The organism is Dyadobacter ginsengisoli DSM 21015 (assembly GCF_059568735.1).
On the sequence record NZ_JCANTY010000002.1, the window covers coordinates 692,058 to 807,400 of the forward strand.

Consider the following 115,343-nt stretch of genomic DNA (forward strand, 5'->3'; position numbering starts at 1 on the left):
ACCCGACCCAGTTCCATCGGCGGTTCTGACGGTTACCGAAAAATCGACGGAGGTACTTTTGTTATAACCAAAAAGCCCTTTGCTGTTTCCCTGGGCGGAAAACCCGCTGTTATCCTCCATGTATCCGGCCGCGGTCAGATTCTTTTTAATGCAAGGGTCGATGCTACCGAATGCTGCCTGCGCCCGATAGTCGGGATTGATGGCTGCCGTGCTTTCAAAAAATCCTTTCGTTTCCAGGTATTGCTGCGGGCCGAGCATCGGCAAGTATTCCGGGTTGTCGGGAGCCAATCTGGCGATTTCCTCAGCCCTGCGGACCGTCTTTTCCAGCGACGCATCGTCAAATTCATTGATCGTTGCAGTACCCGATTTTTTACCGAAAACCGCTGTTACCGATAACGACAAGTCCGTGGTCTCGCCGCTCGTCGATACCGAATTACGGGCATAACGGATATTGCCTGTCCGGTTGCCGGACAGCCCGACGCTGGTCTCATTCGCCTTGGAAAAACCCAGCACTTTATCTATGATTTTCTTTGCTTCTTCTTTGGATAAAATAGCCATTTCGGTAATGCTTTTTATGATCGCTTTGATAAATGGAGGAACGAAGGAATGGGACAATGGAGAAAAAGGAGACGTATGTGCATTTTCCTCGATCCCTTTCTTCCTCTTCCTCCCTTTTGCCCATTCAATCCTCCCTTGCCTCTAAATCTTCCGTCCGGTATTAATCACGTTAACGCCGTTAAACCTTGTGGTCGCGCACCCGTGCGACACCGCGCTGATTTGTGCGGGCTGCCCCTTCCCGTCAAAGAACGAACCGAATGTGCGGTAATCGTCCTTGTCGCAAAGCTGGGAGCACGAGTTCCAGAACTCCTGGGTATTGGACTGGTAAGCCACGTCGTCCAGCATTCCGGCGATGGCGCCGTTCTTGATCTCATAAAAGACCTGTCCGCCAAACTGAAAGTTATAACGCTGCTGATCAATTGAATACGATCCTCTTCCCACGATATAGATTCCTTTTTCAACTCCTTTGATCATATCCAGCACGCTCCGTTTCTCTGTTCCGGGTTTCAGGCTGATGTTCGGCATACGCTGAAATTGCACCGAACTCCAGTTGTCGGCATAGCAGCATCCGTGCGATTCTTTCTCTCCCAGAATCTGCACCTGGTCCCGGGTGGCCTGATAATTGACCAGGATACCGTCTTTGATGATATCCCATTCCTTGCAAGGCACACCTTCATCGTCATAACCGACGGCACCCAATGTGTTGGGTTGCGTTTTATCGGCTACGATATTGACCAGTTTGCTTCCGTAAGCGAATTGCTTCGTCTTCCATTTGTCGAGTGTTGCGAAGCTGGTACCCGCATAGTTGGCCTCGTAGCCGAGCACCCGGTCAAGCTCCGTGGGGTGCCCTACCGATTCGTGGATGGTGAGCCCGAGGTGGTTGGGGTCCAACACCAGATCGTATTTACCCGGCAACACTGTTTTCGCTGTAATTTTCTCCTTAGCCTGCCTGGCAGCCATCGTGGCGTCTTCCACCATATCGTAGGAATTCCGGTAACCTATGAGGCCGTTCGGCCCGGCGATCTTTTCGCTGGCCAGGCCATCCAGATATTCATATCCCATTCCCATCGGCGAACTGATCGCATCCCGTGTTTTGAATTTGCCGGATGCTTTGTCGGTAACCGTGACAGTAAACGTCGGCCAGACACGATGAATATCCTGATCGATAAATGAGCCGTCGCTCGAAGCAAAATATTTCTGTTCGTTGACAAAGAAGAGGTTGGATGTCACGAAGCTCGCTCCATTATCCATGGCGGAGCCATTGACCTTCATCAGCAGATCGATCTTTTCCTGCACGGATATCTCAAACGCATTTTTCCGGAGAGGTGTTTTCCAGGTTTTGTCACCAACGCCCTTCTGAACCGCTAAAACCACCGGTTCCTTTTGAAATTTCGAATTGGCTTTCGCAATGGCGACCGCTGTGGCTGCGCATTTGGCAATACCTTCGGGCGTGACGTCACTGGTGGCGGAAAAACCCCAGGTCCCGTTGGCGATCACCCGTATGCCAATGCCGTAGGATTCTGCATTGACGATATTTTGCACCTGTTTTTCGCGGGTAAACAAGTATTGCTGAAGGTAACGCCCGATGCGCACGTCGGTGTAGGTCGCCCCTTTGTCGCGGGCAGCATTGAGCGCAGTTTCCGCCAGTTTTTTCTTGGTCGAAACGTCGAGCCAGGGATTGAGCAGCTGCGTTTCATGCACAGAGGATCCGATGACGGGTACCTGGGAAAGCATGACTGCTCCAAATCCGAGGCCCGACATCTGCATGAAGTCTCTTCTTTTCATGGGTTAAGGTTTAGCCTTTCGGCAGCAGATGAAGGAAATGGATCTTATTGAAACTCCAATGTAATCAATATTCCCAACAAATATTCGTGTGGCAATTTTTTTGTGACGGGACAAAAAAAAGCGTTGGGAACCCGGAAGGATTCCCAACGCTTTCCTGCTTTGCTGGCAGCCAGACCTACAATAGATGCGAAATCATCAATTTTCTGAGCTGTTGTTCATCCCAGGGTTTGTTGACGTAGCTATGAAAGTAACCTTTACCTGCCGCCCTCCGGAATTCATCTGTATAGGCGTTGCCGGTGAGCAGCACGCGGATGCTGGAAGGATACTGATCGGACGCAAGTTTGAGGAATTCGAGCCCCGTCATTTCCGGCATCTGATGGTCAGCAAAAATGACGTCGATTTTATTTTCGTCAAGGATCTTTAGTCCTTCTTCGGTTGATTTGGCCAGGTAAATCTTGGCATCCCTTCGGAACGTAGCGTTAAAGGAATTCAGATTATTGATTTCATGGTCAACATAAAGGATGCTCATAGTTATTAATTATCGATCGGGGTTACTTCAAAGCAAATTTATGAATTAACTCATTACCCAAAACAATATTAGGGAACGCCGAAACAAATAACGGGTCGTTAGAAATTCCCCAAGTTACCATAATTATTCCCCGGTATACCAAAACATATTCATTATCAGAATCTTAGATTCACTATTTTTATTTAACGGTTACGAAAACTGAATTTGACCATTACGCAAATAACTGCCGGTCTGGTACGATTGTCTACTATTCAGGCAGCTTGTCTACTTATTTTCGGAAATCGGCGGAAAAATCTTTGTTTTACTCCGAACCGATAATCCGCAAATCATGAGAAAACTACATCTTACGTCACTGATGATGCTTACCACCATCGTGTCGTTCAATTTCAGTTCGGAGAAAAGAGTGGGAGGTCCCTGTGAGGGTTGTGAGGCCATTTATGAAAGCCCAGTCCCGTTTGAAAAACTGCCGGTTTTTACCGAGCTGCCAGAGGTAACCTGGGATGGTAAAAAGCCATTGGGAATTCATGGTACGGTGTTCAAAACAGATGGAAAAACACCGGCCCCTAATGTGGTGCTATACTTATATCACACCAACGAAAAGGGTATTTATCCCCAAAAAGGAGATGAGAAAGGCTGGGCCAAACGGCATGGTTATATCCGTGGCTGGGTCAAAACAGATAACAAGGGCTTTTTCAAATTCGGTACGCTGCGACCGGGCTCCTACCCGGGCAGCGACGAGCCCGCACACATACACCTGATCGTGAAAGAACCCGGCCTGAATGAATACTATGTGGACGAGTTCCTTTTTTCGGATGACCCGTTACTGACACCTGAAAGAAAGAAAAAGCTGCAAAACCGCGGGGGAAGCGGCATTGTGAAGCTGGTGGATGTAGGCAATATGTTCAAAGGGGGACGAAATATCGTGCTCGGCCAGAATATCCCCGATTACCCTGTCGCTGCCAAACGCCCCTAAACGACGTTGTAACGCGCTTTCAGCAAATTCATCATATGCACATTTACATCCCATTGACTCACGAGCGGCATACGGGTGTAAGGCATCTCGGGCATATACGGCGCCGGGCCGAATTCGGTCGTGACGGTCAGCGTAGTTCCGTTTGCAGCGTGGATCCCCGCCACCTGATCCCACCACCCCAAATGGGCATTCAATACCTCTTCCCATTCGGGTGCGCGGGGGTCGTTTACCTGCGGGCCCTCGGGATGTCCCACCCGGCTATGGATATGAACAGTGCGTGAAATAGCCAATTCCACCTCTTCCGGCAGATCGGCCAGCAGGGACTCATGTACGCTGCACCAATGCGAGATATCCAGCGCAATGCGCAGCAACGGATCACTGAGGAGGTAACTCTTTGTGACATGTGCTGCAAAGAGGCTTTTACCGCGGTGCGTTTCATGAATAATAGGGATGCCGGATTCCCGCGAAAGGCCGGCAGCGATGCCGAACAAGCGTTTGTTCTGGTCGAAATGGAAATAATCCTTGCCGGTCTGACAATTGATCAGTACGGGCTGTGCGTCTATCAGGTTACGCAGGTATCTTTCGTAGCTGGCTGCATGCGCGTCGATATCTTTCTCAAACGACTGCCAATACTGACCGATGAGTTGCAGTTCATATTCCTTCAAGGCATCCAGAATTTGGTCTTTCTGCTCAGGTTCAAAAGGCAGCGACATTTCAACGCCATCATAACCCGCCTCTTTCACATTGCGGCAAAAGACTTCGAAAGGAAGCACATTCCCCCATTCAGGCGCATAAAACTTGATATTCATTCGATTGACGATCAGCTATTTTGTAATAATTTTTCAATTTCCTCAAGGGACTTGCCTTTCGTCTCAGGAACCTTTCTCCGGACAAAAACAAAATAGATGAAACAAATCCCTGCATGGATCAGAAAGGTAACAGGCATTCCAAAATACTGATTCATCACCGGGAACAGGGCCGTAGTGAAGAAGTTGGCGATCCAAAGCGCCAGCGTGGCAAAGGCCATTGCATTGCCGCGGATCCGGTTGGGAAATATCTCAGATAATGCGACCCACGTGACCGGTCCGAGTGTAGCGGAATAAATGGCGATGAATATCAATACAAAAATCAATACCCACACCCCGGGCCATTGCATGTAGAATGCCCCTGCGAGCGCCAGGGCATCGAAACCTAAAAGAAGCGCGCCGTACTGCAGCAATTTCTTACGGCCTGCCTTATCAATTGTACCGATGGCGATGAATGTAAATATGAAATTAATGACACCGATGATAATCGACTGCAAAAAAGCAGAATCCTGCGCCATACCTGCCTTTTTAAAGAGCTCGGGTGCATAGGAAAACAACGAGTTCTGTCCGACGGCCTGCGAGAACACGGCTATCATCATGCCTATGAAAACGATATGCCAGAGGTCCTTGCCAAACAAATCTGAAACCTTCACCGTGTTCTTGCGTGCAAAGCTTTTTGCGATCTGATCCTCCTCGGACAAGGCATAGTCGACCCCGCCTACCCGTTCGAGGACAATATGGGCCTCAAACTCCCGGCCATTCCGGATCAACCAACGGGGGCTTTCCGAAACCGCGAAAAGACCAAAATAAAAAAGCAATGCCGGGGCGGACTGCGAAGTGAACATCCATCGCCAGTTGTCCTCCACATTCAGCAGCAGATAATTGGACAGATAGGCCAGCAATATGCCTATCACTATCGAAAGCTGGTAAAATGAGACCGTTCGGCCGCGCATCGAGGCTGGCGAAATTTCGGCCAGGTACATGGGGCAAACCAACGCTGCCGCCCCTACGGCCACACCGCTCAGCATCCGAAAAAATATGAATGCCGGAAAGGTCTCCGCCCAGCCTGTCCCAGCACCCGTCACAGCAAAGAGGACTGCACAAACCATGAGCAATTTCTTGCGCCCGAGCAGCTCACAAAGCCAGCCGCCCAACACAGCCCCGATTGCAGCACCGAGGTTGATACAACCTACTGCCCAACCTGTTTCGAACTCGCTTAACCCGAAATGCGCCTGGAAGAACGACACCGTTCCGGAGATGATTACCAGGTCAAAGCCAAACAGCACACCACCCAGCGCCGCAATGGCGCTGATGGTGTACACGAAACGTTTATTGACCCGGATGGGATGCGGACCGATGCTCGCATCTGCTGCGACTGCTATTGCCATAAGTATGTGGGCGTTATTTTAATGACACATCGGCCTCTTTGCTCAAAAAGTCAGCATTTTCTTCCGCCAAACCGGCAGCGTCCCAGGTCAGCAAAGCATCATCAGGCACTATATCAATCGGTGTAATACTGGCCGAAGATGATGAAGATTCGTTATGGCCCCTGTTCGTGGAGCGATTGTAGCAGGATATCAGTGACCAGCGGGCCTTGTCCGACAAATTGGCCTCTGAGCGGTGCAGGATATTGCTATGAAAAAACAATGCGTCACCGGCGTTCAGCTCCACGTACACATGCTCCATTGTTTTCAATGCCAGGTCGACATAGCGCTGCGATGCACCTACCTGCTCCCCGGAAAAACCATGCTCAACCCGGCCCATTTTGTGAGAGCCTTTGATCACCTGAAGGCATCCGTTTCCCACATTGGCGTCGGTCACAGCGATCATCACGGACATCATCTGTTCAGGAAAGAGAAATTCGTTCTTGTACCAGTAGCCGTAATCCTGGTGCCATTCCCAGGCGCCACCCACACGCGGCTCTTTCTGCATCAGTTTGGAATGATAATGGCACACTGAATGTCCTTCATCGCCCGGCTGGCGTTCGAGCAGCTGATCTACCGCATTTACCAGGGTTTGCCCGCGCGTAAGCAACCCGTACACATCGTCTCCGGGCTTATACCAGAGGGACAGGCGACTGCGTTTACCCGTGCTATCGTTCACATCGATGGCATTTTTACTGATCGCGCTGTCGTCGATCGCTATTTTGTAAAGGCGTGAAACCTCCGCGACGTCGTAAAATCGCGGAATGATCAGGTAACCGTCCTGATGGTATTGCTGAATTTGTGCCTGGGTCAGAGATTTCTTTGTCATGGTTGTGTGAATAGAATGAAGCCCGATTCATGCGGGGGTTAACAATTGCACTTAAACATCACAAACTTCACCTATTTCAAGAAACAAACGAATGAAGGATTTTGTCTAAAACATGGATTATTTTACCTTTAACCGAAATAGCCTAGTTGGGCACATTCCTGTTATGCGAAAGAGCAGAGGCTTCGAAGGTGAATTGATCATTGAAATTCCAAAAGTCGCGATCGGCCATTGCGAGCAAATGCCGCTGATAAGCCCATTGTTCATTGCCAGGATGGGCTTTTATCCCAAAGCGTTGCATCATTACTACCAACGGCCAAACGGCATCTCACAGGTCATCCTGCTGTTTTGTACCGACGGCCAGGGTTGGGTGGAATCCCAGGGCGCCGTCACACAGGTGCATCCCGGCGAAGTCTTCCTGCTACCGTCTGAGATCCCACACGCCTATGGTGCTGATCAGCAACACCCTTGGAGCATTTACTGGCTGCATTTAGTCGGGTCGCTGGGTTCTGCCGTCGTAAATTCTGTCATGGAACGGCGCAGCGAGACCGGACGTGCCCCTCAGGTCGGCTTTTCCGACGAGCGCAATGCGCTTTTTGCACATATTGCTGCGACCTTCCTCAAGGGTTACAGCGCCACCAACCTGCTGCACGCCAATCTGGCCCTCCCCCATTACCTTTCGTCATTCATCGCACCAGAGCATTTTGCTACCCGAAACCAGGTCGCGCCCGCTGCAAGTGTCATGGATAAGGCTATCCGCTATATGCAGGAAAATCTCTCCCGTTCCCTCACACTGGACAATATTGCCCGGGAAGTACACCTATCCGTGTCTTTTTTTTCCAGGAAATTCAAAAAGGATACCGGGTATGCCCCCATTGAATATTTCAATTACCTGCGGGTTCAGAAGGCATGCCAGTTACTGCATTTCAGCACGCTGCGGATCAATGAGGTCGCTTCCGAGATCGGCATCGAAGATCCGTTCTATTTTTCGCGGCTCTTCAAGCAGCAAATGGGTGTTTCTCCCGCCTATTACAGAAAAAACAAGGGAATCGATCAGCAATAAAAGAATGAGGCTTTCCGGATCACCGCCAAACCCTGGCTCCCCCGATCTCTGCTAATTCTTGAAAATTCGCTGCGTAAATACTTTTTCCTTGTCTTTTTCAATCGTCAGCAGGTAAATCCCGCTGGCAAGCGATGGCAACTGCACCCGGGAATCTGCCCCGATCCGGCGGTTCAGCATCTCGATACCCGTCATATTGATCAGTTTCAGGTTGGCATGGCCGATATGCTCCGGCATTTTCAGGTGAATGTAATCGGAAAGCGGATTAGGCCCAACATGGAACCCGGCGTCTGCATTCCGGTAAAGCGCGATGATTTTGGAATATTCAAACTGGCCATCGAAATCGATTTGTTTCAAACGGTAGTAAGCGGTATTCCACGGCAATTCATGGTCGACAAAACTATAATGATGTGCCTGTGATGTAGTACTATTGCCTTTAACTTCCCCGATCATCCGGAAATCCAGCCCATCGGCCGACCGCTCCACTTCAAAACGCTCATTATCCACTTCGGAAACCGTTTTCCAGTAAAGCTGGGCTTTCCCGTCGTTCAGTTTCTTGAGGTAAAAATCGGCCAGCTCCACCGGCAGCGGATCTTCAATCGGGAGTGTATGATGTGCCAGCAAGCGAATGTAGGCGGCCTGATAGTATATAGCCGGCTCGGTAATCTCCCAGCTATTGGTCGGCCAGCCGGTGTTAAAATCGAGGTAACTCTTTTGCCGGGGCTGTCCGTAAGGCGGTGACTGACTATTGATGGAGTAATCAGCATTCGGCCCCCCGACCACGTAGCCTGGGGCCGGGCCGTTAGATGATGTCAGTGCATTGTCGTAGATCGTGCCGTCGTTGAACCAGGCGTGATACATCTCATTCACGCAGCGATCACCACCCACGGCATACATATTGGACAGGTAAACGAGCCCCTGCGGATTGACACCATGAAAATAATGGATTTGCTCAGCTGCCTTGCGCGTCAGGCTGGCCGCATTGCCGAGTCCTGCTTTCAGCATGCTCCGGTTGACATTCGCATAGTCCGCCTTAGGCATGTTGCTGCCCCAGTGATAAGACCAGTCGGGCATGAATGCGCGGTACAGATCGGCGGTAGTCCAGCCAAAGAAATCGTTCCAGTTGCCATCGACCGCCGTTCCCGCCGAATTCAGGATCGCGTTACGTACCGTGACATTGGCCCCCGGCAATTGCGCGTACCGGAGCAATGCGTCCTGAAGTTCGGTCGCGTCAACACCCCAGTACCCATTCGTCATCACGTCGGTAAGTGCATAATTGGTGATCACAAACTGATTATAAACGGCATTTCCGGTCCGCTCAAACAGGTAAATCGCAGCGATCACCAGCATATTCCGCTGTTGCACCACGCCTACGTCCGCATCCCCGGCAACAATACTCCCGTTGTCGCAGTCGGTTTGCAGGGTGGAGTTACTATGAAATGGCAATACATAATTGAAACAGCTGATTGCCTTGGCCTCCAACTGGCCCGCATAGGCAGCCAGCGAGGGAATACCGGCATAAACAATCGCCGCATGCGAAAATACAGAGGCGATTGTAGCCGAGGCCGAGGTGCAGGTCGGACCGTAATAGCGGCCGTCGGTATTGATGCTGGGAGGGGACGAAACATTCTCGTTGTAATTCCTGCTACCCATCTTATTGTGCGTACTGCCGTCAGCATTGGTCATCTTGAAAAGCCAGTCGAGCTCCCATTTGACCTCATCGAGCAGATCGGACACCCCGTTTTTGCTCTCGGGGATATTGAAATTGTCCGTAAAAACAGCCGGATTTTCTTCGTATGCGTACAGGAGGTCGTGTAGCGGACTATGCGTGAAAGAAACATACTTATTATAATCACCGGCGTCGAACCAGCCACCCGTAAGGTTCTTCTCGAGGGTAGCATTGCCCTGCTCGTTAATGTACCGGCAATTCGCGTCCTGCAATGGATTCATGAAGTTGTTGGCGTCAGTCCATTTGCTCTGTGCATACGGTAACGTCTTAGCCATATTGCAGCGGTTGTAATAAAACATCTTCATCGCCGCCAACATGACGTTGCCGTAGGGGTTCGGGGCAATCTCGAACACAGCGGATCGCTGATTACCAACCGGATCAAATACATAATAGCTTCCCGCCAAGACCAAGGCCGAGAAATCAAACCACCATCCCCTGTCTCCGGAGGTAGCTTCTGTGTTTCCATTATTCCAAACAGTGACAGGGCCTGAGAAAACGACTGCATGAGTCACACTGTTGCGTACCTGCATCGTCGCCGACGGACTGTAACTCAACCCGGCATTGTACCCCTGGATCGGGTCGCTAAGCACAGCTACCTTTTCCGCATTCGGTGCATAACCAAACTGATCGACATGGATAAACTGGCTCACCTGGGCGCAGGCCGGGTCGTAAACGGCAAGCAACAAACTGCATAAAAAGACGAGAACTCCCGTCCCCGACGGCAAAAGGTAATGTTTCTTCATGGCTGAATGTGTTGGATTGAAACTGTTTTGTTAAAAAATAACAACAGAGCGGCAGAAGGACCTTTTCAAACAGGATGGGATCGTCGCCATTCCACACGCGACTGTGCAGATGGAAGCGCAATCAAATTTATTCTAATTATTGAACAGAACAAATAACACATGTGGTTAGAATTTATTAACCGGTTCAAAACAGCGCTTCCCGGCAATGATCACATCGCCGGGAAGCTCCTTCACTGTCTTCAGACCTTTTACCAGGCCGTTTCCCCATAGTCACTAAAAAACTTGCCATTCGGCCCGTCACCATCAATAGTTGCGTAGCGGACGATTACCTCGGCCCCTTCACTGACACTCTTGTAGCCGCTATGGTGATTGAAGTCCGTAGCTGTGTAACCCGGATTGACACTATTTACCCGAAACCCTTCCGGCCCTAGTTCGTACGCAAGCATCACGGTAAAAGCATTCAGCGCCGTCTTAGAGGAAGCATAGGCCATTATCTTCACGTGGTAAAACTCATAGTCCGGGTTGGAATGATTTGCCAAAGAACCCAGATCGCTCGAAACATTGACTATACGCGGATTTGCCGACTTTCTGAGCAAGGGCAGAAAGGTTTGCGTCGTTTGGATCACACCAAAAAAATTGGTTTCAAACACTCTGCGGATATTGTCCGATCCTACCTCACTGGCATTCTGAGGAATAGCGCCCGGCACCCCTGCGTTGTTGATGAGCACCTCCAGCCGGCCCGTCTTAGCCGCTACTACTTCGAATGCCTGGCTGACAGAGTCAGGATCGGTGACATCAAGCTGCACCGTATCGACATCCTGATAACCGTCGGATTGCAATGCAGCAACCGCTGCCTGGCCCTTTTCGATATCGCGGCTGCCGATGTACACAAAATAACCTTGTTGCAGAAGCTGCCTCGCTGTTTCGAAGCCGATGCTTTTGTTGGCACCGGTAATCAATACCGTCCCTTTCATTTGTAAATCGCTGTTGATTGAAATGACAAAATTGGGACAGTGCGCCGGCGCTATTTTTGCCATTTGGCAAAAAGCAACATCACATGATATTTTTTCTGATCCGACTTAGCGAAGACTGGGTAATACCCAGGCAGGAAGCCAATGCCGAAAGCGGGATACGGTTTGCTACACCGGGGTTGTGCTCGATAAAATGCAGGTAACGGGTGGTAGCGTCCTGGATGAGCATGGTGCTGCTCGCCTGGACTTTCCCCATCAGCGCATGGGTGATGATCCTCGTGAAGATATCGCTCCATCCTGTGATAATACCCGAAAGTTCAGCGAACGAAGATTTACTGATCACAAGCAATGTACAGTCCGTGACGGCCTCCACATATTCGGCCGAGGGAATTTCATTGTGAAAACTGTTCAGGTCGACCGCAAAACGATTTTCCGATATGAAGTAGCGGGTGAATTCCTCTCCTTTGTTATTATAATGGCACACGCGTAAAATACCGTCGGTCAGAAATCCGATCTGTCGCGCGACTTTGCCGGCCTCCGAGAAGTACTCTCCTCTTTTCAACCTTATCTCCCTGACGTGCTCCCCGACAAGTGCGATCTGGCGGTCGTTCAGCTGCCCGAAACGCAATATGTAATTAATAAGCTCTTCCATCATACTAATGTACGACGACACAAACTGCGTTTTTTGCCATTTGACAAAAAGCAACTCCCTGCGCTGTAAAGCAGCAACGGTCGCCCCCCTTTCATTTTAAAATAATACAAAATTTTATTTGAAAAGTAATTTATTATCACTATAATTGCTTAAACAATTATTGGCTAACTTACTAATGTAAAGCAGATGCCGATCTATCAACAACTAGGAACCATCCCGCCGAAACGGCATACCCAATTTCGCAAAGCGAATGGCGGGCTTTATTACGAAGAGCTCTTTGGAACGATCGGTTTCGAGGGCATGTCTTCCCTCCTCTATCATACCTGGCGCCCCACCCAGGTGAAGTCGCTGGGCGAGCCTTACGACGTTTCGCCGCAAATTGCGGTCGCCAATAACATGATTACGCGGAAACTCATCGGTTTCAACGTTCCCCCGGCTGCAGATTATCTCCAAAGCAGGACGGCATTACTGGTCAACCGTGACGTCACGCTGGGACTTGCCGCGCCCCAGGGGGATGCAATGCACTACTTTTATAAAAATACCGATGCGGACGAGCTGCTATTCATTCACCGCGGATCTGGAAAGCTGCGATCGCCGTTCGGGCAGGTGCCTTTCACAGCCGGCGATTATTTACTGATCCCCCGCGGCACCATTTACCAGATCGAATTCGACGGACCGGATAACAGGCTGCTGTATCTGGAATCGCATTCACCGATCTACACTCCAAAACGGTACCGGAATCACTTCGGGCAGCTTACCGAGCATTCGCCGTATTGCGAACGGGACTACATTCTTCCCCGGAACCTGGAAACGCACGATGAACAAGGTGATTTCATGATCCTGATCAAAAAACAAGGCTACATGCACCCCGTTACCTATGCCGCCCATCCATTCGATGTAATAGGCTGGGACGGCTACAATTATCCCTGGGGCTTTTCGATCCACAATTTCGAACCTATTACCGGACGTATCCATCAGCCGCCGCCAGTACACCAGACCTTCCAGACGGATGCATTCGTAGTATGCTCGTTCTGCCCGAGAATGTACGATTACCATCCGCTGGCAATACCCGCTCCCTACAACCATAGCAACATCGATTCAGATGAGGTCCTCTATTACGTCGACGGCGATTTCATGAGCCGGAACGACATCGAGCAGGGGCATATCACCCTGCACCCGGGCGGTATTCCGCATGGCCCGCATCCGGGCGCATACGAGCGCAGTATCGGGAAAAAAGAGACGCAGGAACTCGCTGTGATGGTCGATACGTTCCGGCCGCTCATGCTGACGGAAGCAGCGATGGCGATCGACGACGGCCGGTACTTTTCGAGCTGGACAGAGGAGTAATTCTGAATGATCGAATGAGCGAATGGATCTATATGTCTTTAAAATTTAGTCATCATAGAATCTAATTCACTCATTCTCATTCCACAGTAGAATCACCAGTCCAAGTTCATACAGTCATTCAATCATTGAAAACCTCCAGGAAAATGCTTGTAAACGAAACGAATACCGAGGTTGATAAGCCGACGGACTTTCTGCCGATTAACGGAACGGACTACGTCGAGCTCTATGTCGGGAATGCACTGCAATCGGCGCATTATTTTCAGAATGCATTCGGCTTCCAGCCGTTTGCCATGGCCGGATTGGAAACCGGTTTGACGGATCGCGAATCCTATGTGGTGGTGCAGGGTAAAATCAGGTTGATATTTACTTCGCCGCTGCATGGCGGCACTGTTATCGGCTCCCATATCGACCGGCACGGGGATGGTGTGAAAGTCATTGCCCTGGATGTGGACGACGCTGCGGCAGCCTACCGTGAAACAGTCAGCAGGGGCGCTATTCCTTACCTGAGCCCTGTTACTGAACATGACCGGAACGGACGGGTGGTGCGTTCGGGCATTTGCACTTACGGCGATACCGTGCATGTATTTGTAGAGCGAAAAAACTACCACGGAACCTTTCTGCCGTCGTTCGTTGAATGGAATCCCGCACATACGCCGCCCGAGGCGGGCTTGCGCTACATCGACCACATGGTCGGGAATGTTGGCTGGAACGAAATGAACCGCTGGGTCAAATTCTACGAACATGTAATGGGGTTCAAAATGGTGGTTTCCTTCGACGACAAAGACATTTCGACCGAGTATTCGGCATTGATGAGCAAGGTAATGAGTAACGGCAACGGGCGAATCAAATTCCCGATCAACGAACCCGCAGAAGGAAAAAAGAAGTCACAGGTGGAAGAATACCTTGATTTTTACGGGGGACCCGGCGTGCAGCACATTGCTGTCGCAACAGATCACATCGTCGAAACGGTAAAGACGTTGCGTAACCGGGGCGTGGAGTTTCTTCAGGTCCCGAGTTCCTATTACGACGATTTAATAAGTCGTGTAGGGGCTATCGACGAGGACATTACCAGCCTGAGCGAGCTGGGCATCCTGGTCGATCGGGACGATGAGGGTTATCTGCTCCAAATTTTCACCAAACCGGTCATGCCCCGCCCTACGTTGTTTTTCGAGATCATCCAGCGTAAAGGCGCCAAATCATTCGGAAAAGGCAATTTCAAGGCATTGTTTGAAGCCATCGAACGCGAACAAATGCTTCGGGGCACATTATAAATCATATGCTGCACCATGAACCAGGCTTATGAACGATACAGCGAAGCTGACCACCGGATGTGGCAGCAGCTTTATGAACAACAAATGCAGGCCCTCCCCCGCATTGCCAGCCAGGCCTATCTCGAGGGAATTGAAAAGGTGGGATTCGTAGCCGGACATATCCCCGATTTCGAACATGAAACGAACCCGGCCCTGCGCGCTTTGACCGGCTGGGAAGTGTATGTGGTACCAGGGCTGATACCCCACAGGGAGTTTTACACGCATTTAAGCAACCGTCAATTCCCGGCGTCGAACTGGCTCCGTAAACCGGAACAGATCGATTACCTGGAAGAACCCGATATGTTTCATGATACATTTGGTCATGTCCCATTGCTCAGCAATCAGGCTTTCTGCGATTTCATGGCACATCTGAGCGAAGTCGCGCTGAAACATATTGATCAGGAAGAAATCCTCCAACGCATTTCCAGGCTTTACTGGTACACGGTGGAATTCGGACTGATCCGCGAGAAGGGAGCACTGAAAATCTACGGCGGAGGCATTATATCCTCTTCCGGCGAAAGCAGGTACTGCCTGCGGACCGATGTCCCGAAAATCGATTTCGACCTGGCCCGGGTACTTGAAACTCCTTATCACATTGACCGCTACCAGGATCATTATTTCGTAATCAACTCCTACGACCAGCTGTATGAATCCGTAACAGGCATAGAGCCTCTGCTGGAACCTTATCTCACCCAGCAGGCATAAAACTCCGAACCCATGGAACATTCGTGGCTCCCGGTCGCGCCCGGCTCCGATTTTTCGATTTACAACCTTCCCTTCGGCATATTCAGTGATGACCGGCCCCACCGTGCAGGCATCGCGATCGGAGAATGGGTCATCGACCTGACGGCCGCTTACGCGCTGAACCTTTTCCCGCATTATCCCGAAGCAGGCAGCGTATTCAGAAAACCGGTTCTCAACGACCTGATGGCACTGGGCCGTGACTTCTCGGTTTACGTGCGGAACACCATCCGGGAGGCCCTTTGCGACGATGTCTCGTTGGTACGCCAGCATGCAGAACATTTACTGATCCGCCAGAAGGACGTGCAGTTGCATATGCCGGTTCAGATCGGCAACTACACCGATTTTTATTCGAGTGAAGAACATGCGACTACGGTTGGTAAACTTTTCAGACCCGAGAATCCGCTTTTTCCAAACTGGAAACATATGCCTGTGGCCTATCATGGGCGTGCATCGTCCATTGTAGTTTCAGGAACCCCCATCCATCGTCCATGGGGGCAAATCGGCCGTGAAGGAGGAGATCCTCTTTTTTTACCAACAAAGGCACTCGACTACGAACTGGAACTCGCCTGGGTGATCGGCCGGGATTCGGCATGGGGCAATCCGGTGTCCGTTGAAGATGCCGAAGACTATATTTTTGGCGCACTGCTCCTGAACGACTGGTCAGCCCGGGACTTCCAGCGGTGGGAATATCAGCCACTCGGACCATTCACAAGCAAGAATTTCGCCTCGGGCATTTCCCCCTGGATCGTCACTTGGGAAGCATTACAGCCATTCAGAACCCCGGCGCCGGAGCAATTTCCCGGTCCGCTGTCTTATCTGTCGCAGGAATCCCGCAAAAACATCGATTTATCTCTGTCTGTGGGCATCCGCCCGCAGCATGGAGCAGAACATACCGTATGCCAGACCAACGCAAAACATCTCTACTGGACAGCATCCCAGCAAATCGCGCATCACACGATCACAGGATGTAACCTGCAAACCGGCGATCTGCTGGCAACCGGCACCATAAGCGGCACAGGCGCGGGCGAAAAAGGCTGCCTGCTGGAAGCTACTTCCGGCGGAAAACGGCCTGTTAAGCTCATGGGGGCCGCGGAACGGAAATTTTTAGAAGATAATGATGAGGTAATCATGCGCGGCTATGCTCAAAATGGAGATATTCACGTCGGCTTCGGGGAATTGCGGGGGAAAATCCTGCCGGCCCACCGCCTCTGAATTGCTTTACGAATGTCCGATTCATGAAAACAATCGATCCGGCCGACCTCGCTCCGCGGGCATTTTACAAATATATGACGTCGTCGGTTGCACCACGGCCCATTGCACTCGTGAGCAGTATTGATGCGTCGGGAAAGGTTAATCTGAGCCCATTCAGTTTTTTCAATTTCATGGGTATTGATCCGCCCATTCTGGTCTTTGCACCTAACAAGCGTGCCACCGACCAATCCAACAAACATACTGCGCTGAATGTTTATGAGGTGGCCGAAGTAACCGTCAATCTTGTCACGAGTGCCATGGTACACCAGATCTCGCTGGCCAGCGCTGAGTTTGCGAGAGGTGTTAATGAATTCGAAAAGTCAGGACTTACGCCGCTGCCTGCATGGAAAGTAACGCCGCCGCGCGTCGCCGAATCGCCCGCACAGTTTGAATGCCGGGTCATCGACATCCGTGAACACGGCTCGATGGTCCTCATCATTTGCGAAGTCCTGCTCGCCCATTTTTCCGACGATATCCTGGATGAAACCGGGCAGATCGACCAGCGCAAAACCGACTGGATCGCGCGCCTGGGCGGAGACTGGTATGCGACCGCGCGGGGTGAAGCGCTGTTTGAGGTGCCCCGCCCGCAGGTTGGCCTGGGCGTGGACGCTATGCCTGTACACATCCGGATCTCGCGGATCCTCACCGGCAATGACCTCGGCCAGCTCGGCAGCGTGAAAGAACTCCCTTCCGAAACGGAGATCGAACGGTTCGGACAATCAGAGGCAATGCTGAAAATAGGCGAAGAGGCACGGTATGGCTGCCAGTACCTGCCCGATCTGCTGCATCATCATGCCCACCTTCTGTTGAATCACGGCAATGTCCACGACGCCTGGCTCACCCTGCTTCAAATCCGATAGTCTTCCGATCCCGGCACAGAGATGTAGTCCGCCCCTCAATCAGGCAGTTTTTTATTTGTTTAAATAAATACCATTTGGTATATTTGTTACATGAACAGAGGAACATCGAAAGCGGAGCGTACCAAAAACTTCATTATTGAAAAAACAGCTGAGATTTTCAATAAGAAGGGCTATGCCGGGACTTCCATGTCGGATCTTACTGAGGCCACCGGTCTGACTAAAGGGAGCATTTATGGAAACTTCGAAAACAAGGAAGAGGTGGCGCTGGCAGCATTTGAGTATAACTATGCCCGGGTGTTCGATAAGGTAAAGGCCGAACTGGATAAGGCGGAGACGTTTTATGAAAAACTGATGGTGTACGGGCGCGTATACAAGGACATTATCGGCACCGTGGGAAACCGGGGGGGCTGCCCGATACTCAATACAGCCGTGGATGCCGACGACACGAATGTCCCCTTGCAACTGAGCGCCGCAAAAGCAGTTTTCAGCTGGAAGAAAAACCTGACAAAAATCATCGAAGGCGGCATTGCCGCGGGTGAGTTCAGGAAAGGATTGCCAGTAGAGGAATTGGCCGTCTCCATTATCGCATTGATCGAAGGAGGGGTAATGATCTCCAAAGTGACCAATGATAATTCCAACATGGACCACGTCCTGACCACTGTGGAGTTGCTCGTGAACCACATCAAGGCCTGATTGCGGCCTATTTTTTTAACCTATAAATACCGATTGGTATACAAAATCACCATATACCCATTTCTATAAATATACCAATCGGTATTTTAATATGAATAATTTCCAAAGACAAATATTGCTGGTCACTGCCATCTCCGCGGCGATTATGGAACTGATCGACACCTCGATCGTCAATGTGGCGCTGAACTACATGAGCGGCAACCTCGGCGCCACGCTCGAAGATGTTTCCTGGGTCGTTACGTCCTATGCCATCGCCAATGTGATCATTATCCCGATCAGCAGCTTCCTGGCCAATAATCTTGGCAGACGATCCTACTATATCGGGTCCATTCTTCTGTTTACGCTCTGTTCATTCCTCTGCGGCAATGCAACCAACATCTGGGAGCTGGTCTTTTTCCGTTTCCTGCAAGGGCTCGGCGGCGGGGCGCTGCTTTCCGTTTCGGCCATGATCGTCTATGAGCAATTCCCCAAAGAAAAACAGGCTACGGCCAGCGCATTATTTGGCATAGGCATTTTCATAGGGCCAACCATCGGCCCCACGCTTGGCGGCTTCATTACAGAAAACTATTCCTGGCCATGGATCTTCTACATCAACATTCCAATCGGCATTCTCGCTGCCGTCTCGTGCTATTTTCTCTTGAACGAATCGCCGCTGCGGGGCGAAAAACGACGCATCGACTGGATCGGGATCGCGTTACTGGTGGCGGGCATCGGCGCACTGCAGACTGTCCTGGAACGCGGACAAACGGAAGACTGGTTTGAAACCGGTCACATAGTCGCATTGACGGCCATCGCGGGGTTTTCGCTGGTCGGCTTTATACTTTGGGAGCTGCACACACCGGAACCTGTCGTCAACCTCAGAATCCTGCGGAATCCGGCCCTGAGTATTTCAACTACGCTCACATTCATCACCGGGATCGGCATGTTTACATCGATTTACCTCACGCCGGTGGTGGCGCAGCGCCTGCTCGGTTTTTCTCCGACGCAATCGGGATTACTGCTCCTTCCCGGCTCCATCGTCGCCATCTTCGCATTGATCGTTTCCGGAAAGCTGTTGCAGAAGGGCACATCGCCAGCGCTGATTGTGTTGCTGGGTTTCGCCTGTTTCATTTATTTCAATTGGTCGATGTTCCGCATCCACATGGACGTATCGGCCGATACCATTTCCACCAATTTGATTTTCAGGGCAATCGGCATGGCTTTACTAACTGTACCATTGTCTACGCTGGCCGTCTCTTCACTGAAACCGGCTGAAATGCCACAGGGCACGGCATTAAACAACATGATGCGGCAGTTGGGCGGCTCATTCGGTATCGCGATTATCAATACTTTCGTCGCACGGCGCCTTATTCTGCACCGTACCGACATCGTTTCCCACATTACATCCGACAACCCGGCTGCCGTGGCACGGCTCAACGGCTATTCCGCTGCATTCCAGCAAAAGGGCTTCCCCATGGCAGAATCGAGGGAAAAAGCCATTCAGTTGATGGAAAATGTAGTGAACAAGCAGTCCTATTTCATGAGCTTCCTGGACGGCTATTTCCTGATTGGTATGTTTTTCGTGATCGTGCTGCCATTGCTGGTGTTCGTAGCGCGGAGGGACCGTTCTAAACCCGTGGTGATACCCGCTTCGGACCACTAGTAGGGTTGCAGCGACTCCCGCGGCTCTTTGAAATACCTATTCTTATATTCCAGCGGCGAAAGACCTGTAACTTTACGAAATAACTCCCGAAATGCCTTGCTATCTGTATATCCTACGTCGAACATCACGTCCTGAATGGGCGTACGGGTAGTTTCCAGCGCCTTTTTGGCCGTTTCTACCCTCACCCGCTGCTGGTATTCGACAGGCGTATTGCCGGTAGCTTTGATGAAACGCCGGTCGAAGCTCCTCCGGTTGATTCCGAGAGTGGAGGCCAGCCCTTCCACTGAAAACCGGCCGGTCACGTTGCGCTCGATGTAATCCTGCGCTTGTAATACCATTTCGTCACTATGGTTTTTTTGTCCGGTAAAAATAATGAACCTGTTCTGGCTGTTCCTTTCAATATCGATCTGAAATACTTTGGAACAATAAATCGCCGTTTCGCGGTCGTAATACTTCTCGACGAGGTACAGCACCAGGTTGAGGAATGAAAAAGCACCGCCGTTGGTGTAAATACCCTGCTCATCGGTGATGATCTGGTCGGGCAACAGGCGCACATCGGGGAACCTCGCCCGGAACTGACTGGCTGCATTCCAATGCGTGGAGCAGCTTTTACCGTTCAGTAACCCGGTAGCGGCAAGCAGGAACGCCCCTGTGCATATGCTGGCAACTTCTGCGCCCCGACCGTACTGCTGCCCTATCCATTCGATTATTTCCCGGTTGTCTTCCAGTGGACGTACGATATCGTGCTGCAATGAAGGGATCACAATAAGATCTGTTTTTTCAATCTTCGGGATTGTTGTATGCGGATTTATGGCAAAAAGTCCTTCGTACAGCTCCAAATGTTCATGCATTCCCGCCAGCTCGATCCTGAAAACCGGTAATCTGCCTTGCGCTATCCGGTATTGGTTGGCCCTCGAAAAGATCTTCCAGGTACCCACGATGCTGCTGAGATTGCCCTGCGCCTCGGGAATGATGATGGTCAGGTGTTTCATGACAATGGTTTTTTGCAAAGATACCACGCCCATTTGTCCGGATCAACCCGCCATAATGCCCATTTACCACCCTATCGTTCCCGGAACCATGGCCGCTTTTATTCTTCCTCCTCCGCGTTTTTAAGTTTGGAAAGCAATGCATAAGCGCCATTCACCACGATCCGCGTACCCTTTCCAATCCCCACAGCGGACCGCACTTCTGTGAAACCGTTTTCCGATATTCCCCTGGCGATCTCGACCATTTCGAAACTGCGGGCGGAAGAATCCTGAGATACAAAAACGTAGGATTTGCCTTCGAAATCGAGGATCGCCTGGTCCGGCAATGCATTCACGGGAGTAGCGCCCGTTTCGATGATCGCTTTGACAAAGTTCTGTGGTAACAGGGCATGATCTTCATGCTCGAGGTGACAATGCACCCGCACCGTCCGATCGTCGTTGATTTTCTGATTGATCAGATACACTTTGGCCAGATCTTCCTTCCCCGGATTATTACTGACCGTAAAACGCACCAGCTGACCGAGTTTCACTTTGGGTATATCCTGCTCAAAAACAGACAATTCCACATGCAGGTGATCCGTGTCCACGATTTCAAACATCACATCGGTGGGGTTCACATATTTGCCCAGATTGACATTCACTGCCGTGACGGAGCCCGTGATCGGGGAGCGGATTTCCGCATGGTTGACGATCACGCCCTTATCCAGCTGAGTCAGGTCGATCCCCGCCGTGCGGATACGCTCCCGCAGGCCAGCCAACCGGGCAGTCAGCATTTTGAGCTCCGATGCAGACTGTTGTAAAGTCTTCTGCGCATTCACCTGCTCCTTGCTCAGCTCGCTTTGCCGCATGTATTCAGCCTGTGCATATTCGAGTTTGCTTTGTGTTTCCAAATATTCCTGTTGCATCGGAATGAAGTCAGGGTTTTCGATCACGGCAATGACCTGCCCCTTACGGACCTTCACCCCCTGAAGCAGGTCCGATTTTCTCAAAAAACCACCCAGCGGTGCCGAAATACTGACCAGGTTTTGTGGCGGGATATCGATCATGCCGTTGGCCGTGATCGTGCCGCTCAGGCTACGTGTTCCGATGCTTCCGAGCCGGATATCTTCTGTCTGGAACTGTGCCTCGGTAAGCTCAACGACATGACCGCTTTCCGTCCCGGCTGGCGCGTCTCCTTTTTCTCCTGTTTCTTCCTTTGGTGCGGAACAAGACAGCATCCCGGCTAATATGATGCAAACAAATGCTATATTTTTCATTGGTTGATTTTTCAGATTATTGCTCATTCAAAAGAAACTCGATCGCTATGACCGACTGGTTATACGTGTGCAGCAAATCCAGGTAAGTCATGCGGATGGTAAGCGCGCGGTTCTGTGCCTGCCCGTATTCCACATACCCGATTTCGCCGGCCTCGTAAGCCCTGGCAGCATTGGAACGGATCGCATCGGCGAGTACAAGCGTCTTCTCCTCATAAATACCCAGGTTCCGGCTGGCTGTTTCAAAATTCCTGCCTGCCTGCTGCCAGGCACTTCCGAGTTCAAGCCGGGCCGATTCAAGCTGACCCAGTGTGATCTCCTCGCTGATCCTTGCAGCACGAATCCTGGCTTTCGATGCTCCGGTAAAAATGGGCCATTGCACGCCGACCTGCACACCCTGAAAACGCTTTCCCGGGCCATAGTACACTTCGCTGCCGCCTGTATTCTGAAACCCGGTGAGCGACTGATTGAAGTATCCCGCATTGAAATCAGGCAGCAGGGCCGTCCGCTCCACGGCAGTTTGTTTCCGATTGACTACCAGCTGCTGATTCAAGTAACGTAGATAAGGATTCGAAGCCAGCAAAGCAGTATCCGCCCTGCCTGTGCCGATGGACTTTCTAATCAGGGTATCCGTTTCCGGCTCAACCAGCCCAGGGCTATTGGTTAATACCTGCAACTCGGTCTGGAGGTTCAGCAATTCGCTTTTGCCCTGTTCGATGCGCGCCTGCATTTCCCCCTGCTGGCTCTGGGCCGTAATGTGTTCGAGCGCATTGGCCTCCCCCGTTTTCAACCGAAGTGCCGCGGCCGCCACGAACCGGTCGATCCTGAGGCTTTCCTCCGCGAGCAATCGCTGCCGGTCTTTCTGGAACACCTGTTCTTCGTAGTTCAATCTGACCCGGCGGATCAATTCTGCCTTCGTGATTTCCGTGCCCGCCCGTGCGCTCTCGACCTGTTCCAGGTAGAGCGCCTTTCTTTTGGATGCCGCTTTCGGATTGGGCAGGTTTTGAGATATCAGAAAGTGATTATCAAACTTAACACTGTTGTACTGGCCACCCATCCAGCTCACGTCCGTTTTGGCAGCATCCACAGATGTCCTCACCAATGCCTGCTGGTAATCGATCCGGTGTGTGCCCGTCCGTATTTCAGGGTTTCTTTCTATGGCCGTGCGGATTGCCTGTTCCAGAGACATTTTATGGCTTTGATCCTGTGCATAGGTGGGCACGTTGGTCAGAAGCAGGGCACCCAGCACCGCAGCCACAGATTTCAGCCCTTTGCCAAACCGGCGTTCTATAATCCAGTATAGTACCGGGAGCACAAGGAGTGTCAGCAATGTAGCCGACACCAGGCCACCGATCACCACGGTCGCGAGCGGACGCTGGACTTCTGCGCCGGCGCTGGACGACAATGCCATCGGTAAAAAACCGAGCGACGCCACCAATGCGGTCATAAGCACGGGTCGCAGTCGCGTGTGCGTACCCTGCATGATTACTTTTCGCAGGTCGGTTTCGCCTCCTGCCCGGATCTGGTTGAACTCGGCGATCAATACGATCCCGTTCAGAACGGCAACCCCGAACAATGCAATAAAGCCGATCCCAGCCGAAATGCTGAACGGCATATCGCGCAGCCATAATGCAATGATTCCACCGATGGCTGATAATGGAATGGCGGTCAGGATAAGCATACTTTGCCGCAGGGAATGGAAGGTAAAATAGAGCAGTACAAATATGAGGAGCAATGCAATGGGTACTGCAATGCCCAATCTGGCGTTGGCTTCCTGTAAATTCTGGAACTGACCGCCGTACGTCGCATAGTAACCTGCCGGCAATTTGATTTTGGCATCTATTTTGGCCTGTATCTCCCACACGACACTTTCCACATCCCTGCCTCGCACGTTGAAAGCGACGGTGATCCGCCGCTTCGCATCCTCGCGCTGGATCTGGTTGGCGCCCGTTTTCATTTCCACAGTGGCTACCTGACCGAGCGGCACCTGCTGCCCGGCCGGATTGGTTACGAACAGATTACGGACATCATCGAGACCGAGACGGTCGGCATTGCGGAACCTGACGATAAGGTCGAACCGCTTTTCGCCTTCGTACACCAGCCCGGCGCTCGCCCCAGCGAATGCCGTGTTCAATGTCCGGTTGGCATCTTCGATCGAGATATTGAATTGAGACAGGCGGTCACGATCGAAATTGACGACGATCTGGGGCAGTCCGGTAACCGACTCGATATAAATATCCTCAGCACCATCCACAGTCCCTGCCAACTTACCCACCTTCGCTGCCTGCTGTGCCAGCACATCCAGGTCCTCTCCGAAGATCTTGATCGCGACATCCTGTTTCACACCGGTCATGAGCTCATTGAAACGCATTTGAATGGGTTGCTGAAAACCAAATGTGACGCCCGCTATCGATTCCGAAAGCAGTTCCTGCATTTTACCCGCCAGCTCTTCGCGCCCGGCAGCTTTCGTCCAGGATGAGCGGTCTTTCAGGATCACCATCATATCCCCCGCTTCCACCGGCATCGGATCCGTGGGAATTTCGGAGGCTCCTATTTTGCCTACCACTTCCACCACCTCGTCGGGAAAGTGTTTTTTCAATAGTCTCGCAGCCTTCTGAACCGCATCCACGGTTTCCGAAAGCGAACTGCCTGTTAACACCCGCACCTCTACTGCAAAATCACCTTCATCGAGCTGCGGGATAAATTCGCCTCCCATTCCTATAAACAACCAGAGGCTCAGGACAAATGCGCCAACGGAACCCGCAATGACCGGTAACCTGTATCGCAACGCCCAGGTAAGGACCGGCTCATACAACCGATGAAAAAAGGCGATAATGCGATCGGATACATTCGGACGGTACTCGTTCTTTTTACTCAGAAACAAAGCAGACATCATGGGGATGTAAGTTAAGGAAAGGATAAAAGCGCCCAGGATAGCAAAACTGACCGTTTGCGCCATAGGCCGGAACATTTTGCCTTCGATCCCCACCAATGCAAGAATCGGCAGGTAAACGATCAGGATGATCAGCTCCCCGAATGCAGCCGAATTCCGGATCTTCGTGGCTGACTCGTATACCTCGCGGTCCATATCGGCCTGTGTCAGGCGCCGCGCATAACGCTTGCCGACAATATGGTGCAAAGTAGCTTCGACGATGATCACAGCCCCGTCGACGATCAGCCCAAAATCAATCGCGCCCAGGCTCATGAGGTTACCCGAAACCCCGAAAAGGTTCATCATGCTCACCGCAAATAACATGGCCAGCGGAATGACCGACGCTACGATCAGCCCAGCCCGCATATTGCCCAGCAACAAGATCAGTACGAAAATGACGATAAGCGCTCCTTCGATCAGGTTTTTGGAAACGGTACCGATCGCGTTGTTCACCAGCTTGGTACGGTCCAGAAAGGGTTCAATCACGACCCCGTCGGGCAGGCTTTTACGGATCTGCTCAATGCGCTCTTTCACATTGCCGATAACCTGGGAAGAATTCGCGCCTTTCAGCATCAGCACCAGTCCGCCTACCACTTCCCCTTCATCGTTACGTGTCATGGCGCCGTACCGCACGGCACTGCCAAAACCCACCCGGGCAATGTCACTGATCCGGATGGGTAGGCCAGCTTCCGTTCTTTTAACCTGTATTTTGCCGATATCGTCCAGAGATCCTATCAGGCCTTCGCTTCGGATGAAATAGGCATGGGGCTTTTTATCGATGTAGGCCCCCCCGGTATTCTGATTGTTCCGTTCCAATGCTATAAAAACGTCGGCCATCGTAATCTGTGCGCTCCTCAGCTTAAACGGGTCGATCGCGATTTCGTACTGTTTGAGAAATCCCCCGAAACTACTGACATCAGCAACACCTTCCGTGCCCAGCAACTGGCGACGTACAATCCAGTCCTGGATGCTGCGCAGCTCCATGGGCGGATAGCGTGTTTCAAAACCCGGTTTGGTATGTAAAACATATTGATAAATTTCCCCAAGACCGGTAGTAACGGGAGCCAGTTCCGGCGCTCCTGCTCCGGGCGGAATCTGCTCTACCGCACTATGAAGGCGCTCCGACACCTGCTGACGTGCCCAATACACGTCGACATCGTCCTCAAAAACGATGGTAACTACCGACAACCCGAACCTCGATATAGAGCGAATCTCCTCGGTATGCGGAATGGTGGCCATGACGGTTTCGACCGGGAATGTGACGAGTCGCTCCACCTCCTGGGCAGCCAGTGACGGGCTGCTCGTGATGATCTGAACCTGGTTATTGGTGATGTCGGGCACGGCATCAATCGGCAGCCGGGTAAGCGAATAGGCACCCCAGATCGCCAATGCGAGCGTGAAGATTCCGATCACCAGTTTGTTGTGGATCGAAAAATGAATTATTCTGTCTAGCATTTCTGAATAAAAATGAATGGGTATATGACATCACACCGGGTGCAGCGATGCAGCCGGGTAACGTTTGTCCGATAAATGAGCGGATTATACCTTTATTTTAGGTGGTTGCCAGATACCGGCAGGATCGCCAGTGTATACGGGTCGCAGATAGGTGAAAGTGACCTGAGGTGGCAACTGGCCTATGCTGGTCTCAGGCAGAGCCGACACCGCCGAGGCAATGGTTACGCTGGCACAGCAGGCGCAGATACAGAAGGGTGAGCAGAGGTCGACAACCTCCTGATGATTGTCGTCTGCGGCGTGCAGGGATATCCGTTCGGGTGCGCGGTCCAGCGACAATGCAATGTCGTCCTGACATGGAATGCAGGAAAGCAAAACCACGTAAAGAGCCAGCAAGTAAGTGACCACGACCTTCATGTTTCAAAAGTAATGCAAATCGCAATGCAACAGGTAGGCAAAAAGAAATTGACGGTGACAGCCCCGCTTGTTACCGTTAATCAGCCATTAATGCCGATAGTAATTTAGTTACCAAAAATATAACATTGCCGGGATCACTACATATGCGGTTTTTTCTAAATTTGAGCAGCGTACAATTCTTCAATTAATCTTTCAAGCAAAAAACCAATTAATTCCTTTAACATGATGAAAGTAAAGTACTTGCTAACCATGATCCTCGCTGTCACCTTCTTCGCCGTAACAGCCCGGAGCCTCAAAACAGCCAACGACCTCGTAGGCACCTGGAAATACACTGTGTCCAATGTGCCGCCCGAGTATGAAACCGGCTTCATGACATTCGAACAAAAAGATGACAAAACTACCGGCTATCTCGGCCAGCAAGAGCGTATGGAAATGAAGGAGCTTGCCGTGGATCAGGGGAAAGTGACTTTCAAACTGGATTTCCAGGGCGGCTTGCTCACAGTAACGATGACCCAGGACGGCGACAAACTCAGTGGTACCATCGTATCCCAGGACGGCGAGTTTCCGATCACGGCTGTGAAAGAAGCCGCAAAAAATTGATTTAACAGAAGAGGGTATTCACAAACCGGCCGGGGTATTTATCCCGGCCGGTTTTGTTTATAGCGTCAAGGTTTCAGTCGTACATATTTTTCGATATTTATCCGGTCTACACCGGCAGCTTCTACCTTTTCCACGCCCCGCTGCACCAGCGTGTCGTCCTGAATGGATACCGTAAAATGAAACTCGTTTCCCTCCCACTCACGTGCACTGCAATATTCCAGCTTTTCAGTGTAAGCGCTGTCTTTCAGCGTGTAAGTACCTCCCCCGGCCGAAAACGACGCGGTGGTGTCCTTTCCTTTGTTCAGGTTGTGTTGCAAAAAGGCGAAGTGACTCGCATTGATCACTTTGATAAAAGACACCTTTTCTGTGTAGGATGTGAGGGTGGTGTCTCCCTTCTCGATCAATGTGCCACTGATCAACTTCCAGGTTCCTTCGAGCATACCAGGACTTGATTCCGATACTTTTTCCTGTGCAGTGGGTTGGCAGGCATTCAAAATAAGCGCGGTAAGAAGAAATACCGGCAAATGTGCTTTTGTCATAGTTGGTGTTATCAGGGTTTGGACTGTGGTATGCGTAGTGACTCAAATCGCTACTTTCGGCACAAAGTCCGTAAAAACCGGCTATTTTCATAACACCCTCACGAATTGATACCGCTCCATAGCAGGTACCGCCATTTACCTCCTCAAAACTAGGCAAGAGGCGGATACACGATTCCCGTGACTCCTTCGGCCAGCGACCAAAGTCTTTTGGCGACGATTTTATCCAACCCATGTGGTTCGACAGCCACCTTTCCTGGATAGCCTCTGTAACCACCTGGCTCATCCGGACTATAAAAATCGCCCCCCTTCACATCACCGGCCACAGCTGCGTACAATGAAGGCAATGCACCCTGCCACGGATCCATAAGCTCACCAATGCGGTTGACGGCCGCGTCATATTCGTCCTTGCGCATAAAGCGTGAAAGATCTGTCTTGTTTGCCCCCGGCTGCGCCGCAATGGAAACAGGCTGGTCCCCCGCGGCTCCAATGCGGCGCTGCAGCTCCACCGAAAACAGGATATTAGCCAGTTTACTCTGCGCATATTCGCGAAATGCTTCATAGGAATGCTCCGACCGGAGGTTATCGAAGTCGATTCGCCCATGCAGGTAGGCCATGCTGCTGACGGTAACCACGCGCGAACCAGGCGTCGCATTCAGCAGCGGGTACAAATGGCCCGTCAATGCGTAATGGCCCAGGAAATTCACTCCGAATTGCAGCTCAAACCCGTCGTCGGTCTGGGAGGCAGGCGGTGTCATCACACCCGCATTGTTAATCAGGATATCGAGCCGGTTGTGTTTCTGGATAAATTCATGCGCAAATTCACTGATCGCTTCGAGGCCAGCCAGGTTCAGCACTCCGATTTCGAGCGCTCCTTTGCCACCGAACGCCTGTAAACGACGCATCGCGTCGCGTGCATTAGCCTCAGTCCTGCATGCGAGTACTACATGTGCACCTGCTTCGTACAATGCACGTGCCGTTTCAAAGCCAATTCCGGTGTTTGCCCCGGTTACGATCACCGTCTTGCCGGTCTGATCGCCCATATTCTCTTTTGTCCACATCATTGAAAAGTTTTAATGGGACAAAATTCAGGAAATACGAATGGAGCAAGCTACTCAAACGAAGCCAAAAACTACAAAAATCAATCCAAGACCAGCTGTCTGAATTGCTTGGGTGTTACACCGGCCGCATTTTTGAAAAAACTCGAAAAATGATTAGGCTCTTCAAATCCCAGCCCCCAGGCAATTTCATTGACCGTCCAGCTGGTACTTTTCAAAAGGATTTTTGCCTCCCGGACAATGCGCTCGCTGATCAGTTGCGAGGTGGTTTGTCCTGTGGTTTCTTTTAAAGCCTTATTGAGGTGATTGACATGAATGTTCAACTGGTGCGCGAATGCCGATGGCGTATTGAACCGGATCACCTGATTGCTCAGCTCAATGGGAAATTGTCTTTCCAACAACTCGGCAAATAAGGCGGTGATTCGTTCTAACGCATTCGACCCTGCGTGCGGCTGGCGGGCAACGGGCGCCATTTTCTGTGCACTGTGCACCAGTTCCATCAGCATCGTCCGCAGAAAATCGTATTTATAGGTATAATTTCCTTCCAATTCTGATAACATTCTTACAAACAGCTCATCATAAAATCGCACACCATCCGGGTTCAGACTGATCACGGCCATATCTGCCGACTGAAACACCGGGTAATCCTTAACAGGGCTGAAGCGATTGAAAAATGCTTCCGTGAAAATGCATACGTATCCGGTTTGCTGCTCGTCGATCCGCTCCCAATGGTAAGGAATCATGGGATTGGTAAAAACCAGTGCCGAGTCCTTCACTTCGATACATTGGTCGGCGTAATGGATCTTGCTGTGCCCCTTCACGAGGCTGATCTTGAAAAAATTTCTGCGACTGTACGTCACAGGCCTGCATTTCGGAACAAGCAGCTCCTCTACCCTGAAGATATTGAAATGCCCGATCTCACTTTCCCCGGCCTCGGGCGAACGGTCTATATACTTGTAAAAAGATTTCAGTTCCAGGAAAGTGGCCATGTGGCAAAGATACAAAAATCAAATCATACGAAACGAAGCACCCGGCAACGTCCCGTATGATATTGTAGCCTCTCACTGATAGCCACGTGTAGCGGAGTATCCATTCGCCATTACATTCAGCGCGCGGGCCCGGTACACGTCGGGATCCGTCGGCGCGGTAGTTGCCAGGCCATCCACATACCGGTTGAACATACAGAATGCGGCAGCGATCAGTACCGTGTCATGGATGTCACGATCGTCGGCACCGTGCTTGCGAGCGCGGGCGATTTGTTCTTCTGTAACGAACTTTCCACCCCGCTGGACGCTCCCGGCGATGGATAACAGCGCCTTCATTTTATCGGACAGGTCGGTTTCGGCGTAGTTCGTCTTCACGCTTTTCACAAAGGACCAGTCTTCATCTTCCAGGTAAGCACTGGCAATCGCGCCATGAATGGTCTGGCAGAAGAAACAATCATTTTGTGACGACACATAGGTCGCGATGAGCTCTCGTTCGCCGCGGCTCAGTCCTTCGTCGGCCTGCATCAGCGCATTGGCCAGCAGGTTCATCGGCCCGGCAGTATGCGGACTAAACCGCATCGGCCCCAGTATCCCCGGGAAGCCTTCTTCGAATTGGATATGTGGCATTGTTAAATTTGAATGAATTTTGAACAAATGAAACGTCGACGAACGGAAATGGATTGAGGACTTATCCGTCGCCGATCCTATCACCGGCCAACTTCGTTCCCTCTACCCGTGCACGTATTTTTTCAAATGCAATCTCCCGGGCTGTTGAAACATCATCTGCAAAGGGGGAAAAGCCGCAATCGTCGGTGGAACCAAGCTGGTTGAGGGGGATGTATTCAGCTGCCTGTAACAGCAGGTCGCAAATTTCCGCGGGTGTCTCGATCTTCGGATTCAAAACGTCGGTCACCCCCAGAAACACCCTTTGCCCCGGCCGGATGTTCTCCCGGATTGATTCGAGTACCGATTGTTTGTCCTGCTCCCCGGCATATTCAAGGTAGAAATTACCGGCATTCAATTGAAAAAAGAGGGGTAACAGGTCTGAATAGGGCACATCAGCACTGTGGGTGGAGTCGTGGTCACCTCCGGGACAGGTATGGACGCCTATCCGGCTCCGTTCGTCATCGGTAAACCGACCGAGCACCTGGTTATTGAGGTCGATAAACTGTTTCAGCAACCCTTTGCCCGGATCGAGCTTCAGAGCCAGACGGGCTTCGGTAAAGTCGATCTGCACATTGTGAGCACGCTCGTTCAAACACCGGCGAATGTCGGCTTCCGCCTGGTCGAGCAGGTCCGCAACGAACTGAGCCTGCGAATAACCGTCGATGCCCGCCGCCGGATACAACAGGCTCATCGCCGACGCAGAAATCACCGCCTGTTTCACCGGCAATGCGGTATGTTTCCGTGCCTCCCGGAGATAATCCACGGCGAAATTGCGGTAACGGAACGGCCCCGAGAGCAACACGGGCAATTGCCGCGTATGTCCGTCTTCGAACGGGATTACTACACCTCCCGCACCCAGATTCAATGCACCGTGAATAGGGTAAGTTGCAAAGCTGGGTTTGCTTTGCTCGCCATCCGATATCACCGGTGAGCCCGTAGCTTCCAGGGAAAGGATGGTTTCCCGTGTAGCCTGTGTGAATAGTCTTTCAAGATCGCCGGACGAGATTTCGTCTTTGGTAAAAGCCTGCATGGCTTGTTGCAGGTAGGCAGGCCGCGGAATGCTTCCGATCGGCTCTGTGGGTATAGTTGTCATGTTTTTCAGGGATAAAATATTGTAAATGACCAGAAATTGAGCGCATAGGAAATGCTGCCTGAAAAATTCGTCAGGCAATCGCAGCACTTTTCAAAACGGATCCGGTCATTTCAGGTGGAGGTGTGGCGCGATTGTACATACCGGCCACTGGTACGCAGGCCATTTCTGCGAAGCGGACGCGCGCGCGCGCCAGTTCAATCCCCACTTCACGGCCTCCCGTGACGCAGTAAACAGGCAGATAGGTTTTCGCGAGATCATGCAGCATTTTAAGGATGCTTCCCAAAGGAGTGGGCGGTGCTTTCGCCTGATCCATTTCCTGCATTAACTCCGACAGTTCGGCAAACCGATGCCAGGCCGAAGGATTGACAAGCAAAGTATCATCCCGCTCCGGCGCCGGTTTAGAGCTCTGAAAAGCCTTCCCCAGACATAGCATAGCCACCGAAGAGCCCAATGAATGGGACAACAGTAACACGAGTAAGCCAAGACTGACGCAGGTCTTCATAAATACGGCAGAAGTTCCCTAAATCTACAAGAATACCACATAAATCCTTGTAGCAATTATTTATTTCATTTAAATAAATCCATAAAAAATACAGTTTCCGAAGACCCTGAGCGTATTCCACCTGTTACAACCACACAAAAACCCGCCCTGAATCATTTCAGAGCGGGTTTTGTTGATTGGATAAAGAAATTTAAAAAAAAATGCCACTTACGGAACGCTCACCCTATATACGCGTGCTCCCGGGCGCTGTTACGCTCGACATCATCCTTAAAAATACCCATTTCCCCGACGAACTGCTGGCTCCCGATGCGCCCATCCTATGCAGTGTTGAATGTAATGCCGGGATTGTGGTCCTGGTATTCCAATTCAAAAGCCCTGCCTACGATTTCAGTGAGCCAATGCTATCTGCGGAATTCCAAAACAGCGAACCGGGCTGGCTTCAACAGGAACGCATCAGGATAAGACTATTGCTAGCGAATAGCATAATTACGGATTGTATCACAGATACGCGAGTTTGTTTTACCCGAAAATGAAAGTGACAACATCAGAGACTCATTGACTTAATGACTCGCTGACTTCCTGATCTAATACCCCGGATTCTGCGGTGCCAGATTCGGATTCACCTGCAACTCCACGCGTGGCAGCGGCATCAGGTAATCGCGGGTGGCGTTGAAAGTTTCGTGTGGTTCCAGCGAGTTCGGTCCTTTGAATACCTTTTCTCCGAGGTTTCGGCGTTTGATGTCGTACCAGCGTTTGTATTCGAATGCCAGTTCGAGACGTCGTTCATCCATGATCAGGTCGATCATCGCTTCCTTAGAAAGTCCGGCCTTCACATTTTCAGGAAAAGTCGTTTGCTTACCTGCCCAATTTCTGGCTCTTGCCCGGATCTCATTGATATAATCCATCGCCTCTGCATTGGGACCGTTCACCTCCACCGATGCCTCGGCGGCGATCAACAGAACTTCCGCATAGCGCATGGCCGCATAATTGTGGTCGGAATAGCGGCCTTCGGAATTGGAGTTACCTGCAAATCGGGCATATTTCGCGATATGGGGGCGTTTTGTATTGGTGAATGCAGTGTAAGGAACCAATTTTCCGCCTACCAGCAATGAATCTTCAAAACTGACCTCTTTCCTATAGTCGCGGTTGTCCCAGGTACTGTACACTTTCAATGAAGGTACGATCACGCTCCATCCGCTGCGTGGTGCATCGCCTCCGCGGACGCCCGTCATAGGGGCCATGATGTCGTCATTGGCACCGCCCTCGCCGGATTTCTGGCCGAGAAAATCGATGTCGAAAATATGCTCCTTCATGTTCGGTGCCTGTGGTGCTTTGAAAAGCGTCTGAAAATCGGCCTCGAGTGCATATCCGAACTTGTCTTTGTTATCGATCACCCATTTTGCTTCGGCATATGCCTTCGGGTATTGCCCCATTGTAAGATAAACGGATGCGAGGTAGGCCGCGGCAGTCCCTTTTGTGGCCCGGCTCCGGACTTCCGAGGGTTGTTTGTCGGGTAGCCATTGCTTTGCAAATTCCAGGTCTGCGATGATACTGGCATACACAGTAGCAGCAGGCGTTTTGGAAATAGACTTCACCAGTTCGGGATTACTGATAAAATAGTCGATATACGGAATGTCCCCGAAAACCTGCACGAGGTGGAAGTAGGCAAACGCGCGGATGAAACGTGCCTCGGCAGTCAGCGGGTTTCCGGTAGCCTCGGGCAAATTCAAACTTTGTGTTCCAAAAATAGCCGCATTGGTAGAACTGATCACCTGGTACCACGTCGGCCAGAACTGGTTGACCATATTATTGTTGTCATCCATATTGAAATCGTTCACCTGCTGGCGCTCGGCAGGCGTACCGCGATCGCCAATATCCTCCATATCGCTCCGGAGCATCAGCGCCGATACAAACTGGCGACCGTAAAGGCGCTCGGTGGCAATCCAGCCATAAGCACCGAAAATTGCAGTTTCCACATCTTTGGAAGTCCGGAACAAGGCCTCCGGTGCTAGCAGCCCTACCGGCTTTTCATCCAGGTCCGCACAGCCCAGCAGCAGCGAGACGGCCGCTGTCATGCATATTGATCTATTGAATAAATGCTTCATTTTGATGTCCGTTTAGTGCTTTAAAAACCGAGGTTCAAACCGATGGTATAGGATTTGGCATTCGGATAGCTGCCGTAATCGAGACCCAGGTTACGGTTACTGTCGGTATTGCCATCCGATGAATAATTGACCTCGGGGTCATAACCTTTGTATTTGGTGAACGTCAGGATGTTCTGAGCGCTGGCGTAAATGCGCAGCTTACTGATCCTGAGTTTTTCAAGCACCGGTTTGGGGAAATTGTAACCTACGGCCAGGTTTTTCATCCGGATAAAGCTGCCGTCCTTCACAAAACGTGTAGACACCCGGCGGGTACGGCCCACTGCCGCTTTGGGCACGTCGGTGTTGGTATTCGCAGGCGTCCAGCGGTTGAGTGCTTCGGTGGTGGCATTGTTGATGGCCGAGAGCAGGTTCAGTTCCATGAGCGTATAGCTGAGCATGTCGTTGCCTTTCGAAGCCTGGAAGAAAACATTCAGGTCGAATCCCTTATAGCTGAAATCGTTGTTCATGCCCCAGGTATATTTCGGGTGCGGGTTACCGATAATGGTGCGGTCGTCACTGTTGAGCATCCCGTCGGGTTCGCCGGTCAATTGACCGTTCGAATCCTTTTTTCCGTTGATATCCCTGAATTTCTCCCCTCCCGCCACGACTTCGAAGCCGCCCCCGGGAACGAAACTGTCGCCTTCCTGATATACGCCGTCATAGATCCAGCCATAGAAACTCCCGACCGGGTAACCTTCGCGCAGGATCTGGGTTTGTCCCATGCCTACCATATGGCCCGGCGCCGAGCCGTACAGAATGTCGGTACCTGCTGGTAGTTTCAGGATTTTATTCCGGTTGAGTGAAAAGTTGATATCGGTGCTCCATTTGAACGCCCCGACCAGGTTGCGCGTGTTCAATGTAAATTCAATCCCTTTGTTTTCGACTTCCCCAATGTTCTGCAACTGGTTGGTATAACCCGAATACTGGGGTAGCTGGACACTGAACAGCAGGTCTTTCGTCACGCGGCGGTAGTAATCGGCCACCAGATTGATACGGTTATTGAATAAGCTCACATCCGCGCCGACGTCGAACTGGTGTGTCGTCTCCCAGGTCAGGTCGTCATTGGCAACCGTCGTCGGGCGGACCGCATTAACCGGGGTACCATTGATGATCGTATACACATTAGAGAAACGCGCCATGGTCTGGTAAGGCTCAATGGCCTGGTTACCCGTCAGGCCGTAACTAACCCGCCATTTCCATTGACTGATCGCCGAAATATGTTGCATGAACGGCTCGCTGGACATTTTCCAGGCGAAAGCACCCGACGGGAAAGTGGCCCATTTGTGGTTTTTACTAAAATTCGAAGAACCATCCTGCCGAATGTTGGCGGTAAAAAGGTATTTATCAGCCAATGAATAGGTCAAACGGGCATAGTACGACGCCAGCACCCATTCCGTCAGGCCCGAATTGGGGCTTTGCCAAACCGATGAGCCGCCCAGGTTCCAATAGGATACCGCATCGGTAATGAACGACTGCCCCGAACCGCCCCAGGTTTCGGCAGACGATTTCTGGTAGGAATATCCTGCCATGACCGACAGATCGTGTGCTGAACCAATCTTCTTATTGTAAGTCAAATAGTTTTCGTTCAGCAGCAGCGTGCTTTTCGAGCCATTCACCGCCGCCGCACCGCCCACGTTGCGACCATCGTTCAATGTGGTAGGCGTGAATGTCCCGGTACGGCCGCTGTTGGTGGTCGCCCCCAAAGTCACCCTGAATTTCAGGTCTTTCAGAATACTATATTCTGCATAAAGGTTGCCCTGGATGCGATCGGCCAGCGACTCGTTTTCCAGCTGCGTCGCGATGGCATACGGGTTATCGATCGGGTCGCTCAGGCGTGCTACGGTAAAGCGGCCGTTGGCATCGCGGATCGGCTGGTCCGGCTCGAATTTCAGCGCCGCCGACATGACGCCCGGTGTGAGGCCGCCCGAACCTTCCTGCGTACGCGACTGCTGGCGCGACACGCGCTGTGCGAACAGGTTCAGACCAAGTTTCAGCCTTTTGGCAGCCTGAATATCAATATTGCTTGTAATTGAATACCGCTTGTAACCCGAATTGAGTATAATCCCTTTCTGATCGTAATAGGCTCCCGACACATAGTATTTCACCGCTTCGCTGCCACCTGCTACCGATAACTGGTGGTTCTGGATGCCGCCGCGACGGAAAACTTCCTCCTGCCAGTCGGTATCCGCGCCTTGCGAAACGATATTGGGCCGTACTTCCTGCACGTAATCGAGAAACTGAGAGGCATTAAGCAAATCCAGGCGGTTGATTTCCTTCTGACTGGAAAATGAAGTATTGAAATCGATCCGGGGTTTACCGGACACCCCTTTCTTGGTCGTCACCATGATCACGCCATTAGCTCCTCTCGAACCGTAAATGGCGGTAGCCGACGCATCTTTCAGGATCTCAATGGATTCGATGTCCTCGGGCGGCGGAATAGTACCTCCTACAAAACCATCCACCACATAAATGGGGTCACTGCTGGCATTGATGGAAGTCCCTCCACGGATCCGCACTTTGAACGACGAGCCGGGTTCACCATTATTCGCCTGGATCTGAACGCCGGCAGCACGGCCCTGCAATGCCTGTACAGTCCCTAATGCCGGATAGGCTGTCAATTCCTGCGATTTGACGGACGCAACCGAGCCCGTCACATCGCTCTTTTTGACGGTACCATAACCCACCACCAGTACTTCTTCCAGCGACTTCTGGTCTGTTTTGAGGGTGATGTTGATCTCCGTCCGGCTACCCACCTGCACTTCCTGCGGCTCGTAACCTACAAAGCTGTAAATCAACACCGTATTGGCATTTTCAACCGCCAATGTATAACTCCCGTTCGCGTCCGTGGACGTGCCCGTTTGTGTACCCTTTACCAGGATGTTGACGCCTGGCAGAGGCTCCTTATTCTCCGCGTCGGTCACACGGCCTTTGATCGTGAGCTCATTGCTGGCCTGCAAACCACTCCGAACCGACGCCTCCGGTTCTCCGGAAGCAGGTTTGGGGACATCCGACGGACGGATCACGATGTTTTTGCCGGACACTTCATAGGTTAATCCCAGCGGTGCCAGAAAATCGTCCAGTACTTTGGACAGCTCCTGGTTGGCCTGCTGTATCGTTACTTTCCGCCCGGCCTGGATCATCTTAGAACTGAAAATAAACCGGACACCCGCCTGTTTTTCAATCTGGTGCAGGACTTTCTTTACTTCGAGGTCCTGCGCCTGCAGATTGATCCGCTTGTTGAGGAGCTCCTGCCCACGAACGTCCGCCGCGAGCGCATTCCCCACCAACCATACTGACATCACCATTTGCGCAACGCTGATTCGCATAAGAACTAACCATTTACGATGGAACTGTACCGGTATTTTCATAAATTTGAACGGTTTTGTTAATTGAAACTTGGCAAAATCTTCCTCCTCATCCCATTTGCGTGAGATGTCACGGTGTGCTAACCCCGGAGGATATTGAAGCCGGTCATGTTGACGCATGGGCCGGCTTTTTCTTTAATTACTACGGCAACCTTTTCCTTCGATCAGGATACGGCCATCGATAACTTTGTAGCTGGCACCAACGGCTTTGCAAATGAGGTCCAGCTTCTCGTAAAGCGACATTTCCATGAGCCTTGCGGTGATCGGGCAGTCGTCCATGATATTTTTGTCATAAATAATTTCAATTCCGTAGGCGACGTGGAGCGCGTCAAACACAGTCGAAACCGGTGCTTCATCGAATTCCAGCACATGTGAAGGCGTGTGGGCCACCACTTCGGGTTCGGGAACAATGCTTTTGGTGATCTTCACCGTCTTGCGTACAAAAACGATCTGCTGATTGGGTTCTATCACCACACCAGTGAGCTCGTGCGAGCTTTGCTTTTCAGACACATCGGGGTCTTCGCGGGAAAAAACAGCTACTTTACCGGTTTTGACGGCTACCGACACCTCCTGTTCATTGGCATAGGAACGCACGGTGAAACTCGTTCCCAATACTTTGGTAACCAGCTCATTGGCATATACAAAAAATGGTTTGGCAGGATCTTTCGCTATATCGAAAAAAGCTTTGCCCGAGAGAAAAACCTCCCGTTGTCCATTCCGGAAGTGGGTGGGATACCCCATTTTGCTACCCGGGTCCAGGGTAACTTTACTACCGTCTTCCAGGGCAACCAGCAAGGGCTTGCCGGTGGTGTTGATTGTTTCCTGCATTGGATCTCCCGCTGCGGCGATCAGTTGCTCATAGCTGACAACTTGCTTCCGGTTGTGCCGCCATACGCCCCATCCCAGCCCTGCGAGTAATATGGCCATTGCCGCGATTCGTAGCCAGCGGTTTGCATGCCACGACGATTCTGCAGTATATTCCCCAGAATGATGTCTGGCTTCCAATCGCTCTACAATCCGCTCCACCGCCTTTCTTTTTTCAGGCTGGGGCAAAGCGGCATTGGCCGGCCGGATCGACAGTACCATTTGTCGCGCCCGTTCGATCATTTCATGTTTGTCGGGATTGGCAGCCAGCCAGTTTTGCCAGGTCTCGTCGTCCTCACGCGTCGGGTTCAGGACCCAGTTACGGAACGACTTATCCCATAAAAACTCCCCCAGACTGAAATCGCGATACCGGTCCATGTTCAAAATTTTGCTTTTCAAACACCATTAGACCAGTAAGGGAACCGGATACTGTATTTTTCAGATTTTTTTTAAAATTTTTCAAACCGGGTATTTCAAACTTAAAACGGCGAGGCCAGAAACAGCGAAACAATGGCCTTCCAATGCGATTTGATAAACTTGAATGCCTCTTGCAGCAAATTGGAAACGGATTGAGGCTGAATATCCATCACCACCGCGATCTCCTCGCGTTCCATATCATTGTAAAAACGGAGAAAAACAGCCTCCTTTTGCCTCTTGGGGAGCTCGTTGAGCATTTCGGTCATCCGCGAGGCCAGTAGTCTATCGTTTTCGGATTCGATCAACTGGTATTCTGCGTTGAATTCCAGGTCGAAAACAATGTCGGATTCGTTGTAATAATCCATACAATCCATCCGCAAGCGCGAGGAAAGGCGATGCAGCCGGCGGCGTAATGAAGCGAGCAGGTAAGGCTTCGGCGGGATTTCGGTATTCAACGCATTTCGTTTTTCCCAAATCCCCAAAAAAACATCCTGAATGCAATCCTTGATCAGCTCACGGTCGCCGTTGAATTTAGTGCCGTAGTGAAAAAGCAGATCGTAGGTGCGGTTAATGAGCTGTTCATAAGCGGTGACATCCCCCGAGAGCATTTCCCGCCACAGCCTTTGCTCTTCCTCAAAATACAGGTCCGAACGCGTTAAAGCCTTCATGAAAAACGGATGAATTTTAGTCAGGTTTGAAATCCAAAAGCAGTCGCAACAGCTTTCTTACTACCATCCATCTTATTTAATCTTCAATTTGTCACACTTTACAAGCTACTGCCAGCGCACCGCAATAGCAATGGTAACAAAAAATTTATCGCTTTATGCGGGCTACCCTGGTCTTGCACCGTTAACCAATGGCTATATACGCAATTCGGGAACGATGGCATCCATTTACTGGTTAAGCCCGGTTTACTTTTTTACCCTCAATTGTTTAAGTGCACTTAGGTTAATGGTAATAATCGTGCCGTGCTTATGTCCCTCGGGCACCTTTATCTGGTCCGACACATTCCTAAATGTCCTGAAATCGCTGGTTTTGACCGCCCCGTAAGTCTTGTCCCGGTATTGGTCGAAGTAGATCAGCCAGTCGTCTCCGACCTTCGCTACCGTGGGACCTTCGGTGAGGAATCCCGTGAAGGGAGTGGAGACATTCTGATATGGCCCCAGCGCATCTTGCGCGAATGCGACTTTGATATTGCGCTGTGGACGGGTATTATCCTTTAAAATCAGCACATAGTCGTTTTGCTTCCTTTTCGCGATCACCGCGTCGATCACGCTGAATCCCGGGTCGAAGAACAACGCCGGCCTGGAAAACGTCCTGAAATCCTGGGTGGTGACATAGTACATCCGGTGATTATTGCGCTCATCTTCTTCGCCTTTCGGGAATTTAAATGGGATCGTCGATGCCCAGATAATCACAAAACGGTCTTTGTCCTCATCGTAATGCAGCTCAGGCGCCCATACATTCACCACTTCGGGCTCATGCTCCATTACAGGGATAAAGCGCTGCTCAGACCAATGCACCAGATCGCGCGAGCTGGCATACCCGAAACCCTTATCACCCTTCCAATTAGTGGTCCACACGAGGTGAAATGTACCATCTTTTCCTCTTGCAATGGAGGGATCCCGCATGAGCTTGCCGCCAACTTCGGGTTTGAGGTAACCGCCGCCCAGGTCGGTCCAGTGGTAGCCGTCGTTGCTGTATGCGAGATGCAGGCCATCGGTAGCCGGTTCGCGGAATGACGTAAACAGGTAAGCCTGCTTTTGGCAGGAAAGCAAGAGACAGGCCGCCAGTACAACCAACAGTCGGGCTCTAATCATTTTTGGAGTTGGATTTATCGATAATCACCGCAAGCAGGATCACCAGGCCTTTCACGACCTGCTGCCAGAATGGCGACACATTCAAAAGTACCAAACCATTATTCAGCACCCCGATGATGATCGCTCCCTGCACAGTCCCGAGAATGCTCCCACGCCCGCCCGAAAGCGACGTCCCACCGATCACGACGGCCGCGATCGAATCGAGTTCGTAACTGATACCTGCATTGGGTTGGGCCGAATCGAGGCGCGATGTGACCATGATCCCACCCACTGCCGCCAGCGCCCCGGCAATGGTATAGACGATTATTTTGACCTTATTGACGTCGATCCCCGACAATCGTGAGGCGCTTTCATTGCCTCCAATGGCGTAAATGTAGCGCCCGATCCGCGTCTTGTCCGTCAGGAAAACGGCCATTGCCACCACAATGATAGAAATCCATACCGGTACCGGGATCCCCAGCAGCCAGCCGGTTCCAATGTACAGGAACGTATCGCCCAACCCGCTGATCGGGAAACCGCCTGTCCAAAGCATCGTAAGGCCGCGGGCGACGGTCAGCATGGCGAGTGTGGCGACAAAAGGAGGGACTTTGAAGTGTGTAATGGCCCATCCATTGAATGCGCCCAGCATAGAGCCGGCCAGGATACCCGCCAGCATGGCGCCCAGCATGGTAAAACCGACGTAAAGATTTTCAGAAGGTATTTCAATGCCGTTTTTAAGTAATCCGGCTGTAATCGCTCCGCACAATGCCAGTACCGATCCTACGGAAAGATCAATGCCGGAGGTAAGGACGATCAGCGTCATACCGGTTGAAATACAGATATTGACGGAAATCTGCCGCATCACATTCCAGAGGTTGGAAACACTCAGAAACTTATCCGACAAAATACTCAACGCCAGACAAAGCAGAAAAAGGGCGATGAGTGACTGGAAGCGGGCAAGCGGTAAACCGCTGATCAACCTCGGCTGTCCGCTGTCGGCTGTCGGCTTTTTATTGGTGGCAGTTTGTTCGCTGCTGGTCATTTCATATATCTTTTGTGCCATAGGATGTCTCTCATTCACAAATTTCTATTCATATCAATCATCTGACGGCCGATTCCCGACAGCCGAAGTTTCACTTCCAATTGCTTTCTTCAAAATCCCGTCCTCCGTGGCTTCGCTCGCCAAAAATTCACCCGTCAGCCGGCCTTCGGCCATGACCAGGATTCGGTCGGAAATGGCCAGGATCTCCGGTAGTTCCGATGAAACCACCAGTATCCCCAATCCTTCATCGGCCAGGCGGATGATCAGTTTGTAGATCTCCGTTTTGGCATTGATGTCGATCCCCCGGGTAGGTTCGTCGAGCAGGAGCAGTTTCGGGCGTGTGGCGAGCCATTTGGCGAGCACAATCTTCTGCTGGTTGCCCCCGCTTAGGTTTTTCGCCTGCTGCTGTTTCGACGGGGTCTTGATCCGGAGCTCATTGATATAATGGTCGGCCAACGCGCGTTCCTTCGCATTGCTAATTGCCCCCAGCGCCTCCATCTCCCCAAGAGTCGTCAGGCTGATGTTTGTCTTTACATCCAGGCCGAGCACCAGTCCGTCCTTTTTCCGGTCCTCGGGCACGAGCGCGAGCCCGGCAGCGATCGCGCGCGAAGGCGAATCACAGCAAACCTGGTCTCCGTCCATCAGAACCTGCCCTTTGGTATGTGCCGGATGCATGCCGAAAATCGCTTCGAGCAACTCCGTCCGTCCGGCGCCCATTAATCCGAAAAGGCCGACGATTTCGCCCCTTCCAACACAGAAAGAAACATCGGTGAGCACATTACCCACCTTCATCGGATTTTTAAGGTTTAGTTTTTTCACTTCCAGCAGTGGCTCGCCAGTGCCACGGTCTGCCGCTTTCCGCATGATTTCGATCTTCCGCCCCACCATTTTGCTGATGAGTAAATCCTGCGTCATGCCTTCCATCCGCCCCGACCCGATGCTTTTGCCGTCGCGCAGCACCACATAATTATCGGCAATGCGGAACAGCTCGTCGAGCTTATGCGAGACATACACAATGGCTTTGTTTTGCGCTTTCAAACCAGCGATGATATCGAACAATACTTCCACCTCGCTGCCCGTGATGGCCGATGTAGGTTCATCCATGATGATCAGTTCGGCGTCGGTCAGCAATGCCTTTGCGATTTCGATGATCTGTTGCTGGCCTACTTTGAGCTTGAATACCGGAGAATCGGGATTCACCCTGAGTTTGAGCCGATCCAGTAATTCCTGGGTCCTTTTGCGCATCCGGCTCTTGTCCATCGTTCCGTACTGCGTCACGAGTTCGCGGCCAAGAAAGATATTTTCTGTGATGGTCAGATAAGGGATCAGGTTCAGTTCCTGGTGGATGATCGCGACACCTTGTTGTTGGGCATCCTTCGGCCCGGCAAACCTGACAGGCTCACCCTTGTAATGGATTTCGCCTTCAAAATCGGGATACACACCCGACAGGATTTTCATCAGGGTCGATTTCCCGGCACCATTCTCGCCGATCAGCGCCGTCACTTTTCCTGCCTCGATCGACAGTGAAACATCGTCTAATGCCAAGACGCCTGGAAACCGCTTGGTGATCTGCTTCACTTCCAACAAGGCATCCGCTGTTTCCGTCATGGCTTTTTGATTTGGAGACTCACAGGAATGAGTTCCGGTGACTGCGTTTTCAAATGTTCGCGGTTGAGCTCGATAGCCCCGCTGAATGCGACCCTGTCGCCTTTCTTTACTTCGGATTTGAACGAGGGCACGACCTTCTCGCGGATGATCTTGTTGATCTCGGCCGATACATTGTTGAAATCCATGGAGTTGGTGAACGCATTGATATCGATCGTGCCGGAAGCGTCACGCACGGCATTGCCAAAAATATATTCGGTTGCGATCCGCACTTCCGAACCTGCTCCGGAGCCCGTCCGGACAGTCACCTGGTTCTCATCCAAGCCGGTGACCATCCCTGTTCCTTTAATCATAAAATACCGGACATTGCCGATGCCGAGCGCATGCGAATAGTCGTCGAATGCCTTGTCCTTATCGGTGGCCAGTAATGTATTTAGAGTAGTCAATTCAACCGCCTTGCCCAGTCCGGGCATCAGCTGTTTCTCCCAGAAATCTTTGGCATAAGCGGCGGCATTGAAAGCCGCATTACCCGCCTTCACCTCATCCAGCTTTTTGAAGTACACAGAATTATATGCCAGTAAGGCGAAAATCCCCACGTAGAGAACATATCGGATCGATTTGGACATCGTTATTCTTTTTCGCCGTAAGCGGCATAATTTTCAACATTATCCTTTCTGACTAATTCCACTGCCACCGGCATTTTGCGCGGAAAATCGCGTTTCCCTTTGAAATAGGCATCTGCAAAAGTCGCGGCCGTCTGGGCCATTACCTCGGGGAACTGCATGCCGGTCGCGAGGATCTTACCGTCCTGGATGGATTTGACCACATCCTCGGCCCCATCGAACCCAAAAACCTTTACGCGATCCGCTTTCCCCGCTGCCACCAGCGCCTGGTAAGCGCCCATTGCCATCGCATCGTTCCCGCAAAACACGCCATCAATGTCCGGATGTGCTTGCAGGATCGACTCCATCACCTCCATCGCCTTATTCCGGTCGAAATCAGCGCTTTGCTGAGCGACCATTTTCAGGTCGGGATAAAAGTCCACGACGCTGTGAAAGCCTTTGGAGCGATTCCAGGTATTGTTGTCGCCCACCATCCCGAGGATTTCCACGTATTTCCCCTTTTTATTGAGCGTTTCCACAAAATACTTCCCGATCGCGACGCAGCCCGAATAGCTGTCCGACAAGATCTGGGACGTAGCGACCTCATTCGCATTCACCTCGCGGTCCATGCAAAAAACAGGTATGCCGGCAGCTTTTGCACTTTTTACATTCATAATGGAGCCGTCTGCATCCGTGGGATTGAACAGAATGGCATCATAGCCGGAAGCGATCGCATTGTCGAAATGGTCGGTTTCCAGGGCGGTATTGTTTTGAGAATCAAAAATTTTGGATTCGTAGCCGAGCTCCTTCGCTTTCGCTTCCGCTTTTTGGGCCAGAAACACAAACCACGGGTTATTCAGCGTCGAAACGACGATCGCGATCTTTTTGCCATCTTCTTCGGATTGTTTTGTTTTACAACCGATAAATCCAAGTCCGAAAAGTATGCAGAAAAGTGCTATCCGGAAATGCATGGTGATTTTCATAATGCAACGGGTTTAGGCAGCCGGTTCTTTACGGGTACACAGTCACGATCACACGCTGGTACCGGGTCAGCGAAGGTGTGCCGTTATCGGTCACGGCGAGTACCACGTGAATCGTTTCCGGTTTTTCCACCCTGGGAGCGACAAAAAATGTTTGCGCCGCTTTACTATCCTTGATTCCGATGGGCTCTTTGATATTGTAACTGCCGGGCTCGGGATAGTAGATCCACTCATAGGTCAGGGTTTGTCCATCCGGGTCCTGAGAGCCTTCCGCGTTAAGTATCACCTGCTCTCCGGTTTTGGTATTCATGCGCGTACCGCCTTTTACGACCGCCCTGGGCGGGTGATTGGCTTCTTTGTAGGGTTTTATTGTCCAGTCCATCCGCGCCGCAAAATCGTGCTGGAACGCTTCCCGCCAGCGCCATAATGTGGCTTTGTTGCTCGTGTGGAACGCGCCGTCGACGCCCTTTACCTCGTCCATCGCGTCGGTATAGATCGGTCTGGTTTCAGGTTCGTAAAAGTATTTGAGTGTGCGCGGCGTGTAGAGTTCATATCTTCCCCCCCAGCCTCCGTATTCGGGGCGCTCGGGGTCGTTCAGGCCGTTGCTAATCAATCCCAGGAACGAGGGGGTATCGCCTTCCATGAGGAATTTAGTAAAAGGATATTCAGCACCCATGGGGCCGTGGCTGCGCACGTGCTCGTCGAGCCAGGGATTGTCGACGATCTCGAAATTAGCACCGGTGAAGCGGCCATGAAATTTATCACCGCTGATACCCGACCACGTCGCATAGTGGTAGGCACCTGCTGCATGGTAACCGGGGCTGCCTACATAAAACAGATCCGGAAAGTTTTTCCTGATCCACGGACCGGTATCATCCTGGTCCGAAATCGTGTACATCCTGATTTTGGAAACAAATTTCTTCAAATCCTCCGGCGAGCGGGTCATTTTCACTTTCCAAAGCGCCTGCGCCAGACAGTTGGCCCCGCCCCAAACCGGGATCCATACCGGGCGATCGTCCTTTTTATCTACTACCTTGATAATCCATTCCGATCCTTCCGAATCCTTCCCTTTACCAACTGCATTCATTCCGAATTCGGGATAGCTGCTTTTGACAATGCTCAGCAGGTACCCGGCTTCCGGGTAGCCTTTTTCGTGCAGAAGCAGATTGCTCCTGACTTTTCCGTAAGCATCGATGAGCTGCCTGATCTTCTCCGGGGCGATGCGTTTTTGCTGATGGATAGAGGTCGTGGCGACCAACCCTTCCACATCCCATTGATTGGAATACGTCAAAAACCGGACCATCGACTGGGTGTCGTCCGGCTCGTTTTCAATGTCTGTCAGTACCAGCACGCGGTGTTTGGGTGCTGTTTCCTGTGCAGACACCGTACCCGCCCAAAGCAACCCCACGCAACAGAAGATCTTTCTTATCAGCTTCATAAATTTTTATCAAATAACCCTATTCGAAAAAGATCCGGTCATATAACGACTAACTAACCGCTGGTTTACACCTACGCGATCAACGATTTTCGTCGCACAGCGCTAACGCGGCCGCAGCTATACCTTCTTTGGAAATACCATAATGGCTGAAAATTTCCAGCTGGGAGCCGGTCACCGTATACTCATCGGGTATTCCCATGATTTTGAAACGGTTGTGATAGTTTTGCTGGATCAGGAAAGAGGCGCAGGCTTCTCCCAGCCCGCCATAAATGCTGTGTTCCTCTATTGTGACAATGGGTTTACCGGCAGATGCGATCTCTGCGAGCAAATCATAATCCAGGGGTTTGATCGTGTGCATACTGACGACCGCCGCTGAGATCCCTGACACTTCTTCCAGCTTTTCTGCCGCCTGCAATGCGGGTGCTACTGTTTCGCCGGTCGCGATCAAAGTGAGATCCCCGCCCTCACGAACGATACGGCCTTTGCCAAACTCAAACGTCTTTTCTTCTTCGGAAAGCAATGGCATCTGTTTTTTGCCAAAGCGGATATAAACCGGAAGGTCGGTCTTTGCCGCAAGGCGAATAGCCTGCTCGGTTTCGAAATTATCTGCCGGCGCGACTACGATCAGGTTGTTAATCGTGCGCAAAACGGCGAAGTCATGCAGGCTGTGGTGTGTAGACCCCAATGCACCGTAGCTCACTCCGGCGCTGATGCCGATCAGCTTGACGGGGTTGTTGGAATAAGCGACATCGTTTTTGATCTGTTCCAGGGCCCGGGCCGTTAGAAAACAGGCCGGAGAAACGGCAAATACCTTCTTGCCTGTCGAGGCGAGACCAGCCGACACGCCGACGAGATTCTGCTCAGCAATGCCTACTTCGATGATTTGCTCCGGAAATTTCTGCCCGAACGGCACCAGTTTACCCGAACCGCGCGAATCGCTGGTCACCACGATAATGTCCCGGTCGGTTTTGGCCAGTTGCTGAAGTGTTCCTGAAAAAACTTCCAGGTTGGCGCGGTTGGTTACCGCTACATTCTCAATAGTCGCGTCCACTATTTCTTACATTTAAAGTCTGTTGTCAGGTTACCTGTAAGCCGCTCAGGGAAGTGTTTCTTCCAAAAGTTCCAGCTCCTGTATCGCATCGGCATACTGTTTGGGGTCGGGTACGCCGTGGTGCCATTTCAATTGATTTTCCATATAACTGACCCCCTTTCCTTTCACGGTATGGGCGATCACGAGGCTGGGTTTGCCTTTTTCGAAAGGAATGGCGTCGAATGCCTCCATCAGTTCTCCGATATTATGCCCGTCGACATGCCGCACGGCCCATCCAAATGCTTCGAATTTCTGGTCGACCGGGTCGGTATTGCAGACATTCGCCGTCGGGCCGGTGATCTGAAGCGTATTCTTGTCCAGGATTGCGCAAAGGTTGTCGAGCTTGTAATGTGCAGCCGACAATGCCGCCTCCCAGTTGGACCCTTCCGGCAACTCCCCGTCGCCCAGGACCGTAAACACTTTGAAATCACGCTTGTCGAGTTTGCCGGCCAATGCCGTGCCTACGCTCAGCGACAGGCCATGCCCCAATGCCCCGGTATTCTGCTCCACTCCGTGCACTTTACGGGTGGGGTGTCCGATGTAATGCGACTGGTATTTGCACAACGTATCCAGGTCTGATTCCGGAAAGAAGCCACGGGATGCGAGCACCACATACAATGCTTCCACGGTGTGTCCTTTGCTTTGGATATAACGGTCGCGGTCGGGAGAGCCGAAATGAGCTGCGTCTACATTCATCGTATGATTGTAGAGCACATTCAATATATCTATACACGACAGGCTCCCGCCGGTGTGGCCTGCTTTGGCCTGGTAGATATACTTGAGTATTTTCTTTCGGTACTCCACCGATTTGCGCGCCAGTTCCTTTTCCGACATGACTCTTAGCATTAGTCCGGTAATCGCTTCCGGTATGGGTAAATGATACTGATCGTTCAGGGTCTAGTTTTGCGAAACGAGCTCGCGGTCGGGCAGGCGGGCAGGATAGGGTTGATTTACAGGCTCGTCAAAAACCTGTACTTCCCATCCCATGTAATTGCCCAGTGCCTCTTTCAATATACCGGCAGTTTTGGAGGCATTCATCACCACATGGTGTTCGAAGCCATTCCGGCAGATATAATGCATCAGGTTCTGGAGGTTTGGAATCTCGGCCACGGCACGGTTGCCGAACGTTTTCAGGCTGTCGTCCGTGAGTCGCCCCTCGCCTATGTAAGCCTTCATGATCCCGCGCGGGTCGTCCGTGCTGATGCGCCCGAACGTGAGCGGTGACGCAGGCGTGCGCCCGGCTAACGCGCCCCAGGTGTTTTCCTCGCCCACGGAAGTGCCGAGAATTGGTGCCGTACTGATCTCAATGTCCGGCAAAAACGATTTTGCCCAGTTGCCGCAGTGGAACAGCACACATTTGTTATCGTCGTTGGCGTAGTTATTGTTCCAATCCACCAATGCGCTCGGGGAGCCCGACGCAAGCTGTAATGCATACATACTCAATGTACCTGTCACGTCTACCTCGCAGCCGCTGGGCATCATGTTTTCACTCATAATGCTCATGCTTGTACACACATTGCAGCCATAGTTCTGCTGTACCGAAGTCCAGCATTGTATTGCCGTGGCATCCAATGCATTAGCTTCAATAAAATCTCCTAAAACCACATCCAGCTTCGCCATCTGGATCAACGCTTCGTCCGGCGTGCGGCCACGCGACGCGTAGGATGTAATCTTGTCCAGGCGCTCCTTTACTTTCGAATCCTGCGCGGTCAGCTTGTTGGCATGGCCCAGAATCTCCGACAAATCGACGGTTACGACTGAAATGCCGTTCCGCTGCAATATCTTTTCACTGTAACGTACTGTATTGAAACCGCCCGGACGAGCGCCGATTGCGCCAATGCGTACATTACGCAAACCCTTCGTAACGCGGCAAACCGCTACGAAATCAGTCAGATCTTTGATGAATGACGGATCTGTTGGATGCACGACGTGTTTCGTAGTGAGCGTGTATTTGATCCCGTATTGATAAAGGTTGTTGCAGGCCGAGATTTTCCCGCACCACGAATCGCGGCGCCGGGCCACGTCCAGTTTGTCCAGATCGTCGGGATAGCCCTGCACGAGCACAGGCACATTCAGGTCGGCCAGTTTCAACGTCTCGGCGACTCCCCTTTCGTCCCCGAAGTTGGGCAACACCACCAGGATCCCGGTAATATCGTCCCGATGCTGACGGAATAGCCACGCACATTTCTGTGCATCCTGGAACGTCTCGACACCACCCAGTTTGGTATCTTCGGTATCGAGCATGATCCCATTGATATTCAGTTTTTTCAGCAAATCGACAATCTCTGTCCGTGCCTCGGCTACCAACCGGTCCGGGAAGAAATCTCTGTTACCAATAATGACTCCGATACTTTGTATGTTCATGGTATGTGAGCAATAGGCTATAAGCTGTATGTTTTAAGCTTTTATATTGACTTATTCGGTCATTCAATCATTTAGTCATTCAAAATTGACTACTCCGCTATAATCAGCTCGATTTCATTGTCGTGAAAGAGCTGCTGATGTTTCTCCTCGATGCCCGCGTCGGTAATGATGTAATCGATCAGCGAGAGGGCACCCAGACTGGCGAAAGCACTTTTGCCTACTTTGGTCGAATCAGCCACCAGATAGGTCGTGTCGGCCGCATCGATCATCGCCTTTTTCACCACCAGGTCGCTGATACTCGGATAGGTAAGCCCCGCTTTCAGCGACAGTCCTGCCGTGGCCAGAAACAGTTTCTGTACATTCAGGCCTTTGAAAAAATCGGCAGCCTTCTGCCCCGTCAGCGATAAGGTAGGTGGCTTGAACTCGCCTCCCGTCATGATCACCTCGATCCCCGTTTCCGCGCCCAGTATCAATGCGATGTTCAATGCATTGGTAATGACCGTCAGGTGCTTGTTGCTCCCCCGCAACTTCTTCGCAATCTCCGTCGTGGTCGAGCCCGAATCCAGGATGATCGTATCCCCATTGGAAATGAATTCCAGGCATTTTGCCGCGATCAACTCCTTTTTGTCCAGATTTTCCTGGTTGGCCAACGAAAAGTTGCGGACCTGATCCTCCACATTCTTGAGGAAAGCCCCCCCGTGCTCTTTGATCACCAGGCCGTCTTTTTCAAGCTTATCCAGATCCTGGCGGATTGTAACTTCCGTCACTTTAAAGAGCCTGGCCAGATCGATCACTTTGGCGGAGCCATCCTCCTTCAATAATTCAAGTATTTTTTCTCTTCTCTGATTTGCCAGCATTGTTTTAACTTTTGTTTTTTACCTAAAAATAGATGGAAAAGAAACAATTCGTCATATACCGACAAAAAATAAACCTATTCACAGCTCAAATAGAATATCTAAACTTATCAAAAGCAAATTTACGTAAATAAAAGAAAATAAAAATAGAAAATTGAAAATAATAGTGAGTTATTGTGCTATTATTTCTTTGTATATCAACAACTGACTGATTTTAACCTGACTTCCATTCCGCCTTTGCCTGGTACACCTGCTATGAAAAACCTGTTCATCGGAATCCTGATACTGAGCGCCAGTAGCCCGGCGAATGCCCAATCCGAAAAAGAAGAAAAATTACCGCCTCCTTCCGCAACGGAAGACTGGTCCTTCAAACCACCGCTTGTCATTCCCGGCGAGACCGGCGCACAACCACCTTCGGACGCAGTCCTGTTATACGGCGGTCAGGCTGACCTCGGCAAATGGGAGCACCCTGACGGGTTGGCCGTAAAATGGAGACCCGACGGCGAGGCATTGACTATCGTGCCCAAAACCACCGACATCCGCACCAAACAGAAGTTCGGAAACATACAACTCCATTTGGAATGGCGCACGCCCGATCCGTCGGAAGACAAGGATTTTAACCGTGGCAACAGCGGTGTACTGATCATGGGGCTTTATGAATTGCAGATTTACGAATCCTATCACTACGACACCAAAATCTACTACAACGGGCAGGCAGGCAGCGTCTACAAACAACATGCTCCACTCGTGAACGCCGCCCGCAAACCACAGGCCTGGCAGACTTATGATGTGATTTTCGAAGCACCGGTTTTTAAGGCGGACAAAACCCTGGACAAGCCGGCCTACATGACGGTGCTACATAATAATGTATTGATTTTAAACCATGTCGAATTAAAAGGACCGATGGTGTATCAGGGGTATCCAAAATATCGGTATCACGATGCTAAACTGCCTTTGCAGTTGCAGGAGCACGGGAGCCGGGTGAGTTTCCGGAATATTTGGGTGCGGGAGTTGTAGGCAGCGCCGTTTGATAACCAAAAATCCGCGTTTGGAAACAAAATTCCAAAACAAGAAATATGATTTTCAAAATTGAAACAATAATTTTACCAGCAAACTCGTGGTTATTGTTTCACATAAAGCGATCAGAGCGTTTTGTTCCAAAAATCCTGCACTGGAAACTGCTTTGGATAGGTGGTACGAAGAAACTCTTAAGGCCGATTGGGCCCATTTTCAGGATATGAAACAGACCTTCAATTCTGTTGATCCGGTTGGCGATGCACTATATGTATTCAATATTGCAGGAAATAAATGTAGACTGATTGCCCGTGTTCTATTTAAAAAACGGACCCTTTTTATCCGGTTCATCGGCACGCACCAGGAGTATGACTCAGTAGATTTGTCGACGTTGTAATGGCAATGCTATGGAAATTTTAAAATCGGAAACACAATACGAAGAGGCTCTTAAAGATCTTAACAGCCTGATGAAGAAAGGCGATGACCATATTTCAGATACCGAAGCTGATCGGGCCGAGGCATTGGCTCTTGCCATTCAAGCCTACGAGAAAATTTACTATCCTTTTCCCATGCCCAAGACCATCCCTGAAATGGTCGAACTCAAGCGTTTCCAGCTCAAACTCACACAAGCTGCCCTGGCGGACCTGCTTGGATTGGGAAAACCGAAGCTCTCCCAGATCCTCACGGGCAAGCGCGAACCCGACGTGCCTTTTCTAAAGGCAGTTTATCAAAAACTGGATATTGACCCCGGCTTTTTACTGGATCACGCCTAGGCGCGATTCCCCCTCATTCAATACCTAACTGCCACGTAAGGAGTCACGCTTCCGTGACATTCGGTTTTGTCTTGATCAAACATCTTCGCAAGCAGGAAGCTCCTCAGGAGCTCGGATGTCGACCTTGCTGGCGCTTTTATAAACGGGTCGCTCTTCCCCAGAGCGTTGCGATGATTGCCGGGTACCTGGGGCAACAAAAATAGTTTTGCAATACATCCGTCACTACCGGTATTCATCCCTACGGGGTTTTTCGCCTATTCTTCTGCAACATCTCAAACCCAAACACCACTACCTAACCAATGGCAACCAAACCGACATATCCCCGTGCCCCCTGTTTCCCCAGGCATAATAGGGCACCAGCCGCACAGGAATGGTCTTCGGCGTTTCGCCCGATACTTCGCGATACAACTTTTTCTCCCAACCAGCATTATCAACCAGCACCGCATCTCCCTGCAAACTCATGATGGGACTGCCTTCAATGGTTAACAAGGCGGGTTTCAAATTATTCTTCGCCCCAATGGCCACGTCAAAGATCGTTTTACCCTTCGGCAGATCAACAGATTCAACGCAGTAAACAACGGGCCCGCGTTTCACGGCTACCTGGTTACGGGTTTCTTCTACCAGAGGATTGGATTCGATCAGCTTCACGGGCATATCCAGTATCATCTCGATTTTATCACCCGATTTCCACGCCCTTTTTACCTCCGCATAGGAGCCGGAAGCCAATTTCGCTGGTTCCTTTTTACCATTAACCGTCAAACTCGCATTGCTGCACCAGCCCGGAATGCGGAAGAACAGCGACAATGCTTCCCGGGGCACTTCTTCCAGCGTCACGACGATCTTCCCATTCCACGGGTATTCGGTAGTTTGGGCGAGACGCAGTTGCCCGCCTTTCCAGGCCGTCTGAAATTTGTTTCCTCCGTATAAATTGAAAAACACTCCTGCATCCGAAAGGCTATACGCATACTGGCCTACCTCCGAAACCGTGCGAACGGTGTTGGGTGGACAGCAGTTGGATTTGGAAATGTAAGCTTGCCGGTCCTTTTCCCAACGCTGCCTGAATGGCAGCGCGTCGGAATATGCCAATGGATTGGTATACAAAAATTTATCGCCCTTCAGGTTAATGCCGGACAATACGCTGTTGTACAATGCGAGCTCCACAATGTCGGCATATTTCGCTTCGCCGGTGATCTGCAACATCCGCCAGTTCCAGAGCACGTTACCGATATTGGCACAGGTTTCGTTGTGGGCGGTAAAGTTGGGAAGCTGGTAATCACGACCATAGGCCTGATGTATTTTCTGCACTTCATCGGGTTTATAGGAAGTGCCGTCCGGTGAAACGCCGTCGTATAGCGAGCCGCAACCACCGGTGACGTACATTTTGTGCTGCGTGACATCCTCCCACATCGTATGCAGTTGTGCGAGCAACGCCTCGTCGCCCGTCTCCGCATACACGTCTGCAACGCCCGCGTACAGGTAGTTAGCGCGCACGGCGTGCCCCATTACTTTGGTTTGTTTCAAAAAAGGTATGCGGTCCTGGTTGTCATCGGTCCCCTCGGTCGCCCCCTTGATGGCGATCAAGCGCTGCACCAGGGTCAGGTATTTTTGTTCATGAGTGGTACGGTACAGCTCCGAAAGGCCCATATAATGCGATGGACAAATGGCATTACGCGATTGTTCCGGTGAGGCTGCATTGTAAAAACCGATCAGAAAATCGGCTGCTTTTTGGGCGACATTCAGTAGCGTGGTTTTCCCCGTTGCCCGGTAATGCACGCAGGCGGCAGTCATCAAATGTCCGAAATTGTAGGCTTCGAAACTGAGCCGGTCGGCGAACATTTTGCCCTCTCCCTGCTGTTTCTGCTCGATAATGGCTTTGGTATAAATGTAGCCATCCTCCCGCTGGGCTTTGGCGATCACGGCAATAGCCTTGTCCATGAGCTCGTCCAGTTTCGGATCTTTGGTAGCGGCATACAGGCTGGCTACTGCCTCAAATGTTTTGTAAAAATCCCCGTCATGAAAGGAAGGGCCTTTGAAATTACCCGGTTCCAGGCCAGCCGCGATTTCGAAGTTGCGGAATGAGTGGCTCAGGTCCGGATCCGTATAAGTTTTCCAGAGCTGAGGCACCATGGTTTCCCGGCAGACTTTGAAACGGTCTGCCCAGAATCCCTGTGTCCACTCCACTGCATTCATGTCCGTGCCGTGCAGCCTGGCAAATTTACTCTGAGATGTATTCACAAGCGCCTTTTCCTGCCCGAAAGCATTGAAACTCAGCGAAAGCACTATGATCGTTGCAATAGTTTTCATAAAGGTTTGTTAAACAGGTCCGTACCGAACCTATATATTCAAAATGATTTGGTAATCAGATAGTTTATTTCAAAAATCGCTTCCGGATCCTTCGTCCCGCCGCCAGGAAGGTCGTACATCTGGTCGGTTGGGGTATCGGCATCGGGGAAACGGCGCGTATCGCCCGTCCGGAATGCTATGCGGGTCACCGATTCCAGCGGTGCGAACAGGACGCCCGTCCCCACCTGTTTGCCATTCACTACCACGGTGTAAAGCCTGGTATGTACGTTCACCTGTACCTTAATGTCATAACGCTGTCCCGGCTGATAATTCAACAGGTTTTTATCGCGGTAGCCTGCTTTCGTCCTGAAAACACCGGTTGAATCGAAAGACAACCTGATACCCGGCGTACCTTTCGCGTCCAGAAACTCGACATCCAGCAGTCCGGTATTGTTTTGTACAGGTGTAATGGACAATTCGGTAATCAGTTTCTGCGTCGCCGGAATGACCCGCTCCACCCTTGCGTAATCAAAATGATCCGCATCCCGGATCGTCAATGCCTTGCCATTTCTGCCTTTGGCGATCGTGACCGGAGCTTGCAACGGACTGTAAATATTCCATTCGGTCAACTCCTTACCATCGGGCATTTCGCCGAAACGATCCGAGGCATGCTTGCCGGCCGTACTCCTTACCGGTACCGGAATGCCCGAAACCCAGATATCCTCTTTATTCATGCTGTACGTTACCCAGAGACTGCCATCCGGTGGAATGCCGTCGCCTTCGGAAATGCCACGGACATATTGCGGGCCGTAGGATTTATAATTGCCGCCATAGCGCATGGAGGTAATTTCTCCGTTGACCAGCAGTAGATTTTTGTAATTCAAACCATCATCACTCACCGAGATCGCCAGCGGCCAGCGAAATTCCGACGGGTTGTACACAGTCGCATACTTGCCATCCGACGTTTTCTGGCCCCATATCTTGGCATTGCTATTCACAAAACCCGGCGCACGTTTGGGTGAGTACAGCCAGGTTTTGCCTTCATTTTTACTGATACTGGTTAATGCATTTTTCCAAAGCCCTACTACACGGCCGTCCGGCAAATGGTAATAACTGAGCGCCTTATACTCCCCCTTCAGGCTGATTACCGGATCGTTGCGATCGGCCTCCTCCACCCATTGCTGGGTAACGAGTTGATGGGCAAGGAGTTCATCACAAGCTTCCACAAAACCTTTGTCGGTACTTGCGGTATACATCGGATAATCCGACGGATGTTTCCAGGATGCATTGTGGCGGATAAAATAGATCGGCCCATATGTTCCATCCTTTCTAATTTCGCGCACTACACGACCGATGCCGTTCCCGTCATTGGGATCATCTTTGGCATCGAGCACCATTCCGAAATAGCCCAGTGCGAGTAACCGGTTGCTTTTGGATACATGAAAACCCATGCGCTGGTGCATGACCGCGTACAGGTCCTTGGCTACGCCGGAATGTCCCTCTTTTCTGGTCCCGTCCGGTATTTTATAAGGAGGAAAAATGGCAACCGGGCTTGTCCAGGTTTTACCGTCTTTCGAAGTCTGTAAAAGTGTCTGTCCCGGTGGAATGTGCTCTCCTACCGGGTTACTGAGATAATTCAGATAAAAAGTACCATTCCAATATGCAAGCATTGGCGCGTGGTTGTAAGTCCAGGTAACAGCCGAATCCTTACCCGCATCGGTGCGGTTCGCCCGCAACGTCTGATAGGAATGTACGCCGATAGCCGGACTGAGCTGTCCATGATGATAGTCTACATTCACCAGCGTTTTGCCTGTGTACCGAACCGTATCCTGCGCATTTGCAACACCCACAGACAGGCACAGGGCCAGCATTTCAGTCAGTTTCATTTGTGTAACACTATTTTTCCAACACCAAAACCCAGTCGTTCCCATTTCTTACCTCCCCGGGCGGGTTAAATGTCCTGATCCCTTTATTTTCTACTTTTCCTATGATCGAATTTTTTCCGGTTCTCGGATCGTACCAGCTCGCCGTAACCGTCTCTCCTCCGATTTTACCCATATTGATCTTCATATCGCGGCCATTCCAGGTGTAAATCAATGCATAATCCTTTCCCCTGGTTGCCAGCAGGCGGTGGTAACGCTCGCCGTTTCCGGCCACAAGCGACTGGTCGGGGACGCGCTCGAAGTAGGGTTTTGAGAGCATCAAATTTTTCAAATGGATCATTTGCCCCGCGCCGGGATCATCGATCGCCTCATCCCAATAAGATACTTTGGGCTGTGCGTCCGGATGCGTACGCGGGTTGCGCATCTGCATGACCGCATTATTCCCGTAGGTAAACCCGCACCCGCCCGCAAAAACCGACCAATAGGCATACCGCCGCACATCATCGACCGTCCACACCGGCAACGTCTTGTCGTGCAGGCCATGCCAGATGTTTTCGTAGGAAGGCTCGCCGTCGAGTACCGGTTTTACCGGTTTCAGCGCATAATCCGTTTCCACGTAGCGCCAGTTATCTTCCCCGTATTTCAGATCTTTGGCATCGATATCTTGCGCATATGTGCGGTGACCTGATTGGAACATATTGAAATCCAGCCACTCACGATCATGAAACCATTTAGAGGATTGCGTTCTGCCAAAAGGGTGAAATGTAATCAGGTGGCTTGGATCTTCGGCCCGTAAAGTACTGCCGATTGCCTCCCAAACGTCGGGAACAACGTCGCCCCGCGTGTCGCCGCCGTTCAGCCAGACGATGTTGGAACGATCGCGGTAGCGCCGCGCGAGAAACGACGCATAGGCCCTCGCTTGTGCCGGACTCGCCTTCCCGTTCTTCACCGCATTACCCCAAACAGGCACCATACCAATTGTAATACCCTTTTCGGCAGCCTTTCCGACAATGTAGTCGACGTGATCCCAGTAGTCGTATTGCTGCGAATCGGCAAATGAGACGCCTTCGGTCACATTGGGCCGGTCCAGCATCCGTTCCGTCAATGCAGAATCGCCGTAGACGTTCGCGGAGCGTAGGGATTGTACCACCATTACCTGGATCACATTGAAGCCCTTTCGCTGCCGGTCGGCGAGATAACGATCGGCTTCCTCGCGCGTGAGTCGCGTGAAAAGCAGCCAGCCGGTGTCGGCCAGCCAGAAGAACGGTTTGCCATCCTGATCGGTAAAGAACCGCCTGTTTTCCGAAACCTTCAAAGATTTCGATTGACTATAAACAGGCTTTGTGCCGGCGATGAGGCCGGCACAAAGGAGCAATACGGCAAGCCGCATCGGAAATGCGTGATTGTTTATGAGTTTCAATTCCAAGAGATGTTGAATTCAGTACCCACGAATCGTATCAGTAACCAGCATTTTGCGTGATTTTGGCATTCTGGTCCCTGACGAAGTTCGGGATCGGGAATAGTAATTTGTTCTGAGTCACCGGTTTCCCTTTCGCCGTCAGGACATCGATCACCCGGTTGGTCCTTTTCAAGTCAAACCACCTCTGGAACTCAAAAGCCAGCTCTACCCGCCGCTCATGCTCCACGGCCAGCGCAACGGTGTTATATTTCGCCGGGTAGCTGCTCTCACCGTACAATGGCAGTCCGGCTCTTTTGCGTACCTGATTGAGGTAAGTGGCGTCGCCGGTGGCTTCGGAAAGCAGCAGTAACACATCCGCGTAGCGCAACACGATGAAATTGTTGTTGGCCGCAATGTTCTGATTAATGAGCGGTGCCGATTTATCCTGCCATTTTTTAGGGAATTTGGCCTTGGTGAAATTGCCCTTGGCATCCGTATATCCGGTATCGATCGACGCTTCCCTCCGACCATCCCCTTTTTCATACTCGTTCCAGATATCTTCCACGACCTGGTTCATGCCTGCGCCGTAGAAGCCCAGTGCGTTGGAATTCGGGAAAAATTCGAGGTAATAATTGCTGTATGGCACCGTAGCACTTCCTCCCAGGAACTGGATTTCGAAAATGGACTCTTTCGTGTTCTTGTTTTTCACATCCCAAACCGAAGCAAAAGCGGGCAGCAGTTCATATTGTTTGCTGTCATACACCTCCTTCAATTCCTTAACACCATTGGTTTTATCACCCATCGCCAGGTAAACCTTGCCCAGCAACGTCTGAGCGGCCCCTTTCGTCGTACGGCCTGCAATAGTCGTCGTCGCCGGAAGTTTCCCTTTGGCTTCGGTCAGGTCCCTGATGATCTGCGCATAAATTTCCGAGGCTGGTGTCCGAAGAATATCATAGGCCTCAACAGCCGAAACGGGCTTGGTTATCAGCGGTACATCGCCCCACAGCTGCACCATATTAAAATAGTAAAGCGAACGCAGGAAGAGCATTTCACCCTGGGTTTGCGCTTTGTATGCCGCATCGAGGTCGACATTCTGGATCTTATCCAGGATGATATTCAGGTTGTATATGGATTTATAGAAATCCTGCCAGAACTGGTACACCATCGTGTTCGCAGGAGCCAGCGTGTAATCGCGAAACTGCCATTTATCGGCCTGGTTTCCTGAAATATTGAAGATCGTAACATTGTCTGCCATGAGCTCACCGGCGTAAGAAACCGGCCCTTGCGGATGGTAAACTGTATACAGCGTATTGTAGGCCGCATTCGTAGCCAGGTCAAAATCTGAGCGGGTCTTGTAAAAATTTTCCGCACTGGGGTTCGACACCGGCGCCAGTTCCAGGAATGACTCCTTGCAGCTCCAGGTGATGGTTATCAGGGCTGCAAGGGCTATGGATTTGATATATTTTTTCATTTTTCTCGTCTTTTTTAGTTGCCGCGAAGGCACGAATGCATTCATGAACATTTTTGTTTTCGGGGCATTTAGAAATCAGCCTTAATCCCCACAGTAATCACCCGGGGCAGTGGATACGATCCGTAATCAACCCCCTGAAAGGCTCCCGGAACCGGCGCATTGCCGCTACTGTACGACCCGGACGTTTCCATACTGCTTGAATAGGACGTAGTGCCATAGGTGGTGTTCTCCGGATCGTAGCCCGTGTATTTGCTCCACAAATGCACATTTTCCGCATTCACATAAACCCGCGCGCCGGCGACTTTCAACTTAGCAGCCCATTTCGCGGGCAAACCGTACGATATCCGCACATTACGCAACCGCACGAAGGTAGCATCTTCAACCCAGTAGGACGAGAACTGCTTCTGCAAACCCAGATAGTTCACCGACGGCTTGAAATGCTTGCCGTCGCCCGGCTCGCTTTCCGAGCGCCAGTAGTTGTACATGCTTCCAAAGAAGTTCCGGCCGTTATCCCAGGTACCCAGGTAACGCACGTTGTTATTGGCGATCTCGCCGCCGAAGGAGCCCTGGAACAGGAACGAAAGCTCAAAACCCTTATAACCGACCGTGTTGGTAATACCGGCGATGAAGTTGGGCTGATTATTGCCCAGAATCGTCCGGTCGGCGTCGGTGATCTTGCCGTCGCCGTTCACGTCGCGCACTTTGGGGTCACCCGGCGTAGTGCTGGCATGGTGCGGATAAGCATCGACCTCCGCCTGATTTTTGAAAACTCCATCGAAAATGTATCCGTAAAAGTTGGAAACGGGCTGACCTACTTCGGTGCGTACCGTGACCACGTTATCGACATACTGGATCGGCGCATTGCCCGGACCGAGCTGTAATACTTTGTTGCGGTTTCTGGAAATATTGAAGTCGGTTGTCCAGGTAAATGCTCCCGTGAGATTTTTGGTAGCAATATTCAGTTCCACACCACGGTTGCGCATTTTACCGATATTGGTCAGCTGGGTCGAGAAACCGGTAATGTCGGGTACCGGCACAAAAAGCAGCATGTCGCGGGTCACCGAATTGTAATATTCGGCGGAAAGATTGATGCGGTTATTGAACAGCCCCAGATCGACGCCCACATTGAACTGGTTGGTCTTCTCCCATTTCAGCCCGGGGTTCGCCAGTGTGCTTACTTTCAACCCGTTCACCATATTCGCGCCATTCACATACGGCGCAGCAGCCAGCAGACTGATCGCCCCGTAATTCGGGATCTGATTGTTACCCGTCACCCCAAAGCTCGCACGGAGTTTCAGGTTGTTAACTGCGGTGGCACCTGCCATGAACGACTCATCCGAAAGCAGCCAGCCCGCGGATACAGAAGGAAAATAACCAAACTTGTTATCCTCCCCGAAGCGGGACATGCCATCCCTGCGGATCGCTCCGGTCAGGAAATACCTGTTTTTGAAATTGTACTGAACCCGGGCCAGGTACGACAGCAGCGACCATTCGCTGGCGGTCGTATTTCCACCCGTTACCGTGGTACCGGCGTTGAGCGTATGAACCAGGTCATTCGGGAAATTGGTGGCAGCCACGTACATCGTTTCATCCCGCTGTTTTTGAATGGTGTAACCCAGTAAGCCGGTAAACGAATGCTCTCCTATTTTTTTATCATAATTCAATGTATTCTCACTCAGCCAGTTGAACATGTAAGCATCTCCCGCATTACCCTGCGCGGCGAGTACCGCCGAATAGCCATATTTTTGCTTGTCGTTCCAGTAAAAGCTGTTGCGCATATTATAAAGGTTACCACTGAGGCTGGTCCGGAAGCGTAATCCGTCTACGATTTCATATTCCAGAAAACCGGTCGCTAGCGTATTGAAAGATTTTCTGCTCTTATCCACCTCGCGCGTGAGCGAGTACGGATGCCAGAGGTTCATGTCAGCGTAGGAAGTAAACCGGAACCACGTCGAATTAGGGTCACGGAAACCCAGGTTGCCATTTTCATTGTAAACCGGGAAGATAGGATCGCTCTGCAAACCCAGGCTGATCACGTCACTTTTGCCCTGAGTACCTTCCGTGCGGTCAAAAATCGAAGTGATCCCGATGTTCATCCCCGCGCTCAACCGCTTGGTAATCTGCGTTTTGATATTGGAACGAATGGCAAGTCGTTTGTAATAATTCGCATCCAGCACGGCAGTCTGATCCAGGTAAGCGCCCGAAAACATATATTGAGTCTTATCCGTCCCACCGGTGATGGTCACCTGGGCATTGTACGAAGGCGCGGTGCGGAACATCACGTCCTGCCAGTCCGTACCTTTGCCGAATTGCTGCGGATTAGTGGTAAAATCTTCCGGAATGCGTAATGTGGCCGGACGCGCACTGTTCGGATCGCCGGCATTGCCGCCCTGGGCCGTCCATGCATTATTCTTGGCGTCGATATAAGTTTCGATATACTGCTGCGCATCCATCATCTTGACGCGCCGCACTACTTTCTGGGAGCCGTATTCTACATTGGCACTCACATTGACCTTGCCGGGTTTGCCGGTTTTGGTGGTAACGATCACCACCCCGCTCGAACCCCTCGAACCGTAAATCGCTGCGGACGAAGCATCTTTAAGCACTTCCACGGATTCGATATCCTGCGGATTGATCAGGTTCAGGTTAAAATTTTCCAAGGGAACACCATCCACGACGATCAGCGGGTTGGTACCCGCGGTAATGGAACTGATACCGCGGATCTTGATCACCGGCGATGCCCCGGGCGCTCCCTGCGACTGGGAAATATTGACACCGGGCAGCGTTCCGGCTAGCGACTGCGTCACATTGCTGAACGACCGGTCTTTGAACTTATCATAATTAACGGAGATCACCGCCCCCGTCACGGCACGCTTACTCTGCGTTCCGTAACCCACCACTACCACCTCTTCGAGCGACTTGTTCTCAGGCGTGAGCCGAACTCCGATATCGACCCGGCTTCCGACAGTCTCTTCCACAGATTTATATCCTACAAAACTGAATACCAGCACCGTAGCCTGATCTGGCACATCGATCTGAAATGTCCCGTCGGAATTCGTCGTGGTACCTCGCTGCGTACCCTTGATCACGACGCTCACACCCGGCAGCGGGTCGGCATCGCTCACGCCCGTCACCCTGCCCTTTACGGACAGCGTCTGTGCATGCACCGCGGGAACCACCAGCAGACATGCCAGAATGATGCGTAGGAGTTGTTTCATAAATAATGGATGGGGTTAGAAAATGGAGAAGTTTTCTTTTTCTTTCTTTTTTATTCTATTTTTTACGAAAAGTAGGAACAATTTTAGTTATAAAAAATATTTGCAAGTATTTTATGTCTTATTTTTATAAAAAATTGTTGAAAAGCCATTTTAGCAACTTCCTATTGCTTACAGGGTAAAATTATTACGCTCAAAACATACCTAAAATCAATACATTCGTAAGTATAAAATAGAACAGTAGCAATAAATGGAAAGAATTACGGGACATTATTATATCGAAACTCCTTACGAGCTTGAAAAGGCCGCGGCCGTATTGGCGGGAGAGCAGTCTTCCGGCACATTTGTGGCGGTACCGGGCGAAACAGCGGAACTCAAAAGTCGTTTTGCCGCCCGGGTTGAATCTGTCCAACCCCTGGAAAGTGTACCAGAACCCGCTATCCCGGGTGCATCCTCCCGAACCGGGCGCTACCAGCGGGCTCATGTAAAAGTCTCATGGTCTGTTGAAAACTTCGGCTACAACCTGCCAGCCCTGGTATCGACATTACAGGGCAATCTGTATGAAATCACGCAGTTCACCGGCCTGAAACTCATGGACATCGAATTTCCTGATTCATATGCACAGCAGTTCCGCGGGCCCCGGTACGGTGCAGATGGCTGCCGCTTGCTCACCGACACTCCCTCGACCCGACCGCTGATCGGCACGATCATCAAACCCAGCGTCGGACTGACACCCGGCCAGACCGCAGCTATCGTACGTACGCTCGCCCGGGCGGGAATCGATTTTGTGAAAGATGATGAATTGATGGGCTCTACCGCCAACTCGCAGTTCGAAGACCGTGTCGATGCCGTGATGCAAGTCATCCGCGAGCATGCCGACCAGTCCGGCAAAAAGATCATGTATGCCTTCAACATCAGCGACGAAATGGACGCGATGCTCGGCAAATATGAATACATAACAAAAGCCGGGGGTACCTGCGCGATGATCAGCATCAACAGTGTGGGATTATCGGCCAGCAAGCGGATATGCGACATCGGCGAGCTCGCCATACACGGCCACCGCAATGGCTGGGGAATGCTCAACCGCCACCCATTGCTGGGTATTGAGTTTCCTGCTTATCAAAAGTTATGGCGCCTGGCCGGTGTGGACCAGCTTCACGTGAATGGCATTCAAAACAAATTCTGGGAGTCGGACGACTCGGTGGTCCGATCGATCGCCTCGTGCCTCGACCCGGAACCGGGCGGCAAGATAGTCCTCCCGGTCGTGTCTTCGGGCCAATGGGGCGGGCAGGCATTTGAAACCTACCGACGGACAGGCACGACCGACCTGCTCTATATGGCCGGCGGTGGCATCATGGCACATCCGGGCGGCGCGGGAGCTGGCGTTCTGGCATTGCAGCAGGCGTGGGAGGGGGCCGTCAATGGGCTCACCCTCGAAGAAGCGGCAAAGCATTATCCGGAGTTTGGAAAATCGGTTGAAAAATTCGGCAAACTACAATTCGACCGCGCATGAGTAGCCAAGAGTTGCTCCTCGCCTTCTACGGCGACGATTTCACCGGCTCCACCGATGCCATGGAAATCCTTGAACGCGCCGGCGTCCGCACTGCGCTGTTTATTGAACCACCGCAGCCGGAAGACTGGGAACGCTTACCGGATATCCGCGCGGTCGGCATTGCGGGTATGACCCGCGCAATGGCACCGCAGCAAATGGAAGAAACATTGCGACCTGCTTTTGAAATATTGAAAGCATCCGGCGCACGGCATGTACACTATAAGGTATGCTCCACTTTCGACTCGTCACCAGCAATCGGCAGCATCGGAAAAGCTATTGATACGGGCGCGGCTATTTTCGAAAACCGCTTTACGTCGATGGTGGTCGCAGCTCCTTCCCTCGGCAGGTATTGTGCATTCGGGAACCTGTTTGCCCGGATGGGGATTGGCAGCAATGGTAGTATTTACCGTCTCGACCGCCATCCGAGCATGAGCAGGCACCCTACCACTCCATCCGACGAAAGCGATCTGCGCCTGCACCTGTCGAAGCAAAGTGTAAAATCCTGCGGATTGATAGACATTCTGCAAATCGAGGCTGGTTTCGCGACCACCTCATCCCTGCTTGAAAAAACCGGTGAGGAGCACGACGTTGTTCTGTTTGATGGCTTGTACGAACATCAGATGTCGCGCATCGGCGCATTGATCGACCCACTGGGTAAGCCCGGCAATCCGCATTTTTCCGTCGGCTCTTCGGGGGTAGAAATGGCGCTAACCGGACACTGGCTCGATCAAAATAGCACCACCAGGCCTTCGGAATGGCCGGAGCCGGGTGAAGCCTCCCCCCTACTGGTGGTATCCGGCAGCTGCTCCCCTGTCACGTCCCGACAGATCGACCACGCATTGGCAAATGGTTTTACAGAAATTGCATTGGATACCCGGTGCATTGCTGCCTCAGAACTACCGCTTACTTTCGAACAGGAAATCGGGCAGGGCATTGCACTGATGAAACTGGGGCGAAGCGTGATCATCCACACCAGTAAAAGTACGCAGGACGAGCGCTTCACCGGTTCGAATGCGCTCTTGCAACAACGCGGTTTCACGCCTGCCGAAATACAGGGCATTACTTCGAAGCTCTATGGTGAGGCATTGGGCAGGATTGTACTCGGGATTGCTGCCAGCGTACCCGTCAAACGGCTCGTCATAGCCGGAGGCGACACGTCGGGCGTAGTCGCACGAACGCTTGGCATCAAGGCCGTGCGCATGCTCGCCCCGCTATCCCCCGGTGCCCCGCTCTGCCGGGCATATGCGCCGGGATCACCGGCCGAAGGCATGGAGGTCAATTTCAAAGGCGGGCAGGTCGGCGCAGAGGATTACTTTGAGGTGCTGCGACGCGGGAGGGTTTGATGAAATTCATTTGCCGTTAATTTCGTTTCCTGGACTGATAACAAATCATGACAACTGATCAGCAAGGCAGCTTTTTTGCTTCACTTTAAGTTTGTATCTTTCAAAACAACTTTGATCATATGCGGCACTGGCAGGAACGAATCAGCATTAACCCCGAAATCCGGTTTGGTAAACCCTGCATCAAGGGGACGAGGATTGCTGTACGTGATATTCTCGGATGGTTGGCCAGCGAAATGACCTTCGAAGAAATTTTGGAGGATTTTCCAACGTTGATACGTGAAGACATCCTGGCCGCACTTGAATTCGCCGCTAATAGGGAAGAAAACACAAAAATTCTGATCACAGCGGTATGAAATTTCTTTTTGACGAAAATATCTCGTATCGGATCGTTAAAAAGCTAAAACCTTCTTTGCCTCAATGTCTTCACGTAAGCCAAACATCTGTCGGAAAGCCATGTTCCGACCGAAAAATATGGGACTACGCCAAAATTAATGGATACATGATCGTAACATGCGACGAGGACTTCAAGGATCTGACCGACCTTTATGGTTTTCCACCAAAAGTGATTTTACTTAGAACAGGTAATTCCTCTACAAAATTTGTGGCAAACCTGTTGGAGAACCGGATATCAGAAATTGCGCAATTCCACGAATCTGAAACTTATGGGTTATTGGAAATGATCTAAACCCGCAAATCGTCTGCTCTCTCCACAATCTCAGTCTCCTTGCCTGTTTCCAGGACCTTCCGCCGCCAGTAATTCGCCAGAATCGACCCCGAAATATTCATCCACGGACTGAAAACAGCTGCCGCTAATCCGACGGTACCCAGTTTCCCCATTGTTCCGGCCAGCCCTGAGGCCATGCCGCCGTTCTGAAGTCCTACTTCGAATGCCATTGTCCGCGCCGATGCCTGGTCCAGCCCCAGCAACCGGCTCAGCCAGTAACCAAAGAAGTATCCGGCCGAATTATGGATGACCGACACGAAAAACAGCAGGAAACCGACATTCAGGAGGTTATCACGCCCCGCCGCAGTGGTCACTGTTGTAAAATAGATGATCCCGAACATGGAAACATAAGGCATATACCGGTCCAGCTTACGGAACGACAACGTCAGCACGTGATAAAATAGCCCGACGAGCACGGCACCTGCAAAAAAGGCAAGCACTTCCAGCGATTGCAATGCAGCCCGGGAAACGTGCGCACTTAACCATGCCCATAAACCCAGCGGTAATGCCCCCAGGAATAGCATAGCAACACCCGATACTGCATACAGTCGCCTTTTCCCGTCCGGGGAAGCAGTTTTGAGAAAATCATGGATCAATGCAGCACCGATCGGAACGATGACGATCTTGATGATCTCCATCATCATATCCAGAAAACGGATATGAATCAGCGTTCCGGCCAGCATTTTCATCAGAAAAGGGGTAAGAAAGGGAGCAGCCAGGGTAGTCATGGCCGTGACTGCCACCGACAGCACGAGATTTGCACGGGCAATGTACACCATCACATTCGATGCCAGCCCGCTCGAACAGGACCCTAACAGGATGATCCCCGCGGCGATTTCGGGATCGAAATGGAAGATTTTAGTTAATGCAAAACCGGTAAGCGGCATAATGGTAAAATGACTGCATAACCCCACAAGCACGCCTTTCCCGGAGGTAGCCAGTTCCGAAAAATCGCGGAGGCTCATTTGGATACCCATTCCAAACATCACCAGCTGTACGACAATGAGGATCAGCCATTTATTTCGCATGTCAAAATCCCCCACATGCAGAAAAGCCTGTGGATAGGCCATACCGGCTACTACCGCACATATGATCCAGGCCGTGTATTGGTAACCCTGCAATAAAGGCACCGCACCAATCCCAACCGCCAGCGCCGCCACCAAGCCCAGGCCACTCAGCTTCGCCCACTCTACCGATCCATTGAATAGTGCCAAAGCGAGTGCTAGTGCAAAAACAATGGCCAGTGCCAAGCTACATTTTCTGATCAGCAGCATACTACGCCTCGTTTAAAATACTGGCCAGGTACCGGATCGCCTCGGGCGGACTGGCCACGATCGGGACCGTTTTCTCAGCCTCGTCCAGCGTATCCACCACACGTGCCATCGACGCCTGCGCGAGCAGAATCACATCCACCTGCACAGACAATTCACGTAATGCGTGCGCTACCATCTGATCGTGCAACGCGGGATCACCGCCCATCAATGCCTCGAATGCACCTTCGCACAACCGGCTCGTCAGTTCGATTTCCTTTCCGGCCGCCTGCGCACGCCGCCTCACAAGATCCGAGGTAGGTTCAAGGGTTGTTGGCAATGTGGCCACCACGCCGATCCGCCTGCCTTTTAATACTGCCAGATCGGCCATCGGCTGGTCGACACGCAACACCGGCACCGAAACCAGCGCCGCCGCTGCCTCCACCGCCCGGCCGATCGACGAGCAGGTCACCAGAATGTGGTCGGCACCGGCGGCTTCCGCCGAAGCGACATGGTTGACGACGCGCCGGGCCGTATCCGGCATCAGCTTTCCTTTGGCGATGACATCCTTGATCAGACTGTCATCGACGATGTTGAAAACATTGACTCCGGGCAGATTTTCGTTGCAAAGCTGCTGAAAAACGGGCACGAGCGTAGCAGAAGTATGGATCAGTCCAAGCGTTACGGGCTTCATAAAAAGTATGGATATTTTTAAAATCAATTTCAATAACCGGGATTCTGCACCAGCTTCGGGTTCACCTGAACCTCGTTGAAAGGCAAGGGAAAAAGCAAGCGTTTTTCGGAGACCTGGTAAGTCTGCGCAATCAGATTGGGATACTTGCCACTGGCTTTCAATGCTACGCCATACGCATTCATGACCTGCATCGCCTGACCGGTACGAACCAGATCCAGCCATCTTTTATTTTCAAACGCCAGCTCTACCCTGCGCTCCCGGGCAATCAATGTCCGTAAAGCCGCCTGGCCGGTTTCCTTTACCGGCGAAACACCCGCTCCGAACGCACGGTCACGTACCTGGTTCAGATAAGTCAATGCACCTGCCTTGCCCTGTTCATTGAGCGATTCGGCCAAAAGGAGCAGTACTTCAGCATAGCGGTACACCGGCCAGTTGTCATTCCCGTTGGCCGCAGAGCCGTTCGGGGCTGGCAGCGGCAGATAAAAATACTTTTTCACAAAAGGCTGCTCCACAAACTTCCCGTCGGCACCGGTATAACCATTCACAATGGAAGCCTCTTTGCGCTTATCACCTGTTTCATACGATTTGATCAGATCATCGGAAGGGATATTCCAACCGCCTGTGCTCTGATTGTTGAACTGAAAACCGGCTATCGGGTTCAGATTGGTCAGATTGGGAAGAAACACATAGGCAAACGTGCTCTGCAAACCGAGATTTCCCTGCATATACTGGATCTCGAATACCGACTCCGCATTGTTTTTATTGGCAGGATTAAAAACCGCAGCATAATCTGTCAGCAAAGAATACGCTCCCGACCCGACGATTTCGGAAAGCACTTTCTCGGCTTCGGCCCATTGCTTGCGCACCACGTACACATTGCCTAGCAATGCCCTGGCCGCCCCGCTTGTTGCTCTACCCTTTTCCTGTACAGCCTTTGCAGGTAGCAATGAGATCGCCTCGGTCGCATCTTTAATCACTTGTGCATACACGTCCTCTTTCGGTGTGCGCGTCAAAACCGCACTCTCACCCAAAATCTGGTCCGCAGTCCCCGACACCGGCGTCAGCACCAGCGGAACGTCCCCGAAATACTGGATCAGATCGAAATACGCCAGGGCACGCAGGAAGAGCGCCTGTCCTTTCAGATTCTTTTTAGCGGCATCCGAAATTTGCGCCGCGTCGATCCGGGTGACTACTTCATTGGCATAGGCAACGACCTTGTAATCTCCGGCCCATTTATTAGCCACCGGTTCTGCCGTCGGATTGTCGATAAAGTCAGCGATCTCCTCACGCACGAGATTGCCGCGGTTGGAGCTGTTAAAGATGTAATGCGCGTTGTCCGAACGCATTTCCCCCATGATATAGGCGCTGTTATAAACCATCCTCAGCGCCGCATAAGTAGCATTTACAGCCTGTGTGAAGTCAGCCTCTGTCTGGAAGAAATTATTGGAACTGATAAAGTTCTTAGGCGCAACATCCAGGTAATCATTGCATCCGGGGAGTAAACCGGCCAGGAGCAAAAAGGTGAAGATCTTTGTTTTCATAGACGTATTTTTTTAGGAGCCTTAGGCGGTATGTCTTAGGCTCTAGGCTTTAAGCTGTAGGCTATAGGCCGCATGTTCAATCTCAATGTACCGATAGCTTACGGCTTACAGCATATTGCTTATAACATAACCCATTATCAAAACCCGACATTAATCCCCAGCGTGAATGTGCGCGGCACCGGGTAGGCGCCTACGTCAAGTCCCTGGGCCAGCGGATCCGAACCTCCGGTATTGACTTCCGGATTCGATCCTTTGTATTTGGTAAATACCGCAACCTGCTGCACGGTAGCATAAATACGCAGGCTCTTAACACCCCTGATGGCATTGGAAGGAAAAGTGTAGCCCAATGCGATGTTCTTGATCGTGAAATAGCTGCCATCAGTAACCCACAGCGAATTCGCATTCCGGAAAAGGCCGGTGGTTCCCGCAAGCGTACGCGGGGTAATGCCGTCACCCGGGTCCTGCTCCGATTTCCACCGGTTCGCTACCGATCTGGTCACGTTGAAAACGCCATCCAGGTTGTTGGTGTATTCCAATGCAGTGTTCATAATATCGTTCCCCACAGAACCCGCCGCAGCAATGCTGAGGTCAAACCGCCGCCATGAGAACGTGTTGGTCAGGCCGAAAATAAAATCCGGATTAGGGTTGCCGATGATCGTGCGATCATCGACTGTAATGACACCGTCCCCATTCACATCTTTCATTTTCACGGTACCTACATTCGAAGTCTGAAACTTGGGCGACGCGTCGAAGTCTGCCTGGTTCACGTAAACGCCATTGTGTACATAGCCCCAAAGCATCCCGACTGGCTGCCCCACCATCGTAATGTTCCGGCTCGTACCGCCGCCCAGGAATGCATTGGCGGTCCCTAATTGCTCCACCCGGTTTTTCAGGAAAGAAATATTGAAATCCGTATTCCATTTCAAACCCTTCGTCAGGTTGCGGCTGCTGACCGTAAACTCATGCCCCCAGAACCTGAATGAGCCGATGTTGGTCTGGAAATTGGAGAAGCCGGTATAGGTAGGCACCTGTACATTGAAAAGCAGGCCGTCGGTCTTTTTGGTATAATAGTCGTATGCAAAAGACAACCTGTTTTCGAACAATCCCAGATCTATCCCGAAATCAAGTTGTTTGGTGATTTCCCAGCCCAGGGTACTGTTGGATAGGGTGGTGACATTATTACCGGCTGCCAGCTTGCCATCAAACACGTAGTTGTTGGTGGCTCCCCCATTGGCACCGGCCACATTGGCATAATAGGTGTAGTTCCCGATATTGTTGTTACCCGTCACACCATAGCTGCCACGCAGTTTCAACAACGATACCGGCCGCGCACCCGCCATAAAATTCTCGTCGGAAACGAGCCAGCCTGCGGAAACGGATGGAAAACTCCCCCATTTGTTGTCCTGCCCGAAACGCGACGAGCCATCGCGCCGGATCGAGGCGGAAAGCAGGTATTTACCTTTGAAATTGTAATTCACCCTGGCCAGATAAGAAAGCAGGCTCCATTCCTGGATATCGCTTGTGGGCGTGAACACCGTAGCCGCGCTCAGCGTGCGCACTTTATCGTTCGGAAAATTGGTCGCGACGACGTTGTTCATATCGGAACGAAACTTCTGGGCGGTAAAACCAGCGGTAATGTCCACGTGATGATGACCAAAATCCTTATCGTAGGTCGCGATATTCTCTGAAAGCCAGGTCAGAAACTGCGTATTGGTCTGCGTCAGATCACCCGAAGCGCGGGGCATAGCTACATTGACATTGCCGGAGGTGGACGGCACAAAATTATTGAAGCGTACCTGCCCGTACTCCGCATTCAGGGAGGTTTTCAGGGTAAGGCCCGCAACCGGCGTGTATTCCAGATAGGCATTGGACAAAATACGGGTGTTGTTATCGGTCGCATCGGCTTCTTTGGCCACCCGGTACCAGTTCGGGGTGTTCAGCATGCCCGGCGAAATCGCAGTAACAGGCATAGAACCGTCCGGGTTTACCGCCGCTACCAGAGGCGATGAGAGCAGTGCGCTCGTGATCAAGCCGCTGGTCGAGGAAAACGGCCCGCCATCTGTGGGCCTTCCGGTAAAAATCGATATCGACGGAGCAACGTTAATCCCTATACGCACATGTTTATTGAAGCGATAGTCGCTGTTTAGCCTTGCGGAAAAGCGCCTGAACCGGGTATTGATGATCACACCGTCCTGCTGGAAATACCCGAGCACCGCATTGGTGCTGAACTTCTCGCCACCGGTCCCGATAGACAGGCTGTAATTCTGTATCGGTGCAGTTCGGGTAATGAGGTCGTACCAGTCCGTACCTTTGCCGTACTGGGCAGGATTCTGATATTCGGCGGGGACGGTCCGTTTGTTTTCTTCATATACTTCCTTCATAAACTGCGCAAATCCGGAGCCATCCATCATTTCCGGTATCCCGCGCGAAGGAATTTGCTGCACACCGTAATAGGCATTCAAACCAATGCGTGTTTCGCCTGCCTTTGCATGCTTCGTTGTCACCATCACGACCCCATTGCTGGCCCGGGAGCCGTAAAGCGAAGTTGAAGCGGCATCTTTCAGGACGCTGATACTCTCAATTTCATCGGGGTTCAGGGTACTGATATCACCGGTGATCGGAAAACCGTCCACTACATAAAGAGGCTGATTACCAGCAGATACCGATGCCTGCCCGCGTATGCGAACGGACATCCCCCCGCCCGGGCGGCCGGAGGTCTGCAAAATCTGAACACCTGCGAGCCGTCCCTGCAATTTCTGGGAAAGCTGTGGCACAGGCACATCGGACAGTTCCGACACCTTGACCGTCTGTACAGCGCCGGTCACATTCCGCTGCGACTGGGTTCCATAACCCACTACCACAACCTCGTCAAGCGACTTGTTTTCAGGCACCAGGCTCACCGGAATTTCCGTTTGGCTGCCTACCTGCACTTCTTGCGGAATATAACCTACAAAACTAAAAACCAACACGGCACCTGCCCCGTTGGATTCCAGTTGATATTCACCGTCTACATTGGTGATCGTGCCCTTCTGAGTGCCTTTGACAACGACGCTCACGCCGGGCAAGGGAAGGTTATCGTTCGCACCGGTCACCTTTCCTTTGACCACCCCGGACTGCCCGTAAAGATTCGGCGCAATCCACAGCAATCCCATCAGAAGATAGAAGCATAATTTCATAAGGCTACAAGGGTTTTACGAATAGATTGAATATTAACTTTCGTTTATATTCTTATTTTTTCGAAAAATAAAAGATAATGTTTGCAATGCAAAACAAAATACAGGAATAATTATTTTTTCACTTTAAAAAGTTAAACTATTACCCTCTCGAAGGCTTGCATCAGCCAGGATGACACTATTAAAGCAAAATGTTTAACGCCAATCATAAACAAACAAAAAAAAAAGACCAGACAATGTCCGGCCTTTTTTCATACTTTACTATCTATGTTAACCAATCAAGAATTCAATATCAGGGGTAAGCTTTAATGCGCAGGGCGAGATACGGCGTCATAGGCAAACGAATTGATTTTCTGTCCTTATCAAACAACCGGTAGCCTTCCTTTGCCCCGACCTCAAACAATTCCGGCCGTTCGCCTACCGTCATGTTCCAGGTGTCTATCACCTCTACCTTAAATTTACTTCCAGCCTTCGGGCCTCCTTTAGCGGGCAAGCTAAACTCCCATTCCGCCTGCATTTCCTTCCCCATGTAAATCAGGTAATAACTGCTGTCGGCCCGGGCCGTATGATGATCTTTCCACGGATCCGAAAGTTCCAAAGGCCCTGGCGCCGCTTCCAGGATCTTCCTGAGAAACCCGATCCTGGCCGGACTGCTGCCGATTAACCTTCCGCCTTTCGCCCAGAAGATCGTGTCGCCACTATTTTTGTAAGTTTCCCCGTGCGTCACATACGTACCTGCGATCACACCCTGCCAGAATGCCTCCGTCATTTCCTCGCCGCTCAGGTGCCCCCAGCGTTGCTGCAAATCACCTTCATAACAAACTTCATCGTACACCATTGGCCTGAAAAACACATCCCTGAGCAATGTTGCCCGCCCAAAATCTTCGACCGCCGAGCCATTTTGAATACTTACGTGGGTAAATTCAGGCTTCCACAGGTCGTAGTACACGCTACCGTTGTGAATCGAGCAAAGATGCTTGTACGGGTCCGTTTTCACGACTTCTTTCGTATAAGCATCCCAGTCATCCCGTGGTTTGGTTTTGACATAATCAAATTCATTCGCCATCGACCACCACACATTCCGGAACGAAGCCAGCCGGGCGGTGAGATATCGTATGTATTTCAGATCATTCTCTTTACCAAGACTGTCAAATCCCCAGTGACCCTTATCGTAGGGATGGAAAATAATCACATCCGCTTCGATCCCGAGCTTTTTAAGGTCATCGATCCGTTTTTCGAGGTGCTGAAAAAACGCGGGCTCAAACCGCGACAGGTCCCATTGAAACCGAAGCTTCCCATTCGCATCCCTCGACTCCCCCTTTTTCACATAGGGGTAAAAAGGCGGTTCATTTTCCACGTGCGAGTAATATTTGGGGAAAACACACATTCGGACCTTATTGAAAGGCGCACTCGCGAGTGTCTTCAATGTCACCTCCTCTAGCCCCTCAGGCTGGTGCGTCCAGGCATAAAGCGTCGTCCCAAACGGATAATATCGCTCGCCATCCGCATATTTAAAATGGTAAGTATCAGCCACTTCCACCGGACCGTGGTTATCCTTACCCGGATCGGTACACATAAAAGCACCGCTTTTGCCATTCAGCAATTTATTGTTACTGAATGTTTTGTAAGTCCATACCCCGGTCCGTTTCGGCATGAACCGTATTTTATATTGCCCATTCCCGTCGTAAAAACCTGCAACTTTTATCTTTTCGGCCGCACTCGTAAATTCCGCTCCCAACGTCACGTCGACAAACGGATTGCCGGTTTGCGGGCCGGTCAACGTCAGCTCGAACCGCTCCCAGCGCTCCACGCGGTCCTGGGCGAACAATGCGTGAACACTGATTAAAAAAACAAGGGAAATAGAAAGAAAATATCTCATTTTTAATGGGTTATATAAACATGGGGAACCGAGCGAACAGCCTCCCGCCAGCCAGTGTAGCCAGCTTTCACAGCGTCGTTCCCGGCATTGGCGTGCACCGACGAATGACTGGCACTGAGGTTCCGAAGGTATTCGATGTCCGGATAGACCCCCGAATACAAACCGGATAGATAGGCCGCACCCAGAGCCGAAACCTCAGGAAATTCGAGGGCCACGACCGGCTTTTCCAGCAAGTCGGCCAGCATTTGTACCACAAAAGCATTGGAAGTCAACCCACCGTCAATTTTCAGTTCCTGCAACGCAATACACGTATCCGATTCCATCGCATCGATCACGTCTTTAATCTGATAGGAAATCGATTCAAGGGCTGCGCGTACGATATGGTTTTTATTCGAATGAAATGTAAGGCCTGTAATGGATGCCCTGCGGTTCATATCCCAGTGCGGCGCCCCCAATCCGCTGAACGCAGGGACAAGGTAAACACCCGCACTGTCCTTCACCGAGCGGGCCATCGCTTCCGTCTCGCGGATGTCCTGAAATAACCCCAGATTCGTTTTGAGCCATTCGATCGTCGCCCCGCAGGTCACGATCACCCCTTCGAGCGCATACTCCACGCGGTTTCCCGCACTCCACCCGATGGTCGTTACCATGCCTTGCTGTGAAGGTTTCGGTTCGGGCCCGATGTTCATCAAAATCGACGAACCCGTCCCCAGCGTAGCCTTGGCAATGCCGGGCCCGAAGCATCCTTCCCCGAATGCGGCCGCATGGGAATCGCCAATCATGGAGGTTACCGGGATAGCCGAAGGAAACAAACCTTCGAAGTCCGTTTCGCCAAAGAACGATGAAGATGGCTGAATAGCAGGCAACTGCAATCCATCCAGTCCAAAAGAATTGATCAGTTCATCATCCCAGGCAAGCGTTTCCAGGTTAAAAAACAGCGTCCTGGACGCGTTGGTATGGTCGGTTAAATAGGCTTTCCCGCCCGTTAGCTGATAAAGAAGCCAGGTATCGACAGTACCGAAAAATGCATTACGCCGGGCAATCGCTTTCCGAACGGTATCGTGATACAAGTTCAGCCATATCACCTTGGAGCCGGAGAAATACGGATCAGCCAGCAGGCCTGTTTTCCTTCGGATCACCTCTTCCAGCCCGGTAGCACGGAGCTGCTCACAAACGGCCGTCGATCGTTTACACTGCCACACGACCGCATTGTGCAACGGTTTACCTTCTTTATCCCAAAGGACAAAAGTCTCGCGCTGATTGGAAATTCCGCACGAACGTATATCCTCTACACGTCCGCCCTTTGCTGTAAAATCGGCCGTGCAGTTCGCTACCGAGGCCAACACATTGTCATAAATATCCTTAGGATCCTGCTCTACGAGCCCTCCGTCGAGGTACATCGTTTGCAACGGCTCGCTTCCCCGTGCCAGCACCTGCCCTTTTTCATTAAAAATGACGGATTTGGTACTGCTCGTACCCTGATCGATCGCCAGAACAAATGGCCCGTTCCACATTCCGATAGTTTGTTTACAACTTATTGACCTACTCTCCACTCTTTAAAACAAAGAAAAGAAAAACATTCGAAAATAAAACTAATATTCAACGAGAAAATATTGATTTATTTATGTCGCACATTGCCTTGGGTACAATTTCCTGATGGATCGGATCGGCCACGACCGCGATTGCATCGCAGCTTATCCGCCTTTTTAGCTTTCAACTGCATTTACTTCATTTCATATCGCATTTGGAACAAATAACATCTTTCCGCCGCGATTCCGGCGTAATTTTTAACGATACCATTTTCCCTCCTTTCCATTCTCCTTCCACAGTTGTATTCTGCGGCGCGTGCAGTTTGAATTGCACGTCCCAGTCATCGGGCCATGCAGGCAAAATATAGATCGGCTCGGCCGGGGTGGATGCGTCCGGCACAGCGACGCGGGGTGTCTGCATCAGCATTTCCTGCAAGCCGATCATACCCGAACCGCCCCAGTTGTGATCCGGTACCCAATCGTGGCCAGGCCCCCAGAATGCGGGAAATCTCCGGCCGGAATCCTGTAATTTACGGATAGTGAGCTCCGCCGCTTCGTCGGTGAGGCCCAATCTCGCACAAAAGATATTGTCCTGGTGCCAACTGGTATAATTCCGGTTTTTGATAGCCTCTGTATCATATTTCCAGGTATTGATTGCCGTTTCGAGATCGGGCTTGCCGACACCATACATCCCATACGGAAATACCGGATACAGTTGTGGAATTTCCGTATTCTGAATGCGCTCCCATGCCTGTGCGGGCGCAATGGTGCGACGCCCCTGCATTTCGCGAAAGCTCAGTGGCGGCACGCGGTTCAGCATTTCCCGCCAACGGCTGCGCTGCTGTTCATTTCCATAGCTCGCCGGTAATGCCAGCAATCGTTCCAGTACCGTTTTCAAGCCCGCAACGGTAGTCACGGCATTATAAGCCATTTTGTAAGTCTCCGCGGCGCTTCCCGGGAAAAGCACCAGATGCCCATCCTGGTCGAGCCTGGCCGCGCTCCGCCGGGACGCCAGGTATTGGTAATGCGCATCGAAAAACACCAGGCAGCTTTCAATGAACGGCAGGTAGCCGCTCATATCCTCCCCCGTAAAATCCTCTCTGTCCAGGATCATCAGGCAAAATTCCAGCGACGTGTCCCAAAGGTATTCCAGCCATTTGTTGTATTCCACGCCCGGATCGAAACCAGACGGACGCTTCTGGCCATATTCCGCGTAGTTGGGCAGGCCAAAATTTTCGATCTGCTCGGTAAACGACGCGCCCGAATGTCCCCAGTAATGCCGTGTCCGCGCCTCGGCATTGCCCAGTATGCGCCGATAGAATTCAAATTGCGGTGTCATCATTTCAAAATCACCGCTTTTGAGCATCGGCCAGTACACGAGACGCTGATTTTGCGCCGTAAAAGTCCCGCCGCCCCAGTTACGGTGGTCGGGCGTGAAATGGTAGGCTGTATCCACAAACACCGGGTCGCAGGTAAAAAGGCCGCCATTGAACTTAGTGGGATAAGTACCGAACGCATTGCAACCGAGCATGTACCTGAAAAGCTGATAATTACGCCCCACCTGCCAGATGGCGGCGGTACTATCCGCACGGTCCGAATTCAAAACAATATGACTTCGCTCCCAGTACTGCTTCCACCAGCCAGCGGTCTTCGACCAGGCCGTCTTTTCATTTTGCCGCGCCTTCGCCACCGATTCCAGGAGCCCTTTTTTCCAAACTGCCAGGTTTTCCGGCTGGTCCGTGTGCAGGTAAATGCTCAACTGAATGCTTCTCGAAGGCGATTTGCTTTTTAACCCAAAACCTCTGAATGGCGTGTCCGCATATTTCCCTGCGCGTATTTCCGGGGCGGCTACCATATTCGGACCGCCCATCCATCCGCCGTAAGTCAGTCTTTTCAGCGGGTTCCAGAGCTGTGTTTTGATATGATCGAGCTGCTGCTGCTTCGCGATCACATCGAATAATGTGGAGTCGCGATTTTGGTGATAAAACAACACGCCATGGTCTTCGTGCGCCACGCTATCCGGCCAGACGGTCACCCTGGGCACCGCCCATTTGTAGGAAGTGGCACTCCGCGCATGGCCCATCAGCTCGCCACGAACCGTACGCCAGCTTTCGTACCACGCCTGCATGGAAACCGGACTGCTACTTCGGATATCCACATGAATGGTCGGGCTAAAAACATCCACCCAAACTTTTACCGTCGTGCTTCGCCTGCCTTTTTTACCTGTAATCGCCACATAACCTTCCTGCAATTTCAATTCCTGCTCAAAAGTGCTGCCTGCCTCGAACGGGTTGGGTGAAAGCCTGATCCGCACCCGCCCCAGCTTCGGGAACAGGTTGCTTTCATCAAAAACCCCGCTGCGTGACAGATAAAACAGCACATCCCCCTTTTCAACCCAAACATTCAGCCCCACATCACCGCCACCGCAAGGCATCGATTCGCCCGCATTCCTGCTTTGACTGGTCCATTTCAGGTTATACTGTTCGGGTGAAAACGATTGCCCTGTCGCATACGGACATGCGGAAAGTAATGTCAAAAAGCAACATACAAAGCGAAAAAGCATGGGTGTAGCGAACCTGGATCAGGACTGGAAAACGGTTTTCATAAAGGCGGTATTCGCGCTGAAATTACCTTTCACATCGCGCGGCTTAGCGGCGTCCCGGGAGCGCTCGATCACAAGCCAGCCCTTCCAGCCCATTTTGTCGAGCGTTGCTTTTACTTTTTTCATATCCAGCCGGGTGTTATTCTCAAGCCATACCCCGTCCTTATCCGTACAATGGATCTGACAAATGCGGTTTTTGCCCAGTATCCGTAGTTCCTCGCAAAGATCCCGCCCTGCTTCCAGGGGATTGGCAAAGTTGAAATAGATCTGAATGGACTTAGATCCGACCTCTTCCAGCAGTTTCACCTCCCCGGCAGCGCTCAATGCCGTTTCAATCCCGATCACCACGCCTGCCTTTTCGGCCATCTTACCGACGATTTTCAGCCGTTCCACGATAGCAGGCCGCAATTCCGGATTTTTCACGAGATCCCCCTGAACGCCCAGTGGCAGAAATGCCGTTTTGATGCGCATTTCCTTCATCGTTTCTATGCAGTCGCCCACCGTCTTTTCAATACCCTCCCGTTTGGCAAACGATTGAGCATAAAAGCCAGTCATCGCCAGGGAGCAGATTTCCAGGTTCAATTCCTTCGCCTTCTCGATATATTGCTGCCGGACGGCCGGATCCGCCAGTTTGTTCTCGAAAGTAGGCCGGTTACCCAGCCCGCCCATATCCACTTCCAGCCCGTCGGCACCGATTTCGCCGGCCAGCGGCAATGCACTCAGTTTCTGCCTTTTTAAAATCATCAGATCGATGACGGCAATTTTATACCGCGATTTGCGCAACGGGCCGAATGCTCCCGAAGCCCGGGTTGCGAAAGGCAGCGCCACCACTCCGGCGGCGCATGCTCTCAAAAAATCCTTCCTTTTCATTGTTCAAAAATCAGATAGGCCATTGTTCCTCCACGATCGGCTTGCCTTTCAGCTTTGCCGGATCAATTTTCACGTGCTTGATGCGTTGGCGGCGCCAGGTGTACACAATGTGCACCATCCCATCGGAAGTCTGGATAACCGACGGATACGAGTACTGGCTGATCGGCGAATCTTCGAGCACCAGCACTGCATCCCAGCGCTTTCCATCCCGGGATACCGCCACATTCAGCGGTGTGCGAGGGCCTTTCGGCTGGCCGGCCGGTGGCTTCACGTGGTTATACACCAGCAACTGCCGGCCATCTTTCAAGGTCACCGCGTCTGTTCCTGAGTTGTTGTTCGGCAAAGCGGATGGCGCTATTTCCGACCACGTCTTTCCCTGATCCCTAGACCACGACTCCACAACCGAACGGCTCTGGCTGCGGCAAAGGATCTGCATATCGCCGTTCGGATAAGTCAGAATGCTCGGCTGAATGGCTTTGATCGTCTTGCCGTCATTCAGCGGCCCTACTTTCCGCCAGGTTTTGCCAAAATCGGGGGTAACCTCGAAATGCACGCGCCAGCCGCCCTCACCTTCCGTGCTCGACGGGCACCAAAGCGCTCCATTGGCCATCAAAACGGGTTTATTCTTGATTGGACCGAGATAACCTTCCGGTAAATCAACCGCCTTCGACCAGGTTTTTCCGTGGTCCTTCGAGGTGATCAGAAATCCTTTCCAGCCCGGCACGTTAGGGCCTACTTTATAAAAAAGCATCAAATCACCCTGGGGTACCTGATAAAGAACCGGATTCCAACAGGCATACCGCAATTTTTCGTTCACAATTCCATTGGCTACTTCGATGGGTGCTGTCCATTGGCCATTTTCCAAACGGCTCACCCAGATACCCACGTCGGGATTACGCTCCTTCGTACCGCCAAACCACGCGGCCACCAGTCCGGCGGGGGTTTCGGCAATCGTCGAAGCATGGCTTTCCGGGAAGGGTGCTGTTTCAAAGATGAATTCGTCTACGATCATCCCATCCTTGAAGTTCTGGCCAAAGGACGAAAGGGCCATCAGGCTGAACACCCCGCCCAGGAGCCATTGAGATACTTTTTTTCGCATTGTAATATTGACTTTCATGCAGCTGTGCAGGGTTATGGGTTAATTAAAATTCGTGAAATCCTGTCCGAGGAACCTGCTTTTTTGCCATTGACAAAAACATGCAGACCCTTTCCTTTTTTATAACGGCTTCCGTCGCGATCCCAAAGAATAGTCAGTAATTTGCCGTGGTACAGCACATTATCCAGACAAAACCAGTCCCATTTCGCTTCCGGAACCAGTGGGTTCACCTCAATCACCTCATCCGCGCGCGGGCGGAGGCCAACCAGCCCGGTAATGATCAGGTCGTTGAACGTCGAATGGTTGTAATACCGGCTGCGCTCCTGGTCGCCTTTCAGCCAGTATCCCGTCTTTTCATCCAGGTACTCTCCGATATAGGGCTTTCCGCGGTAATGCTGAGACTCCACATATTTTTCCAGAAGGCCGAAGTAGGTCGTGTCTGCAAGCGGCGCCGGTACCGGCGCATTCATGCGGTTGGCCATCCCGGTCAACGTTTGCGAAGTTGCGAACGGCCACACGGCACCATCCCATTCACACTGACAGCAGCCATGCGTCCGGAACTCCGGGTGCCGGCGTTCCGCTGTCGTCAGGCCGAAAGGGGCGTCGAAGCCTGCCGGATCGGACACCTGTTTCCAGGCGGCATCGTGTTTTTCACCGGGTATATTGAAATACCACGGAACAAACCCGATCGCTTCGCGCACACCGGCAAAAGGACCCGTGCCGCGCTTCTTTACTGTTTCAAAAAAGGCACTGTCCGCATTCCACAGCTTGCCATCGATCAGGTTTTTCAGGGTATCCGCCTTACTCTGATAATGCTTTTCGCGTGCCGAGTCCCCCTTTAATGCAGCCATTGCCGAAAGCGCTTTGGCATTCCCATACATATAGCTGTTGATCGTCGGACGGGCATTCTGCTCACGCCGTCCGCCGCTGAGCGACTCTTCCATCCCGTCCCTAACATCCGTTTGCCAGAACAATCCGCTCTCCGTTCGCCGGTCCTTTTCCCAGGCCTTGTACTCCGATTCCAGGTCCGGCAGCATATCGAGCAGAAAGGTCTTGTCCGCATTGACCTTGTAGCGGTTGTACAAAGCATCGGCTGTCCAGCTACTGAAATTCAGTAACTTTTTCATCCTGGCCCCGTCATTACCCCGGTACCAGACATGGACATTATCGGTCAGATAGCGCTGGTCGTGCAGCCAGCGGCCCTCGTAAATGTGATGTCCCAGCGCACAGCTGATCATGTTGTACTTGTCGGCATAGTTGCGGTTTACCAGAAATTCGGTGATCACAAACCCCTGCGGCGTATTGTGAATGTGTTTTCTGAACGTCCACCAGCGATAGTAGTAAATCTCCCGGAAATTGTCCTGCGGGCAATCGAAGAGCGGAATATTAGCTTTCATCCAGTCCCAGGACTGTGCATTCGGGATCGCATTTACCTGGTTCTCGTCTTCCATGCGGTTGAAGTACTCAACATGCTGCCGAAACTGCTCCGCCTTCAATACCGCGGGCCCGGCCACCCGGCGGGAACAGGCCGGGAGCCCTCCCAGCACAATGCACAACGCCAGCAAATTCACTCTGATCTGCATATTCTATTTTCTTGAAAACCAATAAATCACAGACCCCGTACCAACCGTAAGCTGCACCGTTCTGCCACCTTTTATTTTTTCAATCTTTCCAATTGCCTGACCTGTCCGGGGATCGATCCGCCGGAGCTGCCAATTACCGGGCAGATCGGTCAGGTCAACGGCTTGCGCACCGTTTGCATAAACAACGGCTCCCTTCTGGGCGTCTTTCAGGATACGCACGGCGGGCAGGCTGGCAGGCCGCATACCCGAAAGCGCATTCAGCATTGCAGCCGGAACACGCGGGATCGCACTCATGGAGCCACCCGCCAGCAACACAGCCCAGGCATGGGTTTCGGCCCCGTCGGCATTGTAAAGCACTGCTTTTGAGGGGTATTTCTTTTTGTATTCCAAAACAGCCGCGTAAACCGACTCAAATGACGGCTTGCCCGGTTTCTGAATGCGGGCATGCTGGCGGGGAGCGAGGTTCCGGCCCCCTTCCGGCGCGTACACCGAGCCGTCCGCACGGCGATGCCAGTAACGGATGTCGATGATATCCACGGCCCCAGCATAACGCGGGTCATCCAGAATGGCATCCTGCACATCCTTCGTCGTGCTTAATGCTACCAACGCGTTCATGCCTTTTTCCCGCTCCCATTCGGTGATCACGTCGAGCCAGAACTGTACAAAAGCCAGCGGCCCCGTGTATTCGGCACTGAGAAACTGTACTACGCCGCTCTGCCCGGCAAAATTGTCGAGGCATTGGCGAATGTAGGCACGGTGCAATGCTTTCCGCCCGGGGTTCGTGATGTCGTAAAACTGGTCGGCTACGAAAATGCGCTTGTCGCCCGCATAGGGAGGTGGCTCAGGAAAGCCGGTCTGGTTGATGTTGTTGGCAGTACGCCAGGGAAAATCGGCGTAATGCGCTCCCGCTTCCAGGATGTTGTGCTGGAAATAGTTCTGGTGATAGAGGACGAGGCCTTTGCGATCGGCCAGCGTCACAAATTCGCGGAGCCGGCCCCAGTACCATTCATTGTAATGCGTCAGGTCATATTTGCTGAGATCATCCCAGGCGGCTTCCTTGCCGCTCCTGGCGAAAGGCTGCTCGTAAAAAGGCGGCCACACTTCGCCGTCGATTCGCCGGATACGCTCGTGGTCGTCGCGACGGCGGTCGTACCAGAGGCCGTAGTTATGGTCGATAATGGCTATGTTTTTCGCTTTAAGCGAGTCGGTCATCGGTCCGAGTGCGTCGGTAAATCCCTTCCCGGTCCGCCCCGGCACGAAGCGGGTAATGTGTGATTTGGCAGCCTGCACGTCGTGCGGACGGACGCTGCCTCGCCACCAAGGCACTTCGTGCCGGCTACCGGTTACGACTTCAGCGCCTCTCACCAGCCATCCGTTCTGAATCGATAACGGCGGTATTACGGATGCCGCAGCGGCTTTTGAGAACCCAATTTCATCGATCGTTTTGATGTCACCATGTTCGGTAGAAACCGGGTTTCGTTGGGCAGCCCGATCGATCCAATCCGTCAGCCGTAATGCCGGTCCATGTGAAGCAGCCACCATCGCTGCCGCCTGATCGAGGCTCGGGCTGCTGGATGCTTCCGTCTCATTAGGGAGTAAAAACGCGTGCTCCCCAGCCTGTTTGCCTTGTCTGTCGGAAAGTTGTGCATAGTAGAGGCTTCGCGGACGAATGTGCTCGTTGGCATTTTCCCAATGGCCGTTTCCCGCAAACTGCGCCCATATCCCGAATGCGAAATTCTGCGTTCCCGGCGGACAAAAGTTATCGACCCGCGAAGCCGAGCATTGCCACATGACACTGTTAGCGGCTGTCCAACCCGCTCCTTGTCCGTCCTGCCCGCGGTTCCTGAGGCTCAATGCCTGTCCATCGATATTCACGATGTCAAAAAGCACCCCAGACGCCCAACTGTCGATCGACCCACTGAAATTATGCGACAAATGCGATTCACATTGCACAAATGCATTAGGGCCCGGCGCACAATAGCCGGTAGCGAAGTCGTGGTTCCCATTTTCGGCATAACAGCGCTGAAAGAGCGTCTGCCCTCCCTGTGTAAAGAAGCTGTTCCGGCGCTGACCCGCTATTTCCGACACCGGTTGCAGGGATTGGCAATCCTCGACTGTCACTTTGGAGACCGATTCGTACAATGCCACCGCCGATCCGGCCAGATGCCTGAATGTGACCTGCCTGACCCACCCATTTTCCACGTTTTCCATGGTAATGCCCATCCACCGGTGGTTTTCGTCTTTGGGATTGGCTTGATCAAATGTCGATTCGATACGCATATTTTCGACACCCACCTGGCTGATCCTCCCCTGCCATTGATAGGGTATTACCAGCCCGCCGCCAAACCGGCTGTCCAGCGCGGTGGTCAACGGGGCGTCGATGGTGATACTTTTGCCCGAGATCGCGGTTATTACGCGGTCCCAGGTGATATCCCGCTGCCCCGGCTTCCAGCCGAGCCAGCCCGTTTCCCCGCCAAATTCCTCCATCCCCAGGCTTTTGATCCACTCGGCCGTCGAAGGCCTGACAATGCGGACGTGATCTCCTATTTTGAGGGCATTGGTATTTTCAATTTCAAAAGACATCGCATTTACCGGCACATAATTGTCGGTAACACGCATTTTGGTTTTTGTCTTAACATCATCGCCCCCCACAACCCGGATCACCGTTTCCCGCGTGCGGCCATCGCCCAGCAATACCGTTCCCCCGTCACCTATTCCCTGTCCACGCAATACAACACCGGATTTCTCGATGACAATGCCTGACATCACCCGGTGCACACCCGTACCGAGCAACACGGCGCCACGGATTCCCCGCTCGTCGACAGGCAGGTTACCCACATAGTCGATCGCCGCCTGTATGCGTGCGGTCGCGTCTCCTTCACGGGCAGGCACGGTCACCCGTACAGGTGCTTGCGGGATTGCCTCTGTGCCCGCCCTATACCCGCAATAGGAAAAATCCACGATGCGGTTACCGAGCGAATCCTGCGCATAAGCAAGCCTGCCATCTTCTGCGACAGTCACCGGTGAGGGCTTTTGGAGTTTCTTCTGAGCATATATCGCAGCCGGAAAAAACAAATACAATCCTGCCAACGACAGGATCGTATTCAAAATCATCACCTTAACCTTATCTTTTCTTTTGTCCAATGTACTTTACTTTTGGGCCGGGCTGCCTTTCAGCGATGCCAGGGTATCGTGGTTGTTCTTTGGATTTTTCCAATCCATTTTTTTCTTCGGATCGATGCCGTTGATAAACTTCTCGATGTTCGAATAGCCGTCTCCGCTCATATCCTTCTGCGCATCGGAAGCGTCATTGGGGTTTAAACCATATTTGCTTTCCCAGTCATTAGGCATACCGTCATTGTCTGCATCGGGGTACGGCGTTCCCTTGTATTCGGGATAGCCCCCTACCTGTGCGATGTCGGTGATAATGCCGTTTTTGTAAGAATCGATGGGCAGGCGGCGGTGTTCGAACTGCTTCTCCGGCAATTTTACACCATCTATCGGATTAATCTTTCCTGTACGTACCTGGGTGGTAACACGCGCATCCACGGGATCGCGCCGGGGCAGGGTCGCGCCGGCATTCGCCAGTACGTAGTCGAATGATTCTTTCGCGCTCATGATCGGGAACTGCGGCATCGGCAGCGGCTGGTCCCATTTGATCATATCCTTGTATTTTCCTGCATTGGGCTGATCTTCCACCTGTACCCCACCGTCCCAGTTGTCTTTGGTCACCTTGTCGTAGCCTTCCACGATATTTCCTGTGACATAGGCCCTGCCGAAAACCAGGTGATCCAGCTTACTCCGGCCTGATTCCGGTTTGAGGATGCGGTAGCCGATCGGCGAATCCTTCGGGGTTTGTGGCCCGGGTTTGAAATAGTTGTTGATGATATTGTACATCGCCCTGTAGTCCCCCCCGTCGATCGAGCGGTGTACCCAGTTGAAGATCACATTGTTGGTAAAATTGAATATGCCAAACCAGCCGATCGACGGGTTACGGCCCGCATTGTTGGCCCACAGGTTGCGCATGAATGTGCAGTTTTCTCCGCCCAGCGTGCTTCCGAACGCGTGGTTCCAGGTGTCGAGCGTTTCGGAGAATATCGAGTTCTGGATGGTAATGTTGACCGTCGGCAATTTCTGTTCCTGCGCGCCGGTGCTGTCGTTGTACATATGCCGGTACATCGACATATTCTCATCCAGTCCCCAGCTCGCCGACACGTGGTCGATCATGATGTTGCCAATCGGATTGCCACCAATGGAATCGTCGCGGCGACCTACGAAAGTTTCGCCCCGGCGGAAGCGCATATGCCGGATCACGACGTCATGCGTGTTGATCCAGACCGTCTCACCGGCAACGCAAACCCCGTCACCAGGAGCTGTCTGCCCGGCAATGGTGATGTAAGGTGCGCGGATGATCAGCGGTGTTTTCAGCCGGATAATACCCGCGACGTTGAAAACGATAATGCGTGCACCGCCCTGTTCGCAGGCTTCTCGGAGCGTACCCGGGCCGCTGTCGGCCAGGCTTTTGACCACATATACTTTACCTCCGCGCCCCCCGAAGCTGAATGCACCGCCACCTTCGGCGCCCGGAAATGCGGGAATGTCGGACTGAGGCAAATCCACCGGTCTGGCGGCCCAGGGAATGTAAGGTTTTCCCTTCTTCGCCTCCGCCTCAATGACCGGCAATGCTTTCTGCCAGGCTATTTCCGACTTGCGCTCGGCTTCGGCGAGCAGCGAATCGCTGGTTTTCTTGGCCGCTGCCGGGATTTTGGGATACTGGGCCATCGCGCCGTAACTGAAAAGCAGGCTTGCAATTCCTAGATGGAGTGAAAGTTTTGGGATGAATGTCATATTGGTATTTTTTGAATTAATGTCAATTGATTGTGACGGGCCAACGCCCATTTTACTCCTCCAATCGGAATGCACCCGTGTCGCCCGCTCACTTCAACGGATCGAATGTACCGGATGGCCAGCCTATATTTTGTTCCAATCTTGGATTGTTGGTCAATGCCTGGGACGGGATCGCGAAATAATAGTACTCCGGCAGCCAGTTCACCAGATATTTGGTATCCAGTTTCTTAGGCACGATTTCAAAGTAATTTTTATAAACCGAATCAAGGTTCATGCCGTCGCGCCTGGACGCAAATTCTTCCGGGGTAATAGCGGCGGTTTTCAGGTTAATGGTAACCCCATTCCGGCTCTTGCCATTCAGTACGCTTTCAAACTTCTTCCACCGGCGTAGGTCCCAGAACCGTTTTCCCTCAAACGCCAGCTCGATCTGCCTTTCCAGCAAAATCGCTTCGAACATCTCGGCGCGGGACATTTTTGGATTCAAACCATAATGGCCATCCGCGCCCGGCTCGATACCCGCGCGCTTGCGGAGTTCGGTCAGCTGTGTGTAGGCCTCACCGAGCTTATTCACGCCACAGGCGGCCTCCGCGAAATTGAGCATGACTTCGGCATAGCGCATTTCGATCCAGTCGGTGCCCGCGTTGGCGACAGAGCCCGCAGGAAGGTTGGGATCAATGGCCTTCCGGCAATAGAAGCCTGTCCCGGTTGCCTTCTGCTCTACTGTTTTGTTATTGACAAAATAGGTCCATAACCGGTAGTTTACATTGCCGTTGATCGGCCAGGTAGTTCCGTTGAACGCGATGGTCTTATCAAAGCGGGGATCCCGGTTTTTATAAAACAGCTGTGGATTGTAGCCAGAGCCTTTTTCTGTGATATTCCGGCCGTTCTTCATCGGGAAAGCCTGCGCCATTTCCCAGGTTGGCTGGTTGGAACCGCCCGCCGTGCCGAGATACGATGGCCGGGTACCATTGTCCCAGGTCATGTTCTTGTTGATCTGGTCCCCCACCTTATTGTTGTAGCAAGTCACCCAAACAGCCTCGGGATTGTTGACCTCCTGAAACCAAAGGTCACTGAAACTGCCGTGCAACTTGTACCCATTCGCCGAAAGCAGGTCTAAAGCCTGTTTATTGGCATCATAAGCCGCCTGCCAGCGTTCGGGCAAGTCGTTAGGATTGAACTGCGGGCTCGCCCAATGCAGCAGGATGCGTCCTTTAAAACCCGCCGCGGCTCCGCTGGTAATGCGTCCCCAGTCATTGGTATTGCCCCACCTGGCCGGCAGATTGGCAATGCTGTAATCCAGGTCGGAGACCATCTGCGCGATACTGGCCGAGGTTGAGCTGCGAGGTATAGCGGCTTCCTCCTTGGCCTCATCACCCACTCCTTCCAGCGGATCGAGCACGAGCGGGACGCCGCCGTAAAGCCGCACCAGATCATAATACCGGTAGGCCCGGAAGAAAGTCACCTGTGCCATCAGCTGTTTTTTGACTGCCTCACTCAATGAACCATTAGGCAGTTTGGCCAGGAATTGATTGATCGAACGGATCTTACCATAATTATTGGTCGCATTCACGCCGATCCCGAAATCCTGCACGGTATTGACCTGCACCGTTCCTTCGAAAAACCGGGTCTCTCCGGAAATCTCGTCAGTGCATTTCAGGAAATCACCGCTCGGCCATGTCGGCAGGTTCTGGTCGTATACATAATCCACATACCCTTTCGCCAGCAGGGTATCGTTAAAAACCTGCTCCTCGTTGTAGGCAGAAAGGTCTGTTTTGTCGAGCACATTTTCGCAGCCTGTCAGGGCCAGGCCAAGCAATGCTACTATAATCCAATGCTTTTTCATCGCTTTACCGATTTTAGAGTGTAAGGTTGAGTCCCAAAGACCAGGTCCGCATTACCGGATACACGTTGTACGCACCCGCAGCACCTTTGTAGTCGTAAGGATTGAAGAACGTGACCGGGTTCATCGCTACGCCAATGATCTTCATGGAACTGATTCCCAGCTTTTTAGCAACATTCTGGTTCAACATGTAGGACACATTCAGGCTGCGCATGTTAAATGCGAATGCGTTGCGGAACCAGAATGCGGACGGTATTGAATAGGTCTCCTCCCAATAAGGGTCGGGATATTGGGCATTCGTATTTTCGGCGGTGTAATGGTCGGCCCAGAAAACGGGGCGGGAAATATCTTTCGCAGCCTTCTTGCGCGAATCGCCATCCACAATGCCCTGCCCGCCGAATGAACCGGCCGTCACGACATCAACCTTAAATCCTTTGAAGCCAAATCCGAACGACAAGCCGAAATTGTAGTGATTGTTTTCTTTTCTGGTCAGGTATTCCTGGTCATCCTCGGTGATCTTGCCATCGGGTGCTGCGTAGCTCCCGTCGGTTTGCCGCGGGCCGCGAAGATCCTGGTAGTAAAGCATGCCGGGTTTCGGTGCGTAGCCCATAATGGTGTAGTCCGGATTTTTTTCCAGGTAACGATCTACTTCCTCTTGTGTCCGGAACATGCCCAGGTAGCGATAGCCCTGCAATCCCCGGTCGCTCGACCTGCCCGTTGGATCGAGCCAGCTGCCGACGTTGGTCGCGGCCACGTCTACAAACACATTGCGGTTGTCGTTCCAGGACAGGAATGCGCCTACATTGTAATCCATGTTCTTGCCAATCCGGTCACTCCATCCCGTGGCAAACTCCAATCCGAAAGAATTGACCGTTTCGTAGTTTTCGGCAGGCATTACCGAACCAATCGTAAGCGGAACTGACGACGAAAGCGTTGTCAGCAGGTTATACCCGTGGTCATGATAGGCGTCGACAGTCGCCGAAAGCCGGTTGTTGAGGAACGACGCGTCTATACCTATATTCTTCTTGGTAACGTCATCCCAGCGGCCATGATAGTTGGGCAGCTTTTCCAGCTTGATTCCCACCATACGGTCACTGTTGCCGCCAAACACCGCTCCATTCGAAGCCTGCGGTGTATAGCGCTGCAGCCACTGCCAGTTCGCGGTACGATCGCCGCCGAGAAACCCGATCGAGGCGCGCAATTTCAAATTGTTGACGAAGGCGAGTTTGTCGCGGAAAAACTTCTCTTCGGAGATCACCCAGCCCGCCGACAATTGCGGGAATGTCCCCCAGCGGTACTCAGGCGCAAATTTGGTCGAAGCATCGCGCCGGAAAGACAATTCAAGGAGATAACGGTCGGCAAAACTGTAATTGAGCCTGCCTACGTACGACAGAATGCCGCTCTCATTCGCCGCATTAGGCCCGATATCCTTGGCTCCGAATGCGGACATTAAATAGTCGTTACCGCCTTCGAAAATACCCTCTTTCATTGTGGCAATGCTTTCAGTATAGATCTCCGACTGCTCCACCAATGCCAATGCACTCACCGAATGCCGTCCAAAATCCCGCGCATAGCTGAAATTCAGGTTGAGCTGGTAGCCGTCGGTATAGCCGGGGTTAAAACGCAGGCGGTCCCCATTATTGAGCCTTGTCGGGGCGTTGGGTGTGCCGCCATAAATGTGCTTGTTATCACCCAGCATAGAAAAGCCGTAAGCCTTGTAATACGTCCCAAACTGCTTACCCCAGTCGTTACCGAGGTTTTTGTTGTAAACGGTGCGGATTTTCAAACCCCTGACAAATGGCACATTGTATTCCAGGTAGGCATTGACGTTCAACACCACGTTACGGGCGCGGGTATAGTTGTTTAGTTTCTGCGCCTCAAAGAAATGAAAACCGGTTGAGCCCGAGCCCCCCGGCAGCAGCACCGGCAGGCCATCCACGTAAGGCGGGATGAACTGCGGGGTATTGAGCAGGTTGGTCACATCCTTCTCGACGTTCTCTCCACCCTGTTTCAGATAAAAAAGCTTGTTATCCGAAAGGTTGCCGCTCACGCCCAGGCCGACTTTGATGCTCTTGGTCACATTCACATCCGTGCTGGCGCGGAAATTCCATTTCTTGTAGCTGATGTTATCGACGTTCCCGTTCTGGTAAAAATAGGTGGCCCCGGCAAAAAAGGTAGCACGTTCCGTACCGCCGCTGATATTGACCGCGTGGCGTGTGTTCAATGATGGTTTCCAGGCCATATCGAACCAGTTATAATTGTTGTTTTTGAAGTACGCGAGCTCGTCAGGCGAATAGTACTCGGGATCGTTGGCGGCCAGTCCCCGCGTGCGGTTGAAGTCGTTCAGATAGGTGGCCAGCTGTACCCCGTCCATCATCTTCGGTTTGTAGTTGGCATCCGAAACACCTACCGTAGTCGTGTAAGTAACAGTAGGCTTGCCCGCCTTGCCCCGTTTCGTCCGCACGACAACCACCCCCAACGCAGCCCTCGCACCATAAACCGCAGCGGCGCCGTCTTTCAGAATGGACAGATTTTCGATCTCCGAGGCGTCCAGCAACTGGAAATCGGCTTCGGAACGGATCACATCGTCGATAATGTAAAGCGGCGAGTTGCTGCCGCCATCCTTGGAAGCCTTGGTGGGATTGCGGATCACGATGGACGCGGGTGTGCCGGGCCGGGCTGTTCCGCCCGAAACCGAAACGCCGGGAAGTTTACCGGCCAATGCAGACGAAATGTCCCCGACAGGCAGCTCATCCACCTGACTCATTTTAACCGTGGCCACTGCCCCGGTGAGGTGCGAGCGCTTTTGCTCGCCGTAGCCTACTACTACCACATCTTCCAATGCTTTCACATCCGGTTCAAGCACCACCGTGAGCGAGCCGCGGTTGGCCACTTCGATCGTCTGCTTCACAAAGCCCACGTAACTGATGATCACCGTGCCGCCATCCTGCGGCACATTTAAAGTAAACTTCCCCTCCACATCGGTAGCCGTGCCCGAATTGGTACCCGCCATCAGTATCGAGACCCCGGGCATAGGTTCTTTCGATACGCCATCGATCACGACACCTTTCAGTATGCGATTTTGCGCCTGCGCAGCCAGTGCACTCAGCAGCAGGGTAAAGATGAGTAGAAGTGGTTTTCTCATGTAATTGAGCCATTTAGAATATAACTATTTCAAGACAATCACCGGATTCCATTGATAAAGTCCAATTGAAACCACGATCAAGTCTATTTACATGAATCATTCAGCCCAAACTTTTCGGTGAATTTATTTGTGCACACGATACCGGGAACGTTTGCAGTGGGTAGTCAAACTTCTACATCATGCACCGATAGTGTAAAACAGACACAATTTCGATTATTTATTTTTATCAATAAATTAAAAACCAAACGAAGTTATTATTGCATTATTCAAATAAGAAATACCAGACATTCCGATAGCATGTGGCACGCAGACACCGCCGGTTATCCGGCGATATATTTGTGATTTTGGCTTATCAAGAATCGGTATAAATCCAAATTTCTATGTGCCAGCCACAAAAAGCGGATGAGGCATTGAATCCTTCTTCCAAGCTGTGTATGTTTGAATGGGCGCTACAAAGAAGGGACATGGTGAAGCAAAAAATTTATCGGAAACACATACAACTGACTGAATTTCAAGTAAAGAAATTATATGAACTCAGCGAGTTCGACGGCGTCGATCCGGCTGAACATGCCATGCGGGCAATTGATGCCTATCTCAAAAACAAGAAGACGGATTTGCCTGTAAAAGGCCAGCAGCACATCCGGACAAAAGTGAAGGATCGCAGCAATGACCCGCAGATCGAAGGCGCCATTTGGATCTCGGGAACCGTGAACCAATATGAATTTTCGGCACTGATATTGAAAACGCCCGCCAAAACGGCTATGGAAAAAGGCCGCATATCCAAACTGTCGATATGGGACCCGGTGGTCAGAAAGGCTACAAGCAACTTCATCGGCGCCTGCATTGTCAACTACGACCGCGGATGGGATATCCGCCCGAGTCGCCGGGCCGAGCCCTACTATCATCCCGTGAAGGCGCTCCTTGACGAATACATTTCTAAGAACCAGGAATAGGCAAACCGATTAATAAAAAGCTGATTTACAAATAGGTATGACATGATCCGGATGGCTAATTTCGGGCCATGAAAACTATCACACTTGTCAATTGGTGCATACTTGGCCTTTACACAGCGGTTCTGCTGGGCCTGTTGCTATTTGTCCGTCCTTCCTCCTCCGATGACCGTATGGCCCGGGGTTATGTCATCATGCTGTTTGTACCATTGGTTGTTCTGGCACTGATCAATCTCCTGTCTTCCCCATTCACACGTATCCTGGTACTCGCATTAAGCGCGTTTCCGCTGGTGATGGGGATGGTCATGCTGATAGCCGGGCCGATCGTCAAGAACTGGCGCAAATCCAGCTGGGACAGGGAGGACGCCGCCCAGGCCAATGGCACCTATTATTTTACGGATGCGCCAAGGCAGAAACTGGCCGCCGACCTAGCCGCGGTTGATCCCGACCGCCTCAGCGCAGACCTGGAACAACCGGTACCGGCCCTCAACGAAACGGGCAAAGATCAGGTGACACTTTTTGACTTCGCCATCATGCAAGGGATGAAAGCAGATCCGTCCCGGCTCATCAGATGCCTCGAATTGTTACTTAAAAAAGGCGCACAGATCGACAATGGCGACAAAATGCACTCACCTACCCATTTCCGCTCCATGGGCTATTATTACAAACCCGAATTGTTAGCATGGTTTCTGGAAAATGGTGCGGACGCCAATGCGCTCGAAGCCGGTACCCGTGTGCCTATCCTGTCTCATACCATAACCGGCGATAATTCCGATGGCAACAAGGTGGCCAGAGTGCGCCTGCTGCTGGAACATGGGGCCAATCCGAATATCATCCCGCCGAGAAAGGACGAACGGCAGATCGTTATGTCCATGCTGCTGTCCGCCGTCGAAAGCGACCTGTGGGAAGTAAGTAACCTGCTTCTGGATTATGGCGCCGACGCCTCCTACCAGACCGAAAGTGGCTGGAATGTTCACAGGGCAGTGGAATACCAAGCAGGTTTGTTCCGGAGCTGGGGAAAAACGCCGCCGGACGAATTCGTAAAACTGGCCGAACGCATCGGGAATACTCAGGGAACCGAAAGTAAAAGTAAGCTGCAATGAAGCAACCACAGCGATCAGCAGCACTGCCGTGAATGCACGGGTCGCCGCGTAGCTAGGTATTGCGGAAGTTCGAACCTATTTTTACGTATCACTACGACGCGTACTAGAAAATGGCTTCATCAGAACAAACCTTACTTGCAGACATTGAAAAGGTAAAAAAGATCCCGATTGTCGAAACTATGCTGGAAGTGATCTGCCGGTCTACGGGAATGGGATTCGCCGCGGTGGCCCGTGTGACCGAAGATCGCTGGATCGCCTGCAGTGTACTGGATGAAATCGGTTTCGGGATCGAACCGGGCGAAGAATTGTCGGTCGGGACAACCATCTGCGATGAAATACGGGGGCACGGGCAAGCGGTGGTCATTGATCATGTTGCCGCCAACGAGCATTTTTGCAGTCATCATACTCCGCTTTTGTACGGTTTCCAGAGCTATATTTCCGTCCCGATCTTCCGTAAAAACGGCGAGTTTTTCGGAACACTCTGCGCCATCGACCCAAAACCTGCCGAATTGCAGAACCCCAGGGTAATCGGTATGTTCAAGCTCTTCACCGAGCTGCTTGCCTTTCACCTGGACAGCATGGACCTGATCGAACAAACCCATGCAGCCGTCGAGGACCTGAACCGCCAGCTGTCCGACTCTCTCGATGAAAACCGGCAGTACCGCCATATTTCAAGTCACAACCTTCAGGAACCGTTGCGGAAGCTGCGGGTTTTCAGCGATATGCTCGCGGATGCGGCCGAAAACGGCGATAAGGAAAAAACGCGGGACCTGGCTTTCAAAATCAGAAGCAGTGCGCAGAGGTTCTCCATGATGATCAAAGACTTGTCGGATTTTTCGGGCCTCAGCCACGGATCGGATTTTGTGAACGTCGACCTAAGCCATGTCGTGACCGACGTTACCACGCAGCTTCAGCCCCATATGAAACAGCGTAATGTTACGGTAGAACTGGGCTCGATGCCGATCGTATATGCTATTCCTGCTCAGATGGAACAATTATTCTATCAGCTGCTTCACAATGCAGTGAAATTTTCATCGCTCGATGAACCGCCCAGAATCCGGATATCGAGCCGCGAATACCCCCTCTACGAACTCGATGACCTGCTGCCCGAGCCGCTTGAAATGGCTTACACGGAAATCAGGATAGAGGATAACGGACCCGGGATCGACGACTCTCAGCTGGAAAAAGTATTTGACATTTTTTCACGGCTACCCACCGGGAATTTCCAGAAAGGCGAAGGAGTTGGCCTGGCCTATTGCCGCAAGATCGTCCGAAACCACAAGGGCATTATCAAAGCGGAATCCACCGCGGGCAAAGGCACGACATTCGTAATTACATTGCCATTAAAAAACTAACCGCTTCAACCCGACTATGAAGATAGCCACATACAATGTCAATGGTGTAAACGGGCGTTTGCCGGTGCTGCTCCGCTGGTTGAGCGAAACAGCTCCGGACATCGTGTGTTTACAGGAGCTGAAAGCCCCTCAGGAAAAATTCCCGGAACAGGCCATCCTGGACGCCGGATACAAGGCGATCTGGCATGGGCAAAAAAGCTGGAATGGCGTCGCCATACTCTCGCGGGGTGATTCACCCAAAGAAATCCGCCGGACTTTACCCGGAGATCCGGAAGATGTACACAGCCGGTACATCGAATGTGAAGTCGGAGGGCTGACGATCGGCGGACTGTATCTGCCGAATGGCAATCCCGCTCCGGGTCCCAAATTCGATTACAAACTCAGCTGGTTTGATCGGCTGATCACCCATGCGGAAGGATTGCTCGCAGCCGGAACGCCGGTTTTGCTCACCGGCGACTTCAACGTAATGCCTACGGAGCTCGATGTGTACAAGCCGGAAAGCTGGGTGGATGACGCCCTTTTTCGACCAGAAACGCGCGCTGCATTTGCCCGGCTCACCGCCCAGGGCTGGACCGATGCCCTTCGCACCCTATATCCTGCCGAGAAAATTTACACGTTTTGGGATTACTTCCGCAATGCATTCGCCCGGAACGCCGGACTTCGTATCGATCATTTCCTGTTAAACCCGCAGCTGGCCGCAAGATTGCTGGCTGCGGGAGTGGATAAGCAGGTGCGTGGCTGGGAAAAAACCAGCGACCATGCCCCGGTATGGATTGAATTAAAAGACTAACCTCCTGAATTATGAAAGCAATCGTTTACGGATGCATGCTGATCGATACCGCAGCTGCGTTGTTCCTCTTTTTTACGTTGTTCAGCAGCGGGCAGGATTCGGCGGGCAAGGGCATGGTGTTCCTGCCTATTCTCGCCCTTATCGCCTGCGTGGCCGGGTCTTATTTTTTGCTTTCCGCCGGACATGCGGTATGGGCGCTCACAGTCAGCGGCTTTCCGGTGATTATCATCGCCTATTTGCTGTTCATCAGTGTGACCTGAGTTTCTATGGATGATTTTGCCTGAAATAATGGTATCATTTCAGGCGTAGACCGGCACGTATCCAGCCTTTTTTCATATACTTCAAACCCCTGCAATGAAAAACCATTATCTGCTCCCGGCGCTCCTCCTCATTCTGCTGTACACCTCAATACCGGTCGTACGGGCGCAATCTTCGAAAGTTTTCAGAGTAAAAGCGGGAGAGTTTCCGGACAAGGTCATCCCTTATCCCGACAGGTACCAGTTCGACCAGTTCAAAAAGGGTACGGCTGAATTTATTAACGGCCGTTCCTCTCAGGCCCGTTTCAACTATGCCTACATCGGCGGTCATATCCTGTTCGTGGACAGCAGATTGGATACGCTGGAAATCACGGACAAAGCCCAGCTCAAGGGAGTGACTATCGGCGAAAAAGAATACCGTTTCAATCGCCAGTACGGCTATTGCGAAGTGGTAAAAACATTCAACCGAGGCATGTTGGCTAAACGGAAAATACTGGCGAGAATCGGCACGGATAAAGGCGGGCCATACGGCATCTCATACACCGCCTCGTCGGTGACCACCTACAAATCTCTCACGGGGGAGCGCAACGCGACCGGGAAACTCAATGCCGATGCCGAAGGAATATTCTCGTATCACACGTCGCATTTTCTGATCGACAACAATAACCGCTTCTATATTCCCACAGCAGGCAGTATTCGAAAATTGTTCCCCGCTCATAAGAAATCCATCGGTGGGTATCTGAAAGAAAATCCGGTAAATTTTTCCAGTGAAGAAGATTTACTGCGCCTCATAACATTCTGTGAAGGATTAGATAGTTGAACGTCGCAACGGAAATGAAATAATTTGTGTCTAAGCGTTTACCAACTTAAACCGGCTCAGTACATGAAAAAATTATTGCTCGCAACGCTGTTCTTTATCGCGTATGGCTGCTGGCCTCCCGGGCTCGATCCTGACCGGAAAGCGGGAAAATTCCTCTTCGATGTCGTGAATCTCGAAGAATTCAATTCAGAATACGACGATTACAACTCCAACCTGCCTGCCAACAAGCATGGAGAGCTTCACCTGATCTTTTCTTCCAAGCGGGAAAGAAAAGACCTGTTTAACCTCGTATACATGCCCGTGCAGATGCGGTACGACGACGGGCTGCAGCTGACCAAGGGCCTCAACCGGACCGGCTCCGATTACTACGAAACTTACAGCGGCGCCGAAGCGCTCATTCAGAAGGCTAATGGGAAATTCAATGTATATGGTCCGAGACTGATCTCGATGTACAGAGACCTTAATTCCTTCGCCCGGGCCGACAGCCTGCTGCTTTTCTACGCAGATGATGCAGATGGCAACATGGAAATCAAATATGTCCAAAATGGCGCGGGCAATGCACCCGCCAAATTCGCGCTCCTAAATTCTCCTGCGAACGATGCTTATCCCACTTTCTCACGGGGCGGCGATCGCATTTACTTCTCCTCCGACCGCGACGGGAATTTCGATATTTATGAACTGACGATCCCCAGGGTCGAAGCGGAAAGGATCACCGTAGCAAGCCTGGTCAATCCCCCGAAATACCAGCTCCGCAAAGTCGAGGAATTGTCAGGCCTCTACAACGACAAATGCCCTTACCTGGTCGACGACCACATGGTGTTTGTTTCGGACCGGCCCGGTGGCCAGGGAGGCGAAGATATCTATTACTCCACTTACCTTAACGGCAAATGGTCAACGCCTATCAATGCAGGCGAGCGGATCAATACGTCACACAACGAGTACCGACCCATTCTGCCATCGCTGCCCAACTTCAATTACCTGCTGATCATCTTCTCGTCTAATCGCCCCGGAGGAAAGGGCGGATATGATCTTTACATGACCGGTCTCAAATCGCGCTGAGCTTTCAGGCAACACCAACACATATGCCCGCCATTGCCCCGCTTAGGTGCAATGGCTTTTTTTGATCCGGTTGAAATTTAACGGGTAACCCATCGTCAGAAACATTAAATTATTTCACAAATAAATACCACAAAGAAATTATTTTTTGTAGTAAAAATTCAATTTAATATGCGAAGTAATTTCTAGTATTAGAATTTACGTATATTTCGCCATGAACCGGACAATATCAGTTTACACAGTCTGTAATTCTCCTAACCCTGCCAGCCACAATCTTCAAAATGAGCGGATTAATAGAGATTTACTAAAACCACTACGTTATGAAAAACCTGGAAATTATCGGCGTCACACCGTTGGAGCGACCGGACGTGAGTCTTGCGTTGGCGCTGTCAGAATCGGGAGCTTTCCCGGTAATCCACCTTGGAAGGGATCAACAAATCGCTACAACGGCATTACAGAAGTTGTCAGCCAAAAGCAAAAAGTCCTTTGGCGTCTGTTACGCTGAGAACACACCCCTATCCATTGCATTAACAAAACAAATTACACTAGCGATTTTACCATATGGTCTGACTTTACCTAATCCTGAACATACTGTACGTCTTATTTACCAGGTCCGCACCGTCACCGAGGCGCTGTTGGCAAAAGCCGCCGGCGCATATGGTATCATTGCCAAGGGAAATGAGGGGGCGGGATCTGTCAGCAACGATTCATCCTTTATTCTTTTTCAACGTATAATGAAGGAGGTTAGCGATGTACCCGTATGGGTACAAGGCGGAATCGGTATCCACAACGCCGCCGCGGTTATTGCGCTCGGCGCGCGCGGAGTCGTGCTAGACAGTCAACTTCTGCCATTTCCCGAGTGCTCAGTGCCTTCGTCCCTGAAAGCCATCACCGAAAAGCTCAACGGAAACGAAACCCGGGTGATAGACGGATTCCGGGTACTCGCACGGCCCAACTCCCCCGTCCTGCCTGCGCAACCCGACCGCCAAAGCCTTTTCCCATACTTGCACACACTCGATCTTGACAAGGCATATCTCCCTATGGGACAAGATATTGCCATTGGAACAGACCTGGTGGCACAATACAAAAAGCTACCAAGGATGGTCTTTGCGTTCCGCGAGGCCCTGCACGGGCATTTGCGCCAGGCCAGATATTTGACCCCACTTTCCCCGCAGAATCCCCTGGCTCAGGCATTAGGCACGCGCTATCCCATCGCGCAGGGTCCTATGACGCGTGTCAGCGACGTTCCGGGGTTTGCCAAGGCAGTCGCCGACGCGGGGGCGTTGCCATTTGTGGCGCTATCGCTGATGAAAGGCCAACAAGCCCGCGACCTGATCCGCGAAACGCGGGAACTGGCTGGCAACCAAACGTGGGGCGTAGGGATACTCGGCTTTGCAGACCAAGAGTTACGGGACGAGCAATTGGGCTACATTCTCGAAGAAAAACCCCCGGTGGTACTCATTGCCGGTGGCCGGCCTTCCCAGGCAAAACCGCTGGAAAAAGCAGGGATCAAAACGTTCCTGCATGTACCATCGGCGCCATTACTGGATATGTTCCTCAAAGAAGGGGCCAGGAGGTTTGTATTTGAAGGCCGTGAATGCGGTGGGCATGTCGGGCCGCTATCAAGTTTTGTTTTGTGGGAAAAACAGATCAACCGCCTCTTGCAGGAAGAGCAGACAGATCAGCTCGAGGTCTTTTTCGCGGGAGGGATCCACGATGCATTCTCCACCGCGCTGATCGCCGTGATGATAGCACCATTGGCTGCGCGGGGCGTGAAAACGGGCGTGCTCATGGGCACTGCTTACCTATACACACAGGAAGCCGTCGCGACAGGCGCGATCCTGCCGCAGTTTCAGGCACAGGCATTGGAACATTCAGAAACCATCTTGCTCGAAACCGCCCCGGGTCACGAAACGCGCTGCCTCGATTCTCCTTTCGCAGCGGATTTCAATGCGGAAAAGAAAAAAATGGAACAGGCCGGTGTCGATAAAAAAGAGATCTGGGCAGGCCTCGAAAAATTGAATGTGGGCCGCTTACGCATCGCTGCAAAAGGAATCGAGCGGCAAAACGATGCTTTGGTCGCCATCAATCAGAAGGAACAAATGGACCGCGGCATGTACATGATCGGTCAGGCTGCGGCCATGCTCGATCGGGTAATGACAATGCAGGAGCTCCACGAACAAGTGTCCTGTCGCAATTATGATTTCATCGACAAGGCCGCTCTCCCTGCTCCGCCACGAAGAAAGAAAAAAGCATTAAACGTTGCCATTGTAGGGATGGCCTGCATTTACCCTGGCGCCCGCAACATCGAGGAGTTCTGGGGGAACATATTGGCGGGCAATGACTGGGTCACCGAAGTGCCCGATGACCGGTGGAACAAGGCATTGTATTACGATCCAACCGTCGCCGATGGCAGCAAATCGCATTCCAAATGGGGTGGTTTTATCCCCAAAATTGATTTCGATCCGGTCGAGTTCGGCATTCCGCCACAATCGCTGGCCGCCATTGACCCGACCCAGTTACTGAGCTTGCTCGTAGCGAAGCAGGCACTCGAAAACGCGGGTTATGGTGAAAACGTAAACCGCGACAATGTATCCGTCATCATCGGGGCGGAAGGCGGTAATGACCTGGCCAACAACTACGGTTTCCGCTCGCTGTTCACCCAGTTTTTTGGTGAAATACCCAAAGAACTCGACGACGCATTGCCGAAGCTGACCGAGGATTCGTTCCCCGGTGTGCTGGCAAATGTCATATCCGGTCGTATTACCAACCGCCTGAATCTCGGCGGCAGAAATTACACGGTGGACGCGGCCTGTGCTTCTTCGCTCGCTGCCATTGATCTGGCTTGCCAGGAACTGATACTCGGCCGCTCCGAAATGGTGCTCGCCGGAGGTGCCGACCTGCACAATGGGATCAACGACTACCTCATGTTTTCCAGCACCCACGCACTCTCCCGCAAGGGCCGCTGCGCTACCTTCGACTCCGAAGCCGACGGTATCGCATTGGGCGAAGGCGTAGCGATGGTAGTGCTCAAACGTGAAGAGGATGCATTGCGGGATGGTGACACGATTTATGCGGTCATCAAAGGCGTGGGCGGATCCAGCGATGGCAAAAGCCTGGGGCTCACTGCTCCGCGCAAATCGGGACAGGTAAAGGCACTGGAACGTGCCTACGATCAGGCGGGGATTTCCCCAGCCGAGCTCGGCCTCGTGGAAGCGCATGGTACCGGAACCGTGGTCGGCGACAAAACCGAGCTCAGCGCATTGACGGAAATGATGCTGGCGTCGGGCGCCGTCACCAGCCAGACTCACCTGGGATCGGTCAAGACGCAGATCGGGCACACCAAATGTGCAGCCGGGTTTGCCGGACTCATCAAGGCGACGCTCGCTGTTTACCACGGCATTAAGCCCCCGACCATTCACCTGAAAACACCCAACACCTATTATAATCCGGAAACCAGCCCGTTTGCATTCCAGACGAAACCCGCCCTTTGGACCGACAAACGCCGCGTCGCGGGAATCAGCGCCTTTGGGTTCGGAGGAACCAATTTCCACGCCGTCATCGAAAATGGCCCGCGCAGGAAGACGGGCAATTCCATTAAGGCCTGGCCCGCGGAATTGTTGGTGTTCCGTGGAGAAACGCTTCGAGAAGCACAAAAACTACTCGAATCTGCTCACGAGATCCTGCAAAACAAATCGGTTTCGCTACGGGATGTGGCATTGAGCCTGAGCCTGTACAATGAGGCTCCTGTTCAGCTGAGCATCGTGGCCGAAAACCACGACGACGCATTGGCCAAGATCGAACTCGCGCAAGCCGGCAGCGAGGGCAAGGGAATCTTTTATACCAAAACTTCTGACGGAAAAGTAGCATTCATGTTCCCCGGACAGGGAAGTCAGCGCATTGATATGGCGCGGGACCTGTTCGTGGTTTTTCCGGGCATGCGCAAGCTTTTGAAAAAACATAAATTGTACCAGCAGATCATTTTCCCCGACGCGGTTTTCGACGAGCATCGGGCGAAAGAGCAAAAAGAGAAAATCAAGGATACCCGGATAGCCCAACCGCTGCTGGGCATTGCCGACCTGGCTATCGCGCAACTTCTCAGGGATTTCGGCATCCAACCCGACATGGTGGCAGGGCATAGTTACGGCGAGCTGCCCGCATTGTGTTTTGCAGGTGTTTTTGAAGATGATCAGCTTGTACCGCTGAGCGAAAAACGGGCGAAATCAATCCTGGATGCCATCGGCGACGATCGGGGAGCTATGGTGGCCGTCAACTGTCCGGAAGACGAGCTGACCCGAATCGTTTCGGAAATCAATCATATTTATCCTGTCAATCACAACTCGCCCCGCCAATGGGTCCTCGCCGGCACCACGCCGGCAGTCGCGGAATTAACCGCCAGATTGAGCGAGCTGAAAATATCATTCCGTCAGTTGGAAGTGGCCTGTGCGTTCCATTCGCCGCTGCTCGCCGGGTCGAAAGATTTATATCTGAATGCATTAAAAGAGGTAAACTTCCGGGAGCCCGCGCTCCCGGTCTGGTCGAACACGACTGCGACCCCCTACCCCGCTTCTCCCGAGGCGATCAAGGAACGGCTGGGCGACCATCTGGTCAGACCGGTACGTTTTTCGGAAGAAGTAGCGCAGATGTATGCGGACGGCGCCCGTATATTTATTGAAGTCGGCCCCGGCAAAGTATTGACCGGATTGACCAGATCGATTCTCGGCAAAGACGAAATTTGCCTATATACCGAAGACAAGGATCAGCAGGGTATCGTACAATTGCTGCACACGCTGGCAGGCTACATGGCTACCGGCAGAAACATCGATCTGCATAAACTATTCGAAGACCGTGGCACACAGGCCCTGAACCTCGACACACCGGAACAATACCGCAAGAGCCTCACGACCTGGCTCGTCGACGGCCAAATAGCCTTGCCACTCCACGGCAAGCTGCCTGCACATGGCGCAATGCCGGTTACCGCTCCGTTGAAACTGGCAGCATTTCAGCAGCCTGTCGCCGTGCCGGTGGGTGGTACGGAAGCAGAGCGTGTAGTGCATGAATACCTCAACAGCGTCAAATACCTCATTCAGGCGCAGCGCGATGTGGTGCTGGGTTACCTGGGTCAATCGATGCCACCTTCCGGAAACATCGAAATCTACGACCCTTCGATCGGCGGTCCCGCCGTGCCTGCGCCGGTACCAATCGTGATCGAAAAGGTCGTTGCATCGCAGGAAACGCGCCATCATACCCCGAAACCGGTTGTGACGGACGTAAAAGCATTGGTAATGCAGGTGGTCAGCGACAAAACCGGCTATCCGCAGGAAATGCTGGGTATGGAAATGGACCTCGAAGCAGATCTCAGCATCGACTCTATCAAAAGAATGGAGATCATAGGCGAACTCCGTACGCGGCTTGGCGGCTTCGGAGTTGGCCAGCAAAGTGAAGAAACGGTGATCGAACAGCTGGCGGCGATCAAAACGCTTCGCTTACTGGTTGACTGGATCCAGCAGCACCAGGAACAAGCGACGCCAGTGGAAACGGCCGTTCCGCTAAGCAAGCTGACAATTACGCAGGACGGCATTATTGAAGGATGGCCGGAAAGCAGAATCAAATCCGTACTGCTCGACGCCGTCAGCGCCAAAACCGGCTATCCGCAAGAAATGCTGGGCATGGACATGGATCTCGAAGCGGACCTGAGTATCGACTCTATCAAACGCATGGAGATCATCGGAGAGCTGAAAAACAACATCGACGGACTAATCCTCATTTACCAGGAACGCGGTGAAGAGCTGGTGGAAAAACTCGCCTCCATTAAGACGCTGAACGGGCTCATCGGCTGGCTCTCTGAGGCCTTGTCAGGTGCACAGGATTCCATTCAGAAGGCAGAAAGCATGCATGTTACCCCGGTTGTCAAAACACTTCCTGGCGAAAAACTGTCGCGTCTGCGTTTTGAACTGACGCCATCGGCAACACCGTCGCCCGACCGGGCCCTGCTGAAAGGCAAGCGGTTCGCCGTCACTGACGATGCAGGCGGGGTCGCATTCTCTGTTAAGGATCTTTTCGAGCGTAACGGAGCCGAAGTAAGCATTATCTCACCCGACGATGCTCTCCAGGGCTTTGACGGGCTGATCATCCTCAATATTTTTACATCACGGCTGAAACCAACCATCATCGAATCCTTCTCGCTGATCAAAAAGCTTGATTTCAGCAAAGTAAAATGGATCTACACCATATCCGATACGCAAAGTGCGCTCGAAAAGGATACCGATGTAAAGCTGCTGCGGCATTTCCAGGGATATGCAGGACTTCTGAAAAGCCTTGATAAAGAATATGATCAAACCAAATGCCGGCTCGTAAGCTTCGTTTCCCAGCTTTCCCGGGAGCAAATTGCGGACATTACCCTGAACGAGATCCTGCATGCCGACGAGCCTTGCGAGGTGATTTACAATGGCACAAAGCGTCAGACGATGGAATTGATCCGTTCGGAAATCCCTACCGGCATCGATCCGGACATTCATCTGGACAAAAAATCCGTCATACTTGCATTAGGGGGTGCGCAGGGTATTACTTCTGAATTGATCGTGCGTTTTTCCAAAGATTACCCCTGCCATTATGTGCTGGTAGGACGCTCGGCGGACCCGCGGGCAAACGCCGACCAGTCGTTGGCCGGATTGAAAAACAAGGAAGAGATCCGCAAAAAACTCATAGCCTCGGGACAGATCAAGACCCCGGCAGAAATTGAGAAAAAGACCGAAGACATACATAAAGCCAACCAGATACTCGGTACCATCGCGGCGCTGGAGGCCAACGGCTCCACGGTAACCTACCACTCGCTCGATTTGCGCGACGAAAAGGCGTTGATTGCGATAGTGGAAGGATTATACAGTCAACACGGCAAAATAGACGGCGTCATCCACGGTGCCGGGTTGCTGGAAGACAAGCTCTTCCAGCAGAAAACATCGGAGTCATTTGAAAGGGTCATGTCCACCAAGGTAACACCGCTGCGTGTCCTGGCCGAGCATTTGAAAGACGATGTACAGTTCGTGACGCTGTTTTCGAGCGTTGCGTCGGTGTACGGTAGCCGTGGGCAGACCGACTATGCGGCGGCCAATAGCGTGCTCGACAAGTACGCGTGGGAGCTGAAAAAGAAGATCAAGGGTAAGGTAACCGCCATTAACTGGGGGCCCTGGAAGGGAACAGGCATGGTATCGCCATCGCTTGAAAGGGAGTATGAAAGGCGCGGCATCCCGCTGATCCCACTGGGCGACGGTATGGAAACGTTTGTCAATGAGCTGAAATACGGCACTGAAAGCCAGGTATTGATCATGGCCGAGTAATCCGTCTCCACGCATCGAACGCTAAGCGACCATCATGAAAAGAAATGCAGATATAGCCGTCATCGGCATGTCGGGGATATTTCCGGGGGCGGGCAACCTGCAAGCCTTCTGGCAGAACATCAGTGCCGGCGTGGATGCCATAGAGACCGTGCCGGAGAACCGGATGGGTAGCCTGTTCTTTGAAGAAAATGGGCCGGCGGCCGCGGAGGCCGTCGACCGGTTCTATTGCAGGCGTGGCGGCTTTATAGACCAGTACGCGGAGTTTGACCCGGTAAAATTTGGTATCCTGCCGCTTGCCGTAGAAGGAATTGAGCCCGAACAGCTGCTCACACTCAGCCTGGCACATCAGGCATTGGTGGATGCCCACGCATTCTCCAACGGGGCCAATTTTGCCAAAACCGGCATTATCATCGGTAAAGGCAATTATACCGGCCCCGGCGCGACCCGTGCAATCGAGATCGTGCGCACAGGCCAGCAACTCGTCGAAGTCCTGCAGGAAATCCTTCCGGAATTGAAAAGTGAGGACCTTGAAAAGGTGAAACGCGAATTTCAACAAAAAAAAGGTCGTTTTTCTGCCGATACGGCTATGGGCCTCATCCCTAATCTGACCGCCTCACTCGTTGCCAACCGCCTGGATCTGGGCGGTACAGCGTACACGCTGGATGCGGCCTGCGCAAGCTCATTGCTCGCCATCGACCATGCGGTGCAGGAACTGAACTCCGGACGTGCCGACATGATGATCGCCGGCGGTGTGCATGCCTGCCAGAATGCACCATTCTGGAGTATTTTTCATCAGTTGGGCGCATTGTCCAAAAATCAGCAGATCAGGCCTTTCGACCAGCGCGCCGACGGGCTGCTCATCGGCGAAGGCTGCGGTTTCATTGTTTTGAAACGACTTTCCGATGCAGTGAAAAACGGTGACCGAATTTATGCGGTCATACAGGGCGTGGGCGTATCCAGCGACGGCGCCGGCGCCAGCGTAATGAGCCCGACCGTACACGGGCAGGCGAAGGCGATACGGCAGGCCTGGGAAATGGCCGGGGTCAGCACCGATCAGATCGGCTACCTGGAAGCGCACGGAACCGGCACACCCCTGGGTGATAAAACCGAGCTGGAAACGCTGGCCACGGTATTTGGCCCACCGATGGGCGATACCAGAGCGGGTATCGGCACGGTTAAATCGATGATCGGGCATGCTATGCCTGCTGCGGGTATTGCCGGAGTAATTAAAACGGTACTGGCACTTTATCACGGCCAGCTCCCCCCCACTTTGCATTGCGAAGAACCGGTGGAAGCATTGGCCGATACCCGTTTCGAACCGGTAAAGGCACTCACCGACTGGGGACAGACGGGACTGCCCCGCTATGCCGGCGTGAATGCATTCGGCTTCGGGGGAATTAATGCGCACGTGGTGCTGGAAGGCTGGGGTACGGTATTGCCTGATCAAAAAAAAGTCACAAATAGCGCCGCGAAAACCCAGGCTCGTGACGAAGTATTACTCCTCGCGCGCCCCACGCACGAGGCATTAGTCCAGGCGCTGGAAAAAAGTGAAAAAGAAACCGGCTCAGGTAACTACCGTGTAGCAATCTTCGATCCTACGCCTGAACGCATTGCCAAGGCCATTAAAATAGTTTCGAAAAACAATCACTGGCGTAACAAGCAGGATATCTGGTATACTCACGAGCCACTGCTGGCCAATGGGGGCAAAACCGCCTTTCTTTTCCCGGGCCTGGATGGACTCGCAGGCGGTGAGATTGACAGCGTTGCCGATTATTTCAAACTACCCAGGTTCGAAGCAGCGGAAGCGGATCGTCGGCATCACGTTTTCAGTACCGCCATGAACCTGCTCGAAAAGAGCCGCATACTCGACTCCGCCCTTAAAAAACTGGACATAAAACCCGATATGAATGCAGGCCACAGCCTGGGCGAATGGTTGGCGGGCCGCTCGTCGGGCCTGGCATCCGAGGCATCGGTACTCCACCTGCTTACCCGGCTCAACCCGGAACTTTTTGAAGTAAAAAACACCAGATTCCTCGCCGTCGGCTGTGGTTATGACCAATTGAAACCCGACCTCGAAGGCCGGACCGATATTTACCTTTCTATTGACAACTGCCCCCAGCAGGTGATCCTGTGCGGAACCATCGAAGCCGTCGAAGACTTTTCGGCAATCCTCCGGGAAAAACAGATCTTCCATCAGCAGCTACCGTTCCAGTCCGGCTTCCACTCTCCTTTCGTAAAGGATAAGCTGGACCGGATACTGGGCGGCCTGGAAACCATGGAATTCCAACCCACATCCATTCCGTTATGGTCGGCTACGACGCTCAGCACATATCCCGAATCGTTGGAGGAAATACTGGCATTGAGCATCGAACACCTGGTGAAGCCGGTTCGCTTTCGTGAGTTGGTCACAAAGCTGTACGACCAGGAGAATGTCCGGGTGTTCATCCAGGTGGGCTCCGGCGGACTGGTCGGTTTTGTGGACGATACGCTCAAGGGGAAGGCCTACGCCACCATCGCATCCAACGTCCCGATCCGGGGCGGACTACAGCAATTGCAGCGCGTAATGGCGGCATTGTTTGTGGAAGGGAAAAACATTGATCTGGCTTTCATGGGCATTGAAACAGAACAACCCGTCAACAGAAAGCCTGTGAAGCTGCAACTGGGGTCGCCATTTGTAACCAAACTGGATTCCCTCCGGAACCTGGTGCGCAAAGAACCAAAAAAAGAACTGGCACTCGACGACGTCGCTAATCCTGTAATGAAGGCATTAGCCGCTAATTTGCATGAGATCGCCCATATCCAGTCGGAAATCGCCGGACTGATTCAGAACAGGAGTATCGCCGCGCCCAGAACGGTGCCCGTCAAAGCTCCCGCACAGCGCTTACCTTTCAAAAAACAACTGGACATTTCACTGCAAAACAGCCCCTGGCTCATCGACCATTCATTGCTCAAACAGAAGCCTGGCTGGCATTGCGTGGAGGATATGGACCCGGTGATCCCTATGACGATGATCTTCGAGTTGTTCGGGGATATGGCACGGGAGCAAGCCCCGGAGCTGCGGGTGCGGAAGATTATGCATATTAAGGTATTCCAGTGGATGAATGTGGTGCAGCCATTCCGTGAAACAGTGACAGGCGAATGGAAAAATCCGTCACGCGTTTACCTTGATCTGGATCAATATGCCAATGCGGAAGTTCAGCTTTCGGAAACGAAAGGCATTCCCGAAGTGACCGGTTACGACATCGGCGCGTCGCTGGGAATCCACATTACCCCTGAACAGATCTACCGCGAAAATATGTTTCATGGCCCGGCCTACCAGGGCATTAGGGCGGTGACAAAGGTGGCGAAAAATGGCATTACCGGCCTTATTGCCGGTGACGCCGGCAAAGGTTCGCTCCTCGACAATGCCGGACAGCTCTTTGGCCTCTGGCTCCAACTGACTTTGACGAAAGACCGCATTGCATTTCCGGTTAAAATCAATGAAGTCGAGTTCTATGGCGAAATGGAGGACCAAAAGGGCATTTTCAAATGCACCTGCCGGCTCACCGAACTGACGGACGAATTCGCGACGGCCGATTTTATCCTTCAAAGAGACGGCCAGGTATGGTCGATCATCCGTGGCTGGCAGAACCGCCGCCTGGAAATCGACGACAAGCTCTGGAATGTATCGATGGCGCCTTTGCAGAATGTGCTTTCGGAGGAAGTGGCGCCAGGTGTATTTCTGTTTCGTAATGCCTACCAGCGTGTCGTATCGTGGGATTTTATTTTGAAAAGGTATTTCAACCAGACCGAAAAAAAGTACCAGCGCTCGCTGATGCCCAACAAGAAAAAAGAATGGATGATCAGCCGGGTGGCTGCCAAAGACGCAACCCGTATGCTCCTGTTGCGAGCGCGTAACGAAGCTTACTTCCCCATCGAATTTGAAATCCGTTCGGATGAAGTGGGAAAACCCTTTTTGGACGGCCCCATGACAGGAGGTGTCCACATTTCACTGGCACACAAAAACCTGGAAGCCGTGGCCATTGCCCGTGATACCGGACCCGTAGGCATCGACATCGAAGAAATACAACCCCGGAGTACCGGTTTCGCGGAGATCGTATTTACAGCCCCGGAACTCGCATTGCTCGAAAACCGCGATCAGGACGAGTGGATGACCCGGAGCTGGGTAGCCAAGGAAGCCTTTGGCAAAATGCTGGGCAAAGGACTGATGGGCAATCCCAAAGCTTACCAGATCGAAGAAATTAAAGGAGATTCCCTGCGTATTCAGGGTACATGGATCAATACAATCAAACATTTTAATTACATCATCGGATGGACCAACTGATACAGGAAAACAAGCTGGGGACAGCGGAGATTTTTGAAACACTGAACCAGTTCATTACCGAAGTGATCGGAGAAGAGTTTGTGGAAGAGATGGATATCACTCCTGCCAGCTCATTTACCAAAGACCTTGAAATGGACAGCATCGAGATCGTGGCTTTTTCCGAAAAAGTCAAAACCCATTACGGTTCCAATATCGATTTTACCGGCTGGCTCTCCAACATGGACCTGGACGAAATTATCCAGCTGAAACTCGAAGACATTATCAACTATATCCGCGAATGCCAGTAATCACCTTGCCAAACGTCCGCCTGCACGTGCAGGAACTCAACCCCGGGGGGTATGAAACGATCGTGATGATTCACGGGATGTTCAGCAACCTGGCGGTTTATTATTTCAACATCGCCCCCATTCTGGCCCGACATTACCGGGTGGTGCTGTTTGATATGAAAGGGCATGGCATGAGTGAAAAGTCGAAAACGGGCTATGACCTGACTTCCATGACCGACGATCTCAGCAACCTGATGGACGCACTCGGCGTTGAAAAGGCGCATATGGCCGGTTACAGCTATGGCGGATTGGTAGCTTTGAAAATGGCGGCCCGCTTCCCCGAGCGTGTCGGCAAGCTGGCTGTTATCGAGGGGCCCGATCCCAGCGAACAGGAAACGCTGGCCATTATCGACACATACAGCAAGGAGTTTTTGATCCATTACATCGAAAATTTCGCGGATACCACCCGCCTGATGGCCGGAAAGCGCCAGCTGGAAAAAAATCACCGTATGTATGAATTTCTGTTCAACGAAACCTCGATACGGGATGATATGGAGTCGGAAAAGGGCTTTTTCAGCGACCCTGCCATCGCCGCCATTCCGCACGAAACCTTGCTGATTTACGGCCGGGAGTCCAACTGTGTACCGTCGGGCCACAAGCTGGCTTCCCGAATCCCCGACGCGACCCTGGTATTGGCCCCGGGCGATCACAACGTACCTGTGCAGCAACCGGAAGTGATCGGGCAAGAGTTAATGAAGTTCCTGGCAAAACAAGCAGAGATGGCAGTGGCTGACGCTCAGGCAGGCTACGACTGACCCGGGGGGTGCCCACCTCCAGCCTCAGCCCGGCGCGGAGACACTCAGACAGACACACCCAAGGCTTCAGCCTTGGGATACAAACAGACACGCACACAGACACAGCCACCCAAGGCTTCAGCCTTGGGACACACCGCCACCGATATGACCAGATACGCCTTCATCGTTCCGCCCCTCACGGGCCACATCAACCCGACGCTCAGCGTGGGCGCAGAGCTCCTCGCAATGGGGCACGAGGTCGCCTGGATCAGCCTGGACGAAAAGTTGGGAGAAAAATTACCTGCGGGGGGCCAGCTGCTGCTGATCCGATACGATCAGGACGACTCCGAAAAACAGGCCAACGCGGAATACCTGGATATCATTACGAAAAAGAACGTGTACGGGATCGAAAGCATTAAATTCCTGTACGAGGAAGTGCTTGTTCCTTTGAACCGCTATATGTTCGACGGCATTATGCAGATCCTGCGAGCAAACCAGCCTGACATAGTCATCACCGACCATCAGGTTTTTGCGGGTGCCATGGCTGCTTATTTATCCGATATACCATATGTAACATCGGTAACCGCGCCGGCGGCTGTTAAGATGATGGAGGACTTGCCTAAAATCCATGAATGGGAGGTGAGACAGATCGTCGGCCTGCAACAGGAGCTGGGCATCGAAGGCGACAAATCCCTGGCAGCTTCGGAGTTGCTGACATTGGTTTTCACCTCCCGGGCATTTTTCGGCGAGATGGAATTACCCGGATACTATCGCTTCCCGGGCCCGGTGATCAGCAATCGCGTTGCGGATGTTCCATTTGATTGGGAAAAATTACAGCGCCAATCGGCCCCTAAAATCCTGATTTCCATCGGTACCACATTCGATCACCAGTTAAAAAAGGACTTCTTTTCGAAGGTAATCGAGGCATTTGCCGATGAACCGGTATTTGTAATTATGGTGTCGGATGAAAGCCTGTTCGAATCGTGGCCTTCCAATTTTCTAGTTCAGCAACGTGTCCCGCAGCTCGAACTCCTGCCTCATCTGGATGGCGTCGTATGCCACGCGGGACACAATACCGTTTCGGAAGCCCTTTCGAATGGCTTACCGCTGGTGGTGATCCCTATTGCGTATGACCAGTCGCATGTAGCCGGGCGCGTGGTGGCGAACGGGTGCGGGGTAAGGCTCAATTTTAACCGTTTTAAGGCACCGCACCTGAAAACCGCGGTCAACGATATATTAAACGATCCGGGTTACCGGCTGGCGGCGCAACGCATCCAAAGCTCTTTCCAGGAAGCAGGAGGCACCAGAACCGCAGCGGCCTGGCTCGACCAGATACCTGTAAAAGCTTTTCAGAATGGCTAAATTCCTTTTTGTAGTACCCCCTTTTTTCGGGCATATCAGTCCGACCCTGAGCGTCGGGGGCAGTTTGTTGGCCAACGGTCATGAAGTAGTCTGGACAGGGCTTGTCCCCCTCTCCGACAAACATATTCCCGAAGGCGGCCGCTACATCCTCCCTGAAGTAGAACTCGCTCAACACCAGGAAGAAATTGCCGGCATCCTACAACGACAGGACGACGGCCCTTCCCTATCCGGCCCGGAGGTGATGAAGCTGGCCCTGGAAGAAACCTATATCCCGTTTGCGCGGATCATGCTGCCCGGCGTGTCGCGCATCGCCGATGAATTCCAGCCGGACGTCATCGTCAACGACTGTATTACCTTCGCCGGTGCGTTGTGTGCTTATCTCAAAGGAATTCCGTGCGTCACCACAACGCCCGTGCCGCCGGATGTAATGGGTGATACGGCCAAATCAGCGCCCAAAATCTTCGAATGGCAGCAAAACCTCATCAAAGGTCTGCAACGCGAATTGGGCATTTACACCGACGACTTCGTGATCCATTCGCATCAGATGAATATTGTTTTCACATCAAAAGAATTCGCCGGTTTCCCGCAGCCCGACCCGCATATGAAGTTTGTAGGACCGGTAAAAGGGCGCCCCAACGACATCCCGTTCGATTGGGAACGGCTTGAAAAAGCCACAACACCCAAGGTATTTGTGTCGCTGGGCACATTGCTGGTCGATATCAGAAAAGAGTTTTTTCAGAAACTCATCGAAGCATTCGCCGACGAGCCGCTGACGATCGTTGCCGCCACCGACCCATCGGTCATCGAAGAGTGGCCGGACAATTTCATCGTGCAAGGATTTGTCCCGCAGGCTGAAATCATTCCGAAAATGGACGCCGTGATCTGTCACGGAGGGTTCAATACGGTGAATGATTCCTTCATGAATGGCCTGCCAATATTGATCACCCCCATTGCTTACGACCATTTCCATACCGCCTCCCTCATCGAAAAAGCAGGCTGCGGCATCAAACTCAGATACAAAAGGCTACGGGTAGCAGATCTCAAAAGTGCCATGCAGGAGCTGCTTTCCAATCCCGGCTACCGTGGGGCGGCCATGCACGTGCGGGATACATTCACGGCTGCGGGCGGCAATGCCAGAGCGGTGTCGCTGCTGGAAAATTTCGCGTTCAGCAGCCGAATTACAGAAAACGCTTAGCCGATGAAGCGAAACCTGCTATTCCTCGAAAGGGTGCTTTATGGCGACGGGACGGAGCCATTTCACGGCGTGTACGCCCTGAAAATCAAAGGGGATATCGATCCCGTGAGGTTAGCCATCGCGCTGACCCGTTTGCAGGAGAAGTATGTCATGTTGCGCACGGCCATTGGAGAAGACGCTGCGGGCAGGCCGTATTTTTTTGTTCCTCCAAAAACACCCCACATCCCGCTCAGGATCGTGGACCGAACAAGCGACGAGGACTGGAACCGCGAGACGGTTTGTGAACTGGGGACATCATTCGACGTGCAAAACGGGCCCTTGTTACGCGTCGTTTGGCTACGGTCAGGCGGGGTTTCCGACCTGATCATGACATTCCATCACTGCATGTGCGACGGCGGATCGGGTGTAGCCATGCTTTCGGACCTGCTGGCATTGCTGGATGACCCGCAATCGGAAATGGGCACAGCCCCGGCGTTCGAAACCATCAGCGATCTTGTTCCTCATGAAATACTGAACAATGGCCGTAACCGGCTCAAAGCAAAACTGTTGGCCAGGCTCGTGCATGCAGGGTTGCAGCTAGGCTCCTTGTTTATATCCAAAAAACGACAACCAGCCCCGCGTTCCAGCGATTACCTGATCAACTGGAAACTCAGCAAGGAACAGTCGGCCACGTTATTTGCTTATTGTAAAAAACAAGGTGTAACCGTCAATACAGCAATCGGGCTCGCACTGCTGGAAGCATTCAAAACGATACAGCGACCGGGAGCCCACGGTAAAGCTACCTGCCCGGTCGATATTCGTCGCTATATGCCGGAAGTGAAACGCGATATGCTGTTTTCATACGGATTGGCGCTGAACATCGGTCTCGCCCAATCGACCGGAAACGGATTCTGGGCCAAAGCCAAAGCCCTTCAAACACATGTCTCCAAACAAATGGCCAAGCTGAATCCCTATGAATTTACCATGAACATGGAGGCTTCACACGAGTCGGTACACCTGCTGCGCAAGTTTCTGACCTATGCCAAAGTGGGTAACGATTTTATGTTTTCCAATATGGGCAAACTCGACATCCCTGC

Annotated in this window: 84 protein-coding genes (2 of these 84 cut by a window edge); 32 read left to right on the plus strand and 52 right to left on the minus strand. The window is 52.0% G+C overall.

What is annotated here, in order from left to right:
- The 3 genes from BP71_RS09190 to BP71_RS09200 all read right to left on the minus strand — a co-directional run.
- On the minus strand, positions 1–558 hold the start of the coding sequence (locus BP71_RS09190) for a TldD/PmbA family protein (RefSeq protein WP_496378340.1). 762 nt of this gene lie to the left of the window's left edge; only the first 558 of its 1,320 coding nucleotides appear in the window; its start codon is at positions 556–558; its stop codon lies beyond the left edge, outside the window.
- Positions 559–699: 141 nt separating this feature from the next.
- Entirely contained in the window at positions 700–2,343 is a 1,644-nt protein-coding gene (locus tag BP71_RS09195) for a TldD/PmbA family protein (RefSeq protein ID WP_496378342.1), read from the minus strand.
- Positions 2,344–2,518: 175 nt separating this feature from the next.
- Positions 2,519–2,872, minus strand: coding sequence for a response regulator (locus BP71_RS09200; RefSeq protein WP_496378344.1), 354 nt, complete (start codon positions 2,870–2,872; stop codon positions 2,519–2,521).
- 328 nt (positions 2,873–3,200) lie between these two features.
- Between BP71_RS09200 and BP71_RS09205 the strand changes: the two genes are divergently transcribed.
- The gene (locus BP71_RS09205) at positions 3,201–3,845 is read left to right on the plus strand and encodes a dioxygenase family protein (protein WP_496378346.1); all 645 of its coding nucleotides are present in this window, start codon (positions 3,201–3,203) and stop codon (positions 3,843–3,845) included.
- Here BP71_RS09205 and BP71_RS09210 read toward each other — a convergent pair.
- The 3 genes from BP71_RS09210 to BP71_RS09220 are packed head-to-tail and all read right to left on the minus strand — an operon-like array spanning position 3,842 to position 6,904.
- Positions 3,842–4,654 (minus strand): sugar phosphate isomerase/epimerase family protein, encoded by an 813-nt coding sequence (locus BP71_RS09210; protein ID WP_496378348.1) that lies wholly within the window; start codon positions 4,652–4,654, stop codon positions 3,842–3,844. The two genes, BP71_RS09205 and BP71_RS09210, sit on opposite strands and share 4 nt — an antisense overlap.
- An 11-nt stretch (positions 4,655–4,665) precedes the next feature.
- A complete protein-coding gene (locus BP71_RS09215; RefSeq protein ID WP_496378350.1) occupies positions 4,666–6,039 on the minus strand; it encodes a sugar porter family MFS transporter in 1,374 nt (457 codons plus the stop codon).
- A gap of 13 nt (positions 6,040–6,052) precedes the next feature.
- Positions 6,053–6,904, minus strand: a complete 852-nt coding sequence (locus BP71_RS09220) for a phytanoyl-CoA dioxygenase family protein (protein WP_496378352.1) — start codon at positions 6,902–6,904, stop codon at positions 6,053–6,055.
- A 163-nt stretch (positions 6,905–7,067) separates the two neighbouring features.
- On the opposite strand from BP71_RS09220, the gene BP71_RS09225 reads away from it, so the two are divergent.
- Positions 7,068–7,964, plus strand: coding sequence for an AraC family transcriptional regulator (locus tag BP71_RS09225; RefSeq protein WP_496378354.1), 897 nt, complete (start codon positions 7,068–7,070; stop codon positions 7,962–7,964).
- A 51-nt stretch (positions 7,965–8,015) separates the two neighbouring features.
- On the opposite strand, the gene BP71_RS09230 is transcribed toward BP71_RS09225, so the two are convergent.
- From BP71_RS09230 to BP71_RS09240, 3 genes are all read right to left on the minus strand, one after another.
- Positions 8,016–10,433 (minus strand): glycoside hydrolase family 9 protein, encoded by a 2,418-nt coding sequence (locus tag BP71_RS09230; RefSeq protein WP_496378356.1) that lies wholly within the window; start codon positions 10,431–10,433, stop codon positions 8,016–8,018.
- A 248-nt stretch (positions 10,434–10,681) separates the two neighbouring features.
- Positions 10,682–11,407, minus strand: a complete 726-nt coding sequence (locus tag BP71_RS09235) for an SDR family oxidoreductase (protein ID WP_496378358.1) — start codon at positions 11,405–11,407, stop codon at positions 10,682–10,684.
- 79 nt (positions 11,408–11,486) lie between these two features.
- Positions 11,487–12,077, minus strand: coding sequence for a Crp/Fnr family transcriptional regulator (locus BP71_RS09240; protein WP_496378360.1), 591 nt, complete (start codon positions 12,075–12,077; stop codon positions 11,487–11,489).
- Positions 12,078–12,242: 165 nt separating this feature from the next.
- Here BP71_RS09240 and BP71_RS09245 point away from each other — a divergent pair, with 165 nt between their 5' ends.
- The 7 genes from BP71_RS09245 to BP71_RS09275 all read left to right on the plus strand — a co-directional run bounded on the left by BP71_RS09245 (position 12,243) and on the right by BP71_RS09275 (position 19,903).
- On the plus strand, positions 12,243–13,403 hold the full coding sequence (locus BP71_RS09245) for a homogentisate 1,2-dioxygenase (RefSeq protein WP_496378362.1): 1,161 nt from the start codon (positions 12,243–12,245) through the stop codon (positions 13,401–13,403).
- Between the two features lie 143 nt (positions 13,404–13,546).
- On the plus strand, positions 13,547–14,674 hold the full coding sequence (gene hppD, locus BP71_RS09250; RefSeq protein ID WP_496378363.1) for a 4-hydroxyphenylpyruvate dioxygenase: 1,128 nt from the start codon (positions 13,547–13,549) through the stop codon (positions 14,672–14,674).
- 15 nt (positions 14,675–14,689) lie between these two features.
- Positions 14,690–15,418, plus strand: coding sequence for a phenylalanine 4-monooxygenase (gene phhA / locus BP71_RS09255; protein ID WP_496378365.1), 729 nt, complete (start codon positions 14,690–14,692; stop codon positions 15,416–15,418).
- Positions 15,419–15,430: 12 nt separating this feature from the next.
- Positions 15,431–16,669, plus strand: coding sequence for a fumarylacetoacetase (gene fahA, locus BP71_RS09260; protein ID WP_496378367.1), 1,239 nt, complete (start codon positions 15,431–15,433; stop codon positions 16,667–16,669).
- A gap of 23 nt (positions 16,670–16,692) precedes the next feature.
- On the plus strand, positions 16,693–17,568 hold the full coding sequence (locus BP71_RS09265) for a flavin reductase family protein (RefSeq protein WP_496378369.1): 876 nt from the start codon (positions 16,693–16,695) through the stop codon (positions 17,566–17,568).
- Between the two features lie 90 nt (positions 17,569–17,658).
- Positions 17,659–18,261: a TetR/AcrR family transcriptional regulator gene (locus BP71_RS09270; protein WP_496378371.1), complete on the plus strand. Its 603-nt coding sequence runs from the start codon at positions 17,659–17,661 to the stop codon at positions 18,259–18,261.
- 91 nt (positions 18,262–18,352) lie between these two features.
- Positions 18,353–19,903 (plus strand): DHA2 family efflux MFS transporter permease subunit, encoded by a 1,551-nt coding sequence (locus BP71_RS09275; protein ID WP_496378373.1) that lies wholly within the window; start codon positions 18,353–18,355, stop codon positions 19,901–19,903.
- Here BP71_RS09275 and BP71_RS09280 read toward each other — a convergent pair.
- The 4 genes from BP71_RS09280 to BP71_RS09295 form a co-directional block, all read right to left on the minus strand.
- Positions 19,900–20,895 (minus strand): GlxA family transcriptional regulator, encoded by a 996-nt coding sequence (locus tag BP71_RS09280; protein ID WP_496378375.1) that lies wholly within the window; start codon positions 20,893–20,895, stop codon positions 19,900–19,902. The two genes, BP71_RS09275 and BP71_RS09280, sit on opposite strands and share 4 nt — an antisense overlap.
- 98 nt (positions 20,896–20,993) lie before the next feature.
- Positions 20,994–22,148, minus strand: a complete 1,155-nt coding sequence (locus BP71_RS09285; RefSeq protein ID WP_496378377.1) for an efflux RND transporter periplasmic adaptor subunit — start codon at positions 22,146–22,148, stop codon at positions 20,994–20,996.
- Between the two features lie 16 nt (positions 22,149–22,164).
- The gene (locus BP71_RS09290) at positions 22,165–26,532 is read right to left on the minus strand and encodes a CusA/CzcA family heavy metal efflux RND transporter (protein WP_496378378.1); all 4,368 of its coding nucleotides are present in this window, start codon (positions 26,530–26,532) and stop codon (positions 22,165–22,167) included.
- An 84-nt stretch (positions 26,533–26,616) separates the two neighbouring features.
- Positions 26,617–26,946, minus strand: a complete 330-nt coding sequence (locus BP71_RS09295) for a DUF6660 family protein (protein WP_496378380.1) — start codon at positions 26,944–26,946, stop codon at positions 26,617–26,619.
- 222 nt (positions 26,947–27,168) lie between these two features.
- On the opposite strand from BP71_RS09295, the gene BP71_RS09300 reads away from it, so the two are divergent.
- Entirely contained in the window at positions 27,169–27,546 is a 378-nt protein-coding gene (locus BP71_RS09300; RefSeq protein ID WP_496378382.1) for a hypothetical protein, read from the plus strand.
- A 65-nt stretch (positions 27,547–27,611) separates the two neighbouring features.
- Here BP71_RS09300 and BP71_RS09305 read toward each other — a convergent pair whose 3' ends face one another.
- The 6 genes from BP71_RS09305 to BP71_RS09330 form a co-directional block, all read right to left on the minus strand.
- Positions 27,612–28,085, minus strand: coding sequence for a hypothetical protein (locus tag BP71_RS09305; protein WP_496378384.1), 474 nt, complete (start codon positions 28,083–28,085; stop codon positions 27,612–27,614).
- Positions 28,086–28,234: 149 nt separating this feature from the next.
- Positions 28,235–29,146, minus strand: a complete 912-nt coding sequence (locus BP71_RS09310) for an oxidoreductase (protein WP_496378386.1) — start codon at positions 29,144–29,146, stop codon at positions 28,235–28,237.
- A gap of 77 nt (positions 29,147–29,223) precedes the next feature.
- Positions 29,224–30,129 carry a helix-turn-helix domain-containing protein gene (locus tag BP71_RS09315; RefSeq protein WP_496378388.1) on the minus strand — a complete coding sequence of 302 codons (906 nt, stop codon included), beginning with the start codon at positions 30,127–30,129 and terminating at the stop codon, positions 29,224–29,226.
- Between the two features lie 72 nt (positions 30,130–30,201).
- Positions 30,202–30,753, minus strand: a complete 552-nt coding sequence (locus tag BP71_RS09320) for a carboxymuconolactone decarboxylase family protein (RefSeq protein WP_496378389.1) — start codon at positions 30,751–30,753, stop codon at positions 30,202–30,204.
- Between the two features lie 61 nt (positions 30,754–30,814).
- A complete protein-coding gene (locus tag BP71_RS09325) occupies positions 30,815–31,885 on the minus strand; it encodes a cobalamin-independent methionine synthase II family protein (RefSeq protein ID WP_496378391.1) in 1,071 nt (356 codons plus the stop codon).
- 70 nt (positions 31,886–31,955) lie between these two features.
- Entirely contained in the window at positions 31,956–32,387 is a 432-nt protein-coding gene (locus tag BP71_RS09330; protein ID WP_496378393.1) for a hypothetical protein, read from the minus strand.
- Positions 32,388–32,587: 200 nt separating this feature from the next.
- On the opposite strand from BP71_RS09330, the gene BP71_RS09335 reads away from it, so the two are divergent.
- On the plus strand, positions 32,588–32,920 hold the full coding sequence (locus BP71_RS09335; RefSeq protein ID WP_496378395.1) for a hypothetical protein: 333 nt from the start codon (positions 32,588–32,590) through the stop codon (positions 32,918–32,920).
- A gap of 51 nt (positions 32,921–32,971) precedes the next feature.
- Here the strand turns inward: BP71_RS09335 and BP71_RS09340 are convergent, their stop codons facing one another.
- The 14 genes from BP71_RS09340 to BP71_RS09405 all read right to left on the minus strand — a co-directional run bounded on the left by BP71_RS09340 (position 32,972) and on the right by BP71_RS09405 (position 50,954).
- Entirely contained in the window at positions 32,972–34,462 is a 1,491-nt protein-coding gene (locus BP71_RS09340) for a RagB/SusD family nutrient uptake outer membrane protein (RefSeq protein ID WP_496378397.1), read from the minus strand.
- A gap of 50 nt (positions 34,463–34,512) precedes the next feature.
- On the minus strand, positions 34,513–37,857 hold the full coding sequence (locus BP71_RS09345; protein ID WP_496378399.1) for a TonB-dependent receptor: 3,345 nt from the start codon (positions 37,855–37,857) through the stop codon (positions 34,513–34,515).
- 174 nt (positions 37,858–38,031) lie between these two features.
- Positions 38,032–39,138 (minus strand): FecR family protein, encoded by a 1,107-nt coding sequence (locus tag BP71_RS09350; RefSeq protein WP_496378401.1) that lies wholly within the window; start codon positions 39,136–39,138, stop codon positions 38,032–38,034.
- A gap of 101 nt (positions 39,139–39,239) precedes the next feature.
- Positions 39,240–39,845, minus strand: coding sequence for an RNA polymerase sigma factor (locus BP71_RS09355; RefSeq protein ID WP_496378403.1), 606 nt, complete (start codon positions 39,843–39,845; stop codon positions 39,240–39,242).
- 243 nt (positions 39,846–40,088) lie between these two features.
- Complete coding sequence (locus BP71_RS09360; RefSeq protein ID WP_496378405.1) at positions 40,089–40,997, minus strand: glycoside hydrolase family 43 protein; 909 nt, start codon at positions 40,995–40,997, stop codon at positions 40,089–40,091.
- Positions 40,990–42,039, minus strand: coding sequence for an ABC transporter permease (locus BP71_RS09365; RefSeq protein ID WP_496378407.1), 1,050 nt, complete (start codon positions 42,037–42,039; stop codon positions 40,990–40,992). The genes BP71_RS09360 and BP71_RS09365 overlap by 8 nt, the downstream gene beginning before the upstream one ends.
- Positions 42,040–42,072: 33 nt before the next feature.
- Positions 42,073–43,626 carry a sugar ABC transporter ATP-binding protein gene (locus BP71_RS09370; protein ID WP_496378409.1) on the minus strand — a complete coding sequence of 518 codons (1,554 nt, stop codon included), beginning with the start codon at positions 43,624–43,626 and terminating at the stop codon, positions 42,073–42,075.
- Positions 43,623–44,249: a DUF2291 domain-containing protein gene (locus BP71_RS09375; protein ID WP_496378411.1), complete on the minus strand. Its 627-nt coding sequence runs from the start codon at positions 44,247–44,249 to the stop codon at positions 43,623–43,625. The genes BP71_RS09370 and BP71_RS09375 overlap by 4 nt, the downstream gene beginning before the upstream one ends.
- 2 nt (positions 44,250–44,251) lie before the next feature.
- Complete coding sequence (locus BP71_RS09380) at positions 44,252–45,208, minus strand: D-ribose ABC transporter substrate-binding protein (protein WP_496378413.1); 957 nt, start codon at positions 45,206–45,208, stop codon at positions 44,252–44,254.
- Positions 45,209–45,236: 28 nt separating this feature from the next.
- A complete protein-coding gene (locus tag BP71_RS09385; protein ID WP_496378415.1) occupies positions 45,237–46,643 on the minus strand; it encodes a DUF1593 domain-containing protein in 1,407 nt (468 codons plus the stop codon).
- A gap of 79 nt (positions 46,644–46,722) precedes the next feature.
- Positions 46,723–47,694: a transketolase family protein gene (locus tag BP71_RS09390; protein ID WP_496378417.1), complete on the minus strand. Its 972-nt coding sequence runs from the start codon at positions 47,692–47,694 to the stop codon at positions 46,723–46,725.
- A gap of 45 nt (positions 47,695–47,739) precedes the next feature.
- Entirely contained in the window at positions 47,740–48,567 is an 828-nt protein-coding gene (locus BP71_RS09395; RefSeq protein ID WP_496378419.1) for a transketolase, read from the minus strand.
- A 63-nt stretch (positions 48,568–48,630) separates the two neighbouring features.
- Positions 48,631–50,097, minus strand: a complete 1,467-nt coding sequence (locus tag BP71_RS09400; protein ID WP_496378421.1) for an L-fucose/L-arabinose isomerase family protein — start codon at positions 50,095–50,097, stop codon at positions 48,631–48,633.
- An 89-nt stretch (positions 50,098–50,186) separates the two neighbouring features.
- On the minus strand, positions 50,187–50,954 hold the full coding sequence (locus BP71_RS09405) for a DeoR/GlpR family DNA-binding transcription regulator (protein ID WP_234670607.1): 768 nt from the start codon (positions 50,952–50,954) through the stop codon (positions 50,187–50,189).
- Between the two features lie 252 nt (positions 50,955–51,206).
- Between BP71_RS09405 and BP71_RS09410 the strand changes: the two genes are divergently transcribed.
- The 3 genes from BP71_RS09410 (at position 51,207) to BP71_RS09420 (ending at position 52,738) form a co-directional block, all read left to right on the plus strand.
- Complete coding sequence (locus BP71_RS09410; RefSeq protein ID WP_496378423.1) at positions 51,207–51,968, plus strand: 3-keto-disaccharide hydrolase; 762 nt, start codon at positions 51,207–51,209, stop codon at positions 51,966–51,968.
- Between the two features lie 100 nt (positions 51,969–52,068).
- Positions 52,069–52,362 carry a type II toxin-antitoxin system HigB family toxin gene (locus BP71_RS09415; RefSeq protein WP_496378425.1) on the plus strand — a complete coding sequence of 98 codons (294 nt, stop codon included), beginning with the start codon at positions 52,069–52,071 and terminating at the stop codon, positions 52,360–52,362.
- Positions 52,363–52,372: 10 nt separating this feature from the next.
- Positions 52,373–52,738 carry a helix-turn-helix domain-containing protein gene (locus BP71_RS09420; protein ID WP_496378427.1) on the plus strand — a complete coding sequence of 122 codons (366 nt, stop codon included), beginning with the start codon at positions 52,373–52,375 and terminating at the stop codon, positions 52,736–52,738.
- Positions 52,739–53,026: 288 nt separating this feature from the next.
- On the opposite strand, the gene BP71_RS09425 is transcribed toward BP71_RS09420, so the two are convergent.
- The 5 genes from BP71_RS09425 to BP71_RS09445 form a co-directional block, all read right to left on the minus strand.
- A complete protein-coding gene (locus BP71_RS09425; protein WP_496378429.1) occupies positions 53,027–55,042 on the minus strand; it encodes an aceric acid hydrolase in 2,016 nt (671 codons plus the stop codon).
- Positions 55,043–55,080: 38 nt separating this feature from the next.
- Positions 55,081–56,907, minus strand: a complete 1,827-nt coding sequence (locus BP71_RS09430; protein WP_496378431.1) for a six-hairpin glycosidase — start codon at positions 56,905–56,907, stop codon at positions 55,081–55,083.
- Between the two features lie 10 nt (positions 56,908–56,917).
- Positions 56,918–58,324, minus strand: a complete 1,407-nt coding sequence (locus BP71_RS09435) for a glycoside hydrolase family 140 protein (RefSeq protein ID WP_496378433.1) — start codon at positions 58,322–58,324, stop codon at positions 56,918–56,920.
- A gap of 37 nt (positions 58,325–58,361) precedes the next feature.
- Positions 58,362–59,774, minus strand: a complete 1,413-nt coding sequence (locus BP71_RS09440; RefSeq protein WP_496378435.1) for a RagB/SusD family nutrient uptake outer membrane protein — start codon at positions 59,772–59,774, stop codon at positions 58,362–58,364.
- Between the two features lie 68 nt (positions 59,775–59,842).
- The gene (locus tag BP71_RS09445) at positions 59,843–62,992 is read right to left on the minus strand and encodes a SusC/RagA family TonB-linked outer membrane protein (protein ID WP_496378437.1); all 3,150 of its coding nucleotides are present in this window, start codon (positions 62,990–62,992) and stop codon (positions 59,843–59,845) included.
- Positions 62,993–63,239: 247 nt separating this feature from the next.
- On the opposite strand from BP71_RS09445, the gene BP71_RS09450 reads away from it, so the two are divergent.
- The 4 genes from BP71_RS09450 to BP71_RS09465 all read left to right on the plus strand — a co-directional run bounded on the left by BP71_RS09450 (position 63,240) and on the right by BP71_RS09465 (position 66,569).
- On the plus strand, positions 63,240–64,502 hold the full coding sequence (locus BP71_RS09450) for a ribulose-bisphosphate carboxylase large subunit family protein (protein ID WP_496378439.1): 1,263 nt from the start codon (positions 63,240–63,242) through the stop codon (positions 64,500–64,502).
- Entirely contained in the window at positions 64,499–65,884 is a 1,386-nt protein-coding gene (locus tag BP71_RS09455; protein ID WP_496378441.1) for a four-carbon acid sugar kinase family protein, read from the plus strand. Before BP71_RS09450 ends, BP71_RS09455 begins: the two co-directional genes overlap by 4 nt.
- A 119-nt stretch (positions 65,885–66,003) precedes the next feature.
- Positions 66,004–66,237, plus strand: coding sequence for a DUF433 domain-containing protein (locus BP71_RS09460; RefSeq protein ID WP_496378443.1), 234 nt, complete (start codon positions 66,004–66,006; stop codon positions 66,235–66,237).
- The gene (locus tag BP71_RS09465) at positions 66,234–66,569 is read left to right on the plus strand and encodes a DUF5615 family PIN-like protein (RefSeq protein WP_496378445.1); all 336 of its coding nucleotides are present in this window, start codon (positions 66,234–66,236) and stop codon (positions 66,567–66,569) included. Before BP71_RS09460 ends, BP71_RS09465 begins: the two co-directional genes overlap by 4 nt.
- Here BP71_RS09465 and BP71_RS09470 read toward each other — a convergent pair.
- From BP71_RS09470 to BP71_RS09535, 14 genes are all read right to left on the minus strand, one after another.
- Positions 66,566–67,882 carry a bile acid:sodium symporter family protein gene (locus tag BP71_RS09470; protein WP_496378447.1) on the minus strand — a complete coding sequence of 439 codons (1,317 nt, stop codon included), beginning with the start codon at positions 67,880–67,882 and terminating at the stop codon, positions 66,566–66,568. The two genes, BP71_RS09465 and BP71_RS09470, sit on opposite strands and share 4 nt — an antisense overlap.
- 1 nt (position 67,883) lies before the next feature.
- A complete protein-coding gene (locus BP71_RS09475) occupies positions 67,884–68,552 on the minus strand; it encodes an aspartate/glutamate racemase family protein (protein WP_496378449.1) in 669 nt (222 codons plus the stop codon).
- A gap of 29 nt (positions 68,553–68,581) precedes the next feature.
- Positions 68,582–70,093, minus strand: a complete 1,512-nt coding sequence (locus BP71_RS09480; RefSeq protein ID WP_496378451.1) for a RagB/SusD family nutrient uptake outer membrane protein — start codon at positions 70,091–70,093, stop codon at positions 68,582–68,584.
- Between the two features lie 137 nt (positions 70,094–70,230).
- Complete coding sequence (locus BP71_RS09485) at positions 70,231–73,269, minus strand: SusC/RagA family TonB-linked outer membrane protein (RefSeq protein WP_496378453.1); 3,039 nt, start codon at positions 73,267–73,269, stop codon at positions 70,231–70,233.
- Positions 73,270–73,558: 289 nt separating this feature from the next.
- Positions 73,559–75,145 carry a DUF5060 domain-containing protein gene (locus BP71_RS09490; RefSeq protein WP_496378455.1) on the minus strand — a complete coding sequence of 529 codons (1,587 nt, stop codon included), beginning with the start codon at positions 75,143–75,145 and terminating at the stop codon, positions 73,559–73,561.
- A gap of 2 nt (positions 75,146–75,147) precedes the next feature.
- Entirely contained in the window at positions 75,148–76,659 is a 1,512-nt protein-coding gene (locus BP71_RS09495) for an FGGY family carbohydrate kinase (RefSeq protein ID WP_496378457.1), read from the minus strand.
- A gap of 214 nt (positions 76,660–76,873) precedes the next feature.
- Positions 76,874–79,237 (minus strand): DUF5703 domain-containing protein, encoded by a 2,364-nt coding sequence (locus tag BP71_RS09500; RefSeq protein ID WP_496378459.1) that lies wholly within the window; start codon positions 79,235–79,237, stop codon positions 76,874–76,876.
- A gap of 18 nt (positions 79,238–79,255) precedes the next feature.
- Complete coding sequence (locus BP71_RS09505; protein ID WP_496378461.1) at positions 79,256–80,146, minus strand: sugar phosphate isomerase/epimerase family protein; 891 nt, start codon at positions 80,144–80,146, stop codon at positions 79,256–79,258.
- 10 nt (positions 80,147–80,156) lie between these two features.
- Positions 80,157–81,245: a sialidase family protein gene (locus tag BP71_RS09510; protein WP_496379017.1), complete on the minus strand. Its 1,089-nt coding sequence runs from the start codon at positions 81,243–81,245 to the stop codon at positions 80,157–80,159.
- Between the two features lie 32 nt (positions 81,246–81,277).
- Positions 81,278–82,825 (minus strand): MGH1-like glycoside hydrolase domain-containing protein, encoded by a 1,548-nt coding sequence (locus tag BP71_RS09515; RefSeq protein ID WP_496378463.1) that lies wholly within the window; start codon positions 82,823–82,825, stop codon positions 81,278–81,280.
- A gap of 3 nt (positions 82,826–82,828) precedes the next feature.
- Positions 82,829–85,969 carry a DUF6298 domain-containing protein gene (locus BP71_RS09520; protein ID WP_496378465.1) on the minus strand — a complete coding sequence of 1,047 codons (3,141 nt, stop codon included), beginning with the start codon at positions 85,967–85,969 and terminating at the stop codon, positions 82,829–82,831.
- A gap of 6 nt (positions 85,970–85,975) precedes the next feature.
- Positions 85,976–87,673 (minus strand): pectate lyase family protein, encoded by a 1,698-nt coding sequence (locus tag BP71_RS09525; RefSeq protein ID WP_496378467.1) that lies wholly within the window; start codon positions 87,671–87,673, stop codon positions 85,976–85,978.
- Positions 87,674–87,761: 88 nt separating this feature from the next.
- A complete protein-coding gene (locus BP71_RS09530) occupies positions 87,762–89,516 on the minus strand; it encodes a RagB/SusD family nutrient uptake outer membrane protein (RefSeq protein WP_496378469.1) in 1,755 nt (584 codons plus the stop codon).
- A gap of 13 nt (positions 89,517–89,529) precedes the next feature.
- On the minus strand, positions 89,530–92,658 hold the full coding sequence (locus BP71_RS09535) for a SusC/RagA family TonB-linked outer membrane protein (protein ID WP_496378471.1): 3,129 nt from the start codon (positions 92,656–92,658) through the stop codon (positions 89,530–89,532).
- Positions 92,659–93,038: 380 nt separating this feature from the next.
- Here BP71_RS09535 and BP71_RS09540 point away from each other — a divergent pair, with 380 nt between their 5' ends.
- The 14 genes from BP71_RS09540 to BP71_RS09605 all read left to right on the plus strand — a co-directional run.
- Positions 93,039–93,611 (plus strand): DUF7678 domain-containing protein, encoded by a 573-nt coding sequence (locus BP71_RS09540; RefSeq protein ID WP_496378473.1) that lies wholly within the window; start codon positions 93,039–93,041, stop codon positions 93,609–93,611.
- Positions 93,612–93,679: 68 nt separating this feature from the next.
- Entirely contained in the window at positions 93,680–94,711 is a 1,032-nt protein-coding gene (locus BP71_RS09545; protein ID WP_496378475.1) for an ankyrin repeat domain-containing protein, read from the plus strand.
- A gap of 110 nt (positions 94,712–94,821) precedes the next feature.
- Positions 94,822–96,066 carry a sensor histidine kinase gene (locus BP71_RS09550; RefSeq protein WP_496378477.1) on the plus strand — a complete coding sequence of 415 codons (1,245 nt, stop codon included), beginning with the start codon at positions 94,822–94,824 and terminating at the stop codon, positions 96,064–96,066.
- A gap of 16 nt (positions 96,067–96,082) precedes the next feature.
- The gene (gene xth, locus BP71_RS09555) at positions 96,083–96,856 is read left to right on the plus strand and encodes an exodeoxyribonuclease III (protein ID WP_496378479.1); all 774 of its coding nucleotides are present in this window, start codon (positions 96,083–96,085) and stop codon (positions 96,854–96,856) included.
- Between the two features lie 11 nt (positions 96,857–96,867).
- Positions 96,868–97,116 (plus strand): hypothetical protein, encoded by a 249-nt coding sequence (locus tag BP71_RS09560; protein ID WP_496378481.1) that lies wholly within the window; start codon positions 96,868–96,870, stop codon positions 97,114–97,116.
- A 94-nt stretch (positions 97,117–97,210) separates the two neighbouring features.
- On the plus strand, positions 97,211–97,933 hold the full coding sequence (locus BP71_RS09565) for a hypothetical protein (protein ID WP_496378483.1): 723 nt from the start codon (positions 97,211–97,213) through the stop codon (positions 97,931–97,933).
- Between the two features lie 63 nt (positions 97,934–97,996).
- Positions 97,997–98,992, plus strand: coding sequence for a TolB family protein (locus tag BP71_RS09570; RefSeq protein WP_496378485.1), 996 nt, complete (start codon positions 97,997–97,999; stop codon positions 98,990–98,992).
- Between the two features lie 317 nt (positions 98,993–99,309).
- On the plus strand, positions 99,310–106,326 hold the full coding sequence (locus tag BP71_RS09575) for an SDR family NAD(P)-dependent oxidoreductase (RefSeq protein WP_496378487.1): 7,017 nt from the start codon (positions 99,310–99,312) through the stop codon (positions 106,324–106,326).
- 34 nt (positions 106,327–106,360) lie between these two features.
- Positions 106,361–110,650 (plus strand): beta-ketoacyl synthase N-terminal-like domain-containing protein, encoded by a 4,290-nt coding sequence (locus BP71_RS09580; RefSeq protein WP_496378489.1) that lies wholly within the window; start codon positions 106,361–106,363, stop codon positions 110,648–110,650.
- A complete protein-coding gene (locus BP71_RS09585; RefSeq protein ID WP_496378491.1) occupies positions 110,638–110,937 on the plus strand; it encodes an acyl carrier protein in 300 nt (99 codons plus the stop codon). Before BP71_RS09580 ends, BP71_RS09585 begins: the two co-directional genes overlap by 13 nt.
- Positions 110,928–111,731, plus strand: a complete 804-nt coding sequence (locus BP71_RS09590; protein WP_496378493.1) for an alpha/beta fold hydrolase — start codon at positions 110,928–110,930, stop codon at positions 111,729–111,731. The genes BP71_RS09585 and BP71_RS09590 overlap by 10 nt, the downstream gene beginning before the upstream one ends.
- A 144-nt stretch (positions 111,732–111,875) precedes the next feature.
- A complete protein-coding gene (locus BP71_RS09595) occupies positions 111,876–113,072 on the plus strand; it encodes a glycosyltransferase (protein ID WP_496378495.1) in 1,197 nt (398 codons plus the stop codon).
- Positions 113,065–114,267 (plus strand): glycosyltransferase, encoded by a 1,203-nt coding sequence (locus BP71_RS09600; protein ID WP_496378497.1) that lies wholly within the window; start codon positions 113,065–113,067, stop codon positions 114,265–114,267. The genes BP71_RS09595 and BP71_RS09600 overlap by 8 nt, the downstream gene beginning before the upstream one ends.
- A gap of 3 nt (positions 114,268–114,270) precedes the next feature.
- Positions 114,271–115,343: the 5' portion of a condensation domain-containing protein gene (locus tag BP71_RS09605; RefSeq protein ID WP_496378499.1), read on the plus strand. 223 nt of this gene lie beyond the right edge of the window; 1,073 of the gene's 1,296 nt are visible here — the first part of the coding sequence; it begins with the start codon at positions 114,271–114,273; the stop codon falls past the right edge of the window.

Coding starts and splice junctions, on each gene's coding strand:
- BP71_RS09225 (WP_496378354.1), top strand. CDS start 7,068: ATGCGAAAGAGCAGAGGCTTCGAAGGTGAATTGATCATTGAAATTCCA.
- BP71_RS09560 (WP_496378481.1), top strand. CDS start 96,868: ATGAAAGCAATCGTTTACGGATGCATGCTGATCGATACCGCAGCTGCG.
- BP71_RS09305 (WP_496378384.1), bottom strand. CDS start 28,085: ATGACAAAAGCACATTTGCCGGTATTTCTTCTTACCGCGCTTATTTTG.
- BP71_RS09575 (WP_496378487.1), top strand. CDS start 99,310: ATGAAAAACCTGGAAATTATCGGCGTCACACCGTTGGAGCGACCGGAC.
- BP71_RS09455 (WP_496378441.1), top strand. CDS start 64,499: ATGAGTAGCCAAGAGTTGCTCCTCGCCTTCTACGGCGACGATTTCACC.
- BP71_RS09525 (WP_496378467.1), bottom strand. CDS start 87,673: ATGACATTCATCCCAAAACTTTCACTCCATCTAGGAATTGCAAGCCTG.
- BP71_RS09495 (WP_496378457.1), bottom strand. CDS start 76,659: ATGTGGAACGGGCCATTTGTTCTGGCGATCGATCAGGGTACGAGCAGT.
- BP71_RS09405 (WP_234670607.1), bottom strand. CDS start 50,954: ATGCTGGCAAATCAGAGAAGAGAAAAAATACTTGAATTATTGAAGGAG.
- BP71_RS09280 (WP_496378375.1), bottom strand. CDS start 20,895: ATGAAACACCTGACCATCATCATTCCCGAGGCGCAGGGCAATCTCAGC.
- BP71_RS09210 (WP_496378348.1), bottom strand. CDS start 4,654: ATGAATATCAAGTTTTATGCGCCTGAATGGGGGAATGTGCTTCCTTTC.
- BP71_RS09510 (WP_496379017.1), bottom strand. CDS start 81,245: ATGCGAAAAAAAGTATCTCAATGGCTCCTGGGCGGGGTGTTCAGCCTG.
- BP71_RS09290 (WP_496378378.1), bottom strand. CDS start 26,532: ATGCTAGACAGAATAATTCATTTTTCGATCCACAACAAACTGGTGATC.
- BP71_RS09550 (WP_496378477.1), top strand. CDS start 94,822: ATGGCTTCATCAGAACAAACCTTACTTGCAGACATTGAAAAGGTAAAA.
- BP71_RS09340 (WP_496378397.1), bottom strand. CDS start 34,462: ATGACAGCGGCCGTCTCGCTGCTGCTGGGCTGTGCGGACCTGGATGAA.
- BP71_RS09400 (WP_496378421.1), bottom strand. CDS start 50,097: ATGAACATACAAAGTATCGGAGTCATTATTGGTAACAGAGATTTCTTC.
- BP71_RS09300 (WP_496378382.1), top strand. CDS start 27,169: ATGATGAAAGTAAAGTACTTGCTAACCATGATCCTCGCTGTCACCTTC.
- BP71_RS09570 (WP_496378485.1), top strand. CDS start 97,997: ATGAAAAAATTATTGCTCGCAACGCTGTTCTTTATCGCGTATGGCTGC.
- BP71_RS09545 (WP_496378475.1), top strand. CDS start 93,680: ATGAAAACTATCACACTTGTCAATTGGTGCATACTTGGCCTTTACACA.
- BP71_RS09315 (WP_496378388.1), bottom strand. CDS start 30,129: ATGGCCACTTTCCTGGAACTGAAATCTTTTTACAAGTATATAGACCGT.
- BP71_RS09275 (WP_496378373.1), top strand. CDS start 18,353: ATGAATAATTTCCAAAGACAAATATTGCTGGTCACTGCCATCTCCGCG.
- BP71_RS09320 (WP_496378389.1), bottom strand. CDS start 30,753: ATGCCACATATCCAATTCGAAGAAGGCTTCCCGGGGATACTGGGGCCG.
- fahA (WP_496378367.1), top strand. CDS start 15,431: ATGGAACATTCGTGGCTCCCGGTCGCGCCCGGCTCCGATTTTTCGATT.
- BP71_RS09330 (WP_496378393.1), bottom strand. CDS start 32,387: ATGAAGACCTGCGTCAGTCTTGGCTTACTCGTGTTACTGTTGTCCCAT.
- BP71_RS09245 (WP_496378362.1), top strand. CDS start 12,243: ATGCCGATCTATCAACAACTAGGAACCATCCCGCCGAAACGGCATACC.
- BP71_RS09590 (WP_496378493.1), top strand. CDS start 110,928: ATGCCAGTAATCACCTTGCCAAACGTCCGCCTGCACGTGCAGGAACTC.
- BP71_RS09475 (WP_496378449.1), bottom strand. CDS start 68,552: ATGAAGCCCGTAACGCTTGGACTGATCCATACTTCTGCTACGCTCGTG.
- BP71_RS09215 (WP_496378350.1), bottom strand. CDS start 6,039: ATGGCAATAGCAGTCGCAGCAGATGCGAGCATCGGTCCGCATCCCATC.
- hppD (WP_496378363.1), top strand. CDS start 13,547: ATGCTTGTAAACGAAACGAATACCGAGGTTGATAAGCCGACGGACTTT.
- BP71_RS09465 (WP_496378445.1), top strand. CDS start 66,234: ATGAAATTTCTTTTTGACGAAAATATCTCGTATCGGATCGTTAAAAAG.
- BP71_RS09445 (WP_496378437.1), bottom strand. CDS start 62,992: ATGAAACAACTCCTACGCATCATTCTGGCATGTCTGCTGGTGGTTCCC.
- BP71_RS09440 (WP_496378435.1), bottom strand. CDS start 59,774: ATGAAAAAATATATCAAATCCATAGCCCTTGCAGCCCTGATAACCATC.
- BP71_RS09410 (WP_496378423.1), top strand. CDS start 51,207: ATGAAAAACCTGTTCATCGGAATCCTGATACTGAGCGCCAGTAGCCCG.
- BP71_RS09365 (WP_496378407.1), bottom strand. CDS start 42,039: ATGGCACAAAAGATATATGAAATGACCAGCAGCGAACAAACTGCCACC.
- BP71_RS09450 (WP_496378439.1), top strand. CDS start 63,240: ATGGAAAGAATTACGGGACATTATTATATCGAAACTCCTTACGAGCTT.
- BP71_RS09540 (WP_496378473.1), top strand. CDS start 93,039: ATGTGCCAGCCACAAAAAGCGGATGAGGCATTGAATCCTTCTTCCAAG.
- BP71_RS09580 (WP_496378489.1), top strand. CDS start 106,361: ATGAAAAGAAATGCAGATATAGCCGTCATCGGCATGTCGGGGATATTT.
- BP71_RS09460 (WP_496378443.1), top strand. CDS start 66,004: ATGCGGCACTGGCAGGAACGAATCAGCATTAACCCCGAAATCCGGTTT.
- BP71_RS09385 (WP_496378415.1), bottom strand. CDS start 46,643: ATGAAGCTGATAAGAAAGATCTTCTGTTGCGTGGGGTTGCTTTGGGCG.
- BP71_RS09310 (WP_496378386.1), bottom strand. CDS start 29,146: ATGATGTGGACAAAAGAGAATATGGGCGATCAGACCGGCAAGACGGTG.
- phhA (WP_496378365.1), top strand. CDS start 14,690: ATGAACCAGGCTTATGAACGATACAGCGAAGCTGACCACCGGATGTGG.
- BP71_RS09205 (WP_496378346.1), top strand. CDS start 3,201: ATGAGAAAACTACATCTTACGTCACTGATGATGCTTACCACCATCGTG.
- BP71_RS09595 (WP_496378495.1), top strand. CDS start 111,876: ATGACCAGATACGCCTTCATCGTTCCGCCCCTCACGGGCCACATCAAC.
- BP71_RS09350 (WP_496378401.1), bottom strand. CDS start 39,138: ATGGACCGGTATCGCGATTTCAGTCTGGGGGAGTTTTTATGGGATAAG.
- BP71_RS09355 (WP_496378403.1), bottom strand. CDS start 39,845: ATGAAGGCTTTAACGCGTTCGGACCTGTATTTTGAGGAAGAGCAAAGG.
- BP71_RS09325 (WP_496378391.1), bottom strand. CDS start 31,885: ATGACAACTATACCCACAGAGCCGATCGGAAGCATTCCGCGGCCTGCC.
- BP71_RS09425 (WP_496378429.1), bottom strand. CDS start 55,042: ATGAAAACTATTGCAACGATCATAGTGCTTTCGCTGAGTTTCAATGCT.
- BP71_RS09565 (WP_496378483.1), top strand. CDS start 97,211: ATGAAAAACCATTATCTGCTCCCGGCGCTCCTCCTCATTCTGCTGTAC.
- BP71_RS09485 (WP_496378453.1), bottom strand. CDS start 73,269: ATGAAATTATGCTTCTATCTTCTGATGGGATTGCTGTGGATTGCGCCG.
- BP71_RS09395 (WP_496378419.1), bottom strand. CDS start 48,567: ATGTCGGAAAAGGAACTGGCGCGCAAATCGGTGGAGTACCGAAAGAAA.
- BP71_RS09490 (WP_496378455.1), bottom strand. CDS start 75,145: ATGAGATATTTTCTTTCTATTTCCCTTGTTTTTTTAATCAGTGTTCAC.
- BP71_RS09600 (WP_496378497.1), top strand. CDS start 113,065: ATGGCTAAATTCCTTTTTGTAGTACCCCCTTTTTTCGGGCATATCAGT.
- BP71_RS09535 (WP_496378471.1), bottom strand. CDS start 92,658: ATGAGAAAACCACTTCTACTCATCTTTACCCTGCTGCTGAGTGCACTG.
- BP71_RS09335 (WP_496378395.1), top strand. CDS start 32,588: ATGCCACTTACGGAACGCTCACCCTATATACGCGTGCTCCCGGGCGCT.
- BP71_RS09230 (WP_496378356.1), bottom strand. CDS start 10,433: ATGAAGAAACATTACCTTTTGCCGTCGGGGACGGGAGTTCTCGTCTTT.
- BP71_RS09505 (WP_496378461.1), bottom strand. CDS start 80,146: ATGAAAAGGAAGGATTTTTTGAGAGCATGCGCCGCCGGAGTGGTGGCG.
- BP71_RS09200 (WP_496378344.1), bottom strand. CDS start 2,872: ATGAGCATCCTTTATGTTGACCATGAAATCAATAATCTGAATTCCTTT.
- xth (WP_496378479.1), top strand. CDS start 96,083: ATGAAGATAGCCACATACAATGTCAATGGTGTAAACGGGCGTTTGCCG.
- BP71_RS09285 (WP_496378377.1), bottom strand. CDS start 22,148: ATGAAAAATATAGCATTTGTTTGCATCATATTAGCCGGGATGCTGTCT.
- BP71_RS09265 (WP_496378369.1), top strand. CDS start 16,693: ATGAAAACAATCGATCCGGCCGACCTCGCTCCGCGGGCATTTTACAAA.
- BP71_RS09270 (WP_496378371.1), top strand. CDS start 17,659: ATGAACAGAGGAACATCGAAAGCGGAGCGTACCAAAAACTTCATTATT.
- BP71_RS09235 (WP_496378358.1), bottom strand. CDS start 11,407: ATGAAAGGGACGGTATTGATTACCGGTGCCAACAAAAGCATCGGCTTC.
- BP71_RS09370 (WP_496378409.1), bottom strand. CDS start 43,626: ATGACGGAAACAGCGGATGCCTTGTTGGAAGTGAAGCAGATCACCAAG.
- BP71_RS09480 (WP_496378451.1), bottom strand. CDS start 70,093: ATGAAAACAAAGATCTTCACCTTTTTGCTCCTGGCCGGTTTACTCCCC.
- BP71_RS09360 (WP_496378405.1), bottom strand. CDS start 40,997: ATGATTAGAGCCCGACTGTTGGTTGTACTGGCGGCCTGTCTCTTGCTT.
- BP71_RS09195 (WP_496378342.1), bottom strand. CDS start 2,343: ATGAAAAGAAGAGACTTCATGCAGATGTCGGGCCTCGGATTTGGAGCA.
- BP71_RS09375 (WP_496378411.1), bottom strand. CDS start 44,249: ATGTCCAAATCGATCCGATATGTTCTCTACGTGGGGATTTTCGCCTTA.
- BP71_RS09430 (WP_496378431.1), bottom strand. CDS start 56,907: ATGAAACTGACTGAAATGCTGGCCCTGTGCCTGTCTGTGGGTGTTGCA.
- BP71_RS09500 (WP_496378459.1), bottom strand. CDS start 79,237: ATGCTTTTTCGCTTTGTATGTTGCTTTTTGACATTACTTTCCGCATGT.
- BP71_RS09295 (WP_496378380.1), bottom strand. CDS start 26,946: ATGAAGGTCGTGGTCACTTACTTGCTGGCTCTTTACGTGGTTTTGCTT.
- BP71_RS09345 (WP_496378399.1), bottom strand. CDS start 37,857: ATGCGAATCAGCGTTGCGCAAATGGTGATGTCAGTATGGTTGGTGGGG.
- BP71_RS09515 (WP_496378463.1), bottom strand. CDS start 82,825: ATGCAGATCAGAGTGAATTTGCTGGCGTTGTGCATTGTGCTGGGAGGG.
- BP71_RS09470 (WP_496378447.1), bottom strand. CDS start 67,882: ATGCTGCTGATCAGAAAATGTAGCTTGGCACTGGCCATTGTTTTTGCA.
- BP71_RS09380 (WP_496378413.1), bottom strand. CDS start 45,208: ATGAAAATCACCATGCATTTCCGGATAGCACTTTTCTGCATACTTTTC.
- BP71_RS09585 (WP_496378491.1), top strand. CDS start 110,638: ATGGACCAACTGATACAGGAAAACAAGCTGGGGACAGCGGAGATTTTT.
- BP71_RS09530 (WP_496378469.1), bottom strand. CDS start 89,516: ATGAAAAAGCATTGGATTATAGTAGCATTGCTTGGCCTGGCCCTGACA.
- BP71_RS09420 (WP_496378427.1), top strand. CDS start 52,373: ATGGAAATTTTAAAATCGGAAACACAATACGAAGAGGCTCTTAAAGAT.
- BP71_RS09220 (WP_496378352.1), bottom strand. CDS start 6,904: ATGACAAAGAAATCTCTGACCCAGGCACAAATTCAGCAATACCATCAG.